A 115343-nucleotide genomic window follows, 5' to 3' on the forward strand; every position below is an offset into this window, starting at 1 on the left:
GGACCGCAGGATCTGTGCTGCGATGGTAGGCGTGCAGGAATCGATGTGGTCCCTTACCGCTGCCGCCGAACCCGCTCCCGCCGACGCGGCACTGTTGCGCCGGATCTCGACCCACCTGGCCGGTATCGCCGCCGCCCATGTCCGCGCTCGTCGCCCGGAAGTCTTCGGACCCGGCGGCGTGTCCGATGCCGCGGTCCGCACGAAGAGCACCGTGACCGATCCGGTGACCGTCGTCGATACCGAGACCGAACAGTTGATCCGCGACGAACTGGCACGGGTGCGCCCCGCGGACCACATCCTCGGTGAAGAGGGCGGCGGCGATCTCGCCGCGGCCGGCGCCGACGACGTGGTCTGGGTGGTCGATCCGATCGACGGCACGGTGAACTTCCTCTACGGCATACCCGCCTACGCGGTCTCGGTGGCCGCGGTCCGCGGTGGCCGGCCGGTCGCCGGTGCGGTGGCCGATGTCGCCGCCTCGACGCTGTATGCGGCCGGGGCCGGGCTCGGAGCCAGCCGGATCGGGATGGACGGGACCGATATCCCGCTGCGCTGCAATCCGGTGCGGTCGGCCCGGCTGGCGCTGGTCGCGACCGGATTCGGCTATGCGGTACCACGCCGTACCCGGCAGGCGGCGTATGTCGCCGAGCTGCTACCGCACGTCCGCGATATCCGCCGCATCGGCGCGGCCGCCCTGGATCTGTGCATGGTGGCCGAGGGGCGGGTCGACGCGCACTACGAGCACGGGCTCAATCCGTGGGACTGGGCGGCCGGCGCGCTGATCGCCGCGGAGGCCGGGGCGATGCTCCGGCTGCCCCCGATGGCGACCACCGGCGCCGCCGGGGAGCTGGTGGTGGCTGCCGCGCCGGGAATCGGCGACGAATTGTTCGCGTTACTGGACCGGCTCGGGGTTTCGGCGGCGATCCCGGAATCCTGACCGCGGTCGCGCTCAGCAGCGGGTTGTGCGGGCGGCCTCGAGCATCTCCGGGTCGATATCCGGGCTCTCCCCGCTCACCGGGTTCTTCAGCGAGCGCAGAACCTCCTCGGCGTCGTTGTTCGGTTGCAGTTCCCCGCCGAACAGCGACCCCAGGACCAGGTCGACGGTGTTGTCGGTCCGCTTGTCCTCGATGAGTTCGGCGCACGGCGCGGCGAGCTGGACGGCGGCCGCGACCGCCCGCCCCGTCTCCCCGAACCGGATCTGCCCGCTGCATTCGAGATCGCCGTTGGCATATATCGGATCGTTACCGTACGGATCGCCGGGCACACTGCCGAAGCCGAGATCACCGAGCTGCGCGGCCACATGGGCGGCCTGCCCGCGCTGACCGTTGGCGTTGAGGACGCGCACCTGGGTATCCGCCATCGGTGCGGGTTCCACCTCCGCCAGCACGCTCGCGCTCAGCCGCTGCCCGGGCAACGGCTGAGGGGCGGCCTTGGGGTCGGTCGCCGGGCTCGGGGAATTGCAGGCCATCGCCGTGTGATCGTCATCGTTGGTGGTCAGCGCCTTGATCCACAGGACCGAGCAGACCAGGGTCAGCACAACGACCAGGATCAGCCAGGGGCGCATCCGCCGACGCTGGAATGGACGGCCTTTGGCATCCGTCGAACTGCCTTCGGTGATCAGTGAAACCACGTCGACACTGTACGTACCCCTGCCCGTGGTCCGCGCATTACCCGGTCCGCTCCGGGCGGGTTGACCCGGCGCTTCCCGCAGCGCCGTGACCCGGCGTATCGATTGCCCGGCGGTTTCGACACGGCTGGGTTTCGATTGCGACATTTTCCACAGGGTCCGCTATTGTCTGCCCGCCCAGACCGAAACATCGGTGAGTAAATCGGCGTGCGGTCGCGGGAACAAGCAGGGCAACTCATGCGTTGTCCGGACGCTATCGGCGGTGTGTCCACAGATTCACGCTGATAGGAGACCGGTGCGCATGTGAAGTGCACCACCGGCGGGCGGCTGCCGCGGTCGAAACCGATGGCGTGCGCCGATCCGGATATACGGAGTAAGGACGAGGGGAAGAGACATGGCAACCGACTATGACGCGCCGAGGCGTACGGAATCCGACGATGTGTCGGAGGATTCGCTCGAGGAGCTGAAAGCGCGCCGCAACGAGGCCCAGTCCGCCGTCGTGGATGTCGACGAATCCGATACCGCGGAGTCGTTCGAACTCCCCGGCGCGGACCTGTCCGAGGAAGTGCTGACGGTTCGGGTGGTCCCGAAACAGGCCGACGAGTTCACCTGCGCGAGCTGTTTCCTGGTGCATCACCGCAGCCGGCTGGCCAGTGAGGCCGGCGGCCGCATGATCTGCATGGACTGCGCGGCCTGAGGCCGGCTCGGGGTCATTCCGCGCTCGGGACTCCGAGCGCGGCCAGGACCTCTTCGGGCCGGCGTGTGCTGATCAGCCAGTACGGCGTCGGATCGTCGGGATCGTCGAGCACCAGCAGCACCATGGTGCCGATCCACGGGCGATGCTGGACATAGGCGGCCGGATCGAGCTGCCGGCCCAGTGCCGCGCTCTTGGCGCTGCGCGGTACCACCGTCGCACGGGCGACGAACGAGACAGGCAGATGCGCCCGGTCGACGCGCAGTTCCGGAGTGCCACCGGCATCCGGGGCGACCTCGATCCGGTGCCGGCTCGTCCAGAACAGCACCCAGACGGGGATCGGCAGCAGCAGCACATACGGCAGCCAGGCCCGCAGGCCCGGCGCTCCCATATGCACCTCGGCGGCGAGCAGGACGGCGAGTGCGAGGCCCACCGGCCACCACCACAGCGGTACCCAGAGGCGCTCGTGGTGGACCTTCGGCGCCGGCGGTGTGCGGTGGCCGGATTCGGTGGGTCGGGGCTGGTCGGACACGACTCAACACTAAGCGACAAGCGCGCCGCGCCTGCGCGTAGGCTGGTCGGACGTGAACGCACTCTCACCGATACCACTGCTCCGGCTGGACCCGGGGATCCCCATGCCCAGTCGCGCCCACGAAGGTGACGCGGGCGTGGATCTGTGCACTGCCGAGGATGTCGTCCTGGAGCCGGGAGAGCGGGTACTGGTCGGTACCGGTATCGCGATCGCGCTACCGGTGGGCACCGTCGGGCTCATCCATCCACGGTCCGGGCTGGCGGCCAAGGCCGGCCTGTCCGTGGTCAATACGCCGGGCACGATCGACGCCGGGTATCGGGGCGAGATCAAGGTGTGCCTGATCAACCACGATCCGCGCACACCCATCGAATTACGCCGCGGCGACCGGATCGCGCAGTTGCTGGTGCAACGCGTGGAGCTGGTCGATTTCGTGGCCGTGGACCGGCTCGACGACTCCGCGCGGGGCGCGGGCGGGTACGGGTCCAGCGGGGGGCATGCGAGTTTGACGCCGGGCGGTACGGAAACCGCGCACGGCAAGGAGGCCTGAGACATGTTCGGACGACGGAAATCGGGCGGACGCAGATCCGACGAGGAACGGCACGACACCGGTGAATACAGGACCGGGGAGTACCAGGACACCTACGACGAGTACGACGCCGGCGGATATCACCGTGCCGGCGACGAGCAGTACCGGGACGACTACGACGACAGCTATGACGACGGTTACGGCGGCGCGGCCTACAGCGACGCCTACGACGCGGCGATCGACGATCCCGACACCGAACCGCATCGCCGGGGTCCCTACGACTACGAAGACGTCGCCGAGGTACTGGAGAACTTCACCGATACGCGGCTCGACCTCGGTTCGGTGATCCTTCCGGTGCCGCCCGGCGGTCAGTTGCAGGTCGAGATGACCCCGCAGGGCACCCCGCAGGCCGTGCATCTGGCCACCGAGCACGGGCGGATCACGGTCGCGGCGTACGCCGCTCCGAAAACCAAGGGCCAGTGGCGCACGGTGGCCGCCGACCTCGCCGAATCGCTGCGCAAGGACGGCGCCCGGGTCTCGGTCGAGAAAGGGCCGTGGGGCCGGGAACTCGTCGCCGCCACCGAGGGCGCGGACCTCCGGTTCATCGGCGTGGACGGGTACCGGTGGATGATCCGCCTGGTGGCGGCCGGTCCGGCGGGTTCGACTGCGGTCGGCAGCCCGCTGGTGGTCGCGGCGCGTACGGTCCTCAGCGAAACGATCATCCGTCGCGGAACCGACGCCCTGCCTGTGCGGGAGCCGCTCCCGGTGGTGCTCCCGCAGCAACTCGCCGAGCAGCTCACCGCGGCACACCAGCAGCAGCAACAGCAGGCGCAGCAGGCGCAGCAGGGCGCGACGGCGCAGAGCGTGCCCCGCCCGGCGCCGACCGGTTCGGTACTGCCGCCGCAGCAGCCACAGCCGCGGCGGGGCGCCGAGGGCTCGGCAATGCAGCAGCTGGGTCGCGGCTGAGGATCCGCCCGGGTCTCCCTGTTCTCGCGGGGACGGGAACGGGGAGGGTCAGCGCGCGTACCGGAGGCCGAGCCGGCCCAGGACCGCGGGATCGGCGCCCAGCTGGTCCAGCGTTATCTCGGTGATCACGGACCGGGCGGCGCGGTGTGCCCATTCCCGGCCCACCGTCACCGGATGGACCGGATCGTCCGCGGCGGCGACGACCGCCAGTGGTGCCGCCAGCCCGTCCAGCAGCGACGCATCCGGCCATTTGTACTGCGCCGCTTCCTCCAGTGCCGCCGGCAATCCGGGCCACTGTGCGCGCCATGAGCGGGTGAGTGCGTCGGCGAGCCAGCGCGGGCTGCTCTCGCGCATCCGGGCGACGACGGGTTCCAAACCGTGCGCGCGCAGCTGCGCGGCGGTGACGGAGGCGCTCAGTGTGGCCGGGCAGTGTGCCGTATCCGGCCCGGTCCAGGCCGGCAGTGCCGCGATGACGCCGGAGACGTCGGCCGGATCGCGGGAGCTCGCCCATTCGACGGCCACTGCCGCACCCAGCGAGATACCGGCCGCCAGTACCGGTCCGCGGGCGGCGGCGGTATCGAGGGCGGCGCGGTAACCGGCGATCAGCGCGCCCGGCTCGGGATCCACGGCGATGAGCTCGAGTCCGAGCGCGGTACACGCGGGTTCGAAGGCGCGACGGGCGAAATGCGCGTCGGAGCCGGTGCCGGGGAGAGCGACCACGACTTCCGGACGTGGGGAATCGAACACCGGTCCGAGCGTAGCGGTGCTGTCGGTACCCATCTACAGTGGCGGGTACGGCCACAGCCGGGCCGTGGCAGCAATCTCGGATGACGTGCGACCCACGTTGTTCGCGCACAGGAGAGCAAGCGATGTCTTCCTCGGCAGGAAGAAAAGCGGGCGCCAAGTCCGCAACCGGATATTTTCGCAGGCTCGGCCGCAGGTTGACCGAGGATCTCGATCAGCTCGACGCCGAGGAGCTGGCGGAGTCGGCGGACGCTTCGGGCGCCTGCCGGGTCTCGGAGTGCCGACGCGGCGAGGAGGCGACGATGCTGGGCAGATTGCGCAGCGTCGATTCGTGTCCCCAGGCCGCGGGCGCGAATGTGCAGGCGGAATTCTTCGACGGTACCGACGCCATCACTCTGGTGTGGATCGGGCGGCGCCGGATCCCGGGTATCGAGTCGGGCCGGCGCATCATGGTGCGCGGCCGGATCGGTGAACGCGAAGGCCGCAAAGTGATCTACAACCCCTACTACGAACTGCGCGGAAACAGCTGACGCATGCCATCGAGCGACGAGTACGCCACCACGCCGCTGCCGCGGACCGCAACCGTTCCGGAGGAGTCGTCCGCCGGCGACGGGCCGGACGAGGAGCGTGACGAGCCCGGGCAGCAGACCCTGCTGGAACAGCTGGGCGGTTTCGCCGGGCTGATCTACTCGACCCTGCCCGTGCTGATCTTCGTGCCCGCGAACGCGCTGTTCGGGCTCGGCATCGCGATCTGGGCCGCGCTCGGCGTGGCGGGCGCCGTCCTGATCTGGCGGCTGGTGCGGCGCGAACCGATCCAGCCGGCGATCTCCGGGTTCCTGGGCGTGGGCATCTGCGCGTTGATCGCCTGGCGCGTGGGGGAGGCGAAGGGCTTCTTCCTGTTCGGGATCTACACCAGCCTGATCTACGGTGCGGTGTTCCTGCTCTCGATCCTGGTGCGCCGTCCGCTCGTCGGGGTGGTGTGGGGCGTCCTCAACGGCCACGGCGGCGACTGGCGCACCGACCCCCGGGTGGTGCGGCTCTACGATGTGGCCACCGTCGCCTGGGTGCTCGTCTTCGGTGCCCGCTATCTGGTGCAGCACCACCTCTATGCGGCCGACAGCACCGGCTGGCTCGCCGCCGCCCGGATCGGGATGGGCTGGCCGCTCACCGCGCTCGCGCTGGTCGTGACCGTGTGGGCGGTACGCAGGGCCGGGCATCTGCCGGTCAAATCGGCGCGGCACGCCGCCTGATCGCGCGCACAGGGTGGCGGATGACCCACCCTTTGGTGTCTATCCCGACAGCGCCGTTCATCGGACGATCGTTACAGAACACGATCTGCCGAGAGGACTGGCGAATGCGTACCGAGCAGCACACGATCACACGCCCGGAACGGGGGCGCGACAACCCGATCTCGTCGCAGAGCCGCCGGGTCTCCGCCGAACTCGACGTCCTTGTCGCGCCCGCGGCCGCCGGCGACACCCGCGCGGTGACCGATATCCTGCGCCTTGTCCAACCTCTGGTGCAGCGGTACTGCCGGAACCGGCTCGGGAACACCGCCCACCTGCATGTCACGGCCGACGATGTGGCCCAGGAGGTGCTCATGGCCACGGTGCAGGCCATACCCCGCTACCGGGATCAAGGTAAATCCTTCCTGGCCTTCGTCTACGGGATCGCGGCCAACAAGGTGTCCGACGCGTTCCGTGGTGCGCAGGTCCACCCGGCCTATCCCGTGGCGGAGGTACCCGAGGTGGCGTCGACCGCGGCGGGGCCGGAGGAGTGGGCCCTGGCCGCCGAACGCGGGGCCGTGGCGCGCGAGCTCATGGCGCAGTTGAATCCGGTGCACCGCAAGGTTCTGGTGATGCGCATCGTGCTCGGATTGAGTGCGGCCGAGACCGCGGCGGAGCTCGGCACCAGCGCCGGTGTCGTCCGGGTCATGCAGTACCGGGCCCTGAACAAACTGCGGGCGCGGGTGGAACTGCCGCTCGCGGCCTGAGGTGGCCGGCGAACCGGAGATCGAGTGCTGTTTCTGTTGGGCATCGGCGAGGGCCGTGCGATCGGTCCACGTTCTGACGCGGAGGCCGAAGCGCAGGCGAAGGTATCGCACTACCGCCTCCGGGCCTGACTCGCCGAGTGCTGTCGGGTGGTCAGTATTCGGCATCCTGCGAGGGCGTCAGCCCCAGCGCGGGGGTGGTGGGTTCGGCGGTCCCGATCGAGGCCAGCACCGAGCGCAGCTCCTCCTCGGCCTCGGTGGAGGCCACGAACAGGAGTTCGTCGTCACCCTCCAGCGGGTCGTCGGGCTGCGGCACGATGACCCGGCCGCCGCGGAGAATGGTGACCAGGGCGGAATCGCGCGGTAGGCGCAGGCTGCGCACCGGCTTACCGGCCAGCGTCGTATCCGGCGGCAGCGTGAGTTCGACCAGGTTCGCCTGCCCCTGCCGCAAGGTCATCAACCGCACCAGATCGCCCACCGATACCGCTTCTTCGACCAGCGAAGCCAGCAGCCGGGGTGTGGAGACGGCGACATCGACACCCCAGGACTCGTCGAAGAGCCATTCGTTGCGCGGGTCGTTGACCCGGGCCACCACGCGGCGCACACCGAATTCGGTTTTTGCCAGCAGGCTGTGCACCAGGTTCGCTTTATCGTCGCCGGTGGCCGCGATGACGACCTCGTAATCCTGCAGACCCGCGTCCTCGAGCAGTTGCAGCTCGCAGGCGTCGGCGTGAACCCAGATCGCGCGGGGGACCGACTCGCGGTCGATATGGTCGAGTTGCCGTTCGAGCAGCATGACGTCGTGCCCGGAACGGAGGAGTTCGCGCGCTATGGAGCGGCCGACGGCCCCGGCTCCGGCGATGGCCACCTTCATGATCAGTCCTTGTTCACTGGGGGTTTCGCGGCCAGCGCGACCGCCTCGCCGGCCGAACCGGAGGTCGCCGCGACATACACGATGTCGTCGGCCTGGACGACGGTTCTGGCGTCCGGCAGGATGCCCTGGCCGAACCGGATGATGAACGCGACCCGTGCACCGGTGGCGCCTTCCAGATCGAGGACCGTGCGCCCGTACCAGTCCTCGTGCAGGGTCAGCTGGGCGACGGCCACGGTGCCGGTGGGATCACGCCAGGTGGTGGTCCCCGCGTCACCGAGGAGGGTGTGCAGGAAACGGTCGGTGGTCCAGGGCACGGTGGCGATGGTCGGAATCCCGAGGCGCTCGTAGACAGCGGCGCGTTTGGCATCGTAGATCCGGGCCACCACCCGCTCGATACCGAACATCTCACGCGCCACCCGGGCGGAGATGATGTTGGAATTATCGCCGGAGGATACCGCCGCGAACGCCTCCGCTCGTTCGATACCCGCTCGGCACAGCACATCGCGATCGAACCCGACCCCGACCACGCGCTCACCCGGGAAATCCTCGCCCAGCCGCCGGAATGCATCCGGGTTGCGGTCGATCACGGCGACTTCGTGACCTATCCGGACCAGAGCGCGGGCCAGCGATGCCCCCACTCGGCCGCAACCCATGATCACCACGTACACCGTGAACCTCGCTCCTGACTCCGTGTCCCTCTGCAGCATGCCGCTACAGCGTCCCTCTGCAGTGTCTCTCTGCAGTGTCCCTCGACAGCGACAATGAACCGTACTCGTCGGTACGCGCCCTCAGCCACATTCCCCCTGCCGGACCGGGCCAAACCGGTATTCCGGTAATGCCTCGCGGCACACCGCACCGCGGGGGCTTATGCTCCGTCCAGTGTCGAAGTTGACGACCGCCACCAAACGACTGGTGCTGGGGCGGCCATTCCGGAGTGACTCGCTGGGCCACACCCTGCTGCCGAAACGTATCGCGCTGCCGGTGTTCGCCTCGGATGCGATGTCCTCGGTCGCCTATGCGCCCGAGGAGATCTTTCTCGTCCTGTCGGTCTCGGGCCTCGCCGGGTACGCCTACGCCCCCTGGCTCGGGCTGGCGGTGGCTGTAGTGCTGGTCATCGTGGTCACCAGCTACCGCCAGAACGTGCACGCCTACCCGTCCGGCGGCGGCGATTTCGAGGTGGTCTCCACCAATCTCGGCCCCACCGCCGGATTGACGGTGGGCAGCGCACTACTCGTGGACTATGTGCTGACCGTCGCGGTCTCGATAGCGTCGGCCGCGTCCACGATCGGGTCGGCGATCCCGTTCGTCGCCACCCACAAGGTGCTGTTCGCGGTGGCCGCCATCGCGTTGATCACCGCGATGAACCTGCGCGGTGTCCGGGAGTCCGGGCGTCTGTTCGCCCTGCTGTCGTATGCGTTCCTGTTCGGGATGTTCGCCATGCTCGCCTGGGGGCTGATCCGGATCTTCCTGCTGGGCGACGAGGTGCGGGCCGAATCGGCGACGTTCGAACTGCGAGCCGAGGAAGAACATCTGGCGGGACTGGCGCTGGTTTTCCTGCTCGCCCGCGCTTTCTCCTCGGGGTGTGCGGCACTCACCGGTGTCGAGGCGATCAGTAACGGCGTACCGGCCTTCCGTAAACCCAAATCGCGGAATGCCGCGACCACCTTGCTGATGCTCGGCGGAATCTCCATCGTGCTGCTGCTCGGCATGATCGTGCTCGCCCGGCAGGCACATGTCGTCTTCGCCGAAGATCCGGAACACCAACTTGTCGGCGCGCCCGCGGATTACCAGCAGAAAACGCTGGTCGCTCAGATCGCGCATGCCGTGTTCAGCGGTTTCACACCGGGCTTCTACTTCGTGGCTGTGGTGACCGCGGTGATTCTGGTACTGGCCGCCAACACGGCGTTCAACGGGTTCCCGGTCCTCGGCTCGGTCCTCGCCCAGGCCCGGTTCCTGCCACGCCAGCTGCACACCCGCGGCGATCGGCTCGCTTTCAGCAACGGCATCCTGTTCCTCGCGGTGGGTGCGGTCGGGTTCGTGGTGGCTTTCGACGCGGAAGTGACGAAACTCATCCAGCTCTACATCATCGGCGTGTTCGTCTCGTTCACGCTCAGCCAGGCCGGCATGCTCCGGCACTGGACCAGGCTGCTGCGCCGGGAGACCGATCCGGCGGAGCGACGGCGGATGGTCCGATCCCGGGCCATCAACGCGATGGGCTTGGTGGCGACCGGAACCGTGCTGGTGATCGTGCTGGTCACCAAATTCTTCGCCGGGGCCTGGATCGCGATCGTGACCATGGCGGTGATCTTCGTGATCATGAAGATGATCCACCATCACTACGATTCCGTGGCCCGGGAGCTGGACGAACACGAATGGGACGGGGTGCTGCCCAGCCGGTCCCATTCGATCGTGCTGGTGTCCCGGCTGCATCTGCCGACCCGCCGCGCACTGGCCTATGCACGCGCCGGGCGCCCGGACACACTCGAGGCGATCACCGTGAACGTCGACGAGGACGACACCCGCAGACTCGTCCGCGACTGGGAGAACAGCGATATCCCGGTACCGTTGAAGGTTGTGGAATCGCCCTATCGCGAGATCACCAAACCCGTGCTCGACTACGTGAAACGGGTGCGTAAGGACGCGCCGCGCGATGTGGTGACGGTGTTCATCCCCGAATATGTCGTCGGACATTGGTGGGAACAGGTGCTGCACAACCAGAGCGCACTGCGGTTGAAGGGGCGGCTGTTGTTCGAGCCGGGGGTCATGGTGACCAGCGTGCCGTGGCAGCTGAGTTCGTCGACCCGGGCCCGGGGCGGCGGCGAGCATACGGCGCCGGGCGCGGTCCGGCGCGGCTACGGCGACAATGGGTGAGTCGTCCGCCCCGTGGCTCGGCCGGCTGCTCGAGGTACGGCTGGGACCGCCGGGCCACGGGGGTTTCTGCGTTGCCCGGTACGAGGGGCGGGTGGTTTTCGTGCGGCACGGTCTGCCGGGCGAACTGGTTCTCGCCCGAGTCACCGAGGACCGTGGCGGGTCCTTCTGCCGGGCCGACGCGGTGGAGATTCTGGAGTCCTCACCCGCTCGAGTGTCGCCGACCTGCCCGGTCTCCGGCCCCGGCGGTGCCGGCTGCTGCGATTTTGCCCATGCCGTGCCGTCGGCTCAGCGCGCGCTGAAAGCCGCGGTGGTTGCGGAACAGTTGCGCCGGATCACGGCGATCGAATCGGAGTTCGAGGTGGAGCCGATCCCTGGGACGGCCGATCGTTCCGAGGGTTGGCGTACCCGTATCCGGCTGGTGGTGGATGCCGCGGGGCGGGCCGGTGTGCACCGGTACCGGAGTACCGAGGTGCTGACGGACCTCCGCTGCCCGCAACCGGTGGCCGGCGCGCTCGACGGTATCGCCGACCGCAGCTGGACGCCCGGCGCCGATCTGGTGATCGCGATGGACGACGAAGGGGAGAGACATATCGTCGAACTCGCACCGGCGCCGGACCCCCGGCAGCGGCCGTCCTCGGGTGGACGGGATCGGCGTCACGGGCCGGGGGACAGGCCACGCCGCGCCCGTCCGACCGCGGACCGTGCCGGGAATGCCCCGGCCGAGCGCGACCGGGAGACCCCCGATACAGCGAACGGGCAGCGCCGGCGTGCCGCGGCGCGGCGTGCTGCCACCCATACCGCCCGCGACGAATGGGTGATCGAGGGGAGCGGGCGCGCCGTCCAGCATGTCGCCGGTCGCCGCTGGGAAGTATCGGCGGCCGGGTTCTGGCAGGCCCACCGAGGCGCCGCCCAACGCTATTCCGACGTCGTGGCCGAATGGGCCGGCCTGACACACGGCTCTACCGCCTGGGATCTCTACAGTGGTGCCGGCGTTTTCGCGGCCCGGCTCGCCGTCCAGACCGGGCCGTCCGGTTCGGTGCAGGCTGTCGAGTCCGCGCGGGGTGCCGTCGCCGACGGCAACGCCGTACTCGGCGATCTGCCCTGGCTGACGCTGCGCGGCGGCCGGGTCGAACAGTGGGTGGCGGGCAATCACGGACCCCGGCCGCAGGTCGTGGTACTCGACCCGCCGCGGGCCGGTGCCGGTAAACCCGTCGTCGCGGCGGTCACCGCGGCCGCACCGGACCGGATCGTGCACATCGGCTGTGACCCGGCCTCCTTCGCCCGCGATCTGCGGCTGTACCTGGACGCCGGCTACCGGCTCGGTGCCCTCCGCGCCTTCGACGCGTTCCCGGCCACCCATCACGTGGAATGTATTGCGCTGCTGGAGCGCTGAGGTCCGGCGCCAGGCGATAGCGGTGGTGAACGAAATCTCGGAGGAGTGGTCGTGATCCATCATGTGCAGGTGTGTTGCCCGGCCGGCGCCGAGGATCGACAGCGCGAGTTCTACGTCAACGCAATTGCCAGGTTGCCCGTAGGGCGGCGGTGATCTCCTGTTCGCCGGCTTCGACCGGTATTCGGTCCTGGCTCGTTGCCGCGACCATGCGTACCCCGCCGGGCGCTGCGGGCTGGACGGGTGCCGCCGAGCTGCTGTCCTCGGTGATCTCGAGCACGGGGCCCAGTTCTCGGGCGGCTCGGCGGGCGTACTGGCGTGCTTTGTCGAGGGCGTCGTCCCAGGCTGCGTCGCGGGCGCGGCTCAGTAGGCGGACGCGGTCGGCGAAGGTGTGCTGCAGACCTCCCAGCCGGGCGTCGTCGCCGCCGGCGGCCACCGCGTGCGCGATGACCTCGGCGGGGTCGGGTGCCGAACCGGCGTTTCGGTGGGTGAGGGTGACGCGCAACGCGCTGGTGGCCACGTAGCCGGTGATCCGGGAGATGCCGTCCTGCCAGGCGATATCGGAACGGACCGAGAGCATGCCGGTGGTGATATCGGTCTCGGGAACGCCGTCCGCCCGCAGTGCCGCGGTGATCGCGGCGGTCCGCTGTCCCGCCTGTTCATAGGCGAGGCCGACGGTGCTCGCCCGGCATTCCACCCCGATACCGAGGATCACCAGATCCGGGATCGCACGTACCGTGCCCTGCCCGAATACCGTCACCGTCCCGGTCTGCGGATGGTTCATCCGGCCCTGCCCTTCCGATTCCTCCGGCCCCGAAGCCGCGTTCGCGGTGATCGTTCGTGTGCCGTGTGTCCAGGGATTGCGCGGCGCACGGTTCGCGCGGCACACCCCACTCACCTTAGGCTGGACCGATACGCCGGACCGCGGATCCGGCCCGGTACGGCGGTGGGCAGCCCTCGCCGTCGGGTGCGCACTCGGCCGCGGCTCTTAGACTGGTCGGATCAACAGCGCTATCCGGAGGGAGCGAATCAGGTGGGAGTGCTTTCCCGGGTCGATACGCCCGAAGACGTGCGTCGGCTGTCGGTACCGCAAGTGCGGGAGCTGGCGGCGGAGATCCGCGAGTTCCTGGTGCACAAGGTCGCCGTCACCGGCGGGCATCTGGGACCCAACCTCGGGGTGGTCGAACTCACCCTGGCGCTGCATCGGGTATTCGATTCGCCCGCCGACCCGTTGATCTTCGACACGGGCCACCAGGCCTACGTCCACAAGATCGTCACCGGCCGCAAGGACCGGTTCGACACCCTGCGCCGCAAAGACGGCCTGTCGGGGTATCCGAGCCGGTCGGAGAGCGAGCACGACTGGGTCGAATCCTCGCACGCCTCGGCGTCGCTGTCCTATGCCGACGGGCTGGCCAAAGCCTTCGCGCTCACCGGGCAGGAGCGCCATGTCGTGGCGGTGGTCGGGGACGGGGCGCTCACCGGCGGTATGTGCTGGGAGGCGTTGAACAATATCGCCGCCGCGCCGGATCGTTCCGTCGTCATCGTGGTGAACGACAACGGCCGCTCGTATGCGCCGACCATCGGCGGTCTCGCGCAACGGCTGACGGCACTGCGCACCCAGCCGGCGTACGAGCATATGCTCGACACCGGTCGCCGGATACTGAAAAGTATTCCGCACGTAGGCGATTCCGCCTACTCGATGGTGCACGCGGTGAAGGCCGGGATCAAGGACGCGGTGAGCCCGCAGGAGTTGTTCGGCGACCTCGGCCTCAAGTACGTGGGCCCGGTGGACGGGCACGATATCGTCGCGCTGGAATCGGCCCTGCACCACGCCAAGGAGTTCGGCGGGCCGGTGGTGGTACACGCGGTCACGCAGAAAGGGCACGGGTACGAACCGGCCGAGAACCATGTGGCCGATCAGATGCACTCCTGCGGGCCCATCGACCCGTACACCGGCGAAGCCGTGAGCAAGGGCGGCGCGGCCAGCTGGACCTCGGTGTTCTCCGCGGAACTCATCGCCCACGCCGAGGAGCGTGACGATATCGTCGCGATCACCGCGGCCATGCCCGGTCCCACCGGCCTGGCCGCGTTCGGGGAACGGTTCCCGGACCGGCTCTTCGATGTGGGGATCGCCGAACAACATGCCCTGGCCTCGGCATCGGGGCTGGCCCTGGGCGGCCTGCATCCGGTGGTGGCGATCTATTCGACCTTCCTGAACCGGGCGTTCGATCAGCTGCTGATGGATGTGGCGCTGCTGAAACAGCCCGTCACCCTGGTGCTCGACCGGGCCGGGATCACCGGCGCGGACGGGGCCAGTCACAACGGGATGTGGGATCTGTCGCTGCTGGGGATCGTGCCCGGGATGCGGGTGGCCGCGCCGCGGGATGCCGCCACCCTGGCCGAAGAACTCACCGAGGCCCTGGCGGTGAGCGACGGCCCGACGGCGCTGCGGTTCCCGAAGGACAGCGTGGGCGCCGATATCCGGGCGCTGGAACGGCTCGACGGCGTCGATGTGCTGTGGCTCCCGGACCGCGAGGGTCCCTCGGCGCAGGCCCAGCACGGGGACGTGCTGTTCGTGGCGGTGGGCTCGCTGGTACCCGCCGCCCTGCAGGCCGCGGAACTGCTGGAGGCGGAACAGATCACCACCACCGTGATCGATCCACGCTGGGTGCTGCCGGTATCGGACACCATCGTCAAACTCGCCGAGAACTACCGGCTGGTCGTGACCCTGGAGGACAGTGGTCTGCACGGCGGTATCGGATCGACCGTATCGGCCCGGTTGCGGGCGGCCGGTCTGGACGTGCCGGCCCGTGATATCGGTATCCCGCAGGAATTCCTGGAGCACGGCAGTACCCCCGCGGTCCGCCAGGAACTGGGGTTGACCGCCCCGGATATCGCTCGCCGGGTCACCGGCTGGCTGGGCGCCCGCTGAGCGTCACCCGTCGCGCCACGGCGGATATCTCGGCCGGACTCCGAACCGGGTGTCCAGGGCCGCTGCCGCGGTCCTTCCGCGTGATGTCCGGATCCGCCGGCACGGTGTCCGGCGCCGGCTGCGCGGCAGGGCGGCCCTGTCCTGTCGAGCGGCTTCGCGACGACGAGCGAGCGCCGGGCGTCCGCGGGCTACGGCTTTCCGTCGGCGATCAGCGGATCAGTCCGTCGCGGCCTCGGTGAGGGCCCCGGCGAGGGCTTCCACCGTGAGTTCGCGCTGCCACGGACGGGCGCCGTGCGATTTCAGGAAGCCCTCGATCGTCACGGCGACCTCGCCTGCCGATTCCGGCCCGAGCCGGTAGTCGGGTAATCCGTCCCAGCACAGGCGGCGTACGAGATCGGGAGCGAGCAAGTTTTCGACCGGCACCGTGACCCGTTCGGAAATCTGTGTCATCGCGGCGCGGGCCCGGGTCAGCCGGGCCGCCGCGGCGGGGTCGCGGCGTTCCCAGCGGTTCACCGGCGGCGGGCCGTCGTAGGGCTGACTCATCCGGGGCAGTTCCTCGTCCGGTAGCGCACGGGCGCGTTCGACCGCACCCAGCCATTCCCGGGAGTAACGGCGTTGCCGCGGGCCCCCGAAGACCGGTAGCTCGCGCAGCTGCCCGATGCTCTTGGGGTCGGCGACCGCGGCGGCGATGATCGCGGAATCCGGCAGGATCCGCGACGGCGCGATATCGCGGCTCCGGGCCAGAGTGTCGCGGGTGGTCCAGAGTTCCCGCACGGTGGCCAGCTGGCGGGCCCGGCGCAGAGTGTGGATCCCGGACGTCCGGCGCCAGCGATCCGGTTTCGGCGGCGCCGGCTCACTGAGCCGGATATGTTCGAATTCCTGCGCGGCCCACTCTGTTTTGCCCTGATCGGCCAGGGCGGCGGCCACCGCCTCGCGGAGTTCGGGGAGTAGTTCCACATCGAGAGCGGCGTAGTTCAGCCACGCCTCCGGCAGCGGCCGGGTGGACCAGTCCGCGGCGCCGTGACCTTTACGCAAGGCCCGGCCGAGCAGTTGCTCGACCATGGCGGCCAGCCCCACCCGGGGAAAGCCGGCGAGCCGGCCACCGAGTTCGGTATCGAACAAGGTCGCCGGGCGCAGCCCGAGTTCGGCCAGTCCGGGGAGGTCCTGGTCGGCGGAATGCAGGATCCATTCCAGGCCGTTGATCACGTCGGCCAGCGGTTCCAGGGCGTCGGTGACCGGAATCGGATCGATGAGTACGGTGCCGGCCCCGGCGCGGCGCAATTGGATCAGATACGCCCGCGGCGAGTAGCGGAAACCCGAGGCACGTTCGGCGTCCACGGCGAGTGGGCCGGTGCCGGTGGCGAGGCGGCCGGCGGCGGCGGCCACGTCCTCGGCGGTCGCGCAGACCGGCGGAATACCCTCGGCCGGAGCCAGCAGCGGTGTCGCGTCCGGAGGCTCCCCGGCTCCGGGATCCGGCGCCGAGCCGCCGCGCGCACCCTGTACACCCGGCTCGGACGCCGGGGATGGTGCGGCGCCACCGTCCGGGTGGTCACCGGACAGGTGTTCGGGCTCCTCTACTACCGGCATAAAGGGCCACTCTACGTGGCCGAGGCTACGGCCGAGATTCAACCACGGTCGGTGCGGGTGGTCGACGACGGCCGCAAATCGGTGATCCCCGCAGGTGGCAGGCCTGCCGCATAGGCGAGTACTTCACCGAAAGCCTCTACGTGCGGAGCCATCTCGGTGGTCCGGGCCGTCCAGGACGCGCGTAGTTCCAGTTGGTGCGCGCGCGGCGGACCGGCGATATCGCCGTACCGCACCGAACTCGTCGAGGTCACCGTGCCGCCGAGCGCGGTGAACGGCACGTCACGCGACTCCAGCGAGTCCACCAGCCAGCTCCAGGCGACCTCCGGTAGCAGAGGGTCGGCGGCGAGCGCACCGTCGATATCGGCCTGGATATAGGCGACCAGCCGGAACACCCCGTGCCAGGCCTGGTCGCCGTTCGGGTCGTGCAGCAGGATCAGCCGGCCGAACGCGTCCCCGTCGGAGTCGATGGGGACCACCGGTGCGTCGTCGTGGATCACCTCGGCGCCGAGTGCATAGGAGTATGGGGCGAGCCGCTGCGGCGGCCGGATCGGGGACAATTCGATCCGCGGGTGTACGGAGGCTGCGCCCATCGCCGAAACGGCAGCGCGAAACGATGCGGGTTCGTCGCCGGGCCCATCGTTCGGTGCGCCGTCGCGGATATCGAGCGGTGTCACGGGAGATGACGGTAGACCCGTCGCACCCGGGGTGTGCGGAGGCGCGCCGGGCGACCGTTGTTGCTGGGTGCGCGCGCCTGCTCGTGGTAAATACCGCGCAACCGCCCGGGGAGCGCTCGCCGCCGGCCGGAAAGTCGTCCGGGCTTTCACTGCGCGCCGGACGGGTCCGCATACGATGACCGGTGATGAGCACTTACATGCGCCGCCAGTTGTCCGATGCCCCGTTCCTGGCCGCCGCGTCCGGGGCGACCCCGGCCCGGCGGCCGGTGTGGTTCATGCGGCAGGCCGGGCGTTCGCTGCCGGAATACCGGGAACTGCGGGCGGGAATCGGAATGCTGCAGTCGTGTTTCGATCCGGAACTGGTCTGTGAGATCACCATGCAGCCGGTCCGCCGCCACGGTGTGGACGCGGCGATCTTGTTCTCCGATATCGTCGTCCCGCTCAAGGCGGCCGGGATCGACCTCGATATCGCGCCCGGGGTGGGCCCGGTGGTCACCGCACCCGTCCGCAACGCCGCCGATATCGCGGCCCTGCCCCGGTTGCGTGACGAGGAGGTCGGCGCCGTGACCGACGGGGTACGGCTGCTGGTCGGCGAGCTCGGGCAGACCCCACTGATCGGTTTCGCCGGCGCGCCGTTCACCCTGGCCTCCTACCTGGTCGAGGGCGGGCCCAGTAAGCACCACGAGCGCACCAAGGCGATGATGCACGGTGATCCTGCCGCCTGGCATGCCCTGCTGGGGGTGCTCACCGATATCACCATCGTGTTCCTGCGGGCGCAGCTGGAGGCGGGCGTGGATGCGGTGCAGCTGTTCGATTCGTGGGCCGGGGCATTGTCGCAGGCCGACTACCGCCGCTATGTGCTGCCGCATTCGGAGCGGGTATTCGCCGAGATCGCCGACGCCGGGGTCCCCCGGATCCATTTCGGTGTCGGTACCGCCGAGTTGCTCGGCGCGATGGGTGAGGCGGGCGCCGATGTGGTCGGGGTCGACTGGCGGTTGCCGCTCACCGAAGCGGTGCGCCGGGTCGGCCCCGGAAAGGGGCTCCAGGGCAATCTCGATCCCGCCGTTCTGTTCGCGGGCTGGCCGGTCGTGGAAGCCGAGGCGCGCCGGATCGCCGACGAGGCGGATTCGGCCGTTGCCATGGGGGCCGCCGGCCATATCTTCAATCTCGGGCACGGCGTACTGCCGGAGACCGATCCCGGTGTACTGACGGCGCTGGTGGAGCTGGTACACGAACTCTGACGATCACCCGCCGCATTCCGTCGGACACCCGGTCGGAAGCGTGGCGGATGGTCGTGCTGCGGCGGGCGGCTCCGTGGCCACCCGGCGCATTGCGGGGCCACTCGGGCTGTTGCGCGGCGCAGGCCCCGGGGCGACGATGACCGAGGTGTGCCGGCAACGCGGTCCTCGTGACTTCGCTTGCCCGGCAGGTAATCCGCGCGCACGCCGATGCGTGGAGGGTGGACGCCGTTCGTGGCTGGGCACAGGCTACGGTCGGAGTATGCGAGTCGCGGTGGTCGGTGGGGGGATCAGCGGACTGGTCGCGGCCTACCGGCTGCGGCAGTCGCTCGGTGAATCGGCCGATCTCACCGTGATCGAGAGCCGCGTCCGGCTCGGCGGCGTACTACGTACCGGCGAGGTCGGGGGTGAACCGGTCGACCTGGGCGCGGAGGCGTTCGTGGGACGGCGGCCGGAGGTCCCGGCGCTGTTGCGGGAACTCGGTATCGCTGATCAGCTGGTCCATCCTGCCGGTCTGCGACCGCTCGTGTGGGCCGGTGGGCGGGCACATCCGCTGCCCGAGCGGACGCTGATGGGTATACCGTCCGGCCCCGAGACCGTCACGGGCCTGCTCGACGCGGAAACGGTGGCGCGGATAGCGGACGAACCCACCCGGCCCTTCATGTGGCGCCCGGGCACCGATATCGACGTGTACTCGCTGGTCGCGGACCGGTTCGGCGCGCAGACCGTGGCACGCAGCGTCGACCCCCTGCTCGGCGGCGTCTACGCGGGTACGGCCCGGTCGATCGGGCTGCGCGCGGCACTGCCCACCCTGGCCGCCGCCCTCGACCGGGGTGCCGGCAGTCTCACCGCCGCGGTCGCGGCCGCGCTGCCGCCACCGTCGGACGCCCCCGTGTTCGGCGCTCTCCGCGACGGCTACGCCGTCCTGCTGCGGGCCCTGACCGAGCGGTCGGCGCCGGTGACAGTCCGCGAGACGGCGGTGACTGCCTTACGTCGGGTACCCGGAGGCTGGCAGGTGGACCCGGTCGGCGAGTTCGACGCGGTCGTGCTGGCGACCCCCGCACCGGTGACAGCCCGGTTACTGGCCGAGGTCGCACCGGCCGCGGCGCACGCGGCGGCCGGTATCCAACTGTCCTCGTCCGCCCTGGTCGTGCTGGAATTGCCGAAGGACACCAGGTTGCCGCCGAACTCGGGGGTCCTGGTGGCCACCGGGGAACCGTTGCGTGCCAAGGCGTTCACCCTGTCCAGCCGGAAATGGCCGCATCTGGCGGCGCGGGACACTGCTGTGGTCCGCGTATCGTTCGGCCGGTTCGGCGACGATAGCGCCGCGACGCTGCCGGATGCCGATCTCGTGGTCGCCGCGACGGCCGATCTGGCCACGGTGACCGGAGTGCCGATCGACCCCCGTTCGGCGGTCGTGCAGCGCTGGCCGGGTGGCCTCGCCCAGTACGCGCCCGGCCATCTCGAGCGGGTCACCGAAATAGAATCCGAGCTGGCGCGCTTCGACGATCTCGCGGTAACCGGCGCCTACCTGCACGGAGTGGGTGTGCCGGCCTGCGTTGCCTCGGCGTCCGCCGCCGCCCGGAGTATCGCCACCGCACGCACCGGCAGCCGGTCTCCCGGACGGTAGAGGCCGCACCACGCCACCAACCCGATTACGGCCTTCCGGGGTCGAGTACACGGGGTCCCTCCGGAGCCGAACCCGTGCCGCCGCAGGCGGCGCAAATATATACAGTGGGGTCATGGCGCGACTCGATTACCAGGCCCTCAACTCCACCATTCGCTATCTGATGTTCTCCGTGTACCAGGTGCGGCCGGGTGCGTTGGGGGAAGACCGGGCGGCGGCGATCAAGGAGGCGCGCGCGTTCTTCGACGGGCTCGCGGATCGGGATGTGGTGGTCCGCGGTATCTACGATGTGGCCGGTATGCGCGCCGACGCCGATTTCATGGTGTGGACCCACGCCGAACGGGTCGAGGACCTGCAGGCGGCGTATGCCGACTTCCGGCGGACCACCGAACTCGGCCGGGCCAGCACCCCGGTGTGGAGCAATGTCGCGCTGCACCGGCCCGCGGAGTTCAACAAGAGCCATATCCCGGCTTTCCTGGCCGGGGAGGAGGCCGGGAACTACATCTGCGTGTATCCGTTCGTCCGCTCTTACGAGTGGTATCTGCTGCCCGACGACGAACGCCGCAAGATGCTCGCCGATCACGGTAAGCAGGCCCGCGGCTACGCGGACGTGCGGGCGAACACCGTCTCGTCCTTCGCCCTGGGTGACTACGAGTGGATTCTCGCGTTCGAGGCGCCGGAACTGCACCGGATCGTCGATCTGATGCGGGACCTGCGGGCGACCGAGGCCCGGATGCACGTCCGGGAGGAGACGCCGTTCTACACCGGCCCGCGAGTCGAGATCGATCAGCTCGTCACCGCGTTGCCCTGACCGCGTGAAAAAACCGACCGCCCGGTCGCGCCCCTGGAAATAGGGGCATGTGGACCGGGCGGTCTTTACGTAACGTACCGCTCGGCAAACGGAGAGCTCACTCCGCTGAGCTGGTCGAGGGGTGCAGCCGCAGCGAGATCGAGTTGATGCAGTACCGCTTGTCGGTGGGCGTCGGATATCCCTCGCCTTCGAAGACGTGTCCGAGGTGGCTGTGGCAGTTCGCGCACAGCACTTCGACACGGCGCATCCCCAGCGAATCGTCCTCCCGCAGCAGGACCGCGTCCGAGTCCGCCGGATCGAAGAAGGACGGCCATCCGCAGTGCGATTCGAACTTCTCGTTACTGCGGAAGAGTTCGGCGCCGCAGGCCCGGCAGCTGTAGACACCGTCGGTGGTGGTGTCGGTGTACTCGCCGGTGAACGGTCGCTCGGTGCCGGCCTCCCGGAGTACGGCGTACTCCTTCGGATCCAGTTTCGCCCGCCATTCCTGCGGGGTCAGCTGGATCTTCGGGGCAGGCAGGGAGGTATCGGTCGCATCGGCTTCGGAACTCATACGTCCACGCTAATACGACTACGCCGCGACGTCTCGTATCAGCCGTGAACGGCCTGCGTCTCGGCCATGCGCGCACCGGCGGGCGCGGGGTCGGCCGGTGCGGCACCCGCCTGGGCGCGTTCGGGGCGGTCCGGTTCGGTGCCCGTCGCGCCGGGGCCGTCGCCGGTGTCCCGGGAATCGGGCGCGGCGGACATCCACTCGGGGTCGAGGTGGGGCAGCCGGCCCGCCCGGCGGGCGGCCAGATACCGGTCGCCCAGGACACAGAACACCACGATCAGCAGCAGGCCCCAGCCGAAGGTGATCCGCAGGTATTCGAGGTTGCGGCCGATATCGGGCCAGCGGTCCGACAGCCATTTGTCGTAGGACATGAATCCGAATACCGCCAGCCAGGCAGGCCAGTTGCGCAGTACCGAATTGCGCAGGACCACCGACATCAGGAACGGGAACAGCATCATCGAGTAGTACATCTGGCCCAGCGAGGCGAGCAGGAACTCGGCGGTCAGCAGCACACCCGACGCGGTCGTGACGAAGAACAGTTCGTCCTCGCGGTAGTACCGGTACAGAATCCACAGCGAGATCAGCACCAGCACGGCCATGGACAGCCGGATACCCCACGTCAGCCACGGCGGCAGCCCGTAGTACTCGGCGTTGCCGGGGATGGCGCTATTGAAGTAGTCGCGCGTCTCCATCAGGTACGGGAAGGTCCGGCTGAAGAACCGTTCCGGGTCCTTGGACAGCGGCCAAGCGATAGCCGTCAGGACGATCGGTACCCCCAGCGCCGTGGTGAAGACATTCCACTGCTTGCGGACCAGGGCTATCAGCAGTAGCGGGGCGAGTGTGGGCTTTACCGCGATGGTCAGCCCGAGCACAACTCCGGCCCACAGGTCGCGTCGCTGCAACAACAAGATCAGGAACAGGACCTCGGCCAGCAGCAGGCATCCGTTGACGTTGGTGAACACCAGGGTGTTGATCACCGTCTCGGACAGGAACATCGCCAGCAGCAGGGCCGGGGCGGCGATCGAGCGCAGCGTGTAGTTGAACAGCTTGAGCAGCAGATACCACGCGATCAGGATTGCCACCGCGTTGAGCAGGATGAACAGCCAGCGCGACTTCTCGTAATCGATCACCGCGATCGGTGCGATCAGCAGGGTGCCACTGGGCGGATACAGGTAGTGCGGGTCCACCGACTCGAAATTCGCCGTGTACACCTCACGCCCGTTGAGGAAATTCAGCGAGGCTTGATACACCGGCTTGTAGTCGTCGGTGACGAAACCATTGACAGCCTTGATGAACACCCGGTTCAGCACGGTCATGACCGCCAGCGGCCAGAGCGCGAACCGGATCACGTCGGCGGTGGTTCGAGCGGTGCGAGGCTCGAGCTGTCGAAGGAACACCACGGCACGGTACACCGGATGGTGCCGCGGTGTTGCCGGGACCCACCCTCGACGCGCCGGTCAGGCGCACGTGCGACCCCGCTCGCGGCATCCGCGGACCGGGGTGCCGGTGGCCCGGTCAGGCCGGGCAGGCGCTGCCGTCGCCGGGGAGCCGTCCGTCCTTCAGATAGTCGACGAGCGCGGTCTGCGCGCAGCCGGAGTGGGTACTGACCGGATGACCCCACCCCTGCCAGTTCATGGTCGCGTGCCGGGCCCCCGCGGCGCCGAGAGCGCCCGTCACCGACGCCGCGGCGGTCCCGCTCACCGGGTCGCCGGCCCCGGTGAACACCAGCACCGGCAGTTCCAGTTTCTCCAGCCGGGGTGGTGCTTCGGTGACCGGCCACGCCGAGCAGACCAGCATCGACAGTGCCGCTGACCGGCCGAACGCGGGATATTTCTCGGCCCAGATACCGGACAGGTCGGTGACCTGCGGGGCGGGCGGCGGCTGCGGGATATCGGTACAACCGTTGACGAACTGGCCGTCGCCGGCGGTCGCGGTCTCCTGGCGGTCGACGATTGCCCGCAGGGCGTTCACATCGCCACGATCGGCTGCCGACAGCGCATCGGCCAGCTCGGCCACCCGGCTCGCCTGGTCGCCACGCGGGCTGCCGAGGAACCCGGTGACCGCGGTGCGTACCGCGTTTGCCGAAATGTCGCCCAGCTGACCTGCGGCGGCCTTGCCGACCAATTCGGTCACCTTCGTGCGCGGATCGGGCCCGAGCGAACAGGCGATCCCGGCGCACTGCTGCGCGAACGCATTCAGTGCCGCCTCCGCGCCCTGGACCGCGGTTTCGGTCCGGGTGATGATGTCCACGCCGACCGGGGTGGGCGAATCGAGCACCAGCCGGGCCAGCTGGGAACCGTACTTCCGGGCGTACTCCAGCCCGACCTGGGCGCCGCTGCCGGTGCCGAGGAGCGCGATGTGCTCGACCCCCCATTCCCGGCGTAGTTGCTCGATATCGTCGGCGGCGTGCGCGGCGTCGAAGGTGCCGTCGTAGGGCTGCAGGAAGTCCCGGCAGGCGATGGTGCCGTTGCGGGACAGGTCGATCATGGCGGCCACCGGGTCGCCGCCGGGGGCGAACTGGGCGTTGTCCTGCAGGCCGCTCCGGATATCGGCGGGCAGGCAGTCGATCGCCTGGGAGCTGCCGATCCCGCGGCGATCCACGGCGACGACGGGATGGGCGGCCAGCAGCGCGCCGGCCGGTCCGGTGGCCAGACCCGCGAGGGTGGCGGTCGAGGAGCGGTCCACTCCCGAGGTCAGGACCAGCGGGGTGGCGTCGGCCGGGGTCTGCGGGAGGCGGGCGCGTACCGCACCGGCGCGGAAGTTGCCGAGTACCGTGCCCGCGGTATCGATCGGAGTCGAGAAATCCGCGCATTCGAGCACCAGCCCGGCCGGCCCCGGGCCCATCCCGGATTCGTCGAATGTCTCGCGGGTGCAGTCGCGCCAGGCCAGATCCTTTGCCGGAACCTCGGCCGCCGGTGGCGGCGGGACCTGGGCCGAGGTGGTGGAATCGCCTGGCACAGGCGGACGTTCGACGGCGACATGCGGGCGGTCCGAAGGACCGGCGCCACATCCGGCGATCATGATCAAGAGTGCCGAGGCCGGCACCACTGCCCGAGTCCAGCGCATGCGCTACACCCTGCCAGGTCCGGTTCGGATTCGCCTGAGCGGGACACCACCGGTGGCTGCGGGACAGGCCGCGGTCACGTGCGCACCCAGCGGGTGAGGATGGTCCCGTCGGTATCGAACAGCACATGCACCGGTGTCATCTGCCGGGCGAAGGCCTCGTGCGATACGGAGATCCGCCGCGCGCCGCCGCCGGTGAGCAGCGGGGCGGTGGTGAGGCACAGTTCGTCGACGGCTCCGGCGCCGGCCAGCGACCCGAACAATTGCGGCCCGCCCTCGCACAGCACCCGCCGCAGTCCGCGGGCCGCCAGCACACCCGGCAGTGCCTGCGGCGCGATGACGTGATCGCCGACCTCGATCACGTCCGCGCCCGCCTCGGCGAGTGCGCGTTTACGGGCGGCGGATGCGGCCGCGGTGGTCAGGATGAGCGTCGGGGTACGGGCGGTGGTGATCGCCCGGTGCTCGGGGTCCACCCCGGCGGACGCCGTCACGATCGCGATCGGCGGCGGGTCGCCCTCGGGATGTCCGCCCACACCCCGGGCATACAGGGTGCGCCGCAACCGGGCATCGGTCTGGGCGCCGCCGTAGTTCTCGGCGCGCACGGTACCGGCACCGACGAGCACGACCTCGGCGAGTTCTCGCAGCAGGTGGAACACCCGTTTGTCCGCCGGTGTGCCGAGAACTTCCGAGACCCCGCCCGATCCGGTGACCGCGCCGTCGATACTGGAAACGAAATTGACCCGCAGCCAACTTTCTTCCCGCGCGGCCGGATAGGCGTACAGGTCGGCCAGGGCCGCGTTGTCGAGGTCTGTGAGCTGGATCGCATCAGGGATACGCTGCATAACAACAGCTCATATCACGTCATTAGGCTACGTCCATGCAAGAACGCCTCGTCGACCGCCGCCCGGAGGTCCCCGCCGACCAGTTGGTCGCCCAGATGGTGCCCCCGCCCATGTTCGACGAGGTCGGTTTCGACACCTACATTCCCGACCCGAACGAACCGAGCCAGGCCGCGGCGGTCGCGGCGGGCCGCGCATTCGCGGCCAAAGTTGCCGCGATCCACAAAGCGAGCCAGAAGAAATCGTTGTTCGGCAAGAAGAAACCCGCCCAGGGCGCCGGCCTGTACCTGGACGGCGGTTTCGGTGTCGGTAAGACCCACCTGCTGGCCTCGATCTTCCACAGCGCCCCGGCACCGAAATCCTTCGGCACCTTCGGTGAGCTCACCAACCTGGTCGGCGCACTGGGTTTCGCCAACGCCGTGCAGCGGCTCGCGGCCAACAGTGTCCTGTGCATCGATGAATTCGAACTCGACGACCCGGGCGACACCATGCTCGTCTCCCGGCTGCTGACCGAGCTCTCCGCGAGCGGTGTCTCGATCGCGGCCACCTCCAACACCCTGCCCGGCCAGCTGGGGGAGGGGCGCTTCGCCGCCCAGGACTTCCTGCGCGAGATCAAGAAGCTGGGGTCGATCTTCGACACGGTGCGGGTGGACGGCCCCGACTACCGGCACCGCGATCTGCCACCCGCTCCCGAACCGAGCAGCCCGGAACAGCTGACGGAACGCGCCGCCGCGACTCCCGGTGCGACGCTGGACGATTTCGATGCCCTGCTGCACCATCTCAGCACCCTGCACCCGTCCAAGTACGGAGCCCTCATCGACGGCGTCCCCGCCGTGCTGGTCTCCGGTGTGCACCCGGTGACCGATCAGGCCGTGGCCCTGCGCCTGGTGGTACTGGCCGACCGGCTGTACGACGCCGGAACTCCGGTGACCGTTTCCGGGGCGAAACTCGACGAGATCTTCTCCCAGGAGATGCTCGACGGCGGGTACCGCAAGAAGTATCTGCGCGCGATCTCCCGGCTGCTGGCGCTGTCGCGGTTCGAGGTCGCGGCCTGAACGCCGCTGGATGGTAGCCGGGCGTTCGTCCGGAGCCGTCCGTCCTACCCCGGGACGCGCGGGCGCCACGCCGTTTCCGGGTTGACCGGGGGCCCGTGGGTTGGTTTGCTGAGTCGGGCGCGGGTGGCCGCCGAGTAGCGATGGGAGTTCCACCATGGTTCATGGTCCGGCACGGGTACCGGTCGCTGTCCTCACCGGTCTGCTGGTGGCCTTCGGTCCGGCGACCGCAGTGGGTCTCGCCGATCCGCCGCCCGCCGCCGAGCTACTCCAGGTCGATCGCTCGTTGCATCTCGCCGGTGCCCCGAACGCCCGGGATCTGGGCGGTTACCGCACCGCCGACGGGCACACCGTCCGCAGCGGAATCGCTTTCCGCACCGATCAGCTCACCAACCTCACCCCCGCGGACCTGGCCGAACTCACTCGGCTCGGGGTCCGGAAGGTCGATGATCTGCGCACTGTGTACGAGCGTGCGCTCGGCCCGGACCGGATTCCCGCCGGCGCGCAGTCCAACTGGTACGACGTCATCGGGGCTGCGCCACTGCCCGAGCTGATGTCGACGCTCGCCGGCGGCAACGAGATGTACCGCGCACTGGTCACGGCCCCCGGCGCGAACCGGGCGGTGGCCTCGGTACTGCGCGATGTCATCGAGACCGGACGGACTCCGGAGGGCGGGGCGGTGGTGTTCCACTGCACCGCGGGCAAGGACCGCACCGGCTGGGTGGCCGCGGTGTTGCTCACGGTGCTCGGTGTGGACCGCGATACCGTCACCGGGGATTACCTGCTGTCCAATCACTATCGCAATGCGGCGCCCGGTGACGGCCTGGCCGGGGTCGAGCAGGAATGGCTGGACTCGGCATTCGACCAGGTCGCGCAGAGTTACGGCAGTTTCGACCGGTACGTCAACGAGGGCCTGGGTCTGAGCACGTCCGATGTCCAGGCGCTGAAAGCCCGCATGCTGGCCTGATTCCGCCGCGGTCAGAAAACCAGGCGCAGTACGAAGTCGTGGTGAACCTGGCGGCCGACGGTGAACGTCTTGGTGCCCACCTGCTGGAACCCGTACTTGGCGTAGAACCGCTGCGCGCGCAGATTCTGCTGGTTCACACCGAGCCAGATACCGGCGTAACCGGCCCCGCGGGCGCGTTCCAGCGCGGCCTGCATAAGCGCGCTCGACACCCCGGCGCCGTGATGCCCCGGCAGCACGTACATCTTGCTGATCTCGAGGACGGGATCCAGGTCGACCGCGGCCGCCACCGCCGGGTCGGCCGGGGTCCCGCCGTGCAGGATGGTGTAGCCCACGATCTCGTCGTCGGCGACGGCCTTCAGCACCGTCCGGGCCGGATCGGACAGGTATTCGCCGAACCGTTCACCGGAGAGCACATCGGTGAGGAACACCTCGATGTCGTCGATATCGGTGCCCGGGGGACAAGCCAGCGGGAAGGTCGCGGCGGCGACATCGCTGAGTGCTTCGGCGTCCCACAGTCCGGCCCGGTCCACGGTGACAGTGGTCATAGGTCAATGAGACCACAGCGCGACCGGCCCGCGGCATGTACGCAGGTCCGGTGCGCGGTGATCACACCGGACCGCTTCCCGGCCCGTCCTCCCGACCTGCGGTGATGAGTGAAATGCAATCTCCGGCTTTGCTGCCGGACGCATCCGACGTAATCTCTCGCCCATGAGGAGCGGGAACCGCATCGCAATCGTCGGTGCGGGTATCGCGGGTCTGGTCTGCGCGAAGGTCCTGACTGAGGATGGGTTCGCGGTCGAAGTGTTCGATCGCGCCCCCGATATCGGTGGCGTGTGGAGCGAGACCCGCCGTTACCCGGGCTTGCGGGCGCAGAGCACCAAGAACACCTACCACTTCTCCGACCATCCGATGCCGGCCGACTACCCGCGGGTTCTCGACGGCGCACGGATGCAGGAGTACCTGTCGAGCTACGTGCGTGCCTTCGGCCTGACCGATAAGTTGCGCCTGCGCACCGAGGTGGTGGCCGCGGACCCGGTCGACGGCGGCTGGCTGCTGGAGATCCGGGACGCCGACGGCGTGCACCGCACCTCCTGCGACCACCTGGTCATCGCCAACGGTGTCTTCAGTGAGCCCGAAGTCCCGGATTTCGCGGGCGCCACCGCATTCGCGCGGGCCGGCGGCCAGCTCGGCCATTCCACCCAGTTCCTCGATGTGGAGGCGGTACGCGACCGCTCGGTCGTCGTGGTCGGCTACGGCGCCGCCGCCGGTGACCTGGCCACCGAGATCAGCCGGGTGGCCGCCGACACCACGGTGGTGGCGCGCCGGCTGCTGTGGAAGATGCCGCGACGCCTCGCCGCCGGCCTCGATGCCGAACGGATCCTGCTGACCCGCACCGGTGCCGCGCATTTCCGCCATCCCGATCCGGGCCGGTTCGAACGCCTGCTGCACGGGCCCGCCCGCTCCTTCCGGGAGAGCAACCTCGACCTGATCGAGGCGCTGGTGGCGGAGCGCTCCCGGGCCGCCGAGCTCGGGCTGCTTCCCGGAGTCCGGTTCGAACAGGCCTACGATGCCGCATTCGGCCTGGCCACGACGGAATTCGCCGAACAGGTGGCGCAGGGTCGCATCGCGGTCCGCGGACAGACGCGGGTCGTCGCTTTGGGGGGCGGCCCGGCCGGTCCCTTCGCCGAACTGTCCGACGGCCAGCGGATACGCGCGGATATCGTCGTCTGCGCTACCGGCTTCCAGCAGCGGGTGCCCTTCCTGACGCCGTACGTGCAGCGGCAGCTCACCGACGACAGCGGGAATTTCCGGTTGTACCGGCAGATCCTGCCCCTGGATGTGCCGCATCTGACCTTCGCGGGCTACAACACCTCGCTGCTCAGCGCGGTCGGCGCGGAAGCCGCCGCACATTGGACCGCGGCCCTGCTCACCGGAAGTCTGGCGCTACCGGCGATCGAAACGATGACCGAGCGGATCGACAGCCGCCTGCAGTGGCTGGACGAGCACACCGGCGGCCGCCACGCGCACGGGACGGTGACGCCCTACGCCCTCCGCGATATCGACGAATTGCTCGCCGATATCGGGGTGCGGCTACCGCTGGCCGCGCGTGCGGCGCAGTGGGTCCGGCCGGTCCGGCCGGGCGATTACCGGGTGCTGTCCCGGCGCAAACGCCGTGCCGGCGGGCAGCCCGAGACGCCTCCGGTGCCCGCACCGCCGGCGGCCCAGGCCCCACCCACCGCGCCACTTGCCGTCGCCCCGCCCGCAGCTGCCGGTGGCGCGCGGGCCGCGTCCGCCGGACCGGCGCCCGTGAGTTCCGCGGCATCCGCCGAGTCGCCGACCGTCCGGATTCCGGAGGCCGTCCTCGCGAACGCCACCCGGACCACCGCGCTGCCTGCTGTGGACCCGGCCGCCCGGACGCGGCCGGTGCCTGAGGTCCGACCGGCCGCCGCACCCGCACCGCCCCGATCCGCGCCCGCCGCCTCTTCGCCTGCGCCGATACCGCGACCGGCGCCTTCGCCCGCACCCGCACCGCCGCGATCGGTCCCTTCACCCGCGCCCGCACCGCCCCGGTCGGCGCCGGTGCCTGGGCCCGGGACGCCGAGGTCCGCGGCCGCGCAGGAGGCGGCCGCCGAGGCAACCCGGCGGGCCGCTGCCGAACAGCGGGCGGCCGGGATTGCCGCCCGTTCCAACAATCCGACGGTGCGGATCGATATGCGCACCGCGCAGTCACTGGCGGACGGCGTGCCGCAGGGGAGCCCCGAGTCGCGACCGGCCGGCCCCGCCGGGCCAGGTCCGGCGGCAGCCGCTCAACTTCCGCAGACCGGGGTGCCCGTCGAGTCGCCGAGCTCGCACGGCGATCCGGCCGGTCAGGGGCCCGGCCGACCGGGATCCGGTCCCACCTCTGAGGAGAAGCCCAGCACGTTCGACGCCGATTCCCCGAGCGCCGCCGTCGGTTCGATCCCGTCACCCGCCGCCTCAGCTCCGGAAAGCGCCGCACCGACCGCGGAATCGGCGACCGCCGAACCGGATGCGCCCGAAGTCGGCGAGTCCGTCGGGCGGCCGGCACCGGCCGAGCGGTCGAGCACCGAACCCGTGGCGGACGCGGTCGCTCCCGGACTCCCGGCCGAGGCCACGGAGCCGGCGGTCGACGCGGCACCAGGTCCGTCGATCGGGCCGTCGGTGGGACAGGCGGACGAACCCGGTAGGACCGTTGCCGAGGGTGCCGGGCCGGTCACGACCGGCAACACCCAGCAGGAGAACGGAACAGCTCAGGCCGCCGCATCGGTCGCTGTAGAAGCAGGGGCCGATGACCGGGCAACCGGTCCCGGCGCGGAAAGTGTCGGCCCCGCCGCCGACATGTCCACCGCGGCCGCGGACACATCTGGCGGTGACGTGCAACCCGTGAGCGAGGCCGGGGCCGGGAGTTCAGGTGGAGCGGCCCGGACGAGCGCATCATCTGCCGAGATCGCGCGTCCGACCGGACCAGCGACCGGGTCGCCTAAAGACGTCGTGGATCCGGTTGCGGCCGAGGGAACCGAGTCGCCTGCGGAGGGCGTGGATCCGGTTGCGGCCGGTGAGACCGAGTCGCCTGCAGCGGCTGTGACCCCTGCGGGTGGCGGGTCGTCCGCGGAGCACGAGACCGGGCCCACCGTCGATGCCGTGGCTTCAGGTCCGGCCGAACCGGAATCGGCTGCGCACGCTGCCGCGTCTGCTGCGGAACCCGGGAACCCGGAGGACTCGACTCAGCCGGAAACCGAAGCCGCCGCCGGGCAGCCCCCGGCGGGCACGGCTCGGCGGACCTGAGCCGGGCGTGGCCGATCTCGACCTGAATCTTCTGGTGGCGCTGCACGCCCTGCTCGAAACCAACAGTGTCACCCGGGCCGCCGAACGACTCAGCACATCACCGCCCGCGATGAGCCGGACATTGGCGCGATTGCGCCGTGTGTACGACGATCCGCTGCTGGTGCGTGCCGGCCGCGAACTGGTGCCGACACCCCGGGCCCTCGAACTGCGCTTCGAGGTGAGTGCACTGGTGGAACAGGGCCGGGCATTGCTGGCGAAACCCGATGTCGTCGATCCGACAGCTCTGGTACGCGGTTTCGCGGTGCACGTGGACGATGCTGTGCTGCCCGAACTCGCCGGCCGATTGCTGACCGCGGTCCGCGCGCAGGCGCCGGGGGTGACGGTGCGTTTCGTCCCGGCCGATTCGGCCGGGACCGCGAGCGCGCTGCGGGACGGCCGGATCGATGTCGAGGTCGGGGTGATCGCCCACGCCGACCCGCAGACCCGGGTGGAACGCGTCCGCGGGGATCGGCTCATCGGCGTTGCCGCACCCGGTCATCCGCTGGTCGAGGAGCGAGTGACGGTCGCCGCGTATGCCGCGGCGGCACATATCAGTATTTCGCCGCGGGGCATCGCCCGCGGTGTCGTCGACGACCGGCTCGCCCTGCACGGCCGCACCCGCCGGGTGGTGGCCACGGTGCCCGATCTGACCACCGCGCTGCTGGCCGTGCGGTCCGGCGCGGTCGTCTGCCCGGCACCGGCGCTCGTCGCGACCACCACCTTGCCCGCACTGGGCCTGTGTGCGTTCGAGATCCCGCTGCCACTTCCGGAGGTGACGATTTCGCTGGCCTGGCATCCGCGCAACACACCCGATCCGGCGCATGCGTGGTTGCGCACGCTGATCCGGACCGTTCTGTCATCCGGTGATCCGGTGACCGGGACAGTGCGCCGGGAGAAGGTTGGGCAAGTCCCACTTGGGTAACTGCTGGGCAGAAACCTGGCGCTGACCGGCAGTTGTGGCGCACCCTGGGAGTGTCGGTGTGGTGGTCGGGCCGGCGCGGTGGGACAGGTTGGATGGGTGGTCGCATGCAGACGAAGCGGCGAACGGAAGTACGGTGCGGGCGCCGGACGATGCTGTCCGACCTGGGGATACCGGACGGTTCCGCGCGTCCGGAACAGACCGAGGATACCGCGTCCGGATACGGTTGCCGCTGTTCCCGCTGTGTGGAAGCCCAATGGAACACCCAGCGGCTGAAATACTGGCTGGCCGCCCGGTTGCTCGCGTTCGGTGCCGACGAGGCGGTGGTGGACCGCGCGTGCGGGCCGCTGACCGTCGATGTCTGGTGGCGGCGCGGCACCGAACAGTTCGCGATCGAGGTGCGGTCCGGCCCACTGGCTCAGGAACTCGCGCAGCAGCATACGGACCAATTGAAGGCACTGGGTTTCGCCGGCGTGCTGTGGTTGTGCGCGCCGGGTTTCTGGGTGGCGCAACTGCCCGCCCTCGGTATCGCCGATCTCGCGCCGGAGTCGTGTGAATACCGCGCGGACAATGGGGTGCTCGAACTCGGCTCGGAGGGCCTGGTGGTCCCCGGTGAGCGCCCGTACCCGCTGCGGGAGTTCCTGCGGGAATGGGTGACAGGTGAGGTCGCGTGGGGTTACCGCGATCATTTGAGGAAGGGATGGGCGGCAGTGACCGACTGGGAGAAACACACCCGGACACAGGCGCTGATGCTCGAACAGCAGCGCCAGGAACTCATCCATCAGCGCACCGCGCTCGCCGTGGCCCGGCAGGCGGTGCGCGAGAAGAAACATCAGCTCGACCGGGAGCATGCCCGGATGGAACGGACAGCCCAGCGTGCGCGGGATCAAGCCGAGGCGGTGGCCGCGGTGGGACGGCGGATCGCCGATCAGGAGCGGGTGCATCGCGCACTGGAGGACACGATCCGCCGCTTGCACAAGACCATCGACAACTGGCAGGTGGTAACGGTTTTCGTGATGTTGTTGCTCGCCACCTTCATCGCGGCGACGATGCTGATCAAGCCGTGACCGGCGGTGCTGATCAAGCCGTGATTGGCGGTGCCGGCCGAGCCGTGACCGGTAGGGCTGGTCAGGACGTAATCGATGGGGCCGATCACACCGTGGTCGACAGGCTCGTCAGGTCGTGACCGGCAGGCGGGCGGCCGGGTGTGGTTCGACCCCGGCCGCCAGCCGGAACGGCGCACGGTCCCACCGCCATTCGTGACGGACCACCAGTGCGAGCAGATCCAGCAGTTCGATCCCCGTGTCGTTGCGCAACCGCCGCAGGGCGGGCAACCGGACCGGCCCGTCGGCGAGAAGATCTGTGAGCTGTTTGCCGATTTCCCCGGAGACCGGATGGGCGGCGAGTTCCTGCTCGCCCCAAGCACTTCCGGTCCACAACAACCAGCCCCACCCGTTGTCGTGTGCCAATGCGCGGGCGGCGCGCGCCTTCATCCGGTTCCCGTAGAAGCCGATATGGCCCAGCGGTTGCACATCGATGAGGACGCGGCGGCCGTCGTCGAGCTCGGCGACCAGCGTCGGAAAGTGCAGCTGTTCCTGGCCGTCGACCCGATAACCGACAGCGTCGGGATATTCCTGGAAGTTCCGGATGCGATCGTCGGTGTCGAGCAGGCGCATCAGGCGGGCTTCGAGTCCGGAATCGAAGCCGATATCGCGGCCCGGCTTGTGCAGGTAGAAACGGCCGCGTCCGTCGTCGTCGAGATCGAACGCGCGGGCCGCGACAGTGGGCAGGGGCGCGGACGCCACAGACGTGCCGGGCCAATCGATCCGATGCGGCCACGGGGCGGGTGGCCCCGCAGGCGGCCCGGTTTCCCGGAGCCGGGACAGCAGATGATTGGTTTTCTTGCGCCAGCCCACGATCCGCTGGGTGACGAACCCCGCCACGCGCTTCGCGTCGGCCGCGCCGTGCCCGGCCAGCCGCAGCTTCAGATACGCCAGATCGTTGACGGCGATATCCGCATCGGTAGCGTAGGTTTCGGCCAGCAGCGCCCGCGTGAGTACGGAATCCCGGGTACCCACCGGATAGCGCCGGGCGTACTCCGGCACCGGAAGCCGCCCGGAACGCGCGGTGTGCCGCAACAGTTCGCCGACTGCCTTGGTGTGCAGTTGGCGTGCCCGGTCGCGGGAGAAATCGAAGCGGGCGCCGATCCGGGTGAGCGTTTCGGGACGCTCCCCGGCGATACCGAGCCGGAACCGGAGGATGGCACCGGCGCGTTCCCGATCGACGGCGTACTCGGCGACCAGCTCGTCGAGGGCATGCGCGCACTCCTCGAGCTCGAACGAGAGATGGTCGCGCAGATCGTCAGGGAAATCCGCCGCCTCGCCGGGACCCGGATCGTCGGACATCGCACGGACTGGTTCCGCCTGCACACACCCCCCTTTCGGGACCCGGCTCGAGTTCGTGCGGGTCAGCTTAACGGCGTCCACCGACAAGATCCGGCACTGCCCACCGAAACCCACCGGCAACGCACCGGCTCGGAGCGATATCCGCGCGCCCGGCCGTTCCCGTGCTCTCTCGCCGCGACGGGACTCACCGATGAATGGCCTTCCCTGCGCACCGGGCGATCCGCAGCTGCTCGCCCCCGCTTTCCGGTGCCGGCCGAGCGGTGGAAAACCTCGGCTCCGGACACCGTCTGCCACCGGTCGTGTCCGTGATCCTGTGCTCTGACGGCTTCGCCCGATTCGATTGCTCACCTGCGCGAATGAAGTGCCGCCGTGTGCTGTAATGAGTTCGCGAAGTAGCTGCTGAACCGATCCGACCAGGGACGGCGCTCACGAAACCACGGTCTGCCGCGGGGCCACCGGCCTGCTGCGGAGGGCCCACCGGGCGCCGGTGCGTCATCGCGACCATCAGATGTGGAGGCGTTCGTGCTGCATACCGATATCCCGGCCAGTGGCGAGATCAAAGCGCTCGCGGCAGTCACCGATCCCTGGTGTGTGTCGATCTACACCCCTACCGAATCCGATACCGCCGATCCGGACCAGAACCGGATCGCCTTCTCGAACCAGGCGCGGCGGACGCTCGAGCTGATCTCCGACCCCGCGGCGCGGGCCGCGCTGGAGGAAGAATTCGACGCCTATATCGACGACGCGCATTTCTGGCGGTTCCAGTCGCGCACGCTCGTCGTCCTGGCCACACCGACACGTATCCGCACCTACCGCGTACCCAACCAGTTGAACGCTTCGGAGACGGTCGGCGATCGCTTCTACCTCAAACGCCTGCTCCGGGCGGTGACCTTCCCGCAAACCGCCTTCGTTCTCGCGCTGGCCGAAGGCGGTGTCCGTCTGGTCGAGGTCACCGCGAACCGCCCGGCCCGCACGGTACCGATACCCGGCCTGCCGACCAGCGCCGCCGACCACGCGGGAAAGGCGAGCCTCGCCGACCGCGCACCGAAACGCCGCGTCCAGGGCGACGAAGGCACCAAGATGCGAGCCCGGCAGTACGCCCGCGCCATCGACACGGAACTCCGCGATGTGTTCACCGGTCGCGATACCCCGCTGATCCTGGCGGCCACCGAACCGATCAACGCGCTGTTCCGCTCGGTGAACAGCTACGACAACCTGCTCGACGAAAGTATCCCCGGCAACCCCGAGCACACCACCGATCACGAACTGGCCGACCGCTCCCGCGAGATCCTGGACCGCCACTACGCCGCGCAACTCGCCGATCTCGTCGATCTGCTCGAGCGCCGCCGCAGCGAGGGCCGAGCCGCCACCGATATCTCCGATCTCGCACGAGCGGCCGCCGCGGGCGCCGTCGACACGTTGCTGGTCGATATCGACGCCTCGGTTCCCGGAACGGTATCTCCAGACGGCGCAGTCAGTTTCGCTGAGCCGGCTGCCACCGAAGCCCCCGGCGTCCTGGACGAGATCAGCCGCCGCGTCCTGCTTACCGGCGGCGACGTCCTCGCCGTCCGTACCGCGGACCTCCCCGACGGCGCGCAGCTCGCCGGCATCCTCCGCTATGCGCCGTAGCTCGGATACGGGTCGCGGAATCATCCCGGACCGTAGCCGCGTCTGACGGATCGTGGTCGGGGTCTCCCGAGTACCGGTGCACGGGAGTACGAGGGCACTCAGCCTTGACTTATGGACCTCGGGGAGCGGCTCCAATCCGTCCGGAAACGACGCGGCGTCACGCAGCGAGAGCTCGCGGGGAGGTCCGGTGTCTCGTTGTCCTACGTTCGCAAGATCGAACAAGGCGAGCGTGATGATGCCCGCGTCGAGACGCTGCGGCGGGCGGACAGTCCACAGAGGTCTCGGAACGCGGCCTGGAGGCCGTCCTGGCCGACGCGACAAGGCTCTATCACGACAACCGCTACGAGAAGCCGGCTCTCCTGTTGCCGCGCTTGATCGAGGACGGAAATGCGGCTGCGGTGCGGCACGCGGTGACCGAGTTCGCCGCACTGGTGACCCCGAGCCGGGTTTATCCGCGTGGCTGCCAATGGCCGGCGATAGAGATGGGGAACGCGTAGCAGTAGCCCTCGGGTGGTAACCGCCGACCGGCCCGACGGCCGAGTCCGGACGGGTTCAGGAGCCGACCGCGTCGATGGCGGCCTGCAGGAGCCGGCCGGCTTCCTCCGCGACCGGGGCCAGTCCGGGTTGTCCGGTGACCTGCACCATGATCTGCGGGTCCATAGCTTCGACGTGTACCACCCGATCATTGCCCGATTCCGCCCGGACCACGACGTTGCACGGCAGCAGGAGCCCGATCTGCCGGTCGATATCGACCGCGCGGTGCGCGAGTGACGGGTTGCAGGCCCCGAGGATGGTGTAGCGCTCCATATCGACACCGATCTTTTCCTGGAGCGTGGCAGTCATATCGATAGTGGTGAGCACACCGAACCCCTGATCGCTCAGGGCGGCACGGGTGCGGTCGAGCGCTTCGTCGAAAGTCGACTCGATCTGGGTCGAGAGTGCGAGCGGCATGGCACGGCTCCTGTCGTCTGGAAGATCGTCTGTTCGATCCCGGCACCGACGGATACCCGGCTGCGAGCGATATGAACTAGGTGGCGGGCGGGGCCCGGAATGCAGGAGAGGCACCTTCCGAGTTTCTCGAAAAGTGCCTCTGACCTGGCTTGACGATGGTGCGCGATACTGGGATTGAACCAGTGACCTCTTCCGTGTCAGGGAAGCGCTCTCCCGCTGAGCTAATCGCGCGAGGTGGAGACGGGAATCGAACCCGTGTGCACGGCTTTGCAGGCCGTTGCCTCACCACTCGGCCACTCCACCGCGCAAAGGGGGAAGGCATACTATGCGCCTGGCCCTACCTCTCGAGCGGATGACGGGATTCGAACCCGCGACCCTCACCTTGGCAAGGTGATGCGCTACCAGCTGCGCTACATCCGCATTCGCTCCCCGGCGGCCTCGCGGCCCTCCGTGGTGCGAGACAGAACATTAGCCGACATACGGCGAAACCTACAAATCGCCTGGTAGAAGGCCCTGAACTACACGGATGTCATTCGCTGTGGCGGTATCGCCCGCGACCGCGAGTGCTGCCCGACGGAAACCGTCACCGATTGCTCGGCACGTCGGCCGTCGGTCCCCGAACGGATGACATCAGGGCGATTTGGCGGCGAACGGGTGGTGCGTGTTAAGGTTCCTACTCGTTCGGAGGGTGCCGAAAAAGGACCCGCCGAGCGATTCCCTGGTCCCATAGCTCAGCGGGAGAGCGTCCGCCTCACACGCGGAAGGTCGCTGGTTCGAAACCAGCTGGGACCACTCGAATGCCCCCTTGATCCTTGCGGTTCAAGGGGGCATTTTTGTATTCCATCGAAGGACGGACGGCCTTCCGGTTTGTGTCCGATTTCCACCCGTATCGACCGCTGTGGAAAACGTAGGGTCCTCACGTCGAACCAGGACGGAAACTGGCCTAATTCCGCGAAAGACTCGAATCATGAGCGAAACCGAAGTGACCGAGGGACAGCCGGAACAGGCAGACATCACCGACTACGACGATCCGAACGCACCGTGGAACCAGGCCTGGGATGGGCAGGACGGCATCGCCAACTGGAACGATGATGTGATCAAGGAGTTCCGGGAGAACTCGGGCAAGGTGGGTGGTGCTTACGCGGGCGGGGACCTCATCCTGCTCACTACCACGGGAGCCAAGAGCGGCAAGCGGCACACAACTCCGCTGGGGCCCCTGTACCGGGGCGACACCATGTTCGTGAGTTCGTTCATCGAAGACAAGTACCCGGCGTGGTGGTATAACATCAAGGCGAATCCGCAGGTCACTATCGAGCTCCGGGACAAGACCTACCAGGCGACCGGCAAGGTGCTCGAAGGCGCGGACTACGACGAGTTCGCGGCCTGGGTGCTGCCCAACAACCCCCTGCTGGCGGATTTCCAGTCCAAGGTCGACCGGCCGATGCCGCTGGTCGTGCTGAACTTCGACGACGAGGGCTGAGCGCATCGCCACCGCGACGACGAGCCCACACCTACGACGGCGCGGTGGTCCAGCCGGCCACAATCGCCTCGGTGGTCTTGCGGAGCGGGGTTTGATCCCGGCCCGGGCCCGGCGGCCCGGCAGATATGTCGGGTCGGTGCGTTTGGACACGATGCCATCGAGATGGTTGTCCCGCGCCGCGGCGATCAACTGATCAGCACCGACACCCGGGTCGACCTGCTACCTGATTGCGCACGAGCAGCTATCGGGTGTTCTCGCTTCAGTGTGGGGCGAGTTCTTCGGTGATCAGTTGATCGACGAGGTCGTTCAACTCGTCGATCAGCGGTGCGGCAGTGGGTTCGTGGGCGAGGTTACGCATTTCGAGTGGGTCCTCGTGCCGGTCGTACAGCTCGTACTCGAACTCGTTGCGTGGACCGTCGATGCCCTCGGCGGTGGAATAGCGGGCGAAGCTGTAGCGCGGTGTGATCGTCCCGCGTAGGCAGTACCTCGCGCCGGGTGTCTGTCCGCCACTGGATTTCGCGTCCGAGGTGAGCAGCAGTGCTTCTCGGACATCGGCTTCCGGGGTGTGGAGCAGGGAAGTCAGGTCGCGGCCGGTGCTCGGCAGCGGGACGCCGGCCAGGGCGGCGAGGGTGGGGACGAGGTCGATATGTGAAGTGAGGCCGGCGGTGGTGGTGCCGTGGGTTTCCGGTGCGCGTGGGTCGGCGATGGTGAGCGGGACGCGGTTGTTCTCGCGGTAGATCATGGCGCCTTTCTGCCGCAGCCCGTGGGCGCCGCCGAGTTCGCCATGGTCGGAGACCCGCACGATAACCGTTTCCTGGGCGGCGCCGCTGGAGTTCAGGCCGTCAAGGACGCGGCCGATGAGTTCGTCGGTGCGCAGCATGAGTTCGAGGTACCAGTTGCCCCACTGCTGCCACTGGCGGCGTCCCTCCGGAGAGGTCACCTCCCCGGGCATGACCCCGCCGACGGCGGTGTTCAGCGTCCGCCACGTGCTCTGCACCCGCGGTTTGGTGGAGAGATCGGTTTCGAAGTTGGGCGGGACGTCGGCGCCGTGGTCGGGGACGTCCGCGAGGCGGTAGAAGCGGGGGCAGAACATCATGTCGTGCGGGTTGACCATGCTCACCACACACAGCCACGGATCCGGGCGGGCGGCGTTGTCGCGTAACCAGTTCACCGCTCGGTCGGCCACCCCTGGATCTTCTTGCAGCCCTTCGTTGGGGCCGCCGCCGCCGAGGACGTCGTGGGATTCGTGGAAGCCGTAGCTCGCGAGTCCCGCCGGGTCGGGGCTCACCGGATTCGACAGATGCCATTTACCGATGTAGGCGGTGTGATAGCCGGCTTGTTGGAGCAAGGTGCCCAGGGTGGGCAGGGCGGTGTCCAGGTCGGCGTTGGTGCTGCCGGTCATCTCGAGTACACGGTCCATGAAACCGCTGCCGCCGACATTGTCGATCATCCCGTTCGCCGGGGCGTGCAGGCCGGTGAAGAAGGTGGACCGGGCGGGCGTGCAGGGTGCGGTCGGAGTGTGGTGCATGGCGAAACGGACGCCGGCGGCGTCGATACGGTGGCGTGCGGGCAGCGAGAACCCGGAAGGCAGCGCGATATCGGCGCGCTCCTGATCGGTCATGACGACCAGAATGTTCGGGCGGCGGGCGGGCGCCGCGGCTGCCGGGGCCGCGGTCAGGGTGCTCAGTGCGGGGACCGCGAGCGGCGCGGCCGCCAGCAGTGAGAGCAAGTGCCGCCGTCCGGGATCCGGGATCGCACGCGGGTCCGGGGTAGGTGGGGTGTGCTGGGGCACGCGGTCACCTTTCGTTCGCGAGCGGTAGGTCGGGGAGGAGCGGCTATACGTTCATCGGGCGCCCGCAGGCGTGCCGAACGGTACCCGCGGCCGCGGGTACCCGATCTTGTGGCCGCACGGTACTCGTCGAATCCGCCGGGCGGCATATCGCGCTCGGCACAGACGAGTGGCATGGAGGGGCCACCCGCCCCGGATTCGGAACTCCTCGAGGCACCGGGGGACAACCGGCGGGACGGGACGGCCCGTGCCCGCAGGTTGGGCCGCACCGGTTAGCCGGGCGGCCGATTTCGCTCTGACCTGCAGAAAAAGGCCACGACTCCGGTGGGAAATCCCACTGTTCGACACGATCGGGCGACACAATGTGGCGATGCGAACCTATGCCCGTGTACTACTGGCGGCTGTCGCCGGGATACTCGTTGTCTTCGCTCCCGCCGCCGTGGCCGCGCCGGTCCCGGGTAGCTCGCAGCTTCCGTTTCCGCTGACTCTCCAGCCGGACGGCGTGCAGGCGCCGGCGGCGGCGCTGGCGGAGGCCAATACCGGGATGCTCGTGTGGTCCCGGCAGCCGGATATCCGCGTCCCGATCGCCAGTCTCACGAAGGTGATGACGGCCGTTGTCGTGATCGAGTCGGGCGATCTCGAGCGGCCGATCACCGTGCCGCGGACAGCCGTGGACGCGTCGGCCGCCCACGGCGGAAGTTCCGCCGGCCTGGTTCCCGGCGAAGTGCTCACCGCACGCCAATTGCTGTACGCGATGATGCTCCCCTCCGGCTGCGATGCCGCCTACGCCCTGGCCGAGGCCTACGGACCCGGGCAGGACGCCTTCCTCGGCAAGATGAACGCCACCGCGCAGCGACTGGGTATGCCGAATACTCATTTCACCGATGCCAGCGGTCTGCCCGTCCCCGACGATTACGCCACGTATTCCACGCCCGCGGAACTGGTGCGGCTCGGCCGGCACGCGATGGCCCACCCGGTGTTCCGGGAGATCGTCCGGGCCCCGGTCTATCACCAGCCCGCCGGTGCCGCGAACCAGGACCACGTCTGGGAGAACACCAATGGGCTACTCCGCGAGTATGCGGGCACCACGGGTATCAAGACCGGGTCCACGAACGCCGCCGGGACCTGCCTGCTGTTCGAAGCCTCCCGGGGTGGTCAGCGGCTGATCGGTGTGGTTCTGAACAGCTCACCCGACGACCTGGACGCCGCGACAGCCGATGCCAGACGCATCATGGACTGGGGCTTCGTCCCGATCCTCAGTGGGGTGCCGATCGGCTGACCCGGTGCAGTGGCAGGGCCGCGATCACTTCGCGGCCACCGGGACCTCCGCCCGTACCGTCCTCGGGTGATAGCACTCCGCGATATGCCCGGCCTCGTGCTCATCGGTCGCGGGCGGTGGCGTCGCGCTCGCGCAGATATCGGTCGCGTGCCGGCAGCGGGTGCGGAACCGGCAACCCGACGGCGCGTTCAGCGGGGACGGGACATCGCCCTGGAGAATGATTCGCCGGCCGCGTGCTTCGGGGGCGAGTTGCGGTGCGGCCGACAGCAGCGCCTCCGTGTAGGGGTGCGCGGGACGGTCGAAGACGGCGTCGGTGGATCCGGTCTCCACGATGCGTCCCAGGTACATCACCGCGACCCGGTCGGTGACATGCCGGACGACGGACAGATCGTGGGAGATGAACAGGTAGGAGATGCCGATCTGCCGCTGCAGGTCGTCGAGGAGGTTGAGTACCTGCGCCTGCACCGACAGGTCGAGGGCGGAGACCGGTTCGTCGCAGATCACCACGCTCGGGTTCAGCGCCAGGGCGCGCGCGATGCCGATACGCTGCCGCTGCCCGCCGGAGAATTCCTGCGGATACCGATGCGCGTCGCCCGCGCGCAGGCCGACCAGGTCCAGGAGTTCGCGGATCCGTTCCGTCCGGGCCTGTGCGGACGGGTACAGGTCGCGGTGGGTGCGCCACGGTTCGGCGATGATCTCGCCGGCCGACATCCGCGCGTTGAGCGAGGCGTAGGGGTCCTGGAACACCATCTGCACCCGCCGGCGGAATGCCAGCAGGTCCTTACCGCGCAGGGCGAGCGGGTCCGCACCGTCCCAGGTGACGGTGCCCGAATCGGGCCGTTCGAGCATCATCAGCGTGCGGGCCAGCGTGGTTTTTCCGCAGCCTGATTCGCCGACGAGTCCCAGTGTCTCGCCGCGGCGCAACTCCAGGTCGATGCCGTCCAGCGCGCGCAACCGGTTCTTGCCCGCCTTGTTCGCGGCGACCTTGAACGTTTTGGTCAGGCCCCGCACCCGGAGCAGTGGTTCAGACATGGCTCGACTCCTCGGAGAAATGGCAGGCCGACAGACGCCCCGGAGCTACCGGCTCGAGCGTGGGCCGGGTGTGGCAGGCGTCCCGGACGATCGGGCACCGTTCCCGGTAGACGCAGCCGGCCGGGATCGAATGCAGGTCCGGTGGAGTGCCGCCGATCGACTTCAGCGTCGCCCCCCGGTGGGTGCCGACGGGGACCGAGTCGAGCAGGCCTTTGGTGTAGGGGTGCCGTGGCCGGGCGAAAACCTCTGCCACCGGGCCGGTTTCGACCACGTTTCCGGCGTACATGATCACCACCCGGTCGGCTTCCTCGGCGACCAGGGCCAGATCGTGGGTGATCAGGATGACGGCCATATCCCGTTCCGTGCGCAGATCGCGCAGCAGGGACATGATCTGTGCCTGGACGGTGACGTCGAGCGCGGTGGTCGGTTCGTCCGCGATCAGCACCGAGGGGCGCAGCGCGACCGCCATGGCGATCAGCAGTCGCTGCCGCATACCGCCGGAGAACTGATGCGGGTAGGCCCGCATCCGGGTCTGCGGTTCCGGTATTCCGACACGCGTCATCAGCGACAGCGCTTCGCGCTCGGCCTGTTTCGCCGACATACCGCGATGGATCCGGAACGGTTCGGCCAGTTGCTTACCCACCGGGTACACCGGATTGAGCGCGGTCAGCGCGTCTTGGAAAACGATCGCCAGTTCGGTGGCGGCGAGCGCGCGGCGCTGTTTGCCACTTGCGGTCACCAGGTCGACCTCGCTCAGGCGTGCCGAGCCCGCGGTGATCTCGGCGACCGGATCGAGCAGGCCGACCAGCGCCTGCGCGGTCATCGATTTCCCGCACCCGGATTCGCCGAGCAGGGCCAGGGTCTCGCCGCGGCGGGCGGGGAAGGACACCGAGTCGATCGCGCGCACCGTGCCGGACGGTGTGCGCAGGTCGACGGTCAGTCCGGACACCTCGAGGGCCACGCGGTCGTCGCCGGACGCGGTGGGCTGGGACGTGAGTGCTGGCGCGTTCACTGCGGCATCACCATCTTTCTCGTGGGGAAGAGCCGGGAGCGGCGGGAGCGCGGCACGGTGAGCCGCCAGCGCTGGCCGGGGTCGGTGGCGATCCGCGCCCAGGCGGCCAGGACGGTGGCCGAGACCGTGGTCAGCACGATGGCCAGGCCCGGGAAGAACGACAGCCACCACGCGGTCTGCAGATAGGTCCGTCCCTGTGACACCATCAGCCCCCAGCTGACATCCGGGGGTTGGATGCCGATGCCGAGGAAGCTCAGCGACGATTCCGCCAGCATCACGTAGCAGAAGTCGAGGGTCGCCACGGTGAGCAGGGTGGGCAGCAGGATCGGGAACACATGCCTGCGGATGATCGTCGCACTGCCCGCGCCGAAGGTCCGCGCGGCGTCGACGAACAGCCGGCTGCGCAGTTCGGCCGCCTCGGCCCGGGCGGTGCGCAGATAGATGGGGATGCGGGTGATGACCAGTACCGCAATGATATTGGCGATGCTGGGCGAATACACATAGAGCACCACCACGGCGAGCAGCAGCGACGGAAAGCTCATGATCACATCGGCCACCCGCATCGCCACTGTCTCCCGCCGGCCGCGGTGATAGCCGGCCCACATGCCGACCAGCGACCCGATGACACAGGACAGTGCGACCGCGGGGAGCGCGACGAGCAAGGTGGTGCGGCACGCCACGATCAGCCGGGCGAGCACGCTACGACCGAGCGGGTCGGTGCCGAGGATATTGATCCAGCCGTGGTCCGGATCGAACGGCGGGAGGGTCGATTCGTCGAGGTTCTGCTCCCTGGCAATATCGCCGAGGACCAGCGGCCCGAACACACCGACCAGGAACACCAGGACGAGGACGAACGCGGCCGCCGTCGCGAGACGGTCGCGCAGCAGCAGCCGCCACAGCGAGACCTTGCCGGGTGCGGCGGGCGCCGGTGCTACCGGAATCGTGTTGTCGCCGGGAGCGGTGACCGCGTCCGTCGGCCGAGGACCGGAATCAATGGACATTTCGACGGCCTCCTAGACCTTGACCTTCTCGCGGACGCGGGCGTCCAGGAGCGCGTGGCACGCGTCGACCGCGATATTGAGGACGAAGATGCTGATCGCGGTGAGCAGCACCGCCGCCTGCAGGACGGCGAAGTCGCGTTGCAGGATGGCGTCGATCATCAATTTGCCGATACCGGGCCAGCCGAAGATCACCTCCACCACCACCGCGCCGTTGATCAGTCCGACGGTGAGGTCGCCGGCGACCGTCAGCGCGGATCCGGAGGCATTGCGCAGGGCGTGGTGGGTGACTACCCGGAGATCACCGGCCCCCTTGCTCCGGGCCAGCCGCACATACGGGGCGGACAGGGCCGAGACCATCGCCCCGCGCACCACCTGGGTGAGGACACCGAGCGGCCGGATCAGGAGGGTCACGATCGGCAGGATCCAGGACAACCCGCTGCTGGTGCCGGAGGTCGGGAGTACGCCGAGCACCACGGCGAAGATCCAGACTCCGGTGATCGCGAACCAGAAATCCGGGATACTGGCCGCGGTCATGGACAGCAGGCTGGAGGCCCGGTCGGCGATCGAGTTCGGCCTATAGGCGGCCCAGCAGCCGATGACGATCGCGCCGATGACGGCGAGCAGCATCGTGACGAAGGCGAGTTGCAGGGTGGCGGGAAAGGCGCGTAGTGCCATCGCCGCGGCCGATTCGCCGGTGCGCAGGGATTCGCCGAAATCCAGGTGGACGACTCCGGCCAGGTAGTCGATCATCTGGTTCCACACCGGCTGATCCAGGCCGTTCTGTGCCGCGAACTCCGCGCGCTGGGCCGGCGTCGCCGATTCGGGTAGATAGAGATCGGTCGGGTTACCGGTGAGCCGAGCGAGCAGGAATACGCCGAACAGCACCACGAGCAGGGGTACCAGGCTGGTGAAAACGCGGCTGCGCAGGAATGCGAACACAGCTCACCGCCGGGGCGGGAATGGGCGGGCGGTCATGATGTCCTCCGTTGGACGGGTCGAGCGGTGGGGTGGATCAGTGGTCGGCGCCGGGGCCGGCGGGTATCAGCTCGGCGATGCGCAGCTCGTCGCCGGTTGCCGGGTTCGGGCGGTAGCGCACGCTCGGCGCGATCGCCAGCACGCCCTGCATATGCGCGATATAGGCCATCTGCCGGACGGCCGCCGGCTCGGCGGCGAACAGGGCCGCGAGGGCATCTTGGCGTGCGATGCCGCCGAGGCGGGTGGCCGCCGTGATCGCCGTATCGAGCTCGGCTGTGCCGGTGGTGCTCTGGTAGCCGTCGCTGCGCAGGTACTGGTCCACGGTGAACTGCGCGTCACCGGCCTGGTTGCCGTGCTGGATCAGCGCCAGGATCGGACCGGAGTTCTCCGGGTACGGGCGGGCCTGGAACTGCATCTGGCCGGCGGTGTCCATCATCTGGATCTTGACGTTGAGCCCGGCCTCGCTCAGCGCGTACTGGATGACCTCCGCGGTTTCGTCGACCTTGGGGAACATCCCGGTCCGCGCGATCAACCGGATCTGCTTCTCGACCGGGACGCCGTCGGCCTTCGCCTGCGCCACCAGATCCGCGGCACGATCCGGGTCGTACGGTGTGGGCGCCAGATCCGGGCCGAACCCGACCACACCCTTGGCCACCAGCTGCGCGGCCGGTTGGCCGAGCCCACGGAACAGTGCCTCGACGATGCCCGCGCGGTTGATCGCGTGGTCGATGGCGGCACGGACCCGGTAGTCGTTCAGCGGCGGTTCGGTGGCATGGATGCGGAGCGCGGTGGTCTCGTTGTTCTGATAGGCGATGCCGAGTTCGCCGGCACCGTCGTCGGGTCCGAGCGCGGTGGCCACCTCGGCCTCCCCGTTCGCCACCATCGCCACTCGCACGCTGCCTTCGGCACGCCACTGGTACACCGCGTGGGCATAGGCAGGCGCCGGGCCCCAGTACGAATCGTTGCGCACCAGGCCCAGCCGCTGGCCGTAGTCCCAGTAGTCGATCCGGTACGGCCCGGTGCCGATGGGTTCACGGACCATGTCGGTCCGCGAGGTGGTGCTCGGCACCATCTCCACGAACGAGATGCGCAACGGCAGGATCGGGTCGGGCCCGGGGGTCCGCACCGTGACGGTGCGGGGACCGGTGACGGTGACCCCGAGGGCGTCATCACCGAAGACGTAACCGTCCACATCGCAACCGATATCGCTGTTGACGGCGCGGTCGATCGACGCGGCCGCGTCTTCGGCGTCGAATGCCGATCCGTCACTGAAGGTGACGCCCTCGCGGATCGTGAAGCGCCATTCCGTCGGTCCGGTCTGCTTCCAGCTCTCGGCCAGCTTGGGTTCCAGCGCACCGGTGTTCGCGTCGCGTTCGACGAGCGGTTCGGTGATATTGGAGCGGACGACGAGCCCGGTATCGGTCAGCGAGGCGTCGCAGGGCTCGAGGGTCGGTGGTTCGTGCGGGAGCACGATGCGCACGGTGTCCGGCCGGGCCGCCACGCTGTGGCTCGAATTGGCGACCGAACATCCGGTCACCGTCGCCACGACGAGCGCCGCGACGACCGGGCACGCCGTTGTCCTGTTCAAGATCGTCGTCCTCCTGTCACCAGCAAGTGTGGTCTGAGTCACTTGCCTATCGGTGTGATACGGAGGTTAGGACCTCGAGGTGATACCCGTCGAACACCAATTCGGTATTGAGTGATACCCGAATGGCTACAGTAGCCGCGGTCATGCCAGCTGACGACACTTTTTGCCTTCAATTCCCTTTGAGTATCGGTCGATGCAAAGTCGATGTTGGACGGGTATCAGTAGGTCCGCTTACCTTCGGAGGCATCGATCCGGGGCCGACAGACGGCCGGCCGGTTCGCCGGAGAAATGCGTGACGCGAAAAGGGAGCGGCCCGTGCAAGCTTGCTGCCATGTTGTCTTTGGAACAGGTTCGCGGGTTCGTCGTCGTGGCCGAGGAGGGCAGTTTCCGGCGGGCCGCCGAACGGCTGCGGATGACGCAACCACCGCTGAGTCGCCAGATCCAGAAGCTCGAACGCGATATCGGCGTGGTGCTGTTCGACCGGACCCAGCGCCGGGTCGCGCTCACTCCGGCCGGCACCGCGTTCCTGGTGGAGGCGCGCCGGTTGCTCGCGCTGGCCGAGGCGGCGCCGAGTACCGCGCGGTTGGTCGCGACCGGTCGCACCGGGACACTGCGCATCGGATTCACCGCGGCTTCGGGTATCGCCTTCCTCGGCCGGTTCCTCAACCACATCGAGCGGGCGCTCCCCGATGTCGAGGTGGCGCTGAGCGAACAGGTCAGCGCGGGCCAGCTGGAGGACCTGCGCAGCGGCAAACTCGATCTCGCACTGGTCCGGCCGCCGATCGACGAATCGGAATTCGAGTCCCGGCTGGTGTTCGCCGAACCGCTGGCACTGGTCATCCCACAGGACCACCGGCTCGACATCGAAGGACCGGTGCCGGTCACCGCCTTGGCCGGCGAGCATCTGCTGGTCTTCGCGCCCGGACCGGCCCGGTACTTCGCCGATCTGCTGACCCGCGTGCTGGCCGACGTGCATTACACCTCGACCCATCAGCTCACCCAGGTGCCCACCATGCTCGCGCTGGTCATGGCGGGCCGCGGGCTGGCCATCGTGCCCGCGTCCACCGGGCGGCTGCGGCCGCACGGGCTCCGGTTCCGGCTGCTCGACGGAGTCGATGAGCAGGCACTGCTGTACGCGGTGTGGCGTCGTGAGCAGGCGAATCCGGCGCTGCGCCGGGTCGTCGAACTGCTTCCCACCCTGCCGCCCGGCTGATTTTTCGTTCCACCCGCTATCAGGAGGCATCCGTCCGTGTCACATTTCCCCGCAGCAGATCTCGGGCCCGCGCTCAGCCGGGGCCTGCTCTCCTTCCCGGTCACCTTCTTCGACGCGGACTATGCCTTCGACGAATCCGCCTATCGTGACCACATCGCCTGGCTGGCCCAGTACGACGTCGCCGGGCTGTTCGCCGCGGGTGGCACCGGCGAGGGATTCTCCCTGACCCCCGAGGAGATCGATCGGGTGGTGCGTACCGCGGTCTCGGAGACAGCGGGCCGGATTCCGGTGATCGCGCCCGCGACGGCGGGTACCGCGGCGGCGGTGGGGCAGGCCCGCGCGGCCGAAGCGGCGGGTGCGGACGGAATTCTGCTCATGCCGCCGTATCTTGTCGAAGCCTCGCCGGAGGGTCTCGTCGAACATGTGGCCGCGGTCTGCGCGGCGACATCGCTCGGGGTGATCTTCTACAGTCGAGCCAACGCGGTGTGTGACGACGTGACCGTCGCGCGGATGGCGCAGCGGTGCCCGAACCTGATCGGATTCAAGGACGGTGTCGGCAATATCGAGGCGATGACCCGGATCTACGCCCGGCTCGGCGATCGGCTCACCTATATCGGCGGGCTGCCGACAGCGGAAACGTTCGCCCTGCCCTACGCCGAAATGGGTGTGACGACGTACTCGTCGGCGATCTTCAACTTCGCCCCGGAGTTCGCCCTCGACTTCTACGCTGCCGTGCGCGCCCGCGATCGGGCGTCGGTCTACGCACACTTGCGGAACTTCGTCATCCCGTACCTCGATATCCGCGACCGCCGGCCCGGCTATGCGGTCTCGATCGTGAAAGCGGGCCTGACCGCGGCCGGGCGTCCGTCGAGCTCGGTGCGGCCCCCGCTGACCGATCTCACCGCGGAGGAACTCGCGGAACTGTCCGCACTCGTCGAGTCCACAGTGCTGGTCGAAGCGAAAACCGGCGCCTGAATCGGCACGGGCCTTTCCGGGCGCCGCTGCCCGGACGGCAGCGCCGTCCCCGGGCCGGTCGTGTCGGCGGCGTTCGCTGGGTGCGTTGCGGTACCCACATTCGGTCCCGGAAGCCGCGCGGTCAGTGATACGTTCGATTGGCGAATCGTGTTCTCCATATAGAGAAGAGTGTTCTTTCGACCTCGTCCCGAGACGAGCCCGGTTCGTCGTACCGGCTCGACGCGGAGGGAACCCGATATGGCAGAACAGGATCGCCGGCAGAACGCACCGGAACGGGGGCGGAGCGGCACGACCGCTGTCGTCACCGGCGGCGGCCGGGGCTTCGGCAAGGCTTTCGGTGTCGCGCTCGCCGCGGAAGGGGCCGCTGTCGTGCTCGTCGATATCGACGGCTCGGCCGCCGAGGAGGCGGCGGCCGAGATCCGGCAGTCGGGAGGCTCCGCCCGCGGTTTCGCCGGCGATGTCACCGACGAGACGGCCATGGCGGCGATCATGGCCGAGGCCGGGGAGATCCACGGCGGGATCGATGTGCTGATCAACAATGCCGGTCTGCACAGCGACGAGTACAGCAGGCCCATCCGGGACATGGGCCTGGCGAAAGTCCGGCGCCTCCTCGACGTCAATATCGTCGGGGTGATCGCCTGCACCCTCGCGGCGCATCCGCATATGGCGGGCCGGGCCGGGTCCATCGTCAATATTGCTTCTGCCGCAGCACATCTGGGCGGCACCGCCTACGGCACCTCGAAACTCGCCGTGGCCGGACTGACCATCACGTTCGCCCGGGAACTCGGTGCCGACGGGATCCGCGTCAACGCGATTTCGCCGGGCCTGATCCTGACCGACACCATCCGCGCCGAACTGCCGGAGGCGGCGAAGGAGCGGGTGAAGGCCATGCAATACATCGACGCGGACGGTGCCGAGGCCGATATCGTCGAGGCGATGCTGTACCTGACCTCGGACCGCGCGCGGTTCGTCACCGGTGAAACCCTCCGGGTGACCGGGGGGATGGCCGCCGGCGTGTGAATTCTCAGCCGATCGTGAAGCCGCCGCTGGGGTCGGTGTAGCGGGCCTCGTCGAATCCGTGCAGCACGGCTGCCATGTCACCGACCAGGCGGTACATGGCGTCGACCGCGGTGTTCTCGGCGGAGTCGGCGGACCAGGTGTCGGGGGTCTCGATACTCATCGGGTTTCTCCTCGGTGGGCAGCGGGGCGCTGGATATGGTGATCGGTACGGCGCTGGAAGGCGTCCCCGGCCCGCAGGACCGCGGCCTCGGCGAAGGGGCGGCCGGCGATGGACATCGACAAGGGGGTGCCTTCGCTGGAGAGTCCGATCGGCACCGCGAGTGCCGGGTTGCCGAGCGGGTTCCAGTACGGCGTGTGCAACGAGGGCAGAACACCCAGCGGGTCGAGTGGGTCCATGGTGTCCAGTGCGGGTGCGCCCCGGTGGCCGGTAGGCGTGACGATCAGGTCCACCGCTGCGAGCAGCTCCGCCATCCGCTGCTGGGCTATGCGCCGGACACGCTGCGCCTGGACGTAATCAGGGCCGCTGACACCGGCCCCGCCGGCGAGGATGATCCGGGTCGCCTGGCCGTAATCGGACCATCGGGTGCGCAGGGACTGCTGGTGGTAGGCGTGTGCTTCGGCGAGCATGACGACGATATCGATGGCCGTCAGCTCGGGGTACATCGGCACCTCGACCGGCACCACCGTTGCACCGGCGGCACGCAGTGCGTCCACCGCCGCGGTGAACAGCGCGGGCTGGGCGGGGTCGATACCGCCACTCGCGTAGCGGTCCAGATCGTCCACCCCGATGGTGATGCCGTGCAGATCGCCGGTCAGCGCGCCGAGATAGTCGTCGATGGGCGTGCGCGAACTGTAGGGGTCGGAGTCGTCGAATCCCGCGATCGCGGCGAGAACGGCGGCGCAGTCGGCCGCACTGCGGGCCATCGGCCCGATATGGTCGAGGGTGTAGCCGAGCGGCACCACGCCGGATTTCGGGACCCGGCCGAAGGTCGGTTTGAGGCCGGTGATGCCGTTGAACGCCGCTGGAATGCGAATACTGCCCGCGGTATCGGTGCCGATCGCGGCACAGAACATTCCGGCGGCGACCCCGCTGCCCGACCCCGAACTGGACCCGCCGGCCCACCGGCGGGTGTCCCAGGCGTTGCGTGGCACCGGGAAGGGTTTACCCGGATCGGGCGCACCGATGGCGAATTCCATGGTGGTGGTCTTGCCGGTGACGATCGCGCCTGCCCGTTCCAGCCGGCGCACCACGACACAGTCGCCGGACGCCGCGCCCCAGGCCGGGTCCAGCACCAGGCTCTGCGCTGTGGTGGGGCCCTGGGAATGCGCCAGAATATCCTTGATTCCCACCGGGATTCCCGCGAGCGGTCCCAGCGGCTGCCCGGCCGCGATCTGCTCGTCCGCGCGGGCGGCCGCCCGCCGGGCGTGGTCGTCGAACCGGGTCAGGTACACGCCGATCTCGCTGTCGGCCGCGTCCGCCGCGGCGATGGCCTGTTCGACGAGTTCGGTGGCGCTCGTTTCTCCGGTGCGCAGTGCGGTGGCGGCGTCGGTGAGTGTCGGCAGCGCGGGTGGTCGGATTGTCGTGGTCATGGTCGTCCTATTCTCGGTTCGGCGGAGATCACTGTCGGAGGGACAGCGCGCCGGTCGCATCGATACGGGGTATTCCGCCGATCTGCAGGTGGAGTTCGGCGCGGCAGGTGCCGAGCGCGTAGTCGATCGCGCAGCCCGCCGGGTCGCGAATCGTCTGTTCGACCAGCAGAACGGGTTCACCGGGCAGGATGTGCAGCAGCGCCGCCGCGCAGTCGTCGGCGCGTCCCGCCTGCACGCCCACATCGCAACCGGTGAGGTCGACCCCACTCGAATACAGCAGGGTGTAGAAGTCGTCGCGGAAGGTGGTCTGGTCGAGACCGCTTGCCTCGGGCGCTCGGAGATAGTTGGTGAAGACGGCGAGCGGGCGGTCGTCGAGCAGGAGCACGTACTCGATACAGAGGCAGTCCGCACCTGCCTCCACCTCGCCGAGACGGCTCGCGATCACCGGCGGCGCGGGGATCCATGCCCAGTGCAGCAGTCGCGGCGCGATCCGGCCGAGCCCGAGATGTTCCTCCAGTGACCGGCCGGCCGGTGGCGGTGCCCCCGCGATGACGTACTCGTCCCGGATCGGGACCGTCCCGAGGCCGCGCCTGCGTTCGATCAGTCCGTCCCGTCGCAAGAGGTCGAGTGCCGCACGGACGGTGTCCCGGGAGGCCCGGTGCCGGGACATCAGATCGGATTCGCTGGGTAGCCGCCCGGTGCCGAATGCGCCGGACCGCAGTTCCGCGCGAAGTAGGTCGCGTAGGCGGCGGGTCGTCAGATGTCCCGAGGTGGGCAGCAGCCGCCGGACCTGTCCCTCGAACACCGGCCGGTCACGCGCCCGATCCTGCGGGCCGAGCCGTTCGTTGTGTTCCGCGATGTGGTGCATGCCGGTAGCGTGCGACCGGGCCGGGTTACGCGGCAAGGCTCCGAGGTAAACGTCCGGTTACTTCCCGCCGGCGACCTTTTCACGGCATCTGACCTGGCTTTTTCGGTTTCTGACGGTCGTTCGGGGCAGGTGACCGGTCCACGACGCCCGCGGGTTCCGCGTGGTGTGCGCAGTTACGCGGCCGGGAGAGCCGACCGGGAGGCGCCGCGCCGCGGCCGGGGACGTGCCGCCGAACGATGGTGCCGATCGACGTGAACAGCCGGTCGGCCGTGGAGTGCCGCCACCATGATCAGCGCTTCCGGACGGCGTCCACCGTGGGCGGGGGTATGCGGACCCGGAGGGGTGGAAGGTCGCCGTCGTAGCGTTCCGCTTCGACCAGGCAGCTGTTGGCGGACGGGCCCTGGGTCAGCGAACTGGTGCCGATATCGTTGGTGACCGTATTCGGATTGCCGTGGACATCCAGCGATTCGGGGTCGGCGGGGTCCAGCGGGTCGTACCAGGCGCCGGTCGCCATGTGCACGACACCGGGCCGCAGCGCATCGGATATCCGCAGTCCGGCCAGGAAGGCGCCGCGGTCGTTGAAAACGCGCACGATATCGCCGTCGCACAGGCCGCGGGCGGCGGCGTCGGCCGGGTTCATCCGCAGCGGTTCGCGGCCGCGGATCTTCGACTCCCGGCTGGTGGCACCGTAATCGAGCTGACTGTGCAGCCGGGTGGCGGGTTGATGTGAGAGCAGATGCAGTGGAAAGCGTTGTGCCAGTGGGCTACCGAGCCATTCGCGTGGTGGATACCAGGCCGGGTGGCCGGCGCAATCGCGGTAGCCGAATCCGGCGATGGTGGGAGAGAAGAGCTCGATTCGGCCCGAGGGGGTGTGGAGCCGGTGACGGTCCGGGTCGTCACGGAACAGTTCGAGGACGTGGCGGCTCTCGGCGAGCAGCGGCCGGAGATCGAGCGGGGCGCCGGCCCGGAAATCCGCGTAGCCGGGCAGGTGGATGCCGGCGGCCGCGGCATTGTCGACCGTGGTGCCCCACAGCCGTTCCACCCATTGCCGTGCGGTCCGGCCTTCGGTGAATCGCTGCGCGAAACCGAGCCGCTCGGCGAGACCGGCGAAGATCGCGTAATCGTCGCGCGCCCGGCCGTACGGTTCGAGGACCTGATTCATGGGTGTCAGCCAGTGGTCCGATCGTCCGCCCGCGAAATCCTCGCGCTCCGCGGAGGCGGTGGTGGGCAGGACGATATCGGCCATCCGGGCGGTTGCCGTCCAGCTGATCTCGTTGACGATGACCGTGCGCGGTCGCGACCAGGCGCGCCGCAGCCGGTTGAGGTCCTGATGGTGGTGGAACGGATTGCCCCCGGCCCAATAGATCAGGTCGATCTCCGGATAGGTGAGGACGCGCCCGTTGTAGTCGACGGTGCCGCCGGGCCGTTCCAGCATTTCGGTGAGCCGGGCCACCGGAACGATATCGGTCACCGGGTTGCCCGGTTGCGGGAACGCGCCGATCTCGAAAGGCAGGTAGCGGCGCTGCATATCGTTGGTCATGCCCACACCGGTGCCCATGAGGACACCGCCACCCGGCAGGCCGATGTAGCCGAGCGCGGCCGCGAGCGCCCAGGCGGTCCAGTAACTCTGCTCGCCGTGTTCGGCGCGCTGCAAGGCGAAGGGCAGACCGATCAGGCAGCGTTCGCGGGCCATCAGCCGGGCGAGGTCGCGGATCTCGGTGGCCGGGACCTCGGACAGGCCGGCGGCCCATTCCGGCGTTTTCGGTACACCGTCGCCGCGGCCGGTGACGTACTCGGCCAACTGGTCGAAACCGGTGCAATAGCGGTCGAGAAACGCGCGGTCGTGCAGTCCTTCGGTGACGAGGGTGTGGAGCATCGCGAGCATGATCGGGACATCGCTGTGCGGGCGGCAGGGCACCCAGCGGGCGCCGAGAGCCGGATCGCAATCGTCGCGGACAGGACCGATATGGACGATATCGACGCCGGCATCGCGGAGCGCGCCGAGCCGGCCGGTGGTCGGATGTGCCCCGACACCACCGGGATTGACCTGGGTGTTGCGCTGCGGGGCACCGCCGAAGAACACCACGCGGGCGCAGTGCCGGGCGATCTCCGCGGTGGTGGGGGACTGTTTCGCCGCAACGTAGGCGTTCATGCCGAGCACGTGCGGAACGAGTACCTCGGCCGCGGCGAACGAATAGGTGTCCACCGAGGCGGTGTAGCCGCCGAACATCTGCAGAAAGCGGTGGATCTGTCTCTGTGCGTGATGGAAGCGGCCCGCGCCCGCCCAGCCGTACGACCCGCCGTAGATCGCGCGGTTCCCGCCCTTCTCCCGGACCGCGCGCAGGGCGCCGGCGGCGATATCGAGCGCTTCGTCCCACTCGACCTCGACGAACGGCTGTTGCCCACGCAGCGCGGGGTCGGCGGCGGCACCGTGGCGGTAGTAGTCGAGCCGGATTGCCGGGCGGGCGATCCGGTGGTCCGGATCCTGGAGCGCGGTCAGCGAGCGGCCGATCGGGGAGGGCTGGGGATCGTCGCCGTGGGGTGTCACCGACAGTGTTCCGTCGGCGGCGGTGTCGAGGAAATAGTTCCCCCAATGAGTGGCGGTCGATCGGGCCCGTGTCATCGTCAGTCCTTTCCGGCACGGCGCAGCGCCGGTCGGCTATCCCTCGGCGGGGGCCGAGTCGCGTTCCGCGGTCACCACCTGCCGTGCCCCGGCGCATATGGGTCCGGGCACGGCAGGATGTTTCCCTCAACCAGTGTGCACACCCTGGATTCGTAGCGGTCGGCCCGGCGCACCGGTGCGAGGCGGCAGTGCGGTTCTGTGGGCCTCCGCCGCCGCACACGGCCCGCCGCTGGTGCGGCCGCAAGGGCCCCGAGGAAGCCGGCACGCCGGCCGAACCCTGGCGACCGACCACCGAGAACTTCCTCGACCCGGCGCCGGTGTCCCGTCCACCTCCACGACCCGGCCCGAATCGGTCGTGGTGATCGGCCGGGCTCGGCTGCCGATGTTGCGCTTGCACAGGCAGCACGGTGTGCTCGCCCCAGCGGGCAATTGCCGGCTCGGCCGTACAGCGGAGATGAACCGGCGCCTGCATCGGATCACCACTCCGGCGGCGTAGGTAACCGACCTCGCCGGAATCGGGGCGCGGTACGCGGCCAGGGCTCGAAGTCGAGAGGGTTTGTGTCCGGCGGCCGAGCCGCGGAGAGGCAGGCCGGCGTGGGGTGGGGCGCGGCCGGGCCCCGGCCACCGGGTGGGGGGCGCGACGTCGCCCCGCGCGCGGATTGCTATCTTGAACGACGTTCAAGCTGGGTGTTGCGAAGGATGGCGTCATGAACGGTGTCGAGGACTCGCGGGCGCCGAAGACTCGCATCACGGCGCGGGATATGGCGCAGATCGCGGTGTTCGCCGCGCTCATCGCGGCCCTTGGGTTGCCGGGGGCGATCACCGTCGGGTTCAGTGGGGTGCCGATCACCGTGCAGACCCTGGGGGTAATCCTCGCCCCGGCGGTGCTGGGGGCGCGTAAGGGTACGGCCGCTGTCGCGGTGTTCATCGCCCTGACCGTCATCGGCCTGCCGCTGCTGTCGGGGGGACGTACGGGGCTGACGGCGCTGGCCGGGCCGAGCGCGGGCTACCTGATCGGGTGGATACCGGCCGCTCTGTTCATCGGCCTGCTCACGGCGCGGATCGTGCCCAAGTACCCGTTGGTGCCGGCGCTGCTGATCAACGCGGTCGGCGGAATGGTGATCATCTATCTGTTCGGCACCCTCGGATTGCTGCTGCGCACCGACTTCGGACTGCGCGCCGCGATCGGGGCCAACGGTGCATTTCTGGCGGGTGACCTGCTGAAAGTTGTTGTCGCCACGGTCGTCGCCAAGGGTGTGCACCGGGCGTATCCGGGGCTGCTCGGTGGGTAGCCCGGTACCCGGCGGCACGGACACCGCGCCCGCGCTCGACCTGGACGGGACGACCCTGACCTACCGGGAGCTGGATCGTGCCGTCGACCGCTGGATCGAGCGGTACGAACCGGATGCCCGCGGGTACGACGCGTCCAGCCTGCCCGTCGGTGAGGCCCTGGTCTGTGTCTGCGCCGCCGCACGCCGCGGGGTCCCGGTCGCGGTCGAGGATCCGGCCGCACGCCCACGCCGATCCGAATGGCCGTCCGCGGCATTCCTGCTGGTCGCCACGTCGGGCTCCACCGGGCACCCGCGGCCGTTGGCCCGTACTGCGGCCTCCTGGTACGACAGCTTCCCGGTCTTCACCGAGATCACCGGCGTGACGGCGTGCGACCGGGTGCTGCTCACCGGCCCGTTGCACGCGACCATGCATCTGTTCGCGGCATTGCACGCCCTGTGGCTCGGGGCGTGCGTCACCGACGATCCGGCACAGGCCACCGTTGTGCACGCGGTTCCCTCGGTGCTGCGGGAGGTGGTCACGCGGGCACCACGGCTGCGGACCGCGATCGTGGCCGGTATCGCCGCCGACCCGGGAGCGTTGGCTGCGGCCCGCCACCTCCGGGTCATCGAGTACTACGGCTCCGCCGAAGTCTCGCTCGTCGCGACCCGGGAGGTACCCGCACCGCTGCGCGTGCTGCCCGCGGTCCAGGTGCGGATCCGCGACGGGCTGCTGCATGTGCGCTCCCCGTACACCGTGCTCGGTGCGCCGGACTGGTTCTGTGTGGGCGATCTGGCCGAACTCGGCGACGCCGGGGAACTGCGGGTGCACGGCCGTGGTGAAGCGGTGATCAATGTCGGGGGCACCACGGTCGTCGCCGAGGAGGTCGAGCGGGTGCTGGGTGGTATCGACGGGGTCGTGGCGGCGGTCGTGATCGGCAGTCCGCATGCGGTCTTCGGCGAAATTGTCACGGCGGCAGTGCAATTGAACGGCACCGAAATCGAGGAGGTCCGGCGGCGGGCGCGCGGGCTGCTCACCAAGGAAGCGATGCCGCGCCGCTGGGTGCCGGTCCCGGACATGCCCACCACGGCCGCCGGGAAGATCGCCCGCGGCCGGTTGAAAGACTTGCTGCTGTGAATCCCGACGCCCTTCTCGTCGCCGCCCGGCGCACCCCCATCGGCACGGCCGGTCACGGGTTCGCCGAGTGCACCGTCACCGATCTGGCAGCGCCGGTCCTCGGCGCCGTGGCCGGCACGCTGCGCGAGGCGGGTATCGACGCCCCGATCGACGATGTCGTCCTCGGCAACTGCCTGGGTCCCGGTGGTGACCCGGCCCGGGTCGCGGCGCTGCAGGCGGGGCTCGGCACCCAGGTGCCCGGGGTCACCGTGGACCGGCAGTGCGGTTCGGGGCTGGACGCGGTGATCCAGGCGGCGTTACGGGTCCGCAGCGGTGCGGACGAGCTGATCCTGGCCGGTGGCGCCGAATCGGCCAGTACCGCGCCGTGGCGGTTCTGGCCGCCGGTCGCGGGCGCCGACCCGGTGCGCTACACCCGGGCACCGTTCGCCCCGGCCGGTTTCGCGGACCCCGATATGGGCGTCGCCGCCGACAATCTGGCCCGGATTCGGGGCATCTCGCGGGAACGTCAGGACGAGTACGCGGCGCGGTCGCATACGCTGGCCGCCGCCGCGGATTTCGCTGCCGAGATCGTGCCGGTGGCCGGGGTGCACCGCGACGAACGGATCCGCAACGGGATGACCACCGCGCGCCTGGCCCGGCTCCGGCCGAGTTTCGGCCCCGACGGCACCGCCACCGCCGGGAACTCCTGCGGTATCTCCGACGGCGCGGCCGTCGTGGCCGTGACGACCCCGCAGCGCGCGGCCGGGCTCCCGGCGCTGCGCATCGCGGCCACCGCCGTCGCCGCCGGTGATCCGGCGCTGCCCGGCCTGGGCCCGGTACCGGCGATCCGCGCGGTCCTGCGCCGGGCCGGTCGCACGGTGTCCGATGTGGGCGTCGTGGAGATCACCGAGGCCTTCGCGTCGGTGGTGCTGGCGGTCTCGGACGACCTGGGCCTGGACGAATCGCTGATCTGCCCGGACGGCGGCGCGATAGCCATGGGACACCCGTGGGGCGCATCGGGGGCGGTCCTGCTGGTGCGGCTGGCGAGCCGGATGCTGCGCCGGGACGGCCCTCAGTTCGGCCTCGCCGCCTGCGCCATCGGCGGCGGCCAAGGAGTCGCGATGCTGCTGGAGCGCACGCTATGAGTGAGATCGTCTTCGAATCCGTGAGCCATTCGTTCGGTGAACGCCGGGTGTTGCGGGGTATCGACCTGCGGCTCGAGGAACGCCGGGTCGGGATCGTCGGTGCCAACGGGTCGGGTAAATCGACGCTGGCCCGCATGATCAACGGTCTGCTGACTCCCACCGCCGGCACGGTCACCGTCGACGGAGTCGACACCTCGCGTAAAGGCGCGACGGTGCGGCGCAAGGTCGGCTTCGTCTTCACCGACCCCGATACCCAGATCGTCATGCCGACGGTTGCCGAGGATCTGGCCTTCTCGCTGCGCCGCAGCGGCCTGGCCAAGGCGGAGGTCGGTGCGCGGGTGGCCGAAATGCTGGACCGGTTCGGGCTCGCCGGACATGCCGAACATCCGTCCCATCTGCTGTCCGGCGGGCAGAAGCAACTGCTCGCCCTCGGCGCGGTATTGATCCGCCGGCCCGAGGTGATCGTCGCCGATGAACCCACCACCCTGCTGGATCTGCGCAATGCCCGGATCATCGCGGACGCGCTCGACGCCGTCGATCAGCAGGTGATCGTGGTGACGCATCAGCTGTCGCTGCTGTCCGGGTTCGACCGGGTGATCGTCATCGACGACGGCGTGGTGGCGTTCGACGGCAGCCCGGCCGCCGCGCTACCGGCTTACCGGGAGCTGATCGAGTGATCGGCCTGTACCGCCCGGGGTATTCGCCCGTGCACCGCACACCGGCGGGGATCAAGCTGGTGTTGCTGCTCGTAACTATCACGGCGGCAACGGTATTCGTGCGGACCCCGCTGCAGCTCGGCGCGGTCGCGGCCGGCGCGGCGGGACTGTTCGTGCTGGCCCGGATCCCGTGGCGCGTCGCCCTGGACCAGTTGCGCCCGATGGTATGGATGCTGGCGATCATCGCACTCTTCCAGGTGCTCACCACCTCGCCCGAACGGGCGGTCGTGGTGTGTGGATTGCTGCTGCTGTCGGTGGCGCTGGCGGCGCTGGTCACGTTGACCACGCGGGTCACCGACATGCTCGACGCGGTCACCCGGGCGCTGGGTCCGCTGCGCCGGATCGGTGTGGACCCGGACCGGATCGGGTTGATGCTGGCCCTGGCCATCCGGTGTGTGCCGCTGCTGGCGACCGTCGTGCGCGAGGTCGCCGAGGCGCGCCGGGCGCGGGGCCTGCAGTGGTCGGTGACCGCGCTGGTCACGCCGGTGCTGGTGCGATCCCTGCGGACCGCCGATGCGATGGGTGATGCGCTCGCGGCGCGCGGGGTCGACGATGACTGAGCTGCTGACCGACCGGATCTCGCGGCAGGTGCGGAGCCGGCCCGCAGCGCCGGCTGTGCGTACCGCCGGTGAATCCGTCGGCTATCCCGAATTCTGGGCGCGGGTCACCCGGGTCGCCGCGGGTCTGGCCGGTCTGCGGCGGGTGGCGGTGCTGCCGGCCTCGGATATCGACTCACTGGTCACTGTCGCCGCGGCGATGCACGCGGGTGTCTCGGTGGTGCTGTTGCACCGGCATCTGCTGCCGGACCAGCTCCGGCGGGTACTGGAGGTGGCGGACCCAGGCGCGGTGGTGGCCGCCGCGCCGCAGCATCGCCGGTTACGGCGGATGGGGTTCGCCGGGGTGATCCATACGGCGGCCGAGCTGACGTCGGACGGGGTGGCCCACGGGGCCCGGCCCGACGCCGAACTGCTGGCCGGCATCACCTCGGGGACGACCGGTGAGCCGAAGGTCTTCGTGCGCGACCAGGCATCCTGGGCCGCCACCCTGGACCGCTCCGATCGGACATTCGATATCGGACCCGGCGACACGGTCGCGGTGCCCGGGGTGCTCGACCATACGCATTTCCTCTACGGCGCCCTGCACGCGCTCACCCGCGGCGCCACCGTCGATCTGCGGCCCGCAGCGGATGCGCTCGCCGACGGCGCGACCCACCTGTATTCGGTACCGACCCTTGCCTGGGATGTCGTGCGCGCCGCGCGGGGCACCCACGAGAGTGTGCGTGAGGTGCTCTCCTCGGCGGCGCGGTGGCCCGCCAACGGGCGGGCCGCCCTGCGTGACGTGCTGCCGAATGCCGCGCTCACCCATTTCTACGGTGCGTCCGAACTCAGCTTCGTCTCCTTCGATCGCGGCCTCGGCGCCGCCGACGACTACGCGGCGGGTGAACTGTTCGACGGGGTCGAGGTGGACATCCGCGCCGGTCGGGTCTTCGTGCGCAGCGATATGGTCTTCCGTGGCTACCTCACCCGAACCGCCGTGGTGGACGGACCGGTCGGCGGATGGGTGTCGGTGGGTGATCGGGGAGCCCTGGACGGCAGGCGGTTGCGGCTGTTCGGCCGGACGGGCGAGATGCTGATCCGCGGGGGTCTGAATGTGGAGCCGGCGGCGGTGGAAGCCGCCCTCACCGCGATCCCCGGCATCACCGAGGCGGCCTGTGTCGGGGTAGCGGACGAACGGTGGGGCCAGGTGCCGGTGGCCGTCATCGTCGTCGGTGGGCGGGCGCCGGATATCGAGGAGATCCGCCGCAGGTTGCGCGCGACACTCCCGGCCCCGAGTGTGCCCGCGCGGATTCAGATGCTGGACGCGCTGCCGCGGACGCCGCGCGGCAAACTGGATCGTCCGGCGCTGCTCGCCGCGATCAGCTGAACCCGCCCCGGCGACTCGCCGCGACACGTTGCGGTTCGGTAGCGATTGTCATTTTCGTCTCGGTACACCTATTGCCAAGTTTGGGTAGTTCTTTACTATAAGAGGAGTTGACGAACAACGTGCCGCACCGTCGGGGCACGGGTGGCCACCGGGTTCCGGCCATCCGTTCGGTGCTGCCGGTCGGCTTTTAATCTCTTGCCCCACAATCTGTTTCGCCTGTTGTCCGGGTTCGGTATCGATCGGACACCGTGGTTCCGTGTGTTATCACCAGAAGTGGAGGTGCCCTCTCTGGCTTTGACGAGACTTTAACTTCGCGTTTTCTAGGCTTTAAGAAGCGGCCGTTGCGGTGCCGAGTAGCTCCGTCACCGCGAGATGCCGGTTCGCGGTCTGTGCCCGACTGGACATGTTGATCGTCAACCGACCTCGGCCCGCGCCGAGTCGGCGAAGGAGAACAATGGCAACCACCAGCCCGAATTCCCCTGCGTCACAGCTCGGATCGGACTCGTCTGCGACAGGGGCCGGATCCCGATTCCCTGCCGTGGACCTGGCCTCGATCCTGCGCCACGATGTGCCGGCCTCGATCGTGGTCTTCCTTGTCGCGCTGCCGCTTTCGATCGGTATCGCGATCGCTTCCGGCGCACCGGTGGCTGCCGGCCTCATTGCCGCCGTCGTCGGCGGCATCGTCGGCGGTGTGCTCGGCGGCTCTGCCCTGCAGGTGAGCGGGCCCGCGGCCGGGCTCACCGTGGTGGTCGCCGAATCAATTCATCAATTCGGATGGCGCATAACGTGTTTCATCGTCGCGGCGGCCGGTGTCCTGCAGATCCTGTTCGGCTTGAGCCGGATCGCCCGCGCCGCGCTCGCGGTGGCGCCGGTGGTGGTACACGCCATGCTCGCGGGTATCGGGATCACCATCGCGCTCCAGCAGGTTCATATTCTGCTCGGTGGTGAATCCAGCAGCGCCGCCTGGGAGAACATCACCGGACTGGCCGGCCGGCTCGGCTCCGTCAGCGGTCCCGCGGCGTTCCTCGGGGTGCTCGTCATCGTCATCATGCTGGGCTGGAATCATCTCCCCGAGCGCGTCCGGGTGGTGCCCGGTGCCCTGGTGGCCATCGTGGTGGCGACGGGGCTTTCGGTGATGGTGCCGATGGACGTGAAGCGGGTCGCGCTGGACGGTTCGCTGTTCGACGCAATCATGTTGCCCCAACTGCCGCACGGTGATTGGGCCGCCGTGGTCATGATGGTGCTCACCGTCGCGCTCATCACCAGTGTGCAGAGTCTGCTGTCGGCAGTCGCGATCGACAAAATGCACACCGGGCCGCGGACGGACTTCGATCGCGAGATGATCGGTCTGGGGTCGGCGAATGTCCTGTCCGGCCTGATCGGCGGTCTGCCCGTCGCCGGTGTCATCGTGCGCAGCTCCACCAATGTGGCCGCGGGTGCCCGCAGCCGGGCTTCGACGATCCTGCACGGAGTCTGGGTGCTGGTGTTCTCGGTGGCTCTGGTGTCGCTGGTGCAGCAGATCCCCCTCGCCGCACTGGCCGGCCTGTTGATCGTCATCGGAGTGCAGCTGGTCAAGATGGCGCATATCCGGCTGGCGCACCGGACCGGCGATCTGCTCGTCTACGTCGTCACCCTGGCGGCGGTGGTGTTCCTGAACCTGCTCGAAGGGGTTCTGATCGGTTTGGCACTGGCCTTTGCGTTGCTGGTCTGGCGGGTCGTGCGGGTCGTGGTGACGGCGGAACGGATCGGCGGAACCGACCGCTGGCTCATCCGGATCGACGGTTCCTGTACGTTCCTCTCCCTGCCGAAACTGTCCACCACCTTCGCGAAGGTCCCGCCGGGCGCGACGGTGACGGTGGACCTCACCGTGGACTTCCTCGACCACGCGGCCTACGACGCCATCACCGATTGGGCTCGGCAGCACGAGAGCAACGGTGGCACAGTCGATTTCGTGGAGGTCGGCGCCTCCCGGATGGCGAAGGCGCCGGATGCTCCGCCCGCGCGGAGTATGGGCCGGGTTTCGCTCGACGATGTTCTCGGGCCGTGGCGGGTCGCCCGCGCGGGTGCGGAGTCCGGGACGGGTGACAACGGCGATCCACTGGTCACCGGTATCGCCGCCTACCATCGCAGCCATGCGCATCTGGTGCGGTCGCATCTCGACGAGCTGCGGCACCGGCAGGATCCCGATTCCTTCTTCTTGACCTGCTCGGACTCGCGGATCGTGCCCAATGTGATCACCAGCAGTGGCCCGGGTGATCTGTTCACCGTCCGCAATGTCGGCAATCTGGTTCCCGAGCAGGGTGACGCCTCGGTGGAGGCGGCACTGGTCTTCGCGCTCGAGAAACTGAATGTGCGTTCGGTGGTGGTCTGTGGCCATTCGTCCTGCGGGGCGATGGGTGCCCTGTACTCGGGTGAATCCGCCGGTCCCGGCATCGACCGGTGGCTCGAATACGGGCAGCCGAGTCTGGCGCGGTACCGGGCGGGGCATGCGGTGGGTGCCGCGGCGGAGGCGGCCGGGTTCGGTCCGGTGGAGCAGTTGAGCATGGTGAACATCGCGGTGCAGTTGGAGAATCTGGGCCGGCATCCGTCGGTTCGCCGGGCGGTCGAGGAACGCGGCCTCACGGTCTCGGGTCTGTTCTTCGATATCGCCAGCGCTCGGCTGATCGAGGTGGGTCCTGAGGGAATTTCTCCGCTCGAGGACTCGGACGAATTGCTGGCGCAATTGCATCGGGAACCGGCGTCGGCGGTGATGCCATGAGTGGGTACAGGCGTGACAGCACCCCGGCCGTTACGTGGCGGGCGCGGATCCGCTCGGAGGCCGGTGGTCGGCCCGTAATCTCTTGCTCCACACTCTGTTTCGCGGGTGAAGCGGGTCGGAAACGACCGGACGATGTGGTTGCCCACGTTATCACCAGCGATGGGGCGCCTCTCTCAGGCTTTGATAAGTCTTTACCCTTACTATGGCCAAGGTTTAGAACTCGGCCCGTTGCCGTGCCGAGTACCGACTTCACCGCGATATGCCGGTTCGCGGTCAGTGCCCACATGGACATATTGATCGTCGACCGACCTCGGCTCTGCCGAGTCGGCGAAGGAGAACGATGGCAACACAGAGTACGAATTCCCCCCTGTCAGCTACTGGTTCGGACCCGGCGGGGCGCAAGCCTGCCGGGTCCGGAACCCGAACCACCCCGACCTGGCTGACCTCGATCCTGCGTCACGACGTACCGGCCTCGATCGTGGTCTTCCTTGTCGCGCTACCGCTTTCGCTCGGTATCGCGATCGCTTCCGGCGCGCCTGTTGCCGCCGGACTCATTGCCGCTGTGATCGGCGGTATCGTCGCCGGCGCGCTCGGCGGGTCCGTCCTACAGGTGAGCGGCCCGGCCGCGGGCCTCACCGTGATCGTTGCCGAATCGATCAGCCAATTCGGCTGGCGGGTCACCGGATTCATCGTCGTCGCGGCCGGTGTCCTGCAGATTCTGTTCGGGTTGAGCCGGATCGCCCGGGCAGCCCTGGCGGTGGCGCCGGTGGTGGTCCATGCCATGCTCGCCGGAATCGGCGTCACCATCGCCCTGCAACAGCTGCATGTCCTGCTGGGTGGCGAATCCAACAGCACCGCATGGTCCAACATCACCGAACTGCCTGCGCAACTGATCTCGTTGCACGGGCCCGCCGCCTTGCTCGGTCTGATCGTCATCGCGATCATGCTCGGCTGGAAGTACCTCCCCGAGCGTGTCCGGGTCGTCCCCGGTGCCCTGGCAGCGATCGTGGTGGCCACCGGAGTGTCGCTGGTGCTCTCGCTCGACGTGAAGCGGGTCGCGCTGGACGGTTCGCTGTTCGATGCGATCGGGCTGCCCGAACTGCCCCGCAGCGACTGGGCCGCGGTCGTGGTGATGATCCTGACCTTCGCCCTGATCGCCAGTGTCGAGAGTCTGCTGTCGGCCGTCGCGATCGACAAGATGCACAGTGGGCCGCGCGCCGACTTCGATCGCGAGATGATCGGCCAGGGCTCGGCGAACGTGCTGTCGGGCCTGCTCGGCGGCCTGCCGGTCACCGGTGTCATCGTGCGCAGCTCCACCAATGTCGCCGCGGGTGCGCGCAGCCGCGCCTCGGCCGTCCTGCACGGTGTCTGGCTGCTGGTCTTCTCGGTGGCCCTGGTTTCGCTGGTGGAGCAGATTCCGCTGGCGGCGCTGGCGGGTCTGCTGATCGTCATCGGCGTGCAACTGGTGAAACTGGCGCATATCCGGCTCGCGCACCGCACCGGCGATCTGCTCGTCTACGCGGTGACCCTGGCCGCGGTGGTGTTCCTGAACCTGCTGGAAGGCGTGCTCATCGGGCTGGCGCTGGCCTTCGCGCTGCTGATCTGGCGCGTGGTGCGGGTCGCGGTCACCGCCGAACCGCTCGGTGGCACAGATCGCTGGCTCGTCCGGATCGACGGATCGTGCACCTTCCTGTCGCTGCCGAAACTCTCGTCCACCTTCGCGAAGGTTCCGCACGGCACCGCGGTAACGGTGGAGATGACGGTCGACTTCCTCGATCACGCCGCCTACGACGCCATCACCGATTGGGCCCGGCAGCACGAGAGTAACGGCGGCACTGTCGATTTCGTCGAAATCGGTGAGGCGCGGATGGCCCGGGCCGAGGCGGCGCCGCCGTCGCGCAGTCTGGGCCGGGTGGTGCTCGACGATGTCCTCGGGCCCTGGCAGGTCGACCGCGACGGCGCGGCGAACGGGTCGAAGGACAACGAGGATCCACTGACCAGTGGTATCGCGGCCTACCACCGCGGCCATGCGCACCTGATGCGGCCGCATCTGGACGAACTGCGCGACGGTCAGGACCCCGATTCGTTCTTCCTCACCTGCTCGGATTCGCGGATCGTGCCCAATGTGATCACCAACAGCGGACCGGGCGATCTGTTCACCGTCCGCAATGTGGGCAACCTGGTGCCCGAACACGGTGACGCCTCGGTCGAAGCGGCGCTGGTCTTCGCGCTCGAAAAACTGAGTGTCCGCTCGGTGGTGGTCTGCGGTCACTCCTCCTGCGGGGCGATGGGCGCTCTGCACTCGGGTGAGGGCGCGGGCCCGGGTATCGACCGGTGGCTCGAATACGGGCAGCCGAGCCTCGAGCGCTACCGCGCCGGGCATGCGGTGGGCCGGGCCGCCGCGGCCGCCGGATTCGGTCCGGTGGAACAGCTGAGCATGGTGAACATCGCGGTCCAGCTGGAGAATCTGCGCCGGCATCCCTCGGTGCAGCGGGCGGTCGAGGAACGCGGGCTCACGGTCTCCGGTCTGTTCTTCGATATCGGCAGCGCACAGCTCATCCAGGTGGGTGTGGACGGAATCGCTCCCATCGAAGGCAACGCCGGTGTGCTCGCTCGGCTGCACAAAGAAACGGCAGCCGCGGCCAGTTGATTTGCCAGGGCAGTGGGATCGCGGGATCGGGCCGTTTCACTGTGGCCCACCCCGGGCCTTCGACCGGCCGATGAAGACCTGAGGTGGGCCGCCCACCCGCGAGCGCTGTGTTTCGGCGCGCTGGGCCCGGCCCCCTCGGTCTCCGGCCGGACTCGGCGCTGCCGCTGGGCAGGGTCGGGTGCGGGCGGGCCTGCGGTGGGTCTCGTGGCCGTGGCTGGGTGTACGGCAGTGGGTTCTCGGGGGCGGCGGGCCTCGTAGGCTGGGTTGGTGGAGAAAAGTTCCGATGCTGTCGTGGATCCGGTCGCCGGGAGTAGTGGCGCCGGGCCGGATACGGGTGCCGACTCCGGCGCCCGTGCGGGGGACGACGCGGCGACACGGCACGGTCCGGCGTTCTGGCGCGCCTTCCGTGGCCGGATCGCCGGGCGGCCTACCCTCGAGCTCGTCTATCGGGTCGGGGTGGCGGTGGTGGGCACCGTCGTGCTGGTGGTCGGGATCATCACGATCCCGTTCCCCGGTCCCGGATGGGCGCTCGTCTTCGCCGGAATAGGCATCCTCGCCACCGAATTCGCGGCGGCGCGGCGTGCGCTGGTCTGGTTGCGGGACAAGTACCGGCGCGGGATGGCCTGGTACATCTCCCGCGGACCGCTGATGCAGGTGCTGGCATTCCTGGCGACCTGCGCGGTGGTCGTGGCGACGCTGTGGGTGCTCGGAACGTTCGGATTGGTCGGCGACTGGATCGGAGTCGAATGGCAGTGGTTGCACAGTCCGCTGATGTCGTGACCTCGGCGCGGGGTCCGATGCTGACGGACGAGGCGTGGCTGGCCGCCCGGATCGCGGAGCTCAACGCGTCCTGGCGGACGGATTCGCTGCGGGTGGGCGCCACGCTCTGGTGGTGTATGACGGCCTCGGCGCTGGTCGAGCAGGTGGTCCGGGCAGTGGTCCGCGGGACGCCGATCCCGCCGCCCACGCTGGACCGGCTGGATCTGTCGCTACGCCCGGACGGCTCGGTCGAGAAGGTCCGCATTCTCGATGCCGATGCCGATGCCGATGCCGGCGACTACCCCGGTGCGGGGAAGGTACGGGCCGATGATCCCCGGTCCGGGACCCGTGAAACGGCAGCGTCGAACCGGGCTCGAGACGCGGTACCACCGGAGTCGCGTGATATCCCGGAGGCGCTGCGCGCGACCCTGGCCACCGTGATCGGCCGGATAACCGCGGTCTCCGGCGTGCGGGAGCCGGCGCTGTGGGCGGTTGTGACCGATGTGATCGCCAGCTGGGCGGTCGACGCGGGGGTGCCGCAGGCCGGGCAGCGGCTGGCCGCGGAGATCGGAGACAGGGTCCCCGCGCCCCGGTTCGTTGAGGTTTCGGGTCGCACATTCGTGCGGCGCGCCTCCTGCTGCCTCGTCTATGAGGCACCGGGATGCGAAAAGTGTGTCAGCTGCCCCAAGCGGGCCCCCGCCGAGCGCGCGGCGCTGCTCGCCGGCTACGCCCGGCGGGCGTGAGACCCAGGCTCGGCCCGAGCACCGTTCGTCCTCGGGCCGAGCGGCGCTCGGGCGCGGTCGCGCGAGGCACCAGGTATCGTCCGCGAGATACTTCGTCCACGCGGGCCCGCAACTTGTATCCGGCGCGAAGGCCGGCACCCGGGCAGGTGTCTGCGATCTATCGTGCGGTTCGTGCCACGCGAGGGCATCGTTCGAGTGGTCCGGTGCGCGGCTCGAGCCGGAACGGCGTGAGGGCTCCAGCGTCACCACCGCTACTCCGGGATCGGCCCGCGCCGCCGCCCGGCCGGTCCATCGACACGCGGCCGGGTGTGTCCCGATAGCATGGTCGCGGCCGGGCTCTGCCCGGTGACCGACCAATGGATCGAGCTGTCACCACACCGGAGTGCGCCGGTGGGAGACAGGCCGTCCGAAGCCCGAGCGAGCCGGAGCGTATCCGGCCGCGGAAACCGAGGAGAGCGCCACCGTGACCACCACAGCCCCCCGCAGCCCAGCCACCCCCGTCCGGGTGCCTGCCGGGACTACGGCGGGCGCCGCGGTACGGGAGGCGGGCCTGCCGACCAAGGGCCCGGAGACCGTCGTCGTCGTCCGGGACGCCGCGGGCGATCTGAAGGACCTCTCCTGGACTCCCGATCTCGATACCGAGGTCGTCCCGGTCGCCGCGAACACCGCGGACGGCCGCAGCGTGATCCGGCATTCGGCCGCCCATGTGCTCGCCCAGGCCGTTCAGCAGGAGTTCCCGGAAGCGGTGCTGGGGATCGGCCCGCCGATCAAGGACGGCTTCTACTACGACTTCCGGGTCGACCGCCCGTTCACCCCCGAGGATCTGGCCAAGCTGGAGACCCGGATGAAGAAGATCGTCAAGGGTGCGCAGCGGTTCGCGCGCCGGGTGGTCGAGGTGGACCAGGCGCGGATCGAACTGGCCAAGGAGCCGTTCAAGCTCGAGCTGATCGGGGACAAATCCGGGATCGACGATCCGGAGATCATGGAGGTCGGCGGTCACGAGCTGACCATCTACGACAATCTCGACCCACGCACCGGCGAACGGGTGTGGGGCGATCTGTGCCGGGGTCCGCATATTCCCACCACCAAGTTCATCCCCGCCTTCAAACTGACCCGCAGTTCCGCCGCGTATTGGCGCGGTGACCAGAACCGCGAGGGTCTGCAGCGGATCTACGGCACCGCCTGGGAGTCGGCCGAGGCGCAGGACGAGTACCTGAACCTGCTGGCCGAGGCGGAGAAGCGGGACCACCGCAAACTCGGCCTCGAGCTGGATCTGTTCTCGTTCCCGGACGAGCTTGGGTCGGGACTGCCGGTGTTCCATCCCAAGGGCGGCATCATCCGCAAGGAGATGGAGGACTACTCGCGGCAGCAGCATGTGGAGGCGGGCTACGAGTTCGTTACCACCCCGCATATCACCAAGGCGCATCTGTTCGAGACCTCCAAGCATCTGGAGTGGTACGCCGACGGTATGTACCCGCCCATGCACCTGGACGCCGAACTCAACGAGGACGGCACCGTGCGCAAGCCCGGGCAGGACTACTACCTGAAACCGATGAACTGCCCGATGCACAACCTGATCTACCGGTCGCGCGGCCGGTCGTATCGGGAACTGCCGCTGCGCCTGTTCGAATTCGGTTCGGTGTACCGGTACGAGAAGTCCGGTGTGGTGCACGGCCTGACCCGCGCCCGCGGTTTCACCCAGGACGACGCGCATATCTACTGCAGCCAGGAGCAGGTCGTCGAGGAGCTGACCGGCACCCTGCGGTTCGTGCTCGACCTGCTGAAGGCCTACGGCCTGGAAGATTTTTACCTGGAACTGTCGACCAAGGACCCGGAGAAGTACGTCGGCTCCGACGACCTGTGGGACGAAGCGACCGAGACCCTGCGTCAGGTGGGGGAGGCCTCCGGCCTGGAACTCGTGCCGGATCCGGGCGGTGCCGCGTTCTACGGTCCGAAGATCTCCGTGCAGACCCGGGACGCGCTCGGCCGGAACTGGCAGATGTCGACCATTCAGCTGGACTTCTTCGAACCGGGCCTGTTCGACCTGGAGTACACCGCCTCCGACGGCACCAAGAAACAGCCGGTGATGATCCACCGGGCGCTGTTCGGGTCGATCGAACGCTTCTTCGGGGTGCTCACCGAGCATTACGCGGGCGCGTTCCCGGCCTGGCTGGCGCCCATGCAGGTGGTGGGGATCCCGGTCGCCGAAACCTTCGTCGAGCACCTCGACGGTGTGATATCCCAGCTGCGGGCGGCCGGTGTCCGCGCCGAGGTGGACCGCAGCGACGACCGGATGCAGAAGAAGATCTTCAACCAGACCGCGCAGAAGGTGCCGTTCATGCTGCTGGCCGGTGCGCGGGATGTGGAAGCGGGCGCGGTGAGTTTCCGCTTCCGTGACGGAACCCAGGTCAACGGGGTCCCGGTGGCCGAGGCGGTACAGCTGGTCGTGGACTGGGTTCGCCGCCGGGAGAACACCTCGCCCACCGCGGAATCGGTGCGGCCCCTGGTGGACGGCGCGGGCGGTGCGCCGGAGTGATGCCGGGTCCGCCCGGGCGGGGAAAGGGTATGGAGTATGAGTGAGCGCACGGTGCCGGACGGTCTGACCGGCTCGGACGAAACCGGTGTGGCCGGGGAGATCGTGGACCGCGGTGCGGGCGAACCGGATCGGTTGCAGCGATTGTGGACGCCGTACCGGATGTCCTATATCGCCGAAGCTGCCACGGCGGCACCCAAGAGCGCCACCGGTCATCCGTTCACCGATATCCCCACGATGTCCGATGAGGACGGGCTGGTCGTCGCCCGGGGGGAGCAGGTGTACGCGGTGCTGAATCTGTACCCGTACAACCCCGGGCACATGATGGTGGTGCCCTACCGCCGGGTCGCGAACCTGGAGGACCTGACCGCCGCCGAAGCCGCCGAACTGATGGAGTTCACCCAGCGCGCCATCCGGACGATGAAGAAGGTGTCGCGCCCGCACGGCTTCAATGTGGGTCTCAACCTGGGCGGTGTCGCCGGCGGTTCCCTCGCCGACCACCTGCACCAGCACATCGTCCCGCGCTGGGGCGGGGACGCGAATTTCATCACGGTCATCGGCGGGGCGAAGGTCATGCCGCAGTTGCTCCGCGAAACCCGGGCCCTGCTGGCGTCGGCCTGGGAGGAGGCGTAGATGGGCGAGAATTCTCTGCCGGCGCCGATCGGAGCCGACCGGGTGCGGGTGTCCCGCAGGACAGGGCAGGAGGCGTAGTGAGCAGCAGGGGGCGTAGGTGCTGAGCATCTTCGGCCGGGCGACCTTCGCCAAGGCCACCGCACCGCTCGGTAGAGCGCTGGTCGGCACGGGACTCACCCCGGACGCCGTCACCCTGATCGGGACCGCCGCCTCGATCGCCGCCGCCGTCACCCTGTTCCCCAGCGGCCATCTGTTCTGGGGAACCATGGTGATCTGGCTGTTCGTCATGTTCGACATGCTCGACGGCGCGATGGCCCGCGCCCGGGGCGGCGGCACCCGCTACGGCGCCGTGCTCGACGCCACCTGCGACCGAGTCGCCGACGGCGCGATCTTCGGGGGTCTGGCCTGGTGGGCGGTGTACCACGAGCAGAGCAAACCCCTGTTCGTCGTCACCCTGGTGGTTCTGGTGACCTCCCAGGTCATCTCGTACGCGAAGGCCCGCGCCGAGGCCAGCGGGTTGTCCGCCGACGGCGGGCTGATCGAGCGGCCGGACCGGCTGGTGATCGTGCTCGTCGGCGCCGGGCTCACCGGGCTCGGCGGGTACTGGGGGATCGAATGGCTCACGTGGGCAATCCATGTGGCCATGTGGATTCTGGCGGTGCTCAGTATCGTGACCGTCGCCCAGCGGGTATTGGCGGTGCGGAACTCGCCCGGCGCGCGCGAGATCCTCGGGACGCCGCATCCGGGAACGGGGCAGCCGTCGTGAGCGGGTGGCGGTCCGCGATGAGCGACCGCGGTTATGCCGCGGGCTGGCGATTGGTGCGGGCGTTGCCGGATTCGGTGGCGCGTGGGTTGTTCGACCGTGGCGCCGATTTCGCGGCCCGCAAGGGCGGCCCGGCCCAGTTGCGGCGCAACCTGGCCCGGGTGATCGGCACATCGCCCGAAGCGGTGCCCGACGAGCTGATCCGGGCGAGCATGCGGTCCTACGCGCGCTACTGGCGGGAAGCGTTCCGGCTGCCGGCGATGGATCACCGCGAACTGGCGGCTTCCGGGCGAATCGATGTACAAGGGCTCGACAACGTCGACGCCGCCCTGGACCGGGGCCGCGGCCTCGTCTTCGTCCTGCCGCATTCGGGGAACTGGGATATGGCCGGGACCTGGCTGGTGCAGAACTACGGAACGTTCACCACCGTGGCCGAACGGCTGAAACCGGAATCCCTGTTCGAACGGTTCGTCGCCTACCGGGAAAGTCTCGGATTCGAGGTGTTCCCGCTGACCGGCGGTGAACAGCCACCGCTCACCGTGCTGGCGCAGCGACTGCGGCAGAACAAAATCGTCTGTCTGATGGGGGAGCGGGACCTGACCGGTCGCGGCATCCCGGTGACCTTCTTCGGTGAACGCACCTGGATGCCGGCGGGTGCGGCGAAACTCGCGGTCGAAACCGGTGCCGCTCTCATCCCGGTGCACGTCTGGTTCACCGTCGACGACGCCGGCCGCGAGAGCTGGATAGTGGATGCCCAGGAGCCACTGGACGTTTCGGGCGGTATCGCCGCGGCGACCCAGGCGCTGGCCGATCGTTTCGCCGCGAATATCGCCGCCCACCCCGCGGATTGGCATATGTTGCAGCCACTGTGGGAAACGGATCTGTCCGAAGCCCGGCTGGACCGCATCGCGGCCGAACAGGCCCGGCGCGGGACCTCGTCGGTCGATGCCGGTGGAGACCTCGCCGTATGAAAATCGGCATGGTCTGTCCCTACTCGTTCGACGTACCGGGCGGCGTGCAGGCGCATGTGGTGGAGCTGGCGCAGGTTTTCCGTGAGCGCGGCCACAAAGTGAGTGTGCTGGCGCCGGCCTCGGACGGTACCGAACTGCCCGATTTCGTGGTCTCGGCCGGTCGTGCCGTCGCGATCCCGTACAACGGATCGGTGGCCCGGTTGTCCTTCGGGCCGACGGCCTACACCCGGATCCGGAAATGGATCGAAGGCAACGATTTCGATGTGCTGCACATCCACGAACCCAACGCACCGAGCCTGTCGATGCTGGCATTGAAAATCGCCGAGGGACCGATTGTCGCCACCTTCCACACCTCCACCACGAAATCACTGATCCTGTCCACGTTCCAGGGTGTGCTGCGGCCCTATCACGAGAAGATCAGCGGTCGTATCGCCGTCTCGGAACTCGCGCGGCGCTGGCAGGTCGAAGCGCTGGGTTCGGACGCCGTGGAGATCCCCAACGGGGTCGACGTCCAGGCCTTCAGCCGCGCGCCGGTGCTGCCCGGCTATCCGCGCCCGGGCGGAACGGTGCTGTTCCTCGGCCGCTACGACGAACCCCGCAAAGGGATGCAGGTTCTTCTCGGCGCGCTCCCGGCCCTGGTCGCCCGCCACCCCGGCGTGGAGGTCCTGATCGTCGGCCGCGGCGACGAGGAGCGGCTGCGGCGGGAAGCCGGACCGCTGGCCGGGCATCTGCGCTTCCTCGGGCAGGTCTCGGATACGGAGAAGGCGTCGGCCATGCGCAGCGCCGATGTGTACGTGGCGCCGAATCTCGGCGGCGAGAGTTTCGGGATCATCCTGATCGAGGCCATGGCGGCCGGGACCGCGGTCGTGGCCAGCGAACTGGACGCGTTCCGGCGGGTGCTGCGGGACGGCGCGGCCGGGGTCCTGGTCCCGACCGGTGACTCCGCGGCGCTGGCCGGTGCGCTGGACGGGCTGCTCACCGACGAGACGCGCCGGGCGGATCTGGTGCGGACCGCGACCCGGGTGGTCGGGTCCTACGACTGGCCGGTGGTGGCCGAGCAGATCCTGCGGGTCTACGAAACCGTGGTGGTCGGCGAACTGCGGGTCCGGGTGGCCGGATGATCACGTTCTCCGCGACCACCGTCCTGGTTCTCGCGCTGGTCGCCGCGCTCGTCGTCGCGCTGGGGGTGTGGGCGTACTCCACGGCGAACCGGCTGGACCGGCTGCACGTGCGCACCGACCTCGCCTGGCACGCGCTCGAGGCGGCGCTGGCCCGCCGCGCCGTGGTCGCCCGCGCGGTCGCGGTCTCGCTGGGGGGTACGCCGCGCTCCGGCTCGCGGCCGGACGAACTGGCCCCCCGCCTCGTCATCCTCGCCGACCGGGCCGAGCGCACCGGCCGGGACGACCGGGAAACGGTGGAGAACCAACTGGCCGCGACCCTGTCGGCCGTCGATATCGCGCGCCTGCCACCGCAACAGGTGGCCGAACTCGCCGACGCCGAAGCCCGGGTACTGATCGCCCGCCGGTTCCACAACGACGCCGTCCGCGACACGCTGGCGCTGCGTACTCGCCGCCCGGTGCGCTGGCTCCGCCTGGGCGGCACCGCACCCATGCCCACCTACTTCGAGATCGCGGAGCGGGCCACACCCGCCGCGGCGACCGGACTGGACGTGGACACCACCCGGGTGTCGGCCCGGGTCGCGATCCTGGACGAACAGGACCGCATCCTGCTGATCCGCGGCCACGATCCGATGCTCCCGGAGGTCTCGTTCTGGTTCACCGTCGGCGGTGGCGTCGAACCGGGGGAGAGCCTGCGTGCGGCCGCGGTCCGCGAGCTCCACGAGGAAACCGGCCATATCGCCGACCCGTCCGCCCTCCGCGGCCCGCTCTGGCGCCGGGTCGCGATGTTCCCCTTCAACGGCGACCTGATCCGCTCCGAAGAACTCTTCTTCGCACTCCGGGTTCCCGCGTTCGACCCCGAACCGGCCAACCTGACCTACGTGGAACAGCGCTCGATCACCGGCAGCCGCTGGTGCACCCCCGCCGATATCCGTGCCCTGGACGCGTCCGGTGAGACCGTCTACCCGTACCAATTGGACGAACTCCTCGAAGAAGCGGCCCGAGCGGCAGACGGCGACGGCGACCCGGAGGTCCGGTCCATCCGGTAGGTGGCGAGCATGTCCCGCACCTACCGGCCGCGTGTCGGTGTGACGGGTCTCACGGGCGTGATAGCGTCGCACTCGGTTTGGCACATCGAAGTTGTGTCGATTCGGTGTGTGGAGGTGAATACGTGTCCTACATCCTGTTCGATTACCTGCTGCCGATTCTCGGGCCCAGCGCCGCTGAGTACTGGGCGAAGCTGCTGGTCGTCAACCCGATCTGAGTCGGAATTCGAAGCCCCGCCGGGCCGGTGTCGCACCGGTCCGGCGGTGTTTTCCACCGGTCCAGTCGGTCGAGATCGGCGCATAACGCCAGGTGGTTATCAGTCCAGTGGGCTCCGACTGGATATGAAGGCGGTTTCGCGGCCCGCCTAGAATCGTGGTGTTCATCGACGATTTCCCCTGCACCGGACACAGGAGCTGCCGTGACCACGCCCGAGACCACCCAGACCACCGAAGCGACCCGCGAGGCCGGTACCGCCCGCGTGAAGCGCGGTATGGCCGAGATGCTCAAGGGTGGGGTGATCATGGATGTGGTCACCCCGGATCAGGCCAAGATCGCCGAGGACGCCGGCGCCGTCGCGGTGATGGCGCTCGAGCGGGTGCCCGCCGATATTCGCGCGCAGGGCGGCGTCTCGCGGATGAGCGATCCGGACATGATCGACGGGATCATCGAGGCCGTCTCCATCCCGGTGATGGCCAAGGCCCGGATCGGGCATTTCGTGGAGGCACAGATCCTGCAGAGCCTGGGCGTCGACTACATCGACGAATCCGAGGTCCTCACGCCGGCCGACTACGCCAACCACATCGACAAATGGCGGTTCACCGCCCCTTTCGTCTGCGGTGCCACCAACCTCGGTGAGGCGCTGCGCCGGATCACCGAGGGGGCGGCGATGATCCGCTCCAAGGGTGAGGCCGGCACCGGTGATGTCTCCAACGCCACCACCCATATGCGGCAGATCCGCCAGGAGATCGCGCGGCTCGGGTCGCTGCCCGCCGATGAACTCTATGTAGCGGCGAAGGAACTGCAGGCCCCCTACGAACTGGTCCGCGAGGTCGCCGAATCCGGCAAACTGCCGGTCGTGCTGTTCACCGCGGGCGGTATCGCCACCCCGGCCGACGCCGCCATGATGATGCAGCTCGGCGCCGAGGGCGTTTTCGTGGGTTCGGGCATCTTCAAGTCCGGTAACCCCGAGCAGCGGGCCGCCGCGATCGTGAAGGCCACCACCTTCTACGACGACCCGGATGTGCTGGCGAAGGTGTCGCGTGGTCTCGGCGAGGCGATGGTCGGCATCAATGTCGAGGACATCGCCCAGCCGCACCGGCTCGCCGAACGCGGCTGGTGATCACTGCCCGATCCGCCGGGTAGCCGGACGGATCCATGACCGCTGGTTACGCCTGCCGGGATACGCCCGGTAGCGCGTCGGCGGTCAGCTCAGGTGCCGGTCCGCAGGGCGGGCCGGTCCGGGTGGTCCCAGCGCAGGAAGAAATCCGGTTGTTCGGTGTGCTCGCGGTCGTGGGCCAGTAGCGCGGGCACGGTCCACGCGTCCGCTGCGGGTGTTCGACGGCCCAGTGCGGACGCGCTCAGGTCGAGCCGGACGGTCAGGTCGAAGCGCAGGCCGCGGCCCAGCAGCATCGGACCCGCGACGAACAGGATGGTGCCGGGGTCCGCCTGCCGGGTGCGTGCGCGGGCGGACCGGTCGGCGGTCTCGTCCCAGAGCGCGGGTAGCCACCGGCCCTGCGCGCGGAGCGGGTCGAGGACTTCCCGGCGCAGCGCCGCGAAGTCGAACCAGCCGGTGCGATAGGCGGTTTCGTCGCGGCCGAATTCCATTCGCAGCGAGGCCGGCCGGACGAAATCGCGCAACGAGACCAGCTCGGCCGGGCGCCCGTCGGTGCGGATACGGTCGGCGGCCAGCCGGGCGAATTCGAGCGGGCGCGCCGCGTCGGCACCGTCGACGGCGACCAGTTGCCGTTCACCGGAGTCGAGTACCCGGCGGGCCACGGTATCGGCGAGCAGGTCCGGGGTGATCGGTGTGTAGCGCGGCACCGGTTCATCACAGCAGGTCCGGTGCCTGGGCCGGTGACAGGGATTACTTGCCGGTGGACAATGGGAAATCGGACTGTTCGGGATAATCTCAGCGAATGGCGACTATCGAAGAGGCGCTGGAGATCGAACGCCTCGAGCGCGATATCTTCCGCGGTGCGTCCACCAAAACCCAGCTTCCGCGCACCTTCGGCGGACAGGTGGCGGGTCAGGCGCTGGTCGCGGCGGTGCGCACGGTGGAGCCGCGGTTTCAGGTGCATTCCCTGCACGGGTATTTCCTGCGCCCCGGTAACCCGGAAGCGCCGACGGTCTACATGGTGGACCGGATCCGGGAAGGCCGCTCCTTCTGCACCCGCCGGGTCACCGGGGTGCAGGACGGCGACGCGATCTTCACCATGTCCGCGTCGTTCCATATCGGCGACGACGGCCCGTCCCATCAGGACGAGATGGCCGATGTGGCGCCGCCTGACGATCTGCCCGACGCCAAGACCTCCATGGATCCGGAACGCCTGTGGGCGATGCGGGAGTGGGAGCACTGGGATATCCGCCCGGTCCCGCCGGAACAGGTGACCCAGCGGCCCGGGGTGGTGTCCCCGCAGCAGGTGTGGTTCCGGTACCGGCATCCGTTGCCCGACGATCCGCTGTTCCATGTGTGCACGCTCGCCTATATGAGCGATATGACGCTCCTCGGGTCGTCGAAAGTCACTCACCCTGACGAACCCACGCAGAACGCCTCACTGGACCACGCGATGTGGTTTCTGCGCCCGTTCCGTACCGACGACTGGCTGCTGTACGACCAGTCGTCGCCGTCGGCCGGTTTCGGTCGCGCGCTGACCGGCGGGAAGATCTTCGATCGCGGTGGCCGGCTGGTCGCCGCCGTCGTGCAGGAGGGGCTGATCCGCACCCTGCGGGTGTGATCCTCCACAGCACCCTGCCGCTGCTCCGTGCCGAGGAAGGCGCCGAATCCCGCCTGGCGGCCTGCCGCGGGGTGCCGGGGCGGTCCTGCGTAGCTGCGGCCGGGGCGAGAACGGGACCGTCCGGCGCCGGTGCGAACTCTGCGGAGCAGCCGCTGTGCCGGACCCGCAGAGTGACGGCGGACATCCGGTCGGTGGGCCGCGTCGTCGAGCCGGGGCAGGGCCGGGCCGTGCCCCGGCGCAGCGTGACCGCGCGCACATCACCCGGCCTCGTAAGCTCATGCGAGTGAGCAATTCTGCGGTTTCCGAGAATGCGGTGGCCACCCGGCCGGAGGGCGAGGCCGGGCACCGGGCCGACCGGCCCACCATCGGTGTGCTGGCCCTCCAGGGCGATTTCCGCGAGCACATCGCCGTACTGGATCAGTGCGGCGGCGACCCGGTGCTGGTGCGCCGCCCGGCCGAGCTCGCCGCGGTGGACGCGCTGGTGCTGCCCGGCGGTGAATCGACCACCATCAGCAAACTGCTGCAGGTTTTCGAACTGCTCGAGCCACTGCGGAAACGGCTGCGTGACGGGATGCCGGCTTTCGGGTCGTGCGCCGGGATGATTCTGCTGGCCGACGAGGTACTCGATACCCGCCCCGACGCCGAGCACCTGTCCGGTATCGATATGACCGTGCGCCGCAACGCGTTCGGGCGTCAGGTGGATTCGTTCGAAACCGATCTGGAGTTCGCCGGGGTGGCCGGCGGGCCGATGCGCGCGGTGTTCATCCGCGCGCCGTGGGTGGAACGGGCCGGCGACGGGGTCGAGGTGCTGGCCCGGGTGCCCAGCGGGCCCGCCGCGGGCCGGATCGTGGCGGTACGCCAGGGCACTGTGGTGGCGACCTCGTTCCATCCCGAGGTTACCGGTGATCATCGCGTGCACCGCATGTTCGTCGATCTGGTTCGCGACCGCTGAACTGCTCGCGGGGGCGGCCTTGCGAGTAGGGTGGCGGAATTGTCCGCTCGACCAGCCGGTAGCGTGGACCAGCACACCTGCCATCGACCTGAAGGAAGTAGGGAATGAGCGGCCACTCCAAATGGGCCACCACCAAGCACAAGAAGGCGGCGATCGATGCGAAGCGCGGCAAGCTGTTCGCCAAGCTGATCAAGAACATCGAGGTGGCGGCCCGGACCGGCGGTGGCGATCCGGAAGGCAACCCGACCCTGTTCGACGCCATTCAGAAGGCGAAGAAATCCTCGGTCCCCAACGACAATATCGAGCGGGCCCGGAAACGCGGCGGGGGCGAGGAAGCCGGCGGCGCCGACTGGCAGACGATCATGTACGAGGGCTACGGCCCCAACGGCGTCGCCGTGCTGATCGAATGTCTCACCGACAACCGCAACCGGGCGGCGGGCGAGGTCCGGGTCGCGATGACCCGCAACGGCGGCAATATGGCCGATCCGGGATCGGTGGCCTACCTGTTCCATCGCAAGGGCGTCGTCACGCTGGAGAAGAACGGTCTCTCCGAGGACGATGTGCTGATGGCGGTACTCGACGCGGGCGCCGAAGAGGTCAGCGATCTCGGTGAATCGTTCGAGGTCATCAGCGAACCCGGTGATCTGATCGCGGTGCGCTCCGCCCTGCAGGCGGCCGGTATCGATTACGACTCCGCCGAATCCGGCTTCCAGCCGTCGGTGAGCGTCGCGGTCGACGTGGAGGGCGCCCGCAAGGTGTTCAAACTGGTCGACGCGCTGGAGGACAGCGACGATGTCCAGAACGTGTACACCAATGTCGACCTCTCCGACGAAGTACTCGCCGAACTGGACGACGAGTAGGACTCGATGATCCGGTGCGGGTACTGCCCGCACCGGAGTCCGAACCATGTGGCGGCGACCCGGTCGGTGACCGAGTCGCCGCGCACCCGGCGTCAGCCGGCCGGGTTCGCGTAGTAGTCACGCATCGCGGGGTAGTAGTCGTCGAAATCGGGCCGGTCCGCCCCCGTCATGGCCGCGCCGAGGGCGTCCAGGTAGTACTCCCAGCCCGGACCGGCCTCGCCCGCTATCTCCGGCGAGGTCAGGTGGTGGGTGAACACCAGGTCGGTCCGCCCGTCGTGTTCGGTGAGAGTGGCCTCCAGATGCCAGCTACCGTACTCGTCGACGGTACGCAGGGCGAGGTGGCGCGGCGGGGTACAGGCGTCGATCGTGTAGTCGCCCCAGGGTTGTTCCTCTTCGTAGGTCATCTGTACCTGGATCGTGCGGCCCGGTCCGGCTTCGCCCTTCCACGGCCCGAACCACCGGGCGGTGCGCTCGGATTCGGTGATACTGGCCCAGACGTCTTCGATAGGGGCGCGGTAACTGCGGGTGAGGATGAGATCCTGCCCGTTCGGGGTGCTTTCCAGGCGTCCGGTCGGTCGGATGGTCATGCCGAGTTCTCCTTGCTGTCGGTTTCGGGAGGCGCGGGGTGGGTGCCGCGGTGCTCGTGTCCGGTGTCTGCGCGGTGCTCGCGGCGGGTCCGGTAGACCTCGGTGGCCAGTGCGTCCAGCCGGTGTTCCCAGCTCATGGGTGAACCGAGAGCGGCTATCCAGGAACTCAGTTCGCGCAACGGTGCGGTGTCCAGGGAGTAGTACCGCTCTCTGCCCACCAGTTCGTCGTGGACCAGGCCACTCTCGCGCAGTACCCGCAGGTGGCGGCTGATGGCCGGGCGGCTGATCGGAAACCGTGCGGCGATGGCGCCCGCGGTGCTGCGGGATTCGCGCAGTAGGTCCAGGATCTCGCGTCGTACCGGGTCGGCGATCGCCGCCGCTACTTCGTCCACGGCAAAAGAGTAACCAGTAGGTTACGCTTTTGTCCAGGGTAGGGAGATCTCGATCGGGTGAGGGTGCGTGTGCCACCCGGGATGGATCCGGCCGCGGTTGCACAATGACGGCATGGTGTCTGTGACTGTCGTACGCGGAGATATCACCGAGCAGCAGGTCGACGCGGTGGTGAACGCCGCGAACTCCGAACTGCTCGGCGGTGGCGGAGTGGACGGCGCCATCCACCGCCGCGGCGGGCCGGCGATCCTGGCGGAATGCCGGCGGCTGCGGGATACCGAGTATCCGCGTGGACTGCCCACAGGTCAGGCCGTCGCCACCACGGCCGGCGAGCTACCGGCCCGCTGGGTCATCCATACCGTCGGCCCGGTGTGGTCGGCCCGCGGCGACCGCACGGCGCAGCTGGCGCCGCTGCTGGCGTCGTGCTACAGCGAATCCCTGCGCGTCGCCGACGAGCTGGGGGCGCGCACCGTGGCCTTTCCGGCGATCTCCACCGGTGCCTACCGCTGGCCCATGGACGACGCTGCCCGCATCGCCGTCACCACCGTCCGGGAACACCCCACCGCGGTCCAGGAAGTGCGGTTCGTGCTGTACGACGCCACCGCCTACGACATCTTCACCGGCCGGCTGGATCAGTAGCCGGACAAGCGCCGGGGTCCGTGTCACTGGCGCCGGGAAACAGCGGCCTGCACTAGACTTCGAACAATTGTTCGTTCTGGGAAAGGTTGTGCGGGTGCGGGTGATGGGCGTCGACCCCGGGCTCACCCGGTGTGGGCTGAGCATCGTCGACGGGGGAGTGGGGCGCACCGTCCGGGCCGTTGCGGTCGACGTCGTGCGGACCCCGGCCGATATGGATCTCGCCCAGCGGCTGCTGCGGATAGCGGATGCCGCCGAGGAGTGGATGGGCACCCACCGCCCCGAGGTGGTGGCGATCGAACGGGTCTTCGCGCAGCACAATGTGCGTACCGCGATGGGCACCGCGCAGGCCGGCGGTGTGATCGCCCTGGCCGCCGCCCGCCGCGATATCCCGGTGATGTTCCATACTCCCAGTGAGGTGAAGGCCGCCGTCACCGGTAACGGCGGGGCGGACAAGAAACAGGTGACCGCCATGGTCACCCGGATCCTCGGGCTCGCGACGCCACCGAAACCGGCGGATGCCGCCGACGCCCTGGCGCTCGCCATCTGCCACTGCTGGCGGGCGCCGCTGATCGCCCGGATGGCCGCCGCCGAGGCGCTGGCCGAGCGGGCCCGGCGGCAGTACACCGAACGACTGGAACAGCAGCGGAAGGCGGTGCGCGGGTGATCGCGTCCATACGCGGCGAGGTTGTGGAACTCGCCCTCGACCATGTGGTTCTCGAAGCGGCCGGGGTCGGCTATCAGCTCAACGCCACGCCCGCCACACTGGCCGGCCTCACCCGCGGCGAACAGGCCCGCCTCTACACGGCATTGATCGTGCGCGAGGATTCGATGACTCTCTACGGGTTCGCCGATACCGAGGCCCGCGATCTGTTCGGCCTGCTGCAGACGGTATCCGGGGTGGGTCCGCGGCTGGCGATGGCGGTGCTGGCGGTGCTGGAACCCGAAACCTTGCGCAAAGCGCTGGCCGCAGGCGATATCGCGGCACTCACCAGGGTGCCGGGAATCGGTAAACGGGGCGCCGAACGCATGGTCGTGGAGTTGCGGGACAAGGTGAATCTCGTACCCGTCCCAGCCGGTGCACCGGGCACCCCGGTGGCCGCGGTGCACACCCCGGTCCGCGACCAGGTCGTGGAAGCGCTCACCGGACTGGGCTTCCCGCCGAAGCAGGCCGAACCGGCGGTGGACGCGGTACTGGCCGAGAACCCCGGTGCCGACAATTCCACGGCGCTGCGCGCCGCGCTCGGGATCCTGGGCAAGAACCGATAGGCGGTGTTATGGATTACGACGAGTCCCCGGATCAGGAGCAATCCCCGGTCAGCGCCGGCTATCTGCCCTCGGACGGCGATATCGAATCCGGGCTGCGCCCCACCTCACTGGACGGATTCATCGGCCAGCCGCGGGTGCGCGAGCAGCTCGAACTCGTGTTGCGCGGCGCCCGCGCGCGCGGTGGCACCCCGGACCACATCCTGCTGTCCGGGCCGCCCGGCCTGGGCAAGACCAGCCTGGCGATGATCATCGCGAGCGAGCTCGGCACCGCGCTGCGCATCACCTCCGGCCCGGCCCTGGAACGGGCCGGGGATCTGGCCGCCATGCTCAGCAACCTGGTCGCCGGCGATGTGCTGTTCATCGACGAGATCCATCGGATGGCCCGGCCCGCCGAGGAGATGCTGTATCTGGCGATGGAGGATTTCCGGGTCGACGTGGTGGTCGGCAAGGGGCCCGGGGCGACCTCCATACCGCTCGATATCGCCCCGTTCACCCTGGTCGGAGCGACCACCCGATCGGGTGCGCTCACCGGGCCGCTGCGCGACCGGTTCGGGTTCACCGGGCATATGGATTTCTACGAGCCCGCCGAGCTGCTGCTCATCGTGCAACGGTCCGCGCAGATCCTCGGGGTGGATATCGACGCCGACGCGGCCGCCGAGATCGCGGGGCGGTCCCGCGGTACACCGCGTATCGCCAACCGCCTGCTGCGCCGGGTCCGGGATTACGCCGAGGTCCGGGCCGACGGCCGGATCGACGTCCCGGTCGCCCGGGCGGCGCTCGAGGTCTACGACGTCGACGCGCTGGGGCTGGACCGGCTGGACCGGGCGGTGCTGAGCGCCCTGATCCGCGGATTCGGCGGCGGACCGGTCGGTGTTTCCACCCTCGCGGTAGCGGTCGGGGAGGAGGCCACGACCGTGGAGGAGGTGTGTGAACCGTTTCTGGTGCGGGCCGGGATGGTGGCGCGCACCCCGCGTGGCCGGGTCGCCACCGCGGCCGCCTGGATGCACCTCGGCCTGACACCTCCGCCGGACCTCACGTTCGGTGCATTGGAAGTCCGTGGCCGCGAACCCCAGCCCACACTCGACCTGTTCGAGTAGCGGGATCGGGTGCGCATCCGCCTCGCCCCGGCCGGGTTCGAACTGTCCGATTCTCAGCGTCCGAGTGGTGGGAGCCCGAACTCGGCGCGGACCTGTTCCAGGAAGGCGTCGACTTCGTCGGGGTGGTAGCCGCGGTTCAGCCAGGTGCCGCCCGGTCGTAATCCGCTCTGCCACCGGTCGGCGCCGAGCGGGGCCCGCCCGGCCAGGGCCGCGGCGATGTGGTCGAGCAGCTCGTCGACATCGTCCACGCGGTAGCCGCGGCGGCCCCACGGTGCGGTCGCGAAAGTGATGCGGTGCACATCCTCGGGCGTCATGACCCGATTATGGCCGTAACCGGTTGTCCGGCAGGTGCTTCGCCGGGACTGTGACGCCGCCCACCGGGCGCGGCCGCGGCAGCCGGAGAACCCTTTTCCGGCGTGCGGGTGTGGCGCCGGGCGAACGAACTGGCAGACTGTGGGCGTACCTGCCCCCTCACCCCCAGATCAGGAACTGACTTCCACCATGGAATCGCTGCTGTTTCCGCTTCTACTGGCCGGCCTGCTGGCTTTTATGTTCCTCGGCATGCGCCGCCAGAAAAAAGAGGCCGACAAGGTCACCCAGATGCAGAACAACCTGAAGATCGGTGACCAGGTCGTCACGACTTCGGGGCTGTACGGCACCGTGGTCGAGGTCGACGACACCACCGTCGATCTGGAAATCGCCGAGGAGGTCGTGACCACCTGGTTGCGGCTGGCGATCCGTGAGGTACGCGCCGACGCCGAGGTCGCCGACGAGAGCACCGGCGACGACGTGACCGTCGAGTCCGCCGACGCACCAGCAGGGGACGAGACCGCCGCGCCCGCCGCGGAGGAAACCCCCGAGCAGACCGCGACCCGGCTGACCAAGGACTGAATACCACGGCCCCGGCCACCGGACCGGTTGTCCCGGGTGACCGGTGGCGCCGTCGTGTGCTGCCCGCTGCTCGACCCGGGCGCGCCCGTCCCGGCCGTTCCACCCAGAACTTCCGCCTAGGAGATGACGACCTGTGCCACCGTCCCAGGGATCGGCGCATCAACTCCGCTGGCTCGCTCTTTTCGGCGTGCTGGTGGCAGCGATCTACGCGCTGGTGTTCTTCACCGGTGACAAATCACCGACGCCCAAACTCGGCATCGACCTGCAGGGTGGTACCCGGGTCACGCTGACCGCCCGGACCCCGGACGGTAACCGGCCCAGCCAGGACAGCTTGTCCAAGGCGCAGCAGATCATCGAGAATCGCGTGAACGGGCTCGGTGTCTCCGGCTCCGAGGTCGTGATCGACGGGGACAACCTGGTGATCACGGTCCCCGGGGACGACAGTCAGCAGGCGCGAACGCTGGCGACGACCGCGAAGCTCTACATCCGCCCGGTCCTGCAGGCGGCTCCCGCACCCGGCACCCAGGCGGCGCAGCAGGCTCCGGCCCCCGGGCAGCCCGCCGTACCGGCCGCACCCACGCAGCCCGCGCCGGCCGAAGGAACGCCGCCGGCAGGCGACGGTGCGGGCGCACCGGCCGCACCGGAGCAGCCCGCACCGGAAGCCCCGGCCACAGCGCCGGCCCCGGAGACTCCCGCCGCCGCGGCGCCGGTTTCCGCCGAGGATCTGGAGGTCCGCCCCGCGCAGGCTCCCGGGACTCCGCTGCCCGAGCCGCCCGCCCCGGCCGAGCCTGCTCCGGTTCCCGCCCCGGGGGAGACCACCCCGGCACCGGGTGAGCCGGCTCCGGCCGACGAATCGCTGAGCCCGCAGGAGCGGGCCCAGCAGGAGATCGAGGCGTCCAAAGCGCTGCGGCAGAGCACTGATCCGACCATGCAACAGCTGGCCATGTCCACGATGGACTGCGCCGCCGCCGACCCGCTGGCCGGTAACGATGATCCGAACCTGCCGCTGGTCACCTGTTCCACCGACGGCACCGAGGTCTTCCTGCTCGACAAGAGCCGGATCGACGGCCAGGAGATCGCCGACGCCAGCTCCGGCTTCAACACCGAACAGTCGCGCCACGAGATCTCGCTCGAATTCAAATCCGGCGGCAGCGATGCCTGGGCCTCGCTCACCGGCGAGTACGTGCAGCAGCGGGTCGCGTTCGTGCTCGATTCGGAAGTGGTCAGCGCCCCGGTGGTGCAGCAGGGACCGCAGCTCGGCGGCCGGACCCAGATCTCGGGTAATTTCACCGCCTCGAGCGCACAGGATCTGGCGAATACGCTGAAGTATGGTTCGCTGCCGCTGTCGTTCCAGACCTCCGAAGCCGAGACCGTGTCGGCGACGCTGGGGCTGACCTCGCTGCGCGCAGGCCTGATCGCCGGCGCGGTCGGTCTGGCCGTGGTGCTGCTGTACTGCCTGGTCTACTACCGGATGCTGGGTTTCCTCACCGCACTGTCGCTGGTCGGGTCGGGTATCGCGGTCTACGGGATCATGGTGCTGCTCGGCCGCTGGATCGGCTTCACCCTGGATCTCGCGGGTATCGCGGGTCTGATCATCGGTATCGGGATGACCGCCGACTCGTTCGTGGTGTTCTTCGAACGCATCAAGGACGAGATACGCGAGGGACGAAGTTTCCGGTCCGCCGTACCCCGCGGCTGGCAGCGCGCCCGAAAGACCATCCTGTCCGGTAACGCCGTCAGTTTCATCGCCGCGGCCGTGCTCTATGTGCTGGCTGTCGGGCAGGTGCGCGGGTTCGCCTTCACGCTCGGCCTGACCACCGTTCTCGATGTCGTGGTGGTGTTCCTGGTGACGGCGCCGCTGGTGCAGATCGCCGCCCGCTCCACCTTCTGGGCCAAACCCTCGGTGAACGGGCTCGGCGCGATGCAGCAGCTCGCCCGTGAACGCAAGGCGGCCGAGGCCGCGGTCGGGAAGGCGTGACGATGAACAGTCCCGTGACCATGGACAAGGACACGTCGCCGGGGCGTTCCGGCGCCCGGCGCAGCTGGATGAACCGCCTGTACACCGGTACCGGCGTTCTCGACGTTGTCGGAAACCGCCGCCGCTGGTACATGATCACCGCGGTGATCGTGCTGATCTGCCTGCTCAGTATGGCGGTGCGCGGTTTCACCTTCGGTATCGATTTCGTCGGCGGGTCCCGGATCCAGCTGCCCGCCGGTGGCGCCACCACCGAGCAGGTGGAGACGGTGTACTCCGATGTGATCGGCTCGGAACCCGAATCGGTGCAGACCGTCGGCACCGGCGACAGCGCGACCATCCTGATCCGCTCGGAGACGCTGAGCGCCGACGAACTCGGTGCGCTGCAGTCGGCGTTGTTCGAGGAGTTCCAGCCGACCGACGACAGTGGCCAGCCGAGCCGCAACGCGATCAGCGCCTCCGATGTCAGCGAGACCTGGGGCGGCCAGATCACCCGGCAGGCGCTGATCGCGCTGGTGGTGTTCCTGGTGATCGTGAGCGTCTACATCGGGTTCCGCTACGAACGCGATATGGCCATCGCGGCGCTGGCGGCGCTCGTCTTCGACATGCTGGTGACTGCGGGTGTCTACTCGCTGGTCGGGTTCGAGGTGACGCCGGCGATGGTGATCGGCATGCTCACCATTCTGGGTTTCTCCCTCTACGACTCGGTGGTCGTCTTCGACAAGGTCGAGGAGAACACCCGCGGGGTGCTGCACACCCACCGGCGGACCTACGGCGAGCAAGCCAACCTGGCGATCAATCAGACATTGATGCGCTCGATCAACACCACATTGATCGGTGCGCTGCCAATTATCGGGCTCATGGTGATCGCGGTGTGGATGCTCGGTGTCGGCACCCTCCAGGATCTCGCGCTGGTACAGCTGGTCGGCACGGTGGTCGGCGCCTACTCGTCGATCTTCTTCGCCACCCCGCTACTGGTATCGATCAAGGAACGCTGGGGTCCGGTCGCCGCGCACACCAAGCGGGTGCAGGCCCGGCGGGCCGGTCAGGCTCCGGCGCCGGAACGGTCCGCCGCGGCGCCACGGCGCCGTCCCGGCGCGGCCGGCGGGGACCGCACCGCACAGACTCCACGCAGTACAGGCTCCGCCGGGCCCGTGCCCGGCGCGCGCCCCACCGGTAAACGACAGAGGCGGCACTGACAGACGAGGGGTACGGTTCGATGCGACTGCCATATCTGCGCCGGACGATCGCGCTGCTCGCGGCCACCACCGCGGCCGCCGGGTTCGTGGCGGGATGCTCCAGCGGGGACCAGGTTCCGTCGATCGGATACGCCGTGGACACCGCGGTCGCCAGCTACAACGGCGGCACGACGGTGGGCGCGGCCTCGGCGCAGGCGGTATTCGGCCGGGTGCTGACCGGGTTCTACTACACCGGACCCGACGGTCAGCCGGTCGCGGATACCGATACTGGCACCGCCAAGGAAGTGCCGGGTGAAGCGCAGACGATCCAGTACCGGTTCAACCCCCAGGGCGTTTATTCGGACGGTGTGCCCACCTCCTGCGACGATCTGGTGTTCACCTGGGCCGCCCGCAGTGGCCGGCTCCCGGGTGCCGATTCGGCGAGTCGAGCGGGCTACGAGGATATCGAGCGGGTGGAATGCCAGCCGGGATCCAAGGACGGCACCGTCGTGTTCCGGCCCGGACGCCGCTACCTGCCCTGGCGCACCCTGTTCGGCGCCGGTGAGCTGATGCCCGCCCATGTGGCGGCGCAGGCGGCGAATGTTCCCGATATCGTCGCGGCCGTCCAGACCGAGGACGGTGCCGCGCTGGGCCGGCTCGCCGAGTTCTGGAACACCGGCTGGAATCTGGCGCCCGGCGAACTGGATATCACCCGGTTCCCGTCGTCCGGCCCGTACCGGATCGAATCATTCGGTCTGGAGGACGGCCTGGTACTGGTCGCCAACGAACGGTGGTGGGGTCGCGCGCCGGCCACCGGCCGGATCGTGGTCTACCCCAAACCTTCCGATCTCGCCGCCCGGATCGGAGACGGTTCGGCCGCGGTAGTGGATATCGGGTCGGGGTCGCTGCCCGAGACGAATCTGGATGCCTTCTCCGTCCAGCAGTTGCCCAGCCGGGGCACCGAACAGTTGGTGCTCAATACCGGCGGCGTGTTCGGATCGGCCGCCGCGCGCCGCGCGTTCGCTCTGTGCGTACCGCGGCAGGCGCTGTTCGACCGGCTCGGCCGGGTCACCGATGCACCGGAGGCCGGGTTGGGTGCCGGGCTGTCGAATTCCCGGACGCTCCAGCAGGATTCGCTCTTCTACCCCGCCGCGACCGGCGCCGCCGGCCCGTTCGCCGGCGGCGATATCGCGGGTGCTCAGGCGGCACTGGCCGATGCCGGCAAAGACGGATTGGTTGTGCGGGTCGGCTATCTGGCTCCCGATGCCCGGCGCGCGCAGACCGTGTCGATGATCGCGGATACATGCAAGGCGGCGGGAATTACCGTCCAGGACACGAGTACGCCCGATTTCACCCCGGCGCAGCTGCGCGACGGTGCGGTAGACGCGGTCCTCGGTGGTCCGGGGGGAGCCCCGGGGCCGGCCGGTTCGCTCGACGGTATCGCCGCGATCGACGGGCTGCGCAGTGGAAGCGGACTCAATGCCGGGCAGTTCCACAACAGCCGCTACGACTCGATCACCGATCAGCTGGCGGCCGAAGACAATTCGACGAATCAGCTGAATCTGCTCACCGAGGCAGAGAACCTGCTGTGGGCGCAGCTGCCGAGTGTCCCGTTGTTCGCCACGCCGCGGACCATCGCGTTCGCCGGTGGTCTGCGCAACGCCATCGCGGGACCCACCAGGGCCGGATCCGGCTGGAATATGGACCAGTGGGTGCTGGAGCGATGAACCGGGCGTCGATGAGGGAGATGTGCCGATGAGCAAGCATGCGGCGGCGGAGCCCGCTGACGGGGTCGCCGACGGCAGCGGCCGGGCTGCGGACCTCGTCCGGCGCTACACCCGCTGGGCCGACGACTTCCCGGAACCGGGTATCCGGTTCGCCGACCTCACCCCGGTGTTCGCCGATCCGGAGGGTTTCCGGACCGTGGTCGACTGCCTGGCCGCCCTCGTCCCGGATGCGGATCTGGTCGCCGGTGTGGATGCCCGTGGATTCCTCCTCGGGGCCGCGGTCGCGAACACCCTGGGCACCGGCGTGCTCGCTGTTCGTAAACGCGGCAAGCTGCCACCGCCGGTGATCACCCGGGAGTACCAGCTCGAATACGGAACGGCGGCGCTGGAGGTGCCCGCCACGGGTGTGGACCTGGCGGGGCGCCGGGTGTTGTTGCTCGACGATGTGCTGGCCACCGGCGGCACCCTGGCCGCGGCCGCGGATCTGTTCGCGACGGCCGGTGCGCACGTGGTGGCCGCGGCCGTCGTGCTGGAACTCGAGGCTCTGGGCGGGCGTGCCCGCCAGGGGGACTACCCGGTGACCTCGATCATCACCGTCTGACCCCGTGATGTGCTGTGACGCCCGGCAGAAAATCCTGGCGTCACCACCCGAGCTGGTGTAGCCTCGTCGAGGTCTTGTTCCCGGGGATCGGAGTTGCCGTTGCTCTCATGAGGTAGTCGCTCATGCGGCCCGCATTCTGCGCGTCGCGTTCGTATCGATACCTCCAGGGGCAGCCGTGGCCACTATTTCTCTTTCCGATCTCTGTTTTTCCTGGCCGGATGGAACTCCGGTGTTCGATGGGCTCGACGCCGTTCTCGGACCCGGTCATATCGGTGTCGTCGGCTCGAACGGGGCCGGGAAGTCCACCCTCCTGCGATTGCTGACGCGGGAACTGCGTCCGGCGCGGGGTTCGATCACCGTGACCGGTCGGCTCGGATATCTGCGCCAGGACCTCGGTCTGGCCGTGGGGCAGCGGGTCGACACGGTGCTCGGGATCGACGGCGTGCGAAAAGCGCTGCACCGCATCGAATCCGGCATCGGTGGCGAAGCCGATTTCGAACTCGTCGGAACACAGTGGGATGTCGAGGAACGCGCGGTGGCCCTGCTGGGCCGGCTCGGGCTGGACCATCTCGCCGGCTCGGCCGACCACCTGGACCGCCGCCTGGAGACATTGTCGGGCGGCGAGACCGTACTGCTCGGCCTGGTCGCCGAACTACTCCGCGAGCCCGAGATACTGCTGCTCGACGAACCCACCAACAACCTCGATTCGGCGGCCCGAGCCCGGCTCTACGATGTCGTCGCGCAGTTCGGCGGGACGGTGCTGGTGATCAGCCACGATCGTGAGCTGCTGGAACGGATGAGTGCCATCGCCGAACTCCGGGGCGGCCGGTTGCGGTTGTTCGGCGGCACCTACAGCGACTACGAGCGGATCGTCGAGCAGGAACAGGAGGCGGCCCGGGCGGCGATCCGTGACGCCCGCGGCGATGTCCGTAAACAGTCCCGGGAGCTGGTGGAGGCCCGGATCAAACTCGACCGCCGGCAGCGCTACGGGCAGAAGATGTACGAGAACAAACGCGAACCGAAGATCGTGATGGGGCAGCGGAAACGGCAGGCCGAGGTGTCGGCGGGCAAACTGCGCAACAGCCATATCGAGAAGGTTCAGGACGCGAAGGAGCGGCTGGAACAGGCCGAAGAGTTGCTGCGCGACGACCGGGAGATCCGCGTCGATCTGCCGGATACCCGCCTGTATCCGGGGCAGGAGGTGATCGCACTGGAGGCGGTGACACTGGCCAACGGCCCGGTGGTCTCGCTGGCGGTGGACGGGCCCGAACGGCTGGCGCTCACCGGGCGCAACGGGGCGGGAAAAACCACCCTGCTGCGGCGGATCACCGCCGAACCACCGCGGGTGCCGTGGCGGATGCTGCCGCAGCGGCTCGATATCTTCGCCGAGCATCGCAGTGTCTTCGACAATGTCGCGGCGGGTGCCCCGCATGCCGAACCGGAACGGATCCGCGCCCAGCTCGCGCGCTTCCTGTTCCGCGGCGCCGCGGCCGACGTCCCGGCGGCGGCGCTCTCCGGTGGGGAGCGCCTGCGGGCGGCGCTGGCGATGCTGCTGCTCGCCGAGCCGGCGCCCAAACTGCTGATCCTCGACGAACCCACCAACAATCTGGACCTCGTCAGCCTCGGGCATCTCACCCAGGCGCTGGCGGCGTTCCAGGGCGCGCTGCTGGTGGTGAGCCACGATCCACGTTTCCTGGCCGAAATCGGGATCACCCGGCAAGTCGAACTGACACCGGACGGGCTCACCGCATGAGCGCGTCGGGCCCGGAGGCGCAGCGGAGCGTAACCACGCAGGGCCCGCGCTCGTGCGCCATGGATACCGCATGAGCGCGTCGGGCCCGGAGGCGGTAGTGCGATACCTTCGCCGGCGCTGCGGCCTCCGCGGCCGGGATGCGGACCGATCGCAGGGCCCCGTTCATGCTGCGCCCAGCCTGAACATAAACCCGCCCGCACCAGGAACGCGGAGGTCGAATACGGTGTTATACCGGGTGGACAGGCGTATCGATAGATGTCGATGGTGTTGCTGTGGGCTTTCCCGTAGTGCTGCGGGGGCTAAAGTTGGTGGTCTGAAGCGTTGCGGTGTTCCGCCGCGGCATGGAGAGGTGGTGGCATGACTCAGCATCTGGGCGAGGCGAATGTCGGGCAGACATCGGGATCGCCGTCCAACGGTGCCGGGGCCCCCGCCTCCCCAGCGAACGCGCGTCCCGGTGCCGCCGCCGATCCGGAAGCCCGCCAGTCGGGCGCGGTCCCCAGTTCGGCCTCCCGGCGGGTGCGGGCGCGGCTGGCCCGGCGGATGACCGGTCAACGGGGGATTCCCGCGGTGAAACCGGTGCTGGAGCCCTTGGCGACGGTGCACCGGGAGCTGTATCCGAAGGCGAACCTGACCCAGTTGCAGCGAGCCTTCGATGTTGCCGACGAACGTCATGCCACCCAGTTCCGGAAATCCGGCGACCCCTACATCACCCATCCGCTGGCCGTCGCGAATATTCTCGCCGAACTGGGGATGGATACCACCACCCTGGTGGCGGCCCTGTTGCACGACACCGTCGAGGACACCGGGTACACGCTGGAACAGCTGACCGCCGAATTCGGGCCCGAGGTCGCCCACCTGGTCGACGGTGTCACCAAACTCGACAAGGTGAATCTGGGTGCGGCTGCGGAGGCCGAGACCATCCGCAAGATGATCATCGCGATGGCCCGTGACCCGCGCGTGCTGGTGATCAAGGTGGCCGACCGGCTGCACAATATGCGGACCATGCGGTTCCTGCCGCCGGAGAAACAGGCCAAGAAGGCCCGCGAAACCCTCGAGGTGATCGCGCCGCTGGCGCACCGGCTGGGTATGGCCACCGTCAAATGGGAGCTCGAGGATCTCGCGTTCGCGATCCTGCATCCCAAGAAATACGACGAGATCGTTCGTTTGGTCGCCGATCGGGCACCGTCACGTGACACGTACCTTGCGAAGGTGCGCGCCGAAATCGTCAACACGCTGGCCGCGTCCCGGATCCCCGCGACCGTGGAGGGTCGCCCCAAGCACTACTGGTCGATCTATCAGAAGATGATCGTCAAGGGCAAGGACTTCGACGATATCCACGATCTGGTGGGTATCCGCATCCTCTGCGACGAGGTCCGCGACTGCTATGCCGCCGTCGGCGTGGTGCACTCGCTGTGGCAGCCCATGGCCGGCCGGTTCAAGGATTACATCGCCCAGCCCCGGTACGGGGTGTACCAGTCGCTGCACACCACCGTGGTGGGCCCGGACGGTAAACCCCTCGAGGTGCAGATCCGCACCCACGATATGCACCGCACCGCCGAATTCGGGATCGCCGCGCACTGGCGCTACAAGGAGACCAAGGGCCGCCACTCCGGTGACGCCGCCGAGGTCGACGATATGGCGTGGATGCGGCAGCTGCTCGACTGGCAGCGGGAGGCCGCGGATCCGGCCGAGTTCCTGGAATCGCTGCGGTTCGACCTCAAGGCACCGGAGATCTTCGTCTTCACCCCGAAGGGTGATGTGATCACGCTGCCGCAGAAGTCCACGCCGGTGGATTTCGCCTACGCGGTGCATACCGAGGTAGGCCACAAATGCATCGGCGCCCGGGTGAACGGCCGGCTGGTCGCCTTGGAACGGCAGCTGGAGAACGGTGAGGTCGTCGAGGTCTTCACCTCCAAAGCCCCCAATGCCGGGCCCAGTCGCGATTGGCAGGGCTTCGTGGTCTCTCCGCGCGCCAAGGCCAAGATCCGGCAGTGGTTCGCCAAGGAACGCCGGGAAGAGGCGCTGGAGAACGGCAAGGAGCAGATCAACAAGGAGGTCAAGCGCGTCGGGCTGCCGCTGCAGCGGCTGATGAACGTCGACGCGATGACTGCCGTGGCGCACGAACTGCACTACGGCGATATCTCCACGCTCTACACCGCGGTCGGCGAACATCAGGTCTCCGCGCACCATGTCGTGCAGCGGCTCATGGCGCAGCTGGGCGGCATCGGCGATGTGGAGAACGAACTCGCCGAGCGCTCCACCCCGTCCACCACACCGCCGCGGCAGCGGCTCAGCGGGGACGCCGGAGTGCTGATTCCCGGTGCCGAGGGCACCGTGGCGAAACTGGCCAAATGCTGCACCCCGGTTCCGGGTGACGAGATCCTGGGCTTCGTCACTCGTGGTGGCTCGGTGAGTGTGCACCGGGTGGACTGCACCAATGCCGATTCGCTGCAGGAACAGTCGGAACGCATCATCGATGTGGAATGGGCGCCGTCCCCACATTCGGTGTTCCTGGTGGCGATTCAGATCGAGGCGTTGGATCGCACCCGGCTGCTGTCCGATGTCACCAAGGTCCTGGCCGACGAGAAGGTCAATATCCTGTCCGCGTCGGTGGCCACCCACGGCGACCGGGTGGCGATCAGCAAATTCACCTTCGAGATGGGTGATCCGAAGCATCTGGGCCACTTGCTGAATGTTGTCCGGAACGTCGAAGGCGTCTACGACGTGTACCGCGTGACGTCCGCCGCCTGAGCGGATCTCCACCGCCGGGCGCGTTTCGGGGTCTTGGCAGCCGTTCCGGTGCGTCCGGAAATATGTAACATTCGGGCTGCGACGCGCCGTGGCGCATACGGGTGCTCCTGGCGGTTCGCGTAAACTCTTCGCCGCTTCAGCGGTCATAGCCGGAATCTGTTACCGTTTACTGCGTTTCGTCGCGCTCGGTAACTGCGGTAAGAGTGATTGCGGGTCGCTATGGCTGGATGCAGAAGTTTCTCGGGGATGCTGATCGCACTCACCGTCGCTGTGGCGACCGTGTCGGCGGGTACTCTCACCGCTCCCGCATATGCTCAACCGCCGAATCCGGGCGGCCCGTCGACCGATCTGCCGATCGCCGCGTGTCCGGCACTGTACGCGCTCGGGATCCAGGGCACCGGGGAATCGTCGCCGGACGCCGCCCCCACCACCGATACCGGCATGCTCTCCACGGTGTTCCGGCCGCTCCTGGCCGCAGCCCCCGAAGAAGAGCTCGTCCAGCGCGCGTATGTGCCCTACGAATCGAGTTTCGGTGGGATCGACGGCGGTAGCGCCACCCCGTACTCGGATTCGGTGAGCGGCGGCCTGATCCGGCTCCGCACCATGGCCGCCTCGGTGGCTCAGCGCTGCCCCGACACCCGGCTGGCCATCGTCGGGTACTCGCAGGGTGCCCATGTCGCTTCGGTGTTCGCGCAGGAAGTGGGACAGGGGCAGAGTTCGCTGCCCGAGGACAAGATCGCGGCCGTGGCGTTGATCGGCGACCCCACCAGAACGCCGGGCGCCCCGCTGTTCCCCGGTGTCCCGGGCAAAGCGAACCCGGATCCGGTGCCGGGCACCGACGGCGAGCAGACCACCCGGATCGCCGCGCTGCCACAGACACCGGCGACCGGCGGCGGGATCGCCCCGAACCGGGACGCCGCCGAGGATTTCGGCACCCTGACGGGGCGCGTGGCCAGTTTCTGTGCCGCGGGCGATCTCGCCTGCGACGTACCCGAGGGCGCACCCATCCTGAAGGCGGTCGCCGGTGTCGTCGGCCAGGCCAAGCTCAGCGGTGGCGATCCGATCGCCTCGCTCACCTCGGTGGCGCAGGCACTCGCCTTCACCTCGATCAAAACGGCGACCAAGGTGGTCAACGAGGATGTTTCCGGCACCTCGCTGGCGAACCTGAACATCTCGCCGAAGAAGTCGATCTCCGAACGGCTCGCCGACGCCGCCGATCCGCGTACCCCGCTGGATATTCCGGGTGCCATGCGGGCACTGCTGAAGGTCGGCATGATCGGGCTGAACGCGGTGGTCACGGTCGTGCGCACGGTGCTGAATCCCGCGGCGATCGCCGAACTCGCGACCGCGGGCCTGGCCAATCCGCCCGCGGCGCTGCTGATGCTGGGAGTCAAACTGCTGGGCGCGATTCCGCAGCTCATCCCGCCGACCACCGGCATCCGGCTGGTGAGTCAGGCTTTCAACGCCGTGATCGACAATATTCAGGACAACCACGCCCTGCTCGATACCACGACCTGGGTGCGGTACTGGGATACCATTCAGCGGCATCAGGCCTATGGCAACGCCGCCATTTCGGCCACGGGGGAGGCACCCACCAAGTTCATTGCCGACTGGTTCGCCGCCGCCGCGCGGGATCTCGCGACCACCTATGGCAGCGGCAACGAACCCGTCTCCGAGGAGACGACGGCACCGCCGCCGCTCGGTAGCGCACCGGGGGCCGGTTCACCGCCCCCCGGTGGATTCTTCGGGCCCGGGCCCGGCGCGTCGCCTGCGCCCACTCCCTCCGGTACGGGACAATTCCCATTCGGGACAGGAGCCGACGGTGCCTCCCGGGATCGGCCGTCGGCCGACCGGCCCGATACACCCCCGACAACCGAAAACGACTCGTTCTCCGTGAACTGATCGCCGAGAGGGATCGATGATGAGATATCACGTGCCCGGCGCCACGGGAATGGGGGAATGTTGAAGTCCTACAAAAAATTCGATCGATGGTATGGCCCACTCGAACCCGAGGGGGAGAGCGGCGCCGCGGCCGGGCCGGCCGAACCGGAGATCGCCGCGGAGATCGACGACGCCGGCCCCGCCCGGTATCCCGACTACATCGCCGAGGCCGGTAGCGCCACCGCTGCCCCGGACCGGGCGCCCGCCGAACTGTCCGGTCGGCGCAGCGAATTCACCGGCGGCTGGTCCGATTGGGTCGACGACCCGTCCGACGAACGCGACGCCGACCTGCTGCGCCTGCCCTGGCCCGACGAGGACGAACTCGCCGAACCCGTGCGGATCGGCCGCACGCCCGGCCGGCTCCGGGACGCCACCGGCGGTAACGACCGCCGGCGCCGCACCTTCGGTGTGCTGGTCGCCGCCGTCGTCGTGCTGGCCATCGCCACCGCGGTGGTGGTGTATCTGCTGGCGCCGGGTGCCCCGCGGGCCGCGGGCCCCGATGACGGTGCCGGATTGCGGTTCACCTCCAGCAGCGCGGGTGCGGCACCCGCTGCGTCCAGATGCCCGGACGAACAGGCCGGGGCGGTGGTGCGCGGTGCGGGCCCGGGCGGAACGGATTCCGGACCGGCCGCGATCCTGCGTTTCCAATACGCCTACTACGTGGAGCGCTCCGGTGCCGCGGCCCATGCGGTGGTGGCGCCCGGCGCCGCGGTATCCGACCGCGCGGTGATCCAGGCGGGTATCGACAGCGTCGAAACCGGGACCGCGCACTGCGTGCGCATCGTGACCGTGGCCGACGGCCGGTACTCCGTCGAAGTCACCGAGTACCGGCCCGGTGGCGAGCCGGCCACCTACAGCAGGCAAACGGTCACCACCGCGGTGATCGACGGCCGCACCCTCATCACGGGTATAACGGCCGGATAGAGGAGAGTGCGCGATGGGAGAGGATTGGAGCCGCTGGCTCGATACCGCACCGGATTCCGACGGCGCGGACGAGCCGGGCGGAACCGGGAAGGCCTCCGTGGTGCGGTTGCGCGGCGGTAGCCGCAACCGTGCTCCCGGGGCGGCCCGGCCGATCCTGGTGGTCGGTGGCTGCGGCGGTGCCGGAACCACCACGACCGCCCTGGGCCTGGCCGGTGAACTCGGGCTCGCGGGTACGGCGACGATCGCCGTGGACGCCACCCCGGCCGGCGGCGATATCGCGTTGCGCGGCGCCGACGAACATCTGCATCCGATCAGCCTGCAGCAGTGGCTGTACGGGCGCGGTGACGACGAACCCGCGCCGCTGAAGGACTGTATGTCACGGGCCACCTCCGGGATCGGCCTGCTGTGGCGGGACGCCGCGCCGCTGCGCCGCCGGGCAAGCTATCTGACCGTCGCCCGGGCGGTGGACCAGGCCGGCTACACCGGGATCTTCGACGGCGGCAACCCGATCGCGGGCCGGCAACTCCGGCCGTTGCTCGACGACGCGGATGTGGCGTTGGTGCTGTCGATTCCGGCGCGCAGCGATGCGGCCAACCGGCTCCGGGTGACCTTGGAATGGCTGGACGACGAATACGGCGACCAGTCCGAACCGATGGGCGGCGGAATCGTCGGGGACACCACGATCGTGGTCTCGCACCAGCAACCGGGAGTCGATTCGCGGGTCGCGGACCACCTGCGTGAGCATCTGTCCGGCTGGGTCCGCGATATCGTCGAGGTCCCCTACGACCCGCATTTGGCTCGTGGTGAACTCGTCCGTCATGTAGCGCTGGCCCGGGAGACCCGGCAGGCCTACGAGCGGCTACTGGCCGGGGCGGCAGCATGATGCGATCCGTCCGCCGTGGCCGCGGCCTCCGTCGGCCGCATGCCGCTACACCGAGCGAGGCATCGTGGTGTGATCCCTCCGCCTCCGCTGACCGCATGCTGCATCGGGGGAGGGCATCATGTTGCGATACCTCCGCCTTCGCTGCGGCCTCCGCTGACCGCATGCCGCATCGGGGGAGGGCATCATGTCTGTTGCTATGAATCTTCCTCGCCGACCTGACCGTAACGCTGCCGCCGGAGTGGTGCCCCCACCGGAATCGCGCCGCGCCGAGATCTGGGATCGCCCGGTGCCGGGTGCCGGTCGTGCCCCGCTGGTGTGGCTGCTGGGGGTGCACGGCGGTGCCGGAGCCAGCAGTCTCGCGCATATCCTGGCGCCCGCGGCCGATTCGGGCCGGCGCTGGCCGGGCGTCTACGAGCGCGAATCGCCGTTCGTCGTCCTGGTAGCCCGGGAGACCATTGCCGGGTTGACCCACGCGCATGATCTGCTGCGCCAGCACCATGCCGGGCTCGCCGGGCCGAGCCAGGTACTCGGCCTGATCACCGTGGCGGCGCGCCCGGGCCGGATGGCGCCGGAGATCCGCCGCTACCGCGACGTGGTCGCGTCGCTGGCCGGGCAGGTGTGGCAGGTGCCTTGGTACGAGGAGTGGACGCTGGTCGAGCCGGAGAAACTGCCGGTGTGGACGCCGGGGGTGGCAGCCGCGACGCAACGCCGGCGCCGGATCGATCCGCTCGACGAAGTCCCGCTGGATATCCGGGAACTCGGCTCGGAGATCGTCGCGGCCGCCCGTGCCGTACTGGAAGAATCGGAGGCCACCCCCGCCCGGGGCCGATCGAGATTCGTGGAGGAGTGATGCCGTGACCACCGTCGAGCATGTTTCCCGTCCCATGATCCCCGCGCTCCCGCGGACCCGGGTGTGCGCCTCACCTATCGAGAAAGGCATCCGATGAGCACTGTAACCCTCGCGGTTCAACAGGCCTACGACACCGTCGTCCTGGCCCAGGTGGGCAATCCGACCCCGGAAGCACCGCCCGGTTCGGAGAAGATTCTGGATCTGGTCAGCTATCTCACCTGGTTCGTGCTGCTGTCCGGTATCTGCGGCATCATCTACGCGGGTGGCAAATTCGCCTGGGAGAAATGGACCGGTGGCGGTCTGGAATCCCCGAAGATGGTGGCGGGGGCGATGATCGGTGGAGTGGTGGCCACGAGCGCGGGCACCATTATGAATTCCGTCATCGGAACGTGAGGTAGAGATGGATCTGGTCGGGGCGGCCGGTGTGCTGGCCTATAAGCAGATGCCGGCCGAGGTGCTGGAACCGTTGATGCAGCTGCTGAACTGGCTGCTGTGGTTCGTCCTCATGGGCTGTCTGGCGTGGTTGATCGTCTCGGCGGGCAAATTGTGGCTCACCTTCAAAGGTGATCTGGCGATGAACGACGCCTCGCACGGGGTGCTCATGAGTCTGCTCGGCGCAACCGTCGCCAGCACCGCCTCCGGTATCGCTCTGGCGTTCCTGCCCGGATGAGCCGGGGCGAGGCGAGGGGAACGACCTGCGGATGAATTCGACCGAGACACCGGCCGCGCATCGGTTCGGTGCCTACCGGGTTGCTGTCGGGCTGCTGTCGGTGGTGTTGCTGACCGGCGCGTCCGGCTGCGGTGACGGTGACGCGGCGGCACCGCCGGATCTGTCCACACCGCCGACCAATGTGCGCTGGCAGCCGTTCCAGGGCGTGCCGATCCCGCAGACCGATCAAGGCCCGACTGCGGAAATAGACAATGCGGCAACAGGTTTCGAACATTCCCCGCCCGGTGCCGGGGTTGCGGCGATGGTGCACGCCGTGCGACTGTCGGTGGCGGATGACAGTCAATGGTCGAATATCGCTGCCCGGGAAGTGGTTCCGGGGCCCGCGAAGGACGAATGGGCGGTGAACCGGGTGCAGGTGTCCATCAGCGGGCCCGCGGATCCGGTCTACGCGCCGCGCCTGCTCGGGTACCGGATCACCGAGTACTCCGATCAGCGCGCGGCCGTGGACGTGTACAGCGAGTACTCGGACAGTTCGAGAGCGGTGAACCATACGACGGTCGAATGGTTCGCCCAGGATTGGCGGTTACGGCTGCCGGATCCGGGATCGACCACCCGGCCTATCGAACCCGTCCGGGAATTACCCGGTGACACAGTGAAGGTGGAGGCCCCGAAGTGAGCGGGAAGGAGACCTATCAGCGTGACCGCGTCTCCTTCGGCGTGGTGGCGTCCGCGGCGGTATTGGCACTGATCGTGGTCGTGGGCGTGGTCATGTGGACCGGACGTGAGGACGAGCCCGAAGCAGGGCCGGCGCCCACGGCGGCGGTGGGTGAGGGCTTCGCGGATCCGGATCTGGATGTGTTCAACCGCCGGGTCGATATTCCGAACAATCCGGCGGGTCAGGTGCTGCCGCAGGACCCGTCGCCGCAGCGTAATCCGGCCGATCCGGATTGGCTCACGGCGGCGCCCGCGGGTACCACCGCGCCGCGTGGCTGGCAGCGGGTGTTCGGCGCCTCGGTGCCGTTCTCCACCTCCGACGGCCCGCAACGGATAGAAGACGGCCTGGCAGTGGGGTATTCGCATACCCCGCAGGGTGCCGCGCTGGCGGCGGCCCAGATCACCTACCGGCTCAACGCCCGGCCCGCGCACCGTGACCTGTACGTGCGGCAGGTGCGGGTGTCGGCGCAGCAGATCGCGGCCTACGACAAGGCGCTGGAATCGGAGTTGCTGCCCGAGCAGCAGCCCACATCGGTGACCAAGTATCTGGTGGCCTCCGATGCGTTCAAGATCGACGATTATGCCGACGATATGGCGATCGTCCGGCTGGCGCTGCGCGCTCCGGCGCTGGACGGGAAACCGGTATGGGTGACCATGCGGCTGATCATGGTGTGGGACGCGGGTGATTGGCGGTTGAAGCCGACCACCTCGCCGAACACACAGACCGAGTATGTCGAATCGCTGGAGGGGTGGACTCGATGGTGATTCCGATGTTGGGACGGAAAGTGGAAGCTCAGGCAGTGCGCGAAGACAGCGGTCCGGACGACCGGCGAGCCGATCCCGGCGTCTCGCGGCGGGTATCGCTGGCCAGACGGTTCGTCACCATCTTCGCGGTGATCTTCACCGTGATGATCACGACCCCGGTGGTGGCCAACTCCCAGCCGTACGGCTGGGACCAGACCTGCAACGAGATCCACGACGCGCTCGACGACCTCGGTATTCCGGGGATTTCGCTGGGTGACGCGGCCTCGGCGGTCTGCAAGGCGGGTAATGCGGCGGCCCATCCGGGCGAGGCCGCGACGGCGGTCAAGGACAAGGCCTGGGATTCGACCTTCGGCAAGGTGGTCGATTCGCTGATGAACGGCCTCGGCGAGGCGATCATCCTGGCGTTGACCTTCTGGATGAAGGTGCCCAACGAGGTCGCCAGCGATTCGGGCAGCCTGTTCACCAAGATCAACGACTACACCTATCAGGTGCAGATACTCCTGCTCATCGCCTCGATCATCATCACCGGGCTACGCCTGGCCGAGGCCAGACGCGGGGCCGCCATGAACGAGGCGGCCGAATCGTTCCGCATGTTCACCAGAGTGGTGTTCAGTTCCTGGATGCTCGGCGCGGTCATCGTCGCGGGCACCCAGGCCTCGGACCGGTTCGCCGAGTGGATAATCCAGGACGCCACCAACGGAAATGCCCGTAACATGGCCGAGCTCATGGTGAAAACCAGTAAGCTACAAGCTTTCTCGCCCGGTCTGGTACTCATCATCGCGATCGTCGGATTGCTCGGTGCGCTGGCGCAGATCGTGCTCGCCATCGTGCGGCAGGGATTGCTGGTCATCGCGGCCGGGGTGCTGCCGCTGGCGGCCGCGGCCTCGGGCATGAATACCGGCAAACAGTCGTATCAGAAGCTGGTCGGCTGGATCATTGCGTTCATGCTGTGGAAACCGGTGGCCGCGATCGTCTACATGATCGCTTTCACCACGGCGGGCCATGTCGACGAGCTGACCCCGGCCGGTGGCCTGCCCGATGCGGAACAGGCACAGCGGATGCTGGTCGCCATCGTGCTGCTGTGCAGTGTGGCGTTCGTGCTGCCCGCCCTGATGCGGCTGGTGACACCGGCCGTCGCGATCGTGGGCAGCGGCGGCTCCGGTCTGACCGCGACCGGGGGCACCCTCCTCGCGGCCGCCGGCCTCGGCGCCATGGGCACCAAAGCGGTGGGAACCAAGGGCGCCGCCGCCCCGGGCCGGGCCGGATACGTCGGCGGTGCAGCGGGTCCGCCGCCACCGGGTGGCGGACGTGGTGGTGGTGCCCCGCGTCCGGCGCCGCCACCGCGCGGTGGCGGTGGTGGTGGCGCTCCGGCATCGCAGGCGCAGCGGCCGGGTGAACCGCCACGTGGCGGCGGTGTACCGTCCGGTGCGAACCGCGTGGCCAGTGGTATCGGCGCCGCCCGGTCCGCGACCGCCGGGATGACCCGGGCCGATCAGGCCATGGGCGATGTCGCGGGTGACCGCTGGACCAACCGTTCCCCTGACCTCGGTAGGAGCACCATCCCGCGATGACCAGCACCGAAACCTACGAGCGCCGCTCCTACGGGCTGTGGCAGAAGCCGCGCAGCGCCGGCCTTTTCGGCCTGCGGTGGGAAGAGACCGTGCTCGGCTTCGTCGTGGTGATCACCGCGCTGGTCGTCGCCATGGTCGGCGGTTTCCAGTGGGGTGCCGTGGTGGGCGGGGCCGGTGTGGTGATCATGGCGCCCCTGGTCATGCGGCGTGGGGGTCGCTCCGGCTACGAGACGGGATTGATGATGTTCCACTGGATGCGTTCGCGCAGCCGCGGCGAGCATGTGTACCGCGGCGGTCGATTTTCCCGGGTGCCGGGTGGTTTCACCCGGCTTCCGGGTCTGCTCGCCCCCTCCAAGCTCTACGAGGGTATCGATGCCGGCGGCTACAGCTTCGGGATGATCCATCTTCCGCAGTTCGCCCAGTACACGGTCGTGCTGCGGGCCTGGCCGCAGGGTCATGAGGCGGTGGACCAGCCGGTGATCGACCGCTGGGTCTCGGCCTGGGGGACCTTCCTGGCCTCGGTCGGCCAGACCAGCGATATCGTCGCCGTCGTCCCGGTGATCGACACCGTCCCGGAGACCGGGAACCGGCTGCTCACCGAGGTTTCCACGATCACCAGGCCGGAGGCACCCGAGCTGGCCCAGCAGGTGATGTACGAACTGGCCACCGAACTACCGCAGGAACGGGTGCAATTGCTGCCCCGGGTGGCGATCACCTTCAAGGCCACCACCGCCGAACGGCGGAAGAACCCGGCCGAGGAGGCCGTCGAGATCGGCCGCCGGCTCCCCGGGATCTGCGCGGCGCTGGCCGAAGCCGGGGTACGGGCCCAGCCGATGTCGGCCGACGAGGTCATCTCGTTCATCCGGCGTAGCTACGATCCGGCCTCACAGGCCGATCTCGAGGTTGCCGCGGGCGAACCGGAAGGGCACGGCCTGGACTGGGCCGACGCGGGACCTGTTTCGCACGACGAGAAATGGGATCATCTCCTGCACGACGGCGGCCGGTCGGTCACCTGGGAGATGGACACCGCCCCGGAAGGCGCGGTCGACGAGCGGGTCCTGCAGCGTCTGCTCGCGCCGAACCCGGAGGTCCCGCGGAAACGGGTCGCCATCGTCTACCGGCCGCATTCGGCGGCCGACGCCGCCGAAATCGTGGACGACGATTTCAAGAACGCCCTGGTCGCGCAGCAGAGCGAACGCGGTGTGGTGTCGGCTTCGGCGACCCTGCGGGTCGGTGCGACCCAGCAGGCCCGCGAGGAGCAGGCCCGCGGCCACGGCGTCACCCGGTTCGGTGCGCTGGTCACCATCACCGAACCACTACGCGGCGATCTGCCGCGTATCGAAGCCATTACCCGCGACCTGTCCACACAGGCCCGGTTGAAGATCCGCCGCTGCTATCGGTATCAGTCGGCGGCTTTCGCGGCATCGCTCGGCTGCGGGGTGATCCTGCCCGAGCACGCGACCATACCTAAAGCATTGGCAGGGTGAACGACTGATGGTACGCGAGCACGAGCCACCTGTACGGGAACGGAACCGGGTCCGGGTCGCCACCGGCGACCGGGCACGGTCGAACAGGGACGAGCAGCGGCGTGGCCGGGATACCGAATACGGGCCCGAGTCCGCGCCGCGACGCGAGGGCGGACGCTCGCGTACCGAACGGCGGGGCAGTGCACCACAGGGCGGCGATCGGGACCCGCGCGACCGCGGCACCGGGAACCGGGTGCGGCGCGCCCGCGTCGACACCACCGCCGACCGTGCCATGGGCACGCCGGAATTCGACAAGGCGGCGCGCCGCGCGCGGGTGCGCGCCGAAAAGCGCCGGCAGTCGGGCCCGCCGCTCCTCGACCCGGCCACCCGCTCCCGGCTGGAAGAGGTCAGCCGTGAGGGTGCCGGTCTGCGGGCGGCCTGGGCGACCTTCCGGGTCCGCACCGACGATATCCGGCGGCGTAACTACGAGGCCCGCGTCGAACAGGAATTCCAGGACGGTTTCGACCGGCAGACCGCGCAATTGACCGACCGCGGCTTCGCCGGGTCCGGCGGTGGCCGGATGAACGTGGTGGGCCGCCCGGTCGAATACCGGGCCACGACCGCGCAGGTGGCCGGCCTGTGGCCGTGGTCGGTCGGCGCCGGCGCGCCGCTGATCGGTACCCCGCTGGGTTCTCATCTGCACACCGGGGCCCCGGTCTGCTTCGATCCGATGAACTGGTTCATGCGTGGTAGTTTCATCACGGCGCCGAGCCTTTTCGTACTAGGTCTCAACGGGTTCGGGAAATCGTCGCTGGTCCGGCGGATCGTCCTCGGCGGGGTGGCGCAGAACATCACCCCGATGATCCTCGCCGATGTCAAACCCGACTACCGGCGCCTGGTGGAACTGGTCGGTGGCCAGGTGATCGACCTGGGTTACGGTCACGGCAAACTCAACCCGCTCGCCGGCGGGGTGCTCGGCGATATCGTGCCACTCCTCGGCGACCACCCGGACCTGCAACGCCAGGTGCTGCAGGATCTGCATGCCCGGCAGGTCACGCTGATCGCCGGTCTGGTGGAACTGGTGCGCGGAGCGCGGGTGCGCGATTACGAGGAGACACTGATCTCCACCGCGCTGCGGATCCTGTACCGGCCGAGCAGCGGCTACACCCCGGATCGGCCGCCGATCATGGAGAACCTGCTGGAGGTCATTGTCGCCGGCGGCGAGGAACTGACCCTCGATGCCGGCGCCGACAACCCGGCCGACTACCAGGAAGCGATCAGGGGATTGCGGCGCTCGCTGCGGGCACTCACCCAGGGCCCGTTCGGCGCGGTGTTCAACGGGCAGACCACGGTGCCGATCGACACCGAGTCGGTCGCCGTGTGTATCGACGTCTCCCACATCCCCCAGGGGGACAAGAAACTCAAGGCCGCCGTGATGCTGGCCTGCTGGGCCGACGGTTTCGCCGCGGTGGAGGCCGCGCATACCCTCACCGACGCCGGGATGGCCCCGCAGCGGTACTTCCAGGTGGTGATGGACGAGCTGTGGCAGGTGCTCGGCCTCGGCGATTTCATGGTCGACCGGGTCGACGAGCTGACCCGCCTGCAGCGCGGTATCGCCACCGCGCTGATCATGATCAGCCACACCATCAAGGACCTGCAGGCCCTGGGGTCGGAGGCGGCGATCGCGAAGGCTCTCGGTTTCCTGGAACGGGCGCGCGCGAAGATCTTCGGTGCGTTACCGGCCGAGGAGATCAAACGGCTGGACAGTACGATCCCGTTCACCTCCGCAGAGGAGGAGATGGTGACCGGGTGGTCGGCGCCGCAGGCACTCACCGGAGAGGCACTCAAACCCGGGCAGTTGCGCCCCGCCCCACCCGGAACCGGCAAGTTCCTGCTGAAGATCGGGGAGGACCGCCGGCCCGGTATCCCGTTCCACATGGAATTCACCGCCGCCGAGAAACTCAGCGGAATCCACGACACCAACCAGCGGTTCGACGAATTCACCGCGCATCCGGGACGGTTCGGCGGTGCGGCCGCGGTTCCGGACGGGAAACAGCCCGGGGGAGGGAGCGGTTTATGATGCCGCACCGGTCGTATCGGCGGGTATCGCCCGAAGTCCGGGCCGCCGCGGTGGAGCAGGTCATCGCGCTGACCGGCAAACTGCGCAGCGAATCGGAAGCGTGCCGGGTGGTGGCCGAACAGATCGGGGTGCACACCAATTCGGTGCGGAACTGGGTCCGGGCCGCGGAGGGACCGAATCTGGAACGGCTGGACACGGTCGCGTTGCGACGTAAGGTCACCCTGCTGCAACAGCAGCTGGCCGCGGCCGCCGAGGTGAACCGGGCCTTGGCCGATACACTCAACGAAACCCGGCGTCGCACGTGAACCCTGCGAGGGTGCGGCAGTGACCGCGAAATCTGTGCTGTGGACGGCACTCGGGCTGGTACTCGGACTGATGACAGTCATTCTGGTCATCGTGATGCCCGCGGTCGACGATCCCTGCGAGGGCGGTTCGGTGGTCGATCCGGACGGAACGACGAACCTGCCACCGGGTGGCTACCCGCCGGGTGATCCGCGGGCGGCCGGTGCAGCTCCGAGTTCCCCCGCGAACCCCGCCGCGACCGCGACGCCCTCGCTCGCCGCCGACGCCGGACCGCTGGGCCGCATCTGGCCGATGGCGGCCGGAACGTTCTCCGTCTCCGATGTCTTCGGCTCCCGGGGCGGCGGGCACAAGGGTATCGACCTGGCCGCGGCCGACGGGACACCGATCTTCGCGGTATCCGACGGGGTCGTGGTGGCCGCCGGCGCGGCCTCCGGCTTCGGCAACTGGATCGTGGTCGATTCGGTGGATCCGGGCAACGGCCGGGCGTACTCGGCTGTTTACGGACATATGTGGGACGACGGGGTGCTGGTGCGGGTGGGGGAGCAGGTGCGGGCCGGTCAGCATATCGGCGCGGTCGGCTCGGCCGGCGAATCCAGCGGTCCGCACCTGCATTTCGAGATCGTGCCCGGTGGCCGGTTCACCGGTGGCCGTCAGATCGATCCCATGCCCTGGCTGGACGGGGCACCCACCCCCGATGTCGGTGGCGCCCGCGCCTATTCGACCGACCCGGAGTGCGTCCGCGGTTTCGGTACGCCCGGTGGCGCGCTGGCCGTGGGCAAGGTGCCGCCGGAACTCGAGATCTGGTATCGCCGGGCGGGATCACTCTGCCCGGAAGTGACGCCTTCGCTGCTGGCCGCGCAGGGTCGCCAGGAATCCGGTTTCCGGCGCGGTCTCACCTCGCCGGCGGGCGCGCAGGGGCTCGCGCAGTTCCTGCCCGGTACCGCGGCCAGTATCAACCCGGATGACGGGCAGCCCTATGTGATCGACGCCGACGGCAACGGGACGGCGAGCGTCTGGGATGACGGCGACGCGATCGTCGGCCAGGGCCGGTATATGTGCGCGATCGCGCACAAGATCACCGGATGGATGGCCGAGGGCCGGGTGCAGGGGGATGTGGTCGCGTTGACCCTGGCCGCCTACAACGCGGGTGAAGGCGCGGTGCTGGCCTCCGGTGGCATGCCGAATCAGGTCGCCGCGCACTACTCCGAGACCCAGCCCTATGTGGCGAATATCCTGGCGATGGAAGCGGAATACCGGGATCCGGGCGCGGCCGGCCGATTCTCGCCCGATACCGAGGGCGGCACCCCGGGCGACCAGGTGGTGCAGGCCGCACACGACTGGCTGGGCACCCCGTATGTCTGGGGTGGCGGTGGACCGCAGGGGCCGAGCGGCGGCGGGCTCGACGGGCCCGGTCTGACCTCGGCCGCGGTTTTCGCCGCGTCGTCCGGAACCATCTCGCTACCGCGCACCGCCGAACAGCAGTGGGAGGCCGGGGCCGAGGTGGCGCTCACCGAAATACAGCCGGGTGACCTGGTCTTCAGCGATTTCGGTGCCCGGGGGCCCGCCCAGGTCGGTATCTATGCCGGTGACGGGCAGATGATCCACGCGGCCCCCGCGGATACCGCGGACGCTCCCGGTGGTGTGGCGCAGGCCCCGGTCCCCGGTGACGCCCGAGCGAGGAGGGTGCTGTGAACACGCGCGGATCGACACCGGACCGGCGCGTCGGGCGGTTAGCCTGGAACCAGAAGACGAGTGCTGGTGCGGGACTGGTGGTGGTGCTGATGCTGGGCATCGCAGTGCTGAGCGGTTGTGGTAGTGGCGACGACGCGGAAACGGGCAGCGCCCCGGCCGTTTCCACCCCTCGGCAGCTGGAGGCCGTACCGGCACCGGATCCGGCGACGCCCGACGGTGTCGCGGTGGCGGCGCTGCGCGAGATCTACCACTGGGAACCCGCCGCCGAGGTACCGGGTGCATCGCTGGAACGGGCACGGCGGTTCCTGGGCCCGAGTTTGGTGCGGGTGCTCGGTGCGTCCACGGAGACCGCGGGCGCCCCGGGTGTCTCCCTGCGGTGGGGTGAATGGGCGGCGGCGGGCGCGCGGGTCGAGGCGTTCACCTTCGCCTCCGGCGACCGCCCGCCCGCCGGGCCGGATCCCGCTGTGCGGCAGTACAAGATCGGAATCGAGCAGACCGTCGTCTACCCGGACGGCCGCGAGGAACCCCTGGCGCCGGCCACCGTTATCGCGACCGTGGTGCGCACGCCCGAGGGCTGGCGCCTGGACGGCTACCGGTGACCGCGGGCGGGGACCACTGAGGAGGCAGGTATGGCGAAGCAGAAACCGGTGAAGGATCCGGCCATCAAGGGGCCCGATCCCACGCTCATTTCGATCTACGTCGGCGGCGCTGTCATCGGAACCGTCTGGATTGCGCTGCATCTCGGCAATATGCTGTCGCTGCAGAAGCAGGATATGCCGGTCAACCCGATCGCGATCATCGCCGGCATGGTCAAAGGGGAGCTCCGCTGGCCCGCCGGTGCCACAGCGATTCTGGTGCTGGTCGTCGCCGGGCTGGCGGGTTTTGTGCTGTGGCGCCGGCGGGCTGCCGCGAAGCGGAATGTGGGCCGGCTCGCTGTGGACGACAAGGCCGGTGTCATGGGCAACGGCAGCGCTATTGCGGCCCTCACCGAGGCCGGGGTCCGGGAGAAAGCCGGGCAGCTCGGCGTGCGGCTCGGCGAAAACGCCGCGCCCGGGGTGCCGATCGGGGTGGCCGTCGCCGACGGCACCATGCTGTACGGCTCCTACGAGGATCTGCACCTCGATATCTGGGGTCCGCGGCAGGGCAAGTCCAGTTCCCGGGTCATCCCGGCGATTCTCAGTGCCATCGGGCCGGTCCTGGCGACCTCCAACAAGCGGGATGTCGTGGACGCGACCAGGGATGTCCGCGAAGCCAAGGGCAGCCGGACCTTCGTGTTCGACCCGCAGGGCGTCGCCGCCGAAGAACCCACCTGGTACTGGAACCCGCTGGACTGGGTGGACGTGCACAGCGACGGCTGCGAGATGCGGGCGGCGCGACTGGCCGGGCATTTCGCCGACGCCGACAGCGGCTCGGATTCCGGCAAGGACAACTTCTTCGACCCGGAGGCCGAAGATCTGCTGGCCGGTCTCTTTCTGGCTGCGGCGGTCGGCAAGCTGCCCATAACCCAGATCTGGGAATGGGTGACGAACCCGAACGACCGCGATCCGGTCGTGCTGCTGGCCAATGCCGGGCACGGTTACTCGGCGTCCGGTCTGCGCGCCCAGTACGACGCCGATCCGCGGACCCGCAGCGGAATCTTCAGTACTGCCAAGAAAATGGTGCGCTGCCTGAAACTGCGGAATGTGCACAAATGGGTGACCCCGCGGACGGATCCCAACGAACGGGACCGGGCCCAGCTCGACGAGCTCGAGTTCATCGAGAACAACGGAACGCTCTACAGCCTGTCCCTGGAGGGGCGTGGTTCCGCTGCCCCGCTGGTGAGCGCCCTCACCGAGGCCGTGATCGATGTCGCCATGCGCAAGGCGTCGCGGTCGGCCTTCGGGCGGCTGCCGATTCCGCTGCTGGCCGTGCTGGACGAAGCCGCGAATGTGGTGCGCTGGAAGGATCTGCCCAAGCAGTACAGCCATTTCGGGTCGCGCGGCATCGTCGTGATGACCGTCCTGCAGTCCTGGGCGCAGGGTGCCCGGTGCTGGGGCGACGACGGGATGAACGCGCTCTGGTCGGCCGCCAATATCAAGGTGTTCGGCAGTGGCGTCGACGACGCGAATTTCCTGCGGGAGCGTTCGGAGGCCATCGGCGAGCATTCGGCCATCTCGGCGTCGGTCTCGGAATCCAAGGGCAGCAAGAGTTACTCGCGGTCGCTGGGATCGTCGAAGACGTTCACGGTGCAGGCGCTGGCCACGCTGCCGCGCGGCCGGGCCATCGTGTTCTCGTCCGGAGCTCCGCCGGTCCTGGTGCGGACTGTGCCATGGTGGGAGGGCGAGTATGCCTCGCTGGTGAAGAAGTCCATCGAACAGCACGATCCGCAGCAGAAGACTCGGATCACCGACCTGATCGGTGCTCCGTCGCTCATCAAAGGAACACCCCCGGAACCGGATAACGGACCGGGAGAAGAACCCCCGGGACCGGACACCGGGCCGGGAGACAGGCAGGAGGTTCGCCCGCTGTGACCGAGACCCCCCCACAGCAAGGACAGCTCGTCTACGAGAACGTGGTGGAGTTCGTCGAGAACTACCTCAGCGTTGTCTATCGCCGTCAGGTCAGCGACCTCAGCGATACCGTCTGGTGCCCGCAATGGTGGCAGCACACCGAGGCAGTGGTCCGGCTCGATGCGCTTTGGCGTGCCTGGGAGCATTTGCGCCGGGATCCGGCCACCGGGATGAGCGTATGGTTCCTCGACCATGCCGATCAGCACATGGCCGTACTGCTCGACCCGCGCGGGCCGTTCAAGTACTGCAGCGTGCGTAACGGGCACAAGGACAGGCTCGATCCGCTACCGCTCGCCGCACCGCCGCTCGGGTTGTTCAGCGAACCCGGGGACGTCCCGAAGTCCCCGGCGGAGGAATCCGAGCCTGCCGGTGGAATCGAGATCGACGATCCACGGCGCTGACCGTTCGTGGTCCCGGCACCAGAAAACGCCCGTCGACGACGGGCGTTTTCTGGTGCCGATCGGCGTGGGTTACCGGCTGCGCTCCAGCCCGCGGCTTCGGCTCAGCTCCTGCTCCCGCGCCCGCTGCACCGCGGGTGTCCGATCCGGGCGGTTGCGGGCCGCTTCGCTTGCTGGACCCGCCTGGCCTACCTCGACCAGCATCCGGGCCGCCGCGAGTTCCGGGGCGATCCCGATCCTGGCCAGATGCGAGGCCAGGGCCTCCCGGCGTTCCACCGAGTCGTAACTCACCGCGGTGGCCGCGCCGGCCATCTGGTCGGATCTCTCCGTGAACCGTTCCAGCGTGACGCGGTCCTTCTCCAGCTGCACTCCCCGGTAGCCGCTTGTTTCCCGTTGCGGGACCGAGGAGCCCGGTTTCACCTCGGCCGCTGCCCGTGAAATGGTCTGGGCCAAAGCCAGGTTGCGGGGATCCTTGGACTTGGCATCGCGTGCCTCGCGGATCTGCAGTTCCCGGGCCTCTTTCACCCGTGCCTCGGTGAGTTTCACGCGGGCCTCGGCCTCGCGCTGACCGCGTTCCCGGGTCTTGAGCGCGACCAGGGTCGCGATCTGCAACATCGTCTTCATCATGGCCGCGGTTTCCCGGCCGATATCGTCGATATCCTCGGACATGGCTGCTCCCGATACTGCGGTGGTCACTATGGGTCTTCATGGTGCCCGGCGGCGGCGGGCCGCGCCGGGCGATCGGGATTCGCCCTCCGGAAACATTCGCCGGAAGATCCCACCGGTAGCGCCCCGGCCCGGAACAGCGACCGATGAGCGCGACATGGTCACGCGCACTCCCGCTTTCGAGATTACCCGAGATGTAGAGGCACAGTCTGCGCAACGTCGACGTCGACCAGCATATATCTACGGAACCCTTGCGGGAGGCGTACCCGCCGGGCCGGCCTCAGTCGATACGCACCGACTTCAGGGTGACCGGCTGGTTCGGCTTGCCGTCCCCCGGACCGTTGGATTCGTCCTGGCCGATCCCGGCGATGGTGTCCAGGGTCGCCAGTCCGGCGTCGTCCACCGTGCCGAAGATCGTGTAGTTCGGCGGCAACATCGAATCGCCGTAGACGATGAAGAACTGGCTGCCGTTGGTCCCGGGCCCGGCGTTGGCCATGGCCAGGACACCACGCTGGTAGCCGACCGGCTGCTGCAGGGCCGGATCGTTGGGCGGGTACTGGTCGGTGGGGTACTCGTTGTCGAACTCGTAGCCCGGGCCGCCGGTGCCGGTGCCGGTCGGGTCACCGCACTGCAGCACCTTGAGACCCTCGCCCTGGGTGAGGCGGTGGCATTCCGTACCGTCGAAATAGCCCTGGCCGGCCAGGCTGGCAAAACTGTTCACGGTGCACGGCGACTCGGCATTGTTCAAGGTCAGCCCGAGGGGGCCGTGATCGGTGTCCACGCTGAGGCTCAGCTCCGCGTTGCCGTCGCCGGTCTGGATTCCCTCCGCGCGCGGCTTCTCCACCGGTTTGGCGGCGGGTTCGGCGCTGTCGCGATAGGTGCAGTTCACCGTGGCGGGTTTCGCGGCCGCGGGCGGCGGCGGGGCGGCGCCCGGGGTGCTGGACAGCGAGGCGTCGGTGGTCTGCGACGCGGCGGAATCGGGGGTGTCCTCGCCACGGGTCAGGAAATACACACCGGTCACGGCGGCGATCACCACGACCACACCGAGCGCGGATCCGGCGATGGTGAGTTGCTTACGCTTGCGCGCGCGTTCGGCTCGGTTGGCGAGCTGTCGTTCCAGCTTGCGTTTCGCCGCCGCTCGGCGCTGTTCATTGCTCGGCACTACCACATTCCTCCCGTGCGGCGGCCGGGCCCGGGCCCGGCCGGTCGCTGCTGGTCTGTTACTTCCGGCTTCAGAGTCTGCCATCTCCGGCGGCGCGCCCCCGGATGTCGCCCGGGACGGCCGCGCGGAGCGGCGGCTGCGGGGAACCGGTTGGACTCGACCGGGCCAGGTGAGGGAAACTGGTTCACCGTGACGAAGACCAGCAGCTTCTCCGCCCCGAAGGGGGTCCCGGATTACGTCCCGCCCGGTTCGGCCGAGTTCGTCGCGGTGCGCGACGGCCTGCTCCGCGCCGCCCGACTCGCCGGGTACGGGCATATCGAGCTGCCGATCTTCGAGGACACCGAACTGTTCGCCCGCGGTGTCGGCGAGTCCACCGATGTGGTGAGCAAGGAGATGTTCACCTTCTCCGACCGCAGCGACCGCAGCGTCACCCTCCGGCCGGAAGGTACGGCCGGTGCGATCCGCGCGGTGATCGAACACGGTCTGGACCGCGGTCAGCTCCCGGTGAAACTGAGCTACGCGGGCCCGTTCTTCCGCTACGAACGCCCGCAGAAGGGCCGGTACCGGCAGCTGCAGCAGGTCGGGGTGGAGGCGGTTGGCATCGACGATCCGGCGCTGGACGCCGAGGTCATCGCGGTCGCCGATGCCGGATTCCGGAGTCTGGGGCTCACCGGGTTCCGGCTGGAGATCACCTCGCTCGGCGATCAGACCTGCCGTCCGCAGTACCGCGAGCGGTTACAGGAATTCCTGTACGGTCTCGACCTCGATCCCGAGACCCGGCGCCGGGCCGAGATCAACCCGCTGCGCGTACTCGACGACAAGCGGCCCGAGGTCCGGGAGATGACCGCCGGTGCCCCGCTGATGCTCGATCACCTGTCCGAATCGGCGAAGGCACACTTCGACGAGGTCCTCGCGCACCTCGACGCCCTCGGCGTGCCGTATGTGCTGAATCCGCGGATGGTGCGCGGTCTGGACTACTACACGAAAACCACCTTCGAATTCGTGCACGACGGGCTCGGCGCACAATCCGGGATCGGGGGCGGCGGCCGCTACGACGGCCTGATGGAAGAACTGGGCGGCCAGGCGCTGTCCGGGATCGGGTTCGGGCTCGGTGTCGACCGCACGGTCCTCGCGCTGGCCGCCGAAGGCGTCAGCGCGGGCGATCCGGCTCGCTGCGAGGTGTTCGGGGTGCCGCTCGGTGCCG

At 68.9% G+C, this 115343-nt stretch carries 105 protein-coding genes and 4 tRNA genes (1 of these 109 only partly in view); 75 read left to right on the forward strand and 34 right to left on the reverse strand.

Annotated features, from left to right (window positions below):
- The first annotated feature begins 22 nt into the window (after positions 1 to 22).
- Complete coding sequence (locus ACIA75_RS13890) at positions 23 to 934, forward strand: inositol monophosphatase family protein (RefSeq protein ID WP_397103635.1); 912 nt, start codon at positions 23 to 25, stop codon at positions 932 to 934.
- Between the two features lie 12 nt (positions 935 to 946).
- Here the strand turns inward: ACIA75_RS13890 and cei are convergent, their stop codons facing one another.
- Positions 947 to 1627, reverse strand: coding sequence for an envelope integrity protein Cei (cei, locus tag ACIA75_RS13895; protein ID WP_397103637.1), 681 nt, complete (start codon positions 1625 to 1627; stop codon positions 947 to 949).
- A gap of 391 nt (positions 1628 to 2018) precedes the next feature.
- Between cei and ACIA75_RS13900 the strand changes: the two genes are divergently transcribed.
- Positions 2019 to 2321, forward strand: a complete 303-nt coding sequence (locus ACIA75_RS13900) for a DUF4193 domain-containing protein (protein ID WP_397103639.1) — start codon at positions 2019 to 2021, stop codon at positions 2319 to 2321.
- Between the two features lie 13 nt (positions 2322 to 2334).
- On the opposite strand, the gene ACIA75_RS13905 is transcribed toward ACIA75_RS13900, so the two are convergent.
- Positions 2335 to 2850, reverse strand: a complete 516-nt coding sequence (locus ACIA75_RS13905; protein WP_397103641.1) for a DUF3093 domain-containing protein — start codon at positions 2848 to 2850, stop codon at positions 2335 to 2337.
- 52 nt (positions 2851 to 2902) lie between these two features.
- On the opposite strand from ACIA75_RS13905, the gene dut reads away from it, so the two are divergent.
- Entirely contained in the window at positions 2903 to 3397 is a 495-nt protein-coding gene (gene dut, locus ACIA75_RS13910) for a dUTP diphosphatase (protein WP_397103643.1), read from the forward strand.
- 3 nt (positions 3398 to 3400) lie between these two features.
- Positions 3401 to 4342 (forward strand): DUF3710 domain-containing protein, encoded by a 942-nt coding sequence (locus ACIA75_RS13915; RefSeq protein ID WP_397103645.1) that lies wholly within the window; start codon positions 3401 to 3403, stop codon positions 4340 to 4342.
- Positions 4343 to 4390: 48 nt separating this feature from the next.
- Here the strand turns inward: ACIA75_RS13915 and ACIA75_RS13920 are convergent, their stop codons facing one another.
- A complete protein-coding gene (locus ACIA75_RS13920; RefSeq protein ID WP_397103647.1) occupies positions 4391 to 5089 on the reverse strand; it encodes an alpha/beta hydrolase in 699 nt (232 codons plus the stop codon).
- A 122-nt stretch (positions 5090 to 5211) separates the two neighbouring features.
- Here ACIA75_RS13920 and ACIA75_RS13925 point away from each other — a divergent pair, with 122 nt between their 5' ends.
- The 3 genes from ACIA75_RS13925 to shbA all read left to right on the forward strand — a co-directional run bounded on the left by ACIA75_RS13925 (position 5212) and on the right by shbA (position 7079).
- Entirely contained in the window at positions 5212 to 5616 is a 405-nt protein-coding gene (locus ACIA75_RS13925) for an OB-fold nucleic acid binding domain-containing protein (RefSeq protein ID WP_280402285.1), read from the forward strand.
- A 3-nt stretch (positions 5617 to 5619) separates the two neighbouring features.
- The gene (locus tag ACIA75_RS13930; protein WP_397103649.1) at positions 5620 to 6336 is read left to right on the forward strand and encodes a DUF3159 domain-containing protein; all 717 of its coding nucleotides are present in this window, start codon (positions 5620 to 5622) and stop codon (positions 6334 to 6336) included.
- A gap of 104 nt (positions 6337 to 6440) precedes the next feature.
- Positions 6441 to 7079, forward strand: coding sequence for an RNA polymerase sigma factor ShbA (gene shbA / locus ACIA75_RS13935; protein WP_397103651.1), 639 nt, complete (start codon positions 6441 to 6443; stop codon positions 7077 to 7079).
- A 151-nt stretch (positions 7080 to 7230) separates the two neighbouring features.
- Here shbA and ACIA75_RS13940 read toward each other — a convergent pair whose 3' ends face one another.
- Positions 7231 to 7950 carry a potassium channel family protein gene (locus tag ACIA75_RS13940; RefSeq protein ID WP_397103653.1) on the reverse strand — a complete coding sequence of 240 codons (720 nt, stop codon included), beginning with the start codon at positions 7948 to 7950 and terminating at the stop codon, positions 7231 to 7233.
- A 2-nt stretch (positions 7951 to 7952) separates the two neighbouring features.
- Positions 7953 to 8618, reverse strand: coding sequence for a potassium channel family protein (locus tag ACIA75_RS13945; RefSeq protein ID WP_397105289.1), 666 nt, complete (start codon positions 8616 to 8618; stop codon positions 7953 to 7955).
- Between the two features lie 211 nt (positions 8619 to 8829).
- On the opposite strand from ACIA75_RS13945, the gene ACIA75_RS13950 reads away from it, so the two are divergent.
- Entirely contained in the window at positions 8830 to 10821 is a 1992-nt protein-coding gene (locus ACIA75_RS13950; protein WP_397103655.1) for an APC family permease, read from the forward strand.
- Positions 10814 to 12214, forward strand: a complete 1401-nt coding sequence (locus ACIA75_RS13955; protein WP_397103657.1) for a class I SAM-dependent RNA methyltransferase — start codon at positions 10814 to 10816, stop codon at positions 12212 to 12214. Before ACIA75_RS13950 ends, ACIA75_RS13955 begins: the two co-directional genes overlap by 8 nt.
- A gap of 115 nt (positions 12215 to 12329) precedes the next feature.
- Here the strand turns inward: ACIA75_RS13955 and ACIA75_RS13960 are convergent, their stop codons facing one another.
- A complete protein-coding gene (locus tag ACIA75_RS13960; RefSeq protein WP_397103659.1) occupies positions 12330 to 12995 on the reverse strand; it encodes an SIMPL domain-containing protein in 666 nt (221 codons plus the stop codon).
- A 249-nt stretch (positions 12996 to 13244) separates the two neighbouring features.
- On the opposite strand from ACIA75_RS13960, the gene dxs reads away from it, so the two are divergent.
- Entirely contained in the window at positions 13245 to 15143 is a 1899-nt protein-coding gene (dxs, locus tag ACIA75_RS13965) for a 1-deoxy-D-xylulose-5-phosphate synthase (protein WP_397103661.1), read from the forward strand.
- A 216-nt stretch (positions 15144 to 15359) separates the two neighbouring features.
- On the opposite strand, the gene ACIA75_RS13970 is transcribed toward dxs, so the two are convergent.
- Both ACIA75_RS13970 and ACIA75_RS13975 read right to left on the reverse strand, forming a co-directional pair.
- Complete coding sequence (locus ACIA75_RS13970) at positions 15360 to 16730, reverse strand: HRDC domain-containing protein (RefSeq protein ID WP_397103663.1); 1371 nt, start codon at positions 16728 to 16730, stop codon at positions 15360 to 15362.
- Positions 16731 to 16768: 38 nt separating this feature from the next.
- Positions 16769 to 17404 carry a DUF3000 domain-containing protein gene (locus ACIA75_RS13975; protein WP_397103665.1) on the reverse strand — a complete coding sequence of 212 codons (636 nt, stop codon included), beginning with the start codon at positions 17402 to 17404 and terminating at the stop codon, positions 16769 to 16771.
- A 185-nt stretch (positions 17405 to 17589) separates the two neighbouring features.
- Here ACIA75_RS13975 and hemE point away from each other — a divergent pair, with 185 nt between their 5' ends.
- The 3 genes from hemE to hemQ all read left to right on the forward strand — a co-directional run bounded on the left by hemE (position 17590) and on the right by hemQ (position 21080).
- Complete coding sequence (gene hemE, locus ACIA75_RS13980; RefSeq protein ID WP_397103667.1) at positions 17590 to 18645, forward strand: uroporphyrinogen decarboxylase; 1056 nt, start codon at positions 17590 to 17592, stop codon at positions 18643 to 18645.
- Positions 18646 to 18904: 259 nt separating this feature from the next.
- A complete protein-coding gene (locus ACIA75_RS13985) occupies positions 18905 to 20272 on the forward strand; it encodes a protoporphyrinogen oxidase (RefSeq protein ID WP_397103669.1) in 1368 nt (455 codons plus the stop codon).
- Positions 20273 to 20384: 112 nt separating this feature from the next.
- Positions 20385 to 21080, forward strand: a complete 696-nt coding sequence (gene hemQ, locus ACIA75_RS13990; RefSeq protein ID WP_397103671.1) for a hydrogen peroxide-dependent heme synthase — start codon at positions 20385 to 20387, stop codon at positions 21078 to 21080.
- 97 nt (positions 21081 to 21177) lie between these two features.
- Here the strand turns inward: hemQ and msrB are convergent, their stop codons facing one another.
- The 4 genes from msrB to ACIA75_RS14010 all read right to left on the reverse strand — a co-directional run bounded on the left by msrB (position 21178) and on the right by ACIA75_RS14010 (position 25532).
- Entirely contained in the window at positions 21178 to 21630 is a 453-nt protein-coding gene (gene msrB, locus ACIA75_RS13995; RefSeq protein ID WP_397103673.1) for a peptide-methionine (R)-S-oxide reductase MsrB, read from the reverse strand.
- A 38-nt stretch (positions 21631 to 21668) separates the two neighbouring features.
- Positions 21669 to 23024: a glycosyltransferase family 87 protein gene (locus tag ACIA75_RS14000; protein WP_397103675.1), complete on the reverse strand. Its 1356-nt coding sequence runs from the start codon at positions 23022 to 23024 to the stop codon at positions 21669 to 21671.
- Between the two features lie 118 nt (positions 23025 to 23142).
- Positions 23143 to 24693 (reverse strand): alpha/beta hydrolase, encoded by a 1551-nt coding sequence (locus ACIA75_RS14005; protein ID WP_397103677.1) that lies wholly within the window; start codon positions 24691 to 24693, stop codon positions 23143 to 23145.
- Between the two features lie 74 nt (positions 24694 to 24767).
- Positions 24768 to 25532 carry a pyrimidine reductase family protein gene (locus ACIA75_RS14010; protein WP_397103679.1) on the reverse strand — a complete coding sequence of 255 codons (765 nt, stop codon included), beginning with the start codon at positions 25530 to 25532 and terminating at the stop codon, positions 24768 to 24770.
- A gap of 35 nt (positions 25533 to 25567) precedes the next feature.
- Between ACIA75_RS14010 and zapE the strand changes: the two genes are divergently transcribed.
- Entirely contained in the window at positions 25568 to 26584 is a 1017-nt protein-coding gene (gene zapE / locus ACIA75_RS14015; RefSeq protein WP_397103681.1) for a cell division protein ZapE, read from the forward strand.
- Between the two features lie 154 nt (positions 26585 to 26738).
- Complete coding sequence (locus tag ACIA75_RS14020; RefSeq protein WP_397103683.1) at positions 26739 to 27548, forward strand: tyrosine-protein phosphatase; 810 nt, start codon at positions 26739 to 26741, stop codon at positions 27546 to 27548.
- Positions 27549 to 27559: 11 nt separating this feature from the next.
- Here ACIA75_RS14020 and ACIA75_RS14025 read toward each other — a convergent pair whose 3' ends face one another.
- Entirely contained in the window at positions 27560 to 28093 is a 534-nt protein-coding gene (locus ACIA75_RS14025) for a GNAT family N-acetyltransferase (RefSeq protein ID WP_397103685.1), read from the reverse strand.
- A gap of 163 nt (positions 28094 to 28256) precedes the next feature.
- Here ACIA75_RS14025 and ACIA75_RS14030 point away from each other — a divergent pair, with 163 nt between their 5' ends.
- From ACIA75_RS14030 to ACIA75_RS14040, 3 genes are all read left to right on the forward strand, one after another.
- Positions 28257 to 31352, forward strand: a complete 3096-nt coding sequence (locus ACIA75_RS14030) for an FAD-dependent oxidoreductase (RefSeq protein WP_397103687.1) — start codon at positions 28257 to 28259, stop codon at positions 31350 to 31352.
- A 7-nt stretch (positions 31353 to 31359) separates the two neighbouring features.
- Positions 31360 to 32313, forward strand: coding sequence for a LysR family transcriptional regulator (locus ACIA75_RS14035; protein WP_397103689.1), 954 nt, complete (start codon positions 31360 to 31362; stop codon positions 32311 to 32313).
- A 149-nt stretch (positions 32314 to 32462) separates the two neighbouring features.
- Positions 32463 to 33377 carry a hypothetical protein gene (locus ACIA75_RS14040; RefSeq protein WP_397103691.1) on the forward strand — a complete coding sequence of 305 codons (915 nt, stop codon included), beginning with the start codon at positions 32463 to 32465 and terminating at the stop codon, positions 33375 to 33377.
- 108 nt (positions 33378 to 33485) lie between these two features.
- Here ACIA75_RS14040 and ACIA75_RS14045 read toward each other — a convergent pair whose 3' ends face one another.
- Positions 33486 to 34739, reverse strand: a complete 1254-nt coding sequence (locus ACIA75_RS14045; protein WP_397103693.1) for a hypothetical protein — start codon at positions 34737 to 34739, stop codon at positions 33486 to 33488.
- Between the two features lie 498 nt (positions 34740 to 35237).
- On the opposite strand from ACIA75_RS14045, the gene ACIA75_RS14050 reads away from it, so the two are divergent.
- Together ACIA75_RS14050 and ACIA75_RS14055 are read left to right on the forward strand one after the other, a co-directional pair.
- Positions 35238 to 36344, forward strand: coding sequence for a hypothetical protein (locus tag ACIA75_RS14050; protein WP_397103695.1), 1107 nt, complete (start codon positions 35238 to 35240; stop codon positions 36342 to 36344).
- A 111-nt stretch (positions 36345 to 36455) separates the two neighbouring features.
- Positions 36456 to 36719: a helix-turn-helix domain-containing protein gene (locus tag ACIA75_RS14055; protein ID WP_397103697.1), complete on the forward strand. Its 264-nt coding sequence runs from the start codon at positions 36456 to 36458 to the stop codon at positions 36717 to 36719.
- A gap of 177 nt (positions 36720 to 36896) precedes the next feature.
- On the opposite strand, the gene ACIA75_RS14060 is transcribed toward ACIA75_RS14055, so the two are convergent.
- From ACIA75_RS14060 to ACIA75_RS14075, 4 genes are all read right to left on the reverse strand, one after another.
- A complete protein-coding gene (locus tag ACIA75_RS14060) occupies positions 36897 to 37295 on the reverse strand; it encodes a DUF302 domain-containing protein (protein ID WP_397103699.1) in 399 nt (132 codons plus the stop codon).
- A 156-nt stretch (positions 37296 to 37451) separates the two neighbouring features.
- Positions 37452 to 37526, reverse strand: a tRNA-Val gene (locus ACIA75_RS14065).
- 1 nt (position 37527) lies between these two features.
- Positions 37528 to 37598: transfer RNA gene (locus ACIA75_RS14070), tRNA-Cys, on the reverse strand.
- Positions 37599 to 37642: 44 nt separating this feature from the next.
- Positions 37643 to 37715: transfer RNA gene (locus tag ACIA75_RS14075), tRNA-Gly, on the reverse strand.
- A 300-nt stretch (positions 37716 to 38015) separates the two neighbouring features.
- Here ACIA75_RS14075 and ACIA75_RS14080 point away from each other — a divergent pair.
- Both ACIA75_RS14080 and ACIA75_RS14085 read left to right on the forward strand, forming a co-directional pair.
- A tRNA-Val gene (locus ACIA75_RS14080) sits at positions 38016 to 38087 on the forward strand.
- A gap of 175 nt (positions 38088 to 38262) precedes the next feature.
- Complete coding sequence (locus tag ACIA75_RS14085; RefSeq protein WP_397103701.1) at positions 38263 to 38775, forward strand: nitroreductase/quinone reductase family protein; 513 nt, start codon at positions 38263 to 38265, stop codon at positions 38773 to 38775.
- Between the two features lie 259 nt (positions 38776 to 39034).
- Here ACIA75_RS14085 and ACIA75_RS14090 read toward each other — a convergent pair whose 3' ends face one another.
- On the reverse strand, positions 39035 to 40567 hold the full coding sequence (locus tag ACIA75_RS14090) for a sulfatase-like hydrolase/transferase (RefSeq protein ID WP_397103703.1): 1533 nt from the start codon (positions 40565 to 40567) through the stop codon (positions 39035 to 39037).
- Positions 40568 to 40934: 367 nt separating this feature from the next.
- Here ACIA75_RS14090 and ACIA75_RS14095 point away from each other — a divergent pair, with 367 nt between their 5' ends.
- Positions 40935 to 41843 (forward strand): D-alanyl-D-alanine carboxypeptidase family protein, encoded by a 909-nt coding sequence (locus ACIA75_RS14095; RefSeq protein ID WP_397103705.1) that lies wholly within the window; start codon positions 40935 to 40937, stop codon positions 41841 to 41843.
- A 24-nt stretch (positions 41844 to 41867) separates the two neighbouring features.
- On the opposite strand, the gene ACIA75_RS14100 is transcribed toward ACIA75_RS14095, so the two are convergent.
- The 5 genes from ACIA75_RS14100 to ACIA75_RS14120 all read right to left on the reverse strand — a co-directional run bounded on the left by ACIA75_RS14100 (position 41868) and on the right by ACIA75_RS14120 (position 47409).
- Positions 41868 to 42875, reverse strand: a complete 1008-nt coding sequence (locus ACIA75_RS14100) for an ABC transporter ATP-binding protein (protein ID WP_397103707.1) — start codon at positions 42873 to 42875, stop codon at positions 41868 to 41870.
- A complete protein-coding gene (locus tag ACIA75_RS14105) occupies positions 42868 to 43887 on the reverse strand; it encodes an ABC transporter ATP-binding protein (RefSeq protein ID WP_397103709.1) in 1020 nt (339 codons plus the stop codon). Before ACIA75_RS14105 ends, ACIA75_RS14100 begins: the two co-directional genes overlap by 8 nt.
- On the reverse strand, positions 43884 to 44888 hold the full coding sequence (locus ACIA75_RS14110; protein ID WP_397103711.1) for an ABC transporter permease: 1005 nt from the start codon (positions 44886 to 44888) through the stop codon (positions 43884 to 43886). Before ACIA75_RS14110 ends, ACIA75_RS14105 begins: the two co-directional genes overlap by 4 nt.
- A 12-nt stretch (positions 44889 to 44900) precedes the next feature.
- Complete coding sequence (locus ACIA75_RS14115) at positions 44901 to 45827, reverse strand: ABC transporter permease (protein WP_397103713.1); 927 nt, start codon at positions 45825 to 45827, stop codon at positions 44901 to 44903.
- 73 nt (positions 45828 to 45900) lie between these two features.
- Positions 45901 to 47409: an ABC transporter substrate-binding protein gene (locus ACIA75_RS14120; protein ID WP_397105291.1), complete on the reverse strand. Its 1509-nt coding sequence runs from the start codon at positions 47407 to 47409 to the stop codon at positions 45901 to 45903.
- Here ACIA75_RS14120 and ACIA75_RS14125 point away from each other — a divergent pair.
- From ACIA75_RS14125 to ACIA75_RS14140, 4 genes are all read left to right on the forward strand, one after another.
- A complete protein-coding gene (locus ACIA75_RS14125; protein ID WP_397105417.1) occupies positions 47336 to 47488 on the forward strand; it encodes a hypothetical protein in 153 nt (50 codons plus the stop codon). The genes ACIA75_RS14120 and ACIA75_RS14125 overlap by 74 nt on opposite strands.
- A gap of 294 nt (positions 47489 to 47782) precedes the next feature.
- A complete protein-coding gene (locus ACIA75_RS14130; protein ID WP_397103715.1) occupies positions 47783 to 48664 on the forward strand; it encodes a LysR substrate-binding domain-containing protein in 882 nt (293 codons plus the stop codon).
- 36 nt (positions 48665 to 48700) lie between these two features.
- The gene (gene kdgD, locus ACIA75_RS14135) at positions 48701 to 49639 is read left to right on the forward strand and encodes a 5-dehydro-4-deoxyglucarate dehydratase (RefSeq protein WP_397103717.1); all 939 of its coding nucleotides are present in this window, start codon (positions 48701 to 48703) and stop codon (positions 49637 to 49639) included.
- A 237-nt stretch (positions 49640 to 49876) separates the two neighbouring features.
- Complete coding sequence (locus tag ACIA75_RS14140) at positions 49877 to 50659, forward strand: SDR family NAD(P)-dependent oxidoreductase (RefSeq protein ID WP_397103719.1); 783 nt, start codon at positions 49877 to 49879, stop codon at positions 50657 to 50659.
- Positions 50660 to 50663: 4 nt separating this feature from the next.
- Here ACIA75_RS14140 and ACIA75_RS14145 read toward each other — a convergent pair whose 3' ends face one another.
- From ACIA75_RS14145 to ACIA75_RS14160, 4 genes are all read right to left on the reverse strand, one after another.
- Positions 50664 to 50819, reverse strand: a complete 156-nt coding sequence (locus ACIA75_RS14145; RefSeq protein ID WP_397103721.1) for a hypothetical protein — start codon at positions 50817 to 50819, stop codon at positions 50664 to 50666.
- Positions 50816 to 52249: an amidase gene (locus ACIA75_RS14150; protein ID WP_397103723.1), complete on the reverse strand. Its 1434-nt coding sequence runs from the start codon at positions 52247 to 52249 to the stop codon at positions 50816 to 50818. The genes ACIA75_RS14145 and ACIA75_RS14150 overlap by 4 nt, the downstream gene beginning before the upstream one ends.
- Positions 52250 to 52277: 28 nt before the next feature.
- Positions 52278 to 53117: a GntR family transcriptional regulator gene (locus tag ACIA75_RS14155; protein WP_397103725.1), complete on the reverse strand. Its 840-nt coding sequence runs from the start codon at positions 53115 to 53117 to the stop codon at positions 52278 to 52280.
- Positions 53118 to 53406: 289 nt separating this feature from the next.
- Entirely contained in the window at positions 53407 to 55740 is a 2334-nt protein-coding gene (locus ACIA75_RS14160; protein WP_397103727.1) for a molybdopterin-dependent oxidoreductase, read from the reverse strand.
- 707 nt (positions 55741 to 56447) lie between these two features.
- Between ACIA75_RS14160 and ACIA75_RS14165 the strand changes: the two genes are divergently transcribed.
- The 17 genes from ACIA75_RS14165 (at position 56448) to pdxS (ending at position 77223) form a co-directional block, all read left to right on the forward strand.
- Positions 56448 to 57032 carry a biotin transporter BioY gene (locus ACIA75_RS14165; protein ID WP_397103729.1) on the forward strand — a complete coding sequence of 195 codons (585 nt, stop codon included), beginning with the start codon at positions 56448 to 56450 and terminating at the stop codon, positions 57030 to 57032.
- Positions 57025 to 58146, forward strand: a complete 1122-nt coding sequence (locus tag ACIA75_RS14170) for a class I adenylate-forming enzyme family protein (protein WP_397103731.1) — start codon at positions 57025 to 57027, stop codon at positions 58144 to 58146. The genes ACIA75_RS14165 and ACIA75_RS14170 overlap by 8 nt, the downstream gene beginning before the upstream one ends.
- Entirely contained in the window at positions 58143 to 59270 is a 1128-nt protein-coding gene (locus ACIA75_RS14175) for a thiolase family protein (RefSeq protein WP_397103733.1), read from the forward strand. The genes ACIA75_RS14170 and ACIA75_RS14175 overlap by 4 nt, the downstream gene beginning before the upstream one ends.
- Positions 59267 to 59947 (forward strand): energy-coupling factor ABC transporter ATP-binding protein, encoded by a 681-nt coding sequence (locus ACIA75_RS14180; RefSeq protein WP_397103735.1) that lies wholly within the window; start codon positions 59267 to 59269, stop codon positions 59945 to 59947. Before ACIA75_RS14175 ends, ACIA75_RS14180 begins: the two co-directional genes overlap by 4 nt.
- Complete coding sequence (locus ACIA75_RS14185; protein WP_397103737.1) at positions 59944 to 60546, forward strand: energy-coupling factor transporter transmembrane component T family protein; 603 nt, start codon at positions 59944 to 59946, stop codon at positions 60544 to 60546. The genes ACIA75_RS14180 and ACIA75_RS14185 overlap by 4 nt, the downstream gene beginning before the upstream one ends.
- A complete protein-coding gene (locus ACIA75_RS14190; protein ID WP_397103739.1) occupies positions 60539 to 61909 on the forward strand; it encodes an AMP-binding protein in 1371 nt (456 codons plus the stop codon). Before ACIA75_RS14185 ends, ACIA75_RS14190 begins: the two co-directional genes overlap by 8 nt.
- A gap of 454 nt (positions 61910 to 62363) precedes the next feature.
- Positions 62364 to 64667 carry a SulP family inorganic anion transporter gene (locus ACIA75_RS14195; RefSeq protein ID WP_397103741.1) on the forward strand — a complete coding sequence of 768 codons (2304 nt, stop codon included), beginning with the start codon at positions 62364 to 62366 and terminating at the stop codon, positions 64665 to 64667.
- A 340-nt stretch (positions 64668 to 65007) separates the two neighbouring features.
- Entirely contained in the window at positions 65008 to 67317 is a 2310-nt protein-coding gene (locus ACIA75_RS14200) for a SulP family inorganic anion transporter (protein WP_397103743.1), read from the forward strand.
- Between the two features lie 414 nt (positions 67318 to 67731).
- Positions 67732 to 68097 (forward strand): TIGR02611 family protein, encoded by a 366-nt coding sequence (locus ACIA75_RS14205; protein ID WP_397105293.1) that lies wholly within the window; start codon positions 67732 to 67734, stop codon positions 68095 to 68097.
- Entirely contained in the window at positions 68064 to 68819 is a 756-nt protein-coding gene (locus ACIA75_RS14210) for a (2Fe-2S)-binding protein (RefSeq protein ID WP_397103745.1), read from the forward strand. The genes ACIA75_RS14205 and ACIA75_RS14210 overlap by 34 nt, the downstream gene beginning before the upstream one ends.
- Before the next feature lie 463 nt (positions 68820 to 69282).
- Positions 69283 to 71355, forward strand: coding sequence for a threonine--tRNA ligase (thrS, locus tag ACIA75_RS14215; RefSeq protein ID WP_397103747.1), 2073 nt, complete (start codon positions 69283 to 69285; stop codon positions 71353 to 71355).
- Positions 71356 to 71391: 36 nt separating this feature from the next.
- Positions 71392 to 71985, forward strand: coding sequence for an HIT family protein (locus ACIA75_RS14220; protein WP_397103749.1), 594 nt, complete (start codon positions 71392 to 71394; stop codon positions 71983 to 71985).
- 97 nt (positions 71986 to 72082) lie between these two features.
- Positions 72083 to 72751, forward strand: a complete 669-nt coding sequence (gene pgsA / locus ACIA75_RS14225; RefSeq protein WP_397103751.1) for a phosphatidylinositol phosphate synthase — start codon at positions 72083 to 72085, stop codon at positions 72749 to 72751.
- Between the two features lie 17 nt (positions 72752 to 72768).
- Entirely contained in the window at positions 72769 to 73719 is a 951-nt protein-coding gene (locus ACIA75_RS14230; protein ID WP_397103753.1) for a phosphatidylinositol mannoside acyltransferase, read from the forward strand.
- Positions 73716 to 74840 carry a glycosyltransferase family 4 protein gene (locus ACIA75_RS14235; RefSeq protein WP_397103755.1) on the forward strand — a complete coding sequence of 375 codons (1125 nt, stop codon included), beginning with the start codon at positions 73716 to 73718 and terminating at the stop codon, positions 74838 to 74840. The genes ACIA75_RS14230 and ACIA75_RS14235 overlap by 4 nt, the downstream gene beginning before the upstream one ends.
- Positions 74840 to 75886, forward strand: a complete 1047-nt coding sequence (locus ACIA75_RS14240; RefSeq protein WP_397105295.1) for an NUDIX hydrolase — start codon at positions 74840 to 74842, stop codon at positions 75884 to 75886. Before ACIA75_RS14235 ends, ACIA75_RS14240 begins: the two co-directional genes overlap by 1 nt.
- A gap of 416 nt (positions 75887 to 76302) precedes the next feature.
- Positions 76303 to 77223 carry a pyridoxal 5'-phosphate synthase lyase subunit PdxS gene (gene pdxS / locus ACIA75_RS14245; RefSeq protein WP_397103757.1) on the forward strand — a complete coding sequence of 307 codons (921 nt, stop codon included), beginning with the start codon at positions 76303 to 76305 and terminating at the stop codon, positions 77221 to 77223.
- 89 nt (positions 77224 to 77312) lie between these two features.
- Here the strand turns inward: pdxS and ACIA75_RS14250 are convergent, their stop codons facing one another.
- Positions 77313 to 77924 carry a hypothetical protein gene (locus tag ACIA75_RS14250; RefSeq protein WP_397103759.1) on the reverse strand — a complete coding sequence of 204 codons (612 nt, stop codon included), beginning with the start codon at positions 77922 to 77924 and terminating at the stop codon, positions 77313 to 77315.
- Positions 77925 to 78019: 95 nt separating this feature from the next.
- On the opposite strand from ACIA75_RS14250, the gene ACIA75_RS14255 reads away from it, so the two are divergent.
- The 3 genes from ACIA75_RS14255 to ACIA75_RS14265 all read left to right on the forward strand — a co-directional run bounded on the left by ACIA75_RS14255 (position 78020) and on the right by ACIA75_RS14265 (position 80650).
- The gene (locus ACIA75_RS14255; protein WP_397103761.1) at positions 78020 to 78838 is read left to right on the forward strand and encodes an acyl-CoA thioesterase; all 819 of its coding nucleotides are present in this window, start codon (positions 78020 to 78022) and stop codon (positions 78836 to 78838) included.
- 313 nt (positions 78839 to 79151) lie between these two features.
- A complete protein-coding gene (gene pdxT / locus ACIA75_RS14260) occupies positions 79152 to 79790 on the forward strand; it encodes a pyridoxal 5'-phosphate synthase glutaminase subunit PdxT (RefSeq protein ID WP_397105297.1) in 639 nt (212 codons plus the stop codon).
- Positions 79791 to 79894: 104 nt separating this feature from the next.
- Positions 79895 to 80650: a YebC/PmpR family DNA-binding transcriptional regulator gene (locus tag ACIA75_RS14265; RefSeq protein ID WP_397103763.1), complete on the forward strand. Its 756-nt coding sequence runs from the start codon at positions 79895 to 79897 to the stop codon at positions 80648 to 80650.
- Between the two features lie 92 nt (positions 80651 to 80742).
- Here ACIA75_RS14265 and ACIA75_RS14270 read toward each other — a convergent pair whose 3' ends face one another.
- Together ACIA75_RS14270 and ACIA75_RS14275 are read right to left on the reverse strand one after the other, a co-directional pair.
- Positions 80743 to 81237, reverse strand: coding sequence for an SRPBCC family protein (locus tag ACIA75_RS14270; protein ID WP_397103765.1), 495 nt, complete (start codon positions 81235 to 81237; stop codon positions 80743 to 80745).
- Positions 81234 to 81629: a metalloregulator ArsR/SmtB family transcription factor gene (locus ACIA75_RS14275; protein ID WP_397103767.1), complete on the reverse strand. Its 396-nt coding sequence runs from the start codon at positions 81627 to 81629 to the stop codon at positions 81234 to 81236. Before ACIA75_RS14275 ends, ACIA75_RS14270 begins: the two co-directional genes overlap by 4 nt.
- A gap of 112 nt (positions 81630 to 81741) precedes the next feature.
- Between ACIA75_RS14275 and ACIA75_RS14280 the strand changes: the two genes are divergently transcribed.
- From ACIA75_RS14280 to ruvB, 4 genes are all read left to right on the forward strand, one after another.
- On the forward strand, positions 81742 to 82266 hold the full coding sequence (locus ACIA75_RS14280; protein WP_397103769.1) for an O-acetyl-ADP-ribose deacetylase: 525 nt from the start codon (positions 81742 to 81744) through the stop codon (positions 82264 to 82266).
- A gap of 94 nt (positions 82267 to 82360) precedes the next feature.
- The gene (ruvC, locus tag ACIA75_RS14285) at positions 82361 to 82930 is read left to right on the forward strand and encodes a crossover junction endodeoxyribonuclease RuvC (RefSeq protein ID WP_397105299.1); all 570 of its coding nucleotides are present in this window, start codon (positions 82361 to 82363) and stop codon (positions 82928 to 82930) included.
- On the forward strand, positions 82927 to 83532 hold the full coding sequence (gene ruvA, locus ACIA75_RS14290; RefSeq protein WP_397103771.1) for a Holliday junction branch migration protein RuvA: 606 nt from the start codon (positions 82927 to 82929) through the stop codon (positions 83530 to 83532). The genes ruvC and ruvA overlap by 4 nt, the downstream gene beginning before the upstream one ends.
- Positions 83533 to 83540: 8 nt before the next feature.
- The gene (gene ruvB / locus ACIA75_RS14295) at positions 83541 to 84629 is read left to right on the forward strand and encodes a Holliday junction branch migration DNA helicase RuvB (RefSeq protein ID WP_397103773.1); all 1089 of its coding nucleotides are present in this window, start codon (positions 83541 to 83543) and stop codon (positions 84627 to 84629) included.
- Positions 84630 to 84682: 53 nt separating this feature from the next.
- Here the strand turns inward: ruvB and ACIA75_RS14300 are convergent, their stop codons facing one another.
- Positions 84683 to 84943, reverse strand: a complete 261-nt coding sequence (locus tag ACIA75_RS14300) for a DivIVA domain-containing protein (RefSeq protein WP_397103775.1) — start codon at positions 84941 to 84943, stop codon at positions 84683 to 84685.
- A 187-nt stretch (positions 84944 to 85130) separates the two neighbouring features.
- Here ACIA75_RS14300 and yajC point away from each other — a divergent pair, with 187 nt between their 5' ends.
- The 23 genes from yajC (at position 85131) to ACIA75_RS14415 (ending at position 112314) form a co-directional block, all read left to right on the forward strand.
- The gene (gene yajC / locus ACIA75_RS14305; protein WP_397103777.1) at positions 85131 to 85520 is read left to right on the forward strand and encodes a preprotein translocase subunit YajC; all 390 of its coding nucleotides are present in this window, start codon (positions 85131 to 85133) and stop codon (positions 85518 to 85520) included.
- A 133-nt stretch (positions 85521 to 85653) separates the two neighbouring features.
- Positions 85654 to 87498, forward strand: coding sequence for a protein translocase subunit SecD (secD, locus tag ACIA75_RS14310; RefSeq protein ID WP_397103779.1), 1845 nt, complete (start codon positions 85654 to 85656; stop codon positions 87496 to 87498).
- 20 nt (positions 87499 to 87518) lie between these two features.
- Positions 87519 to 88694 carry a protein translocase subunit SecF gene (secF, locus tag ACIA75_RS14315; protein ID WP_397105301.1) on the forward strand — a complete coding sequence of 392 codons (1176 nt, stop codon included), beginning with the start codon at positions 87519 to 87521 and terminating at the stop codon, positions 88692 to 88694.
- 20 nt (positions 88695 to 88714) lie between these two features.
- Complete coding sequence (locus ACIA75_RS14320; RefSeq protein ID WP_397103781.1) at positions 88715 to 90400, forward strand: ABC transporter substrate-binding protein; 1686 nt, start codon at positions 88715 to 88717, stop codon at positions 90398 to 90400.
- A gap of 28 nt (positions 90401 to 90428) precedes the next feature.
- Entirely contained in the window at positions 90429 to 91001 is a 573-nt protein-coding gene (locus ACIA75_RS14325) for an adenine phosphoribosyltransferase (RefSeq protein WP_397103783.1), read from the forward strand.
- Between the two features lie 229 nt (positions 91002 to 91230).
- Positions 91231 to 92754: an ATP-binding cassette domain-containing protein gene (locus ACIA75_RS14330; protein WP_397103785.1), complete on the forward strand. Its 1524-nt coding sequence runs from the start codon at positions 91231 to 91233 to the stop codon at positions 92752 to 92754.
- Positions 92755 to 93111: 357 nt separating this feature from the next.
- Positions 93112 to 95505, forward strand: coding sequence for a RelA/SpoT family protein (locus tag ACIA75_RS14335; RefSeq protein WP_397103787.1), 2394 nt, complete (start codon positions 93112 to 93114; stop codon positions 95503 to 95505).
- Between the two features lie 246 nt (positions 95506 to 95751).
- Complete coding sequence (locus ACIA75_RS14340; protein ID WP_397103789.1) at positions 95752 to 97407, forward strand: cutinase family protein; 1656 nt, start codon at positions 95752 to 95754, stop codon at positions 97405 to 97407.
- A gap of 57 nt (positions 97408 to 97464) precedes the next feature.
- Entirely contained in the window at positions 97465 to 98370 is a 906-nt protein-coding gene (locus ACIA75_RS14345) for a hypothetical protein (RefSeq protein WP_397103791.1), read from the forward strand.
- 13 nt (positions 98371 to 98383) lie between these two features.
- Positions 98384 to 99253, forward strand: coding sequence for a MinD/ParA family protein (locus ACIA75_RS14350; protein ID WP_397103794.1), 870 nt, complete (start codon positions 98384 to 98386; stop codon positions 99251 to 99253).
- Between the two features lie 184 nt (positions 99254 to 99437).
- On the forward strand, positions 99438 to 100103 hold the full coding sequence (locus tag ACIA75_RS14355) for a hypothetical protein (protein WP_397103796.1): 666 nt from the start codon (positions 99438 to 99440) through the stop codon (positions 100101 to 100103).
- 93 nt (positions 100104 to 100196) lie between these two features.
- Positions 100197 to 100496: a hypothetical protein gene (locus tag ACIA75_RS14360; RefSeq protein ID WP_397103798.1), complete on the forward strand. Its 300-nt coding sequence runs from the start codon at positions 100197 to 100199 to the stop codon at positions 100494 to 100496.
- Between the two features lie 7 nt (positions 100497 to 100503).
- Positions 100504 to 100773, forward strand: a complete 270-nt coding sequence (locus ACIA75_RS14365; RefSeq protein WP_397103800.1) for a hypothetical protein — start codon at positions 100504 to 100506, stop codon at positions 100771 to 100773.
- 31 nt (positions 100774 to 100804) lie between these two features.
- Positions 100805 to 101449, forward strand: coding sequence for a hypothetical protein (locus ACIA75_RS14370; protein WP_397103802.1), 645 nt, complete (start codon positions 100805 to 100807; stop codon positions 101447 to 101449).
- A complete protein-coding gene (locus tag ACIA75_RS14375) occupies positions 101446 to 102252 on the forward strand; it encodes a hypothetical protein (protein WP_397103805.1) in 807 nt (268 codons plus the stop codon). The genes ACIA75_RS14370 and ACIA75_RS14375 overlap by 4 nt, the downstream gene beginning before the upstream one ends.
- A gap of 5 nt (positions 102253 to 102257) precedes the next feature.
- The gene (locus tag ACIA75_RS14380; RefSeq protein ID WP_397103807.1) at positions 102258 to 103823 is read left to right on the forward strand and encodes a hypothetical protein; all 1566 of its coding nucleotides are present in this window, start codon (positions 102258 to 102260) and stop codon (positions 103821 to 103823) included.
- Positions 103820 to 105310 (forward strand): SCO6880 family protein, encoded by a 1491-nt coding sequence (locus ACIA75_RS14385; protein WP_397103809.1) that lies wholly within the window; start codon positions 103820 to 103822, stop codon positions 105308 to 105310. The genes ACIA75_RS14380 and ACIA75_RS14385 overlap by 4 nt, the downstream gene beginning before the upstream one ends.
- A 7-nt stretch (positions 105311 to 105317) precedes the next feature.
- Positions 105318 to 107369 carry a hypothetical protein gene (locus ACIA75_RS14390; protein WP_397103811.1) on the forward strand — a complete coding sequence of 684 codons (2052 nt, stop codon included), beginning with the start codon at positions 105318 to 105320 and terminating at the stop codon, positions 107367 to 107369.
- Complete coding sequence (locus ACIA75_RS14395; RefSeq protein WP_397103813.1) at positions 107366 to 107674, forward strand: transposase; 309 nt, start codon at positions 107366 to 107368, stop codon at positions 107672 to 107674. The genes ACIA75_RS14390 and ACIA75_RS14395 overlap by 4 nt, the downstream gene beginning before the upstream one ends.
- A 70-nt stretch (positions 107675 to 107744) precedes the next feature.
- On the forward strand, positions 107745 to 109364 hold the full coding sequence (locus ACIA75_RS14400) for a peptidoglycan DD-metalloendopeptidase family protein (RefSeq protein WP_397105303.1): 1620 nt from the start codon (positions 107745 to 107747) through the stop codon (positions 109362 to 109364).
- Positions 109361 to 109963 (forward strand): hypothetical protein, encoded by a 603-nt coding sequence (locus tag ACIA75_RS14405; protein ID WP_397103815.1) that lies wholly within the window; start codon positions 109361 to 109363, stop codon positions 109961 to 109963. The genes ACIA75_RS14400 and ACIA75_RS14405 overlap by 4 nt, the downstream gene beginning before the upstream one ends.
- 30 nt (positions 109964 to 109993) lie before the next feature.
- Positions 109994 to 111874, forward strand: a complete 1881-nt coding sequence (locus tag ACIA75_RS14410) for a type IV secretory system conjugative DNA transfer family protein (RefSeq protein WP_397103817.1) — start codon at positions 109994 to 109996, stop codon at positions 111872 to 111874.
- Positions 111871 to 112314, forward strand: a complete 444-nt coding sequence (locus ACIA75_RS14415; RefSeq protein WP_397103819.1) for a DUF4913 domain-containing protein — start codon at positions 111871 to 111873, stop codon at positions 112312 to 112314. The genes ACIA75_RS14410 and ACIA75_RS14415 overlap by 4 nt, the downstream gene beginning before the upstream one ends.
- A 69-nt stretch (positions 112315 to 112383) precedes the next feature.
- Here ACIA75_RS14415 and ACIA75_RS14420 read toward each other — a convergent pair whose 3' ends face one another.
- Positions 112384 to 112980, reverse strand: a complete 597-nt coding sequence (locus ACIA75_RS14420; RefSeq protein WP_397103821.1) for a hypothetical protein — start codon at positions 112978 to 112980, stop codon at positions 112384 to 112386.
- A gap of 277 nt (positions 112981 to 113257) precedes the next feature.
- Complete coding sequence (locus ACIA75_RS14425; RefSeq protein WP_397103823.1) at positions 113258 to 114139, reverse strand: peptidylprolyl isomerase; 882 nt, start codon at positions 114137 to 114139, stop codon at positions 113258 to 113260.
- A gap of 189 nt (positions 114140 to 114328) precedes the next feature.
- Between ACIA75_RS14425 and hisS the strand changes: the two genes are divergently transcribed.
- Positions 114329 to 115343, forward strand: partial view of a histidine--tRNA ligase gene (gene hisS, locus ACIA75_RS14430; RefSeq protein WP_397103825.1) — the 5' portion only. It continues 251 nt past the right edge of the window; 1015 of the gene's 1266 nt are visible here — the first part of the coding sequence; the start codon lies at positions 114329 to 114331; its stop codon lies beyond the right edge, outside the window.

This window comes from Nocardia sp. NPDC051750 (genome assembly GCF_044453135.1).
Taxonomy (GTDB): domain Bacteria; phylum Actinomycetota; class Actinomycetes; order Mycobacteriales; family Mycobacteriaceae; genus Nocardia.

Coding starts and splice junctions, on each gene's coding strand:
- ACIA75_RS13890 (WP_397103635.1), top strand. CDS start 23: ATGGTAGGCGTGCAGGAATCGATGTGGTCCCTTACCGCTGCCGCCGAA.
- ACIA75_RS13900 (WP_397103639.1), top strand. CDS start 2,019: ATGGCAACCGACTATGACGCGCCGAGGCGTACGGAATCCGACGATGTG.
- ACIA75_RS13915 (WP_397103645.1), top strand. CDS start 3,401: ATGTTCGGACGACGGAAATCGGGCGGACGCAGATCCGACGAGGAACGG.
- ACIA75_RS13925 (WP_280402285.1), top strand. CDS start 5,212: ATGTCTTCCTCGGCAGGAAGAAAAGCGGGCGCCAAGTCCGCAACCGGA.
- ACIA75_RS13930 (WP_397103649.1), top strand. CDS start 5,620: ATGCCATCGAGCGACGAGTACGCCACCACGCCGCTGCCGCGGACCGCA.
- shbA (WP_397103651.1), top strand. CDS start 6,441: ATGCGTACCGAGCAGCACACGATCACACGCCCGGAACGGGGGCGCGAC.
- ACIA75_RS13940 (WP_397103653.1), bottom strand. CDS start 7,950: ATGAAGGTGGCCATCGCCGGAGCCGGGGCCGTCGGCCGCTCCATAGCG.
- ACIA75_RS13955 (WP_397103657.1), top strand. CDS start 10,814: ATGGGTGAGTCGTCCGCCCCGTGGCTCGGCCGGCTGCTCGAGGTACGG.
- ACIA75_RS13960 (WP_397103659.1), bottom strand. CDS start 12,995: ATGAACCATCCGCAGACCGGGACGGTGACGGTATTCGGGCAGGGCACG.
- ACIA75_RS13970 (WP_397103663.1), bottom strand. CDS start 16,730: ATGCCGGTAGTAGAGGAGCCCGAACACCTGTCCGGTGACCACCCGGAC.
- hemE (WP_397103667.1), top strand. CDS start 17,590: ATGAGCACTTACATGCGCCGCCAGTTGTCCGATGCCCCGTTCCTGGCC.
- ACIA75_RS13985 (WP_397103669.1), top strand. CDS start 18,905: ATGCGAGTCGCGGTGGTCGGTGGGGGGATCAGCGGACTGGTCGCGGCC.
- hemQ (WP_397103671.1), top strand. CDS start 20,385: ATGGCGCGACTCGATTACCAGGCCCTCAACTCCACCATTCGCTATCTG.
- msrB (WP_397103673.1), bottom strand. CDS start 21,630: ATGAGTTCCGAAGCCGATGCGACCGATACCTCCCTGCCTGCCCCGAAG.
- ACIA75_RS14005 (WP_397103677.1), bottom strand. CDS start 24,693: ATGCGCTGGACTCGGGCAGTGGTGCCGGCCTCGGCACTCTTGATCATG.
- ACIA75_RS14010 (WP_397103679.1), bottom strand. CDS start 25,532: ATGCAGCGTATCCCTGATGCGATCCAGCTCACAGACCTCGACAACGCG.
- zapE (WP_397103681.1), top strand. CDS start 25,568: ATGCAAGAACGCCTCGTCGACCGCCGCCCGGAGGTCCCCGCCGACCAG.
- ACIA75_RS14020 (WP_397103683.1), top strand. CDS start 26,739: ATGGTTCATGGTCCGGCACGGGTACCGGTCGCTGTCCTCACCGGTCTG.
- ACIA75_RS14025 (WP_397103685.1), bottom strand. CDS start 28,093: ATGACCACTGTCACCGTGGACCGGGCCGGACTGTGGGACGCCGAAGCA.
- ACIA75_RS14030 (WP_397103687.1), top strand. CDS start 28,257: ATGAGGAGCGGGAACCGCATCGCAATCGTCGGTGCGGGTATCGCGGGT.
- ACIA75_RS14040 (WP_397103691.1), top strand. CDS start 32,463: ATGCTGTCCGACCTGGGGATACCGGACGGTTCCGCGCGTCCGGAACAG.
- ACIA75_RS14055 (WP_397103697.1), top strand. CDS start 36,456: ATGGACCTCGGGGAGCGGCTCCAATCCGTCCGGAAACGACGCGGCGTC.
- ACIA75_RS14060 (WP_397103699.1), bottom strand. CDS start 37,295: ATGCCGCTCGCACTCTCGACCCAGATCGAGTCGACTTTCGACGAAGCG.
- ACIA75_RS14085 (WP_397103701.1), top strand. CDS start 38,263: ATGAGCGAAACCGAAGTGACCGAGGGACAGCCGGAACAGGCAGACATC.
- ACIA75_RS14095 (WP_397103705.1), top strand. CDS start 40,935: ATGCGAACCTATGCCCGTGTACTACTGGCGGCTGTCGCCGGGATACTC.
- ACIA75_RS14100 (WP_397103707.1), bottom strand. CDS start 42,875: ATGTCTGAACCACTGCTCCGGGTGCGGGGCCTGACCAAAACGTTCAAG.
- ACIA75_RS14110 (WP_397103711.1), bottom strand. CDS start 44,888: ATGTCCATTGATTCCGGTCCTCGGCCGACGGACGCGGTCACCGCTCCC.
- ACIA75_RS14125 (WP_397105417.1), top strand. CDS start 47,336: ATGCGCACGGTGTCCGGCCGGGCCGCCACGCTGTGGCTCGAATTGGCG.
- ACIA75_RS14130 (WP_397103715.1), top strand. CDS start 47,783: ATGTTGTCTTTGGAACAGGTTCGCGGGTTCGTCGTCGTGGCCGAGGAG.
- ACIA75_RS14140 (WP_397103719.1), top strand. CDS start 49,877: ATGGCAGAACAGGATCGCCGGCAGAACGCACCGGAACGGGGGCGGAGC.
- ACIA75_RS14145 (WP_397103721.1), bottom strand. CDS start 50,819: ATGAGTATCGAGACCCCCGACACCTGGTCCGCCGACTCCGCCGAGAAC.
- ACIA75_RS14150 (WP_397103723.1), bottom strand. CDS start 52,249: ATGACCACGACAATCCGACCACCCGCGCTGCCGACACTCACCGACGCC.
- ACIA75_RS14155 (WP_397103725.1), bottom strand. CDS start 53,117: ATGCACCACATCGCGGAACACAACGAACGGCTCGGCCCGCAGGATCGG.
- ACIA75_RS14160 (WP_397103727.1), bottom strand. CDS start 55,740: ATGACACGGGCCCGATCGACCGCCACTCATTGGGGGAACTATTTCCTC.
- ACIA75_RS14165 (WP_397103729.1), top strand. CDS start 56,448: ATGAACGGTGTCGAGGACTCGCGGGCGCCGAAGACTCGCATCACGGCG.
- ACIA75_RS14180 (WP_397103735.1), top strand. CDS start 59,267: ATGAGTGAGATCGTCTTCGAATCCGTGAGCCATTCGTTCGGTGAACGC.
- ACIA75_RS14190 (WP_397103739.1), top strand. CDS start 60,539: ATGACTGAGCTGCTGACCGACCGGATCTCGCGGCAGGTGCGGAGCCGG.
- ACIA75_RS14195 (WP_397103741.1), top strand. CDS start 62,364: ATGGCAACCACCAGCCCGAATTCCCCTGCGTCACAGCTCGGATCGGAC.
- ACIA75_RS14200 (WP_397103743.1), top strand. CDS start 65,008: ATGGCAACACAGAGTACGAATTCCCCCCTGTCAGCTACTGGTTCGGAC.
- ACIA75_RS14210 (WP_397103745.1), top strand. CDS start 68,064: ATGGCAGTGGTTGCACAGTCCGCTGATGTCGTGACCTCGGCGCGGGGT.
- ACIA75_RS14220 (WP_397103749.1), top strand. CDS start 71,392: ATGAGTGAGCGCACGGTGCCGGACGGTCTGACCGGCTCGGACGAAACC.
- ACIA75_RS14230 (WP_397103753.1), top strand. CDS start 72,769: ATGAGCGACCGCGGTTATGCCGCGGGCTGGCGATTGGTGCGGGCGTTG.
- ACIA75_RS14235 (WP_397103755.1), top strand. CDS start 73,716: ATGAAAATCGGCATGGTCTGTCCCTACTCGTTCGACGTACCGGGCGGC.
- ACIA75_RS14255 (WP_397103761.1), top strand. CDS start 78,020: ATGGCGACTATCGAAGAGGCGCTGGAGATCGAACGCCTCGAGCGCGAT.
- ACIA75_RS14265 (WP_397103763.1), top strand. CDS start 79,895: ATGAGCGGCCACTCCAAATGGGCCACCACCAAGCACAAGAAGGCGGCG.
- ACIA75_RS14270 (WP_397103765.1), bottom strand. CDS start 81,237: ATGACCATCCGACCGACCGGACGCCTGGAAAGCACCCCGAACGGGCAG.
- ACIA75_RS14280 (WP_397103769.1), top strand. CDS start 81,742: ATGGTGTCTGTGACTGTCGTACGCGGAGATATCACCGAGCAGCAGGTC.
- ruvB (WP_397103773.1), top strand. CDS start 83,541: ATGGATTACGACGAGTCCCCGGATCAGGAGCAATCCCCGGTCAGCGCC.
- ACIA75_RS14300 (WP_397103775.1), bottom strand. CDS start 84,943: ATGACGCCCGAGGATGTGCACCGCATCACTTTCGCGACCGCACCGTGG.
- yajC (WP_397103777.1), top strand. CDS start 85,131: ATGGAATCGCTGCTGTTTCCGCTTCTACTGGCCGGCCTGCTGGCTTTT.
- secF (WP_397105301.1), top strand. CDS start 87,519: ATGGACAAGGACACGTCGCCGGGGCGTTCCGGCGCCCGGCGCAGCTGG.
- ACIA75_RS14320 (WP_397103781.1), top strand. CDS start 88,715: ATGCGACTGCCATATCTGCGCCGGACGATCGCGCTGCTCGCGGCCACC.
- ACIA75_RS14325 (WP_397103783.1), top strand. CDS start 90,429: ATGAGCAAGCATGCGGCGGCGGAGCCCGCTGACGGGGTCGCCGACGGC.
- ACIA75_RS14335 (WP_397103787.1), top strand. CDS start 93,112: ATGACTCAGCATCTGGGCGAGGCGAATGTCGGGCAGACATCGGGATCG.
- ACIA75_RS14340 (WP_397103789.1), top strand. CDS start 95,752: ATGCTGATCGCACTCACCGTCGCTGTGGCGACCGTGTCGGCGGGTACT.
- ACIA75_RS14345 (WP_397103791.1), top strand. CDS start 97,465: ATGTTGAAGTCCTACAAAAAATTCGATCGATGGTATGGCCCACTCGAA.
- ACIA75_RS14350 (WP_397103794.1), top strand. CDS start 98,384: ATGGGAGAGGATTGGAGCCGCTGGCTCGATACCGCACCGGATTCCGAC.
- ACIA75_RS14355 (WP_397103796.1), top strand. CDS start 99,438: ATGTCTGTTGCTATGAATCTTCCTCGCCGACCTGACCGTAACGCTGCC.
- ACIA75_RS14360 (WP_397103798.1), top strand. CDS start 100,197: ATGAGCACTGTAACCCTCGCGGTTCAACAGGCCTACGACACCGTCGTC.
- ACIA75_RS14365 (WP_397103800.1), top strand. CDS start 100,504: ATGGATCTGGTCGGGGCGGCCGGTGTGCTGGCCTATAAGCAGATGCCG.
- ACIA75_RS14370 (WP_397103802.1), top strand. CDS start 100,805: ATGAATTCGACCGAGACACCGGCCGCGCATCGGTTCGGTGCCTACCGG.
- ACIA75_RS14380 (WP_397103807.1), top strand. CDS start 102,258: ATGTTGGGACGGAAAGTGGAAGCTCAGGCAGTGCGCGAAGACAGCGGT.
- ACIA75_RS14385 (WP_397103809.1), top strand. CDS start 103,820: ATGACCAGCACCGAAACCTACGAGCGCCGCTCCTACGGGCTGTGGCAG.
- ACIA75_RS14390 (WP_397103811.1), top strand. CDS start 105,318: ATGGTACGCGAGCACGAGCCACCTGTACGGGAACGGAACCGGGTCCGG.
- ACIA75_RS14395 (WP_397103813.1), top strand. CDS start 107,366: ATGATGCCGCACCGGTCGTATCGGCGGGTATCGCCCGAAGTCCGGGCC.
- ACIA75_RS14400 (WP_397105303.1), top strand. CDS start 107,745: ATGACAGTCATTCTGGTCATCGTGATGCCCGCGGTCGACGATCCCTGC.
- ACIA75_RS14410 (WP_397103817.1), top strand. CDS start 109,994: ATGGCGAAGCAGAAACCGGTGAAGGATCCGGCCATCAAGGGGCCCGAT.
- ACIA75_RS14420 (WP_397103821.1), bottom strand. CDS start 112,980: ATGTCCGAGGATATCGACGATATCGGCCGGGAAACCGCGGCCATGATG.